The organism is Sphingomonas caeni (genome assembly GCF_026013415.1).
In the GTDB taxonomy this organism is placed as follows: domain Bacteria; phylum Pseudomonadota; class Alphaproteobacteria; order Sphingomonadales; family Sphingomonadaceae; genus Sphingomonas; species Sphingomonas caeni.
The window spans coordinates 54878-169570 of the sequence record NZ_JAPDOK010000004.1 but is presented as its reverse complement, the minus strand read 5'-3'; the positions used below and the strand labels follow the sequence as shown (position 1 = coordinate 169570).

Annotated in this window: 103 protein-coding genes (2 of these 103 only partly in view); 53 read left to right on the top strand and 50 right to left on the bottom strand. The window is 66.8% G+C overall.

The window, feature by feature from the left end:
- Positions 1-542, top strand: partial view of a family 20 glycosylhydrolase gene (locus OF829_RS12335; protein ID WP_264940362.1) — the 3' portion only. It extends 2008 nt beyond the left edge of the window; 542 of the gene's 2550 nt are visible here — the last part of the coding sequence; its start codon lies off the left edge, out of view; the stop codon is at positions 540-542.
- Here the strand turns inward: OF829_RS12335 and OF829_RS12330 are convergent.
- The 9 genes from OF829_RS12330 to OF829_RS12290 form a co-directional block, all read right to left on the bottom strand.
- Positions 532-2172: a hypothetical protein gene (locus OF829_RS12330; protein WP_264940361.1), complete on the bottom strand. Its 1641-nt coding sequence runs from the start codon at positions 2170-2172 to the stop codon at positions 532-534. The genes OF829_RS12335 and OF829_RS12330 overlap by 11 nt on opposite strands.
- Positions 2169-2711 carry an HAD family hydrolase gene (locus OF829_RS12325; protein ID WP_264940360.1) on the bottom strand — a complete coding sequence of 181 codons (543 nt, stop codon included), beginning with the start codon at positions 2709-2711 and terminating at the stop codon, positions 2169-2171. Before OF829_RS12325 ends, OF829_RS12330 begins: the two co-directional genes overlap by 4 nt.
- Positions 2704-4554, bottom strand: coding sequence for a flippase-like domain-containing protein (locus OF829_RS12320; protein WP_264940359.1), 1851 nt, complete (start codon positions 4552-4554; stop codon positions 2704-2706). Before OF829_RS12320 ends, OF829_RS12325 begins: the two co-directional genes overlap by 8 nt.
- Complete coding sequence (locus tag OF829_RS12315) at positions 4551-5276, bottom strand: NTP transferase domain-containing protein (protein ID WP_264940358.1); 726 nt, start codon at positions 5274-5276, stop codon at positions 4551-4553. The genes OF829_RS12320 and OF829_RS12315 overlap by 4 nt, the downstream gene beginning before the upstream one ends.
- Positions 5269-6051, bottom strand: coding sequence for a glycosyltransferase family 2 protein (locus OF829_RS12310; protein ID WP_264940357.1), 783 nt, complete (start codon positions 6049-6051; stop codon positions 5269-5271). The genes OF829_RS12315 and OF829_RS12310 overlap by 8 nt, the downstream gene beginning before the upstream one ends.
- On the bottom strand, positions 6044-6472 hold the full coding sequence (locus tag OF829_RS12305; RefSeq protein ID WP_264940356.1) for a hypothetical protein: 429 nt from the start codon (positions 6470-6472) through the stop codon (positions 6044-6046). Before OF829_RS12305 ends, OF829_RS12310 begins: the two co-directional genes overlap by 8 nt.
- 271 nt (positions 6473-6743) lie before the next feature.
- Positions 6744-8048 carry a glycoside hydrolase family 1 protein gene (locus OF829_RS12300; protein WP_264940354.1) on the bottom strand — a complete coding sequence of 435 codons (1305 nt, stop codon included), beginning with the start codon at positions 8046-8048 and terminating at the stop codon, positions 6744-6746.
- A gap of 35 nt (positions 8049-8083) precedes the next feature.
- Positions 8084-8977, bottom strand: a complete 894-nt coding sequence (locus OF829_RS12295; protein ID WP_264940353.1) for an SDR family NAD(P)-dependent oxidoreductase — start codon at positions 8975-8977, stop codon at positions 8084-8086.
- Between the two features lie 77 nt (positions 8978-9054).
- Positions 9055-9735, bottom strand: a complete 681-nt coding sequence (locus OF829_RS12290) for a TetR/AcrR family transcriptional regulator (protein ID WP_264940351.1) — start codon at positions 9733-9735, stop codon at positions 9055-9057.
- A 154-nt stretch (positions 9736-9889) separates the two neighbouring features.
- On the opposite strand from OF829_RS12290, the gene OF829_RS12285 reads away from it, so the two are divergent.
- Both OF829_RS12285 and OF829_RS12280 read left to right on the top strand, forming a co-directional pair.
- On the top strand, positions 9890-11182 hold the full coding sequence (locus OF829_RS12285; protein WP_264940350.1) for a spinster family MFS transporter: 1293 nt from the start codon (positions 9890-9892) through the stop codon (positions 11180-11182).
- On the top strand, positions 11179-12801 hold the full coding sequence (locus OF829_RS12280) for a carboxylesterase/lipase family protein (RefSeq protein ID WP_264940349.1): 1623 nt from the start codon (positions 11179-11181) through the stop codon (positions 12799-12801). The genes OF829_RS12285 and OF829_RS12280 overlap by 4 nt, the downstream gene beginning before the upstream one ends.
- A 37-nt stretch (positions 12802-12838) precedes the next feature.
- On the opposite strand, the gene OF829_RS12275 is transcribed toward OF829_RS12280, so the two are convergent.
- From OF829_RS12275 to OF829_RS12265, 3 genes are all read right to left on the bottom strand, one after another.
- Positions 12839-14431 carry an AMP-binding protein gene (locus OF829_RS12275; RefSeq protein WP_264940348.1) on the bottom strand — a complete coding sequence of 531 codons (1593 nt, stop codon included), beginning with the start codon at positions 14429-14431 and terminating at the stop codon, positions 12839-12841.
- Between the two features lie 73 nt (positions 14432-14504).
- Complete coding sequence (locus tag OF829_RS12270) at positions 14505-16727, bottom strand: TonB-dependent receptor (RefSeq protein WP_264940346.1); 2223 nt, start codon at positions 16725-16727, stop codon at positions 14505-14507.
- A gap of 483 nt (positions 16728-17210) precedes the next feature.
- Entirely contained in the window at positions 17211-17837 is a 627-nt protein-coding gene (locus OF829_RS12265) for a hypothetical protein (RefSeq protein ID WP_264940345.1), read from the bottom strand.
- A 310-nt stretch (positions 17838-18147) separates the two neighbouring features.
- Here OF829_RS12265 and OF829_RS12260 point away from each other — a divergent pair, with 310 nt between their 5' ends.
- Positions 18148-19680: a tetratricopeptide repeat-containing protein gene (locus tag OF829_RS12260; RefSeq protein ID WP_264940344.1), complete on the top strand. Its 1533-nt coding sequence runs from the start codon at positions 18148-18150 to the stop codon at positions 19678-19680.
- 48 nt (positions 19681-19728) lie between these two features.
- Here OF829_RS12260 and OF829_RS12255 read toward each other — a convergent pair whose 3' ends face one another.
- The 14 genes from OF829_RS12255 to OF829_RS12190 form a co-directional block, all read right to left on the bottom strand.
- Positions 19729-20397, bottom strand: a complete 669-nt coding sequence (locus tag OF829_RS12255) for a Crp/Fnr family transcriptional regulator (RefSeq protein ID WP_264940343.1) — start codon at positions 20395-20397, stop codon at positions 19729-19731.
- Positions 20398-20447: 50 nt separating this feature from the next.
- Positions 20448-20912, bottom strand: coding sequence for a GreA/GreB family elongation factor (locus tag OF829_RS12250; RefSeq protein ID WP_264940342.1), 465 nt, complete (start codon positions 20910-20912; stop codon positions 20448-20450).
- Positions 20912-21970, bottom strand: coding sequence for an L-glyceraldehyde 3-phosphate reductase (mgrA, locus tag OF829_RS12245; protein ID WP_264940341.1), 1059 nt, complete (start codon positions 21968-21970; stop codon positions 20912-20914). The genes OF829_RS12250 and mgrA overlap by 1 nt, the downstream gene beginning before the upstream one ends.
- Before the next feature lie 131 nt (positions 21971-22101).
- A complete protein-coding gene (locus OF829_RS12240) occupies positions 22102-22458 on the bottom strand; it encodes a HesB/IscA family protein (RefSeq protein WP_264940340.1) in 357 nt (118 codons plus the stop codon).
- Positions 22458-22922, bottom strand: a complete 465-nt coding sequence (locus OF829_RS12235; protein WP_264940339.1) for an SUF system Fe-S cluster assembly protein — start codon at positions 22920-22922, stop codon at positions 22458-22460. The genes OF829_RS12240 and OF829_RS12235 overlap by 1 nt, the downstream gene beginning before the upstream one ends.
- Before the next feature lie 10 nt (positions 22923-22932).
- Complete coding sequence (locus OF829_RS12230; RefSeq protein WP_264940338.1) at positions 22933-24144, bottom strand: cysteine desulfurase; 1212 nt, start codon at positions 24142-24144, stop codon at positions 22933-22935.
- Positions 24141-25223, bottom strand: a complete 1083-nt coding sequence (locus tag OF829_RS12225) for a SufD family Fe-S cluster assembly protein (protein ID WP_264940337.1) — start codon at positions 25221-25223, stop codon at positions 24141-24143. The genes OF829_RS12230 and OF829_RS12225 overlap by 4 nt, the downstream gene beginning before the upstream one ends.
- The gene (locus OF829_RS12220; protein WP_264940336.1) at positions 25220-25522 is read right to left on the bottom strand and encodes a hypothetical protein; all 303 of its coding nucleotides are present in this window, start codon (positions 25520-25522) and stop codon (positions 25220-25222) included. The genes OF829_RS12225 and OF829_RS12220 overlap by 4 nt, the downstream gene beginning before the upstream one ends.
- Positions 25519-26262, bottom strand: coding sequence for a Fe-S cluster assembly ATPase SufC (sufC, locus tag OF829_RS12215; protein WP_264940335.1), 744 nt, complete (start codon positions 26260-26262; stop codon positions 25519-25521). The genes OF829_RS12220 and sufC overlap by 4 nt, the downstream gene beginning before the upstream one ends.
- Positions 26255-26509, bottom strand: coding sequence for a hypothetical protein (locus OF829_RS12210; RefSeq protein WP_264940334.1), 255 nt, complete (start codon positions 26507-26509; stop codon positions 26255-26257). The genes sufC and OF829_RS12210 overlap by 8 nt, the downstream gene beginning before the upstream one ends.
- Entirely contained in the window at positions 26506-26916 is a 411-nt protein-coding gene (locus OF829_RS12205) for an endonuclease domain-containing protein (protein ID WP_406701427.1), read from the bottom strand. Before OF829_RS12205 ends, OF829_RS12210 begins: the two co-directional genes overlap by 4 nt.
- Positions 26917-27032: 116 nt before the next feature.
- Entirely contained in the window at positions 27033-28496 is a 1464-nt protein-coding gene (sufB, locus tag OF829_RS12200) for a Fe-S cluster assembly protein SufB (protein WP_264940333.1), read from the bottom strand.
- Positions 28496-28999, bottom strand: a complete 504-nt coding sequence (locus tag OF829_RS12195) for an RrF2 family transcriptional regulator (RefSeq protein ID WP_264940332.1) — start codon at positions 28997-28999, stop codon at positions 28496-28498. Before OF829_RS12195 ends, sufB begins: the two co-directional genes overlap by 1 nt.
- A gap of 77 nt (positions 29000-29076) precedes the next feature.
- Positions 29077-29949, bottom strand: coding sequence for a helix-turn-helix domain-containing protein (locus OF829_RS12190; protein ID WP_264940331.1), 873 nt, complete (start codon positions 29947-29949; stop codon positions 29077-29079).
- A 321-nt stretch (positions 29950-30270) separates the two neighbouring features.
- Between OF829_RS12190 and OF829_RS12185 the strand changes: the two genes are divergently transcribed.
- From OF829_RS12185 to OF829_RS12175, 3 genes are all read left to right on the top strand, one after another.
- A complete protein-coding gene (locus tag OF829_RS12185; protein ID WP_264940330.1) occupies positions 30271-31248 on the top strand; it encodes a quinone-dependent dihydroorotate dehydrogenase in 978 nt (325 codons plus the stop codon).
- Between the two features lie 96 nt (positions 31249-31344).
- Positions 31345-33006, top strand: coding sequence for a gamma-glutamyltransferase (gene ggt, locus OF829_RS12180; protein WP_264940329.1), 1662 nt, complete (start codon positions 31345-31347; stop codon positions 33004-33006).
- Between the two features lie 49 nt (positions 33007-33055).
- Complete coding sequence (locus OF829_RS12175) at positions 33056-34843, top strand: AMP-dependent synthetase/ligase (protein ID WP_264940328.1); 1788 nt, start codon at positions 33056-33058, stop codon at positions 34841-34843.
- A gap of 145 nt (positions 34844-34988) precedes the next feature.
- On the opposite strand, the gene OF829_RS12170 is transcribed toward OF829_RS12175, so the two are convergent.
- Positions 34989-37892 carry a M16 family metallopeptidase gene (locus tag OF829_RS12170; protein WP_264940327.1) on the bottom strand — a complete coding sequence of 968 codons (2904 nt, stop codon included), beginning with the start codon at positions 37890-37892 and terminating at the stop codon, positions 34989-34991.
- 250 nt (positions 37893-38142) lie between these two features.
- Between OF829_RS12170 and OF829_RS12165 the strand changes: the two genes are divergently transcribed.
- The 8 genes from OF829_RS12165 to OF829_RS12130 all read left to right on the top strand — a co-directional run bounded on the left by OF829_RS12165 (position 38143) and on the right by OF829_RS12130 (position 43318).
- Entirely contained in the window at positions 38143-38751 is a 609-nt protein-coding gene (locus OF829_RS12165; RefSeq protein WP_264940326.1) for an aspartyl/asparaginyl beta-hydroxylase domain-containing protein, read from the top strand.
- 241 nt (positions 38752-38992) lie between these two features.
- Complete coding sequence (locus tag OF829_RS12160; RefSeq protein WP_264940325.1) at positions 38993-39565, top strand: NifU family protein; 573 nt, start codon at positions 38993-38995, stop codon at positions 39563-39565.
- The gene (locus tag OF829_RS12155; RefSeq protein ID WP_264940324.1) at positions 39565-40158 is read left to right on the top strand and encodes a malonic semialdehyde reductase; all 594 of its coding nucleotides are present in this window, start codon (positions 39565-39567) and stop codon (positions 40156-40158) included. The genes OF829_RS12160 and OF829_RS12155 overlap by 1 nt, the downstream gene beginning before the upstream one ends.
- A gap of 1 nt (position 40159) precedes the next feature.
- Positions 40160-40792, top strand: a complete 633-nt coding sequence (gene tsaB / locus OF829_RS12150; protein ID WP_264940529.1) for a tRNA (adenosine(37)-N6)-threonylcarbamoyltransferase complex dimerization subunit type 1 TsaB — start codon at positions 40160-40162, stop codon at positions 40790-40792.
- Between the two features lie 5 nt (positions 40793-40797).
- Positions 40798-41265: a GNAT family N-acetyltransferase gene (locus tag OF829_RS12145; RefSeq protein ID WP_264940323.1), complete on the top strand. Its 468-nt coding sequence runs from the start codon at positions 40798-40800 to the stop codon at positions 41263-41265.
- A 134-nt stretch (positions 41266-41399) separates the two neighbouring features.
- Entirely contained in the window at positions 41400-41813 is a 414-nt protein-coding gene (locus OF829_RS12140) for a MucR family transcriptional regulator (RefSeq protein WP_264940528.1), read from the top strand.
- Between the two features lie 132 nt (positions 41814-41945).
- Complete coding sequence (locus tag OF829_RS12135; protein WP_264940322.1) at positions 41946-42368, top strand: Fur family transcriptional regulator; 423 nt, start codon at positions 41946-41948, stop codon at positions 42366-42368.
- Positions 42369-42436: 68 nt separating this feature from the next.
- Entirely contained in the window at positions 42437-43318 is an 882-nt protein-coding gene (locus OF829_RS12130; RefSeq protein WP_406701426.1) for a lysophospholipid acyltransferase family protein, read from the top strand.
- A gap of 2 nt (positions 43319-43320) precedes the next feature.
- Here OF829_RS12130 and OF829_RS12125 read toward each other — a convergent pair whose 3' ends face one another.
- Positions 43321-43755, bottom strand: a complete 435-nt coding sequence (locus OF829_RS12125; protein WP_264940321.1) for a hypothetical protein — start codon at positions 43753-43755, stop codon at positions 43321-43323.
- Positions 43756-43842: 87 nt separating this feature from the next.
- On the opposite strand from OF829_RS12125, the gene miaB reads away from it, so the two are divergent.
- Positions 43843-45162, top strand: coding sequence for a tRNA (N6-isopentenyl adenosine(37)-C2)-methylthiotransferase MiaB (gene miaB / locus OF829_RS12120; protein ID WP_264940320.1), 1320 nt, complete (start codon positions 43843-43845; stop codon positions 45160-45162).
- Positions 45163-45175: 13 nt separating this feature from the next.
- Here the strand turns inward: miaB and OF829_RS12115 are convergent, their stop codons facing one another.
- Positions 45176-45631 (bottom strand): surface-adhesin E family protein, encoded by a 456-nt coding sequence (locus tag OF829_RS12115; protein WP_264940319.1) that lies wholly within the window; start codon positions 45629-45631, stop codon positions 45176-45178.
- 63 nt (positions 45632-45694) lie between these two features.
- Entirely contained in the window at positions 45695-46204 is a 510-nt protein-coding gene (locus OF829_RS12110) for a hypothetical protein (RefSeq protein WP_264940318.1), read from the bottom strand.
- A gap of 256 nt (positions 46205-46460) precedes the next feature.
- Here OF829_RS12110 and OF829_RS12105 point away from each other — a divergent pair, with 256 nt between their 5' ends.
- The 5 genes from OF829_RS12105 (at position 46461) to OF829_RS12085 (ending at position 50877) form a co-directional block, all read left to right on the top strand.
- Positions 46461-47462, top strand: a complete 1002-nt coding sequence (locus OF829_RS12105) for a PhoH family protein (protein ID WP_264940317.1) — start codon at positions 46461-46463, stop codon at positions 47460-47462.
- Between the two features lie 158 nt (positions 47463-47620).
- Positions 47621-48127: an rRNA maturation RNase YbeY gene (gene ybeY, locus OF829_RS12100; RefSeq protein ID WP_264940316.1), complete on the top strand. Its 507-nt coding sequence runs from the start codon at positions 47621-47623 to the stop codon at positions 48125-48127.
- Between the two features lie 8 nt (positions 48128-48135).
- Positions 48136-49035 (top strand): hemolysin family protein, encoded by a 900-nt coding sequence (locus tag OF829_RS12095; protein WP_264940314.1) that lies wholly within the window; start codon positions 48136-48138, stop codon positions 49033-49035.
- 1 nt (position 49036) lies between these two features.
- Positions 49037-50407 (top strand): PQQ-dependent sugar dehydrogenase, encoded by a 1371-nt coding sequence (locus tag OF829_RS12090; protein WP_264940313.1) that lies wholly within the window; start codon positions 49037-49039, stop codon positions 50405-50407.
- A complete protein-coding gene (locus OF829_RS12085) occupies positions 50407-50877 on the top strand; it encodes a hypothetical protein (RefSeq protein ID WP_264940312.1) in 471 nt (156 codons plus the stop codon). The genes OF829_RS12090 and OF829_RS12085 overlap by 1 nt, the downstream gene beginning before the upstream one ends.
- On the opposite strand, the gene OF829_RS12080 is transcribed toward OF829_RS12085, so the two are convergent.
- The 3 genes from OF829_RS12080 to OF829_RS12070 are packed head-to-tail and all read right to left on the bottom strand — an operon-like array spanning position 50878 to position 51958.
- Positions 50878-51180: a polyhydroxyalkanoic acid system family protein gene (locus OF829_RS12080; protein WP_264940311.1), complete on the bottom strand. Its 303-nt coding sequence runs from the start codon at positions 51178-51180 to the stop codon at positions 50878-50880. It lies immediately after the preceding gene.
- A 13-nt stretch (positions 51181-51193) separates the two neighbouring features.
- Positions 51194-51478: a hypothetical protein gene (locus OF829_RS12075; RefSeq protein WP_264940310.1), complete on the bottom strand. Its 285-nt coding sequence runs from the start codon at positions 51476-51478 to the stop codon at positions 51194-51196.
- A gap of 57 nt (positions 51479-51535) precedes the next feature.
- On the bottom strand, positions 51536-51958 hold the full coding sequence (locus OF829_RS12070; RefSeq protein WP_264940309.1) for a VOC family protein: 423 nt from the start codon (positions 51956-51958) through the stop codon (positions 51536-51538).
- A gap of 45 nt (positions 51959-52003) precedes the next feature.
- Between OF829_RS12070 and OF829_RS12065 the strand changes: the two genes are divergently transcribed.
- The 8 genes from OF829_RS12065 (at position 52004) to OF829_RS12030 (ending at position 59962) form a co-directional block, all read left to right on the top strand.
- A complete protein-coding gene (locus OF829_RS12065; RefSeq protein ID WP_264940308.1) occupies positions 52004-52504 on the top strand; it encodes a hypothetical protein in 501 nt (166 codons plus the stop codon).
- Positions 52505-52508: 4 nt separating this feature from the next.
- On the top strand, positions 52509-53003 hold the full coding sequence (locus OF829_RS12060) for a hypothetical protein (RefSeq protein WP_264940307.1): 495 nt from the start codon (positions 52509-52511) through the stop codon (positions 53001-53003).
- A gap of 55 nt (positions 53004-53058) precedes the next feature.
- Positions 53059-54624: an apolipoprotein N-acyltransferase gene (gene lnt / locus OF829_RS12055; RefSeq protein ID WP_264940306.1), complete on the top strand. Its 1566-nt coding sequence runs from the start codon at positions 53059-53061 to the stop codon at positions 54622-54624.
- A 77-nt stretch (positions 54625-54701) separates the two neighbouring features.
- Entirely contained in the window at positions 54702-55913 is a 1212-nt protein-coding gene (gene metK / locus OF829_RS12050; RefSeq protein WP_264940304.1) for a methionine adenosyltransferase, read from the top strand.
- 183 nt (positions 55914-56096) lie between these two features.
- Positions 56097-56918, top strand: coding sequence for an EAL domain-containing protein (locus OF829_RS12045; protein WP_264940303.1), 822 nt, complete (start codon positions 56097-56099; stop codon positions 56916-56918).
- Between the two features lie 249 nt (positions 56919-57167).
- A complete protein-coding gene (locus OF829_RS12040; protein ID WP_264940301.1) occupies positions 57168-58190 on the top strand; it encodes a hypothetical protein in 1023 nt (340 codons plus the stop codon).
- A 42-nt stretch (positions 58191-58232) separates the two neighbouring features.
- Positions 58233-58925, top strand: coding sequence for a tRNA (guanine(46)-N(7))-methyltransferase TrmB (gene trmB / locus OF829_RS12035; protein WP_264940300.1), 693 nt, complete (start codon positions 58233-58235; stop codon positions 58923-58925).
- 5 nt (positions 58926-58930) lie between these two features.
- A complete protein-coding gene (locus tag OF829_RS12030) occupies positions 58931-59962 on the top strand; it encodes a hypothetical protein (RefSeq protein ID WP_264940299.1) in 1032 nt (343 codons plus the stop codon).
- A gap of 46 nt (positions 59963-60008) precedes the next feature.
- On the opposite strand, the gene OF829_RS12025 is transcribed toward OF829_RS12030, so the two are convergent.
- Entirely contained in the window at positions 60009-61079 is a 1071-nt protein-coding gene (locus OF829_RS12025) for a glycoside hydrolase family 43 protein (RefSeq protein WP_264940298.1), read from the bottom strand.
- A 65-nt stretch (positions 61080-61144) separates the two neighbouring features.
- Positions 61145-61414, bottom strand: coding sequence for a hypothetical protein (locus OF829_RS20595; RefSeq protein WP_319951552.1), 270 nt, complete (start codon positions 61412-61414; stop codon positions 61145-61147).
- Here OF829_RS20595 and OF829_RS12020 point away from each other — a divergent pair.
- The 6 genes from OF829_RS12020 to OF829_RS11985 all read left to right on the top strand — a co-directional run bounded on the left by OF829_RS12020 (position 61361) and on the right by OF829_RS11985 (position 83551).
- On the top strand, positions 61361-63457 hold the full coding sequence (locus OF829_RS12020) for a type I secretion system permease/ATPase (RefSeq protein ID WP_319951551.1): 2097 nt from the start codon (positions 61361-61363) through the stop codon (positions 63455-63457). The genes OF829_RS20595 and OF829_RS12020 overlap by 54 nt on opposite strands.
- Before the next feature lie 10 nt (positions 63458-63467).
- The gene (locus OF829_RS12015; protein ID WP_264940296.1) at positions 63468-64922 is read left to right on the top strand and encodes an HlyD family type I secretion periplasmic adaptor subunit; all 1455 of its coding nucleotides are present in this window, start codon (positions 63468-63470) and stop codon (positions 64920-64922) included.
- A gap of 221 nt (positions 64923-65143) precedes the next feature.
- A complete protein-coding gene (locus OF829_RS12010) occupies positions 65144-65296 on the top strand; it encodes a hypothetical protein (RefSeq protein ID WP_264940295.1) in 153 nt (50 codons plus the stop codon).
- Positions 65293-65964 carry a hypothetical protein gene (locus OF829_RS12005; protein WP_264940294.1) on the top strand — a complete coding sequence of 224 codons (672 nt, stop codon included), beginning with the start codon at positions 65293-65295 and terminating at the stop codon, positions 65962-65964. Before OF829_RS12010 ends, OF829_RS12005 begins: the two co-directional genes overlap by 4 nt.
- Entirely contained in the window at positions 65964-83015 is a 17052-nt protein-coding gene (locus OF829_RS20590; RefSeq protein WP_319951550.1) for a beta strand repeat-containing protein, read from the top strand. Before OF829_RS12005 ends, OF829_RS20590 begins: the two co-directional genes overlap by 1 nt.
- 8 nt (positions 83016-83023) lie before the next feature.
- Positions 83024-83551, top strand: coding sequence for a toxin-activating lysine-acyltransferase (locus OF829_RS11985; RefSeq protein ID WP_264940293.1), 528 nt, complete (start codon positions 83024-83026; stop codon positions 83549-83551).
- 17 nt (positions 83552-83568) lie between these two features.
- On the opposite strand, the gene OF829_RS11980 is transcribed toward OF829_RS11985, so the two are convergent.
- Positions 83569-84699, bottom strand: a complete 1131-nt coding sequence (locus OF829_RS11980; RefSeq protein ID WP_264940292.1) for a GNAT family N-acetyltransferase — start codon at positions 84697-84699, stop codon at positions 83569-83571.
- A 74-nt stretch (positions 84700-84773) separates the two neighbouring features.
- Between OF829_RS11980 and OF829_RS11975 the strand changes: the two genes are divergently transcribed.
- Both OF829_RS11975 and OF829_RS11970 read left to right on the top strand, forming a co-directional pair.
- A complete protein-coding gene (locus OF829_RS11975) occupies positions 84774-85238 on the top strand; it encodes a DUF2721 domain-containing protein (protein ID WP_264940291.1) in 465 nt (154 codons plus the stop codon).
- Entirely contained in the window at positions 85235-85624 is a 390-nt protein-coding gene (locus tag OF829_RS11970) for a DUF4345 domain-containing protein (RefSeq protein ID WP_264940290.1), read from the top strand. The genes OF829_RS11975 and OF829_RS11970 overlap by 4 nt, the downstream gene beginning before the upstream one ends.
- Positions 85625-85664: 40 nt before the next feature.
- Here OF829_RS11970 and OF829_RS11965 read toward each other — a convergent pair whose 3' ends face one another.
- Both OF829_RS11965 and chrA read right to left on the bottom strand, forming a co-directional pair.
- Positions 85665-87278, bottom strand: a complete 1614-nt coding sequence (locus tag OF829_RS11965; RefSeq protein WP_406701425.1) for an amidase — start codon at positions 87276-87278, stop codon at positions 85665-85667.
- Positions 87279-87309: 31 nt separating this feature from the next.
- Positions 87310-88623 (bottom strand): chromate efflux transporter, encoded by a 1314-nt coding sequence (gene chrA, locus OF829_RS11960; protein WP_264940289.1) that lies wholly within the window; start codon positions 88621-88623, stop codon positions 87310-87312.
- Positions 88624-88762: 139 nt separating this feature from the next.
- On the opposite strand from chrA, the gene OF829_RS11955 reads away from it, so the two are divergent.
- The 4 genes from OF829_RS11955 to OF829_RS11940 all read left to right on the top strand — a co-directional run bounded on the left by OF829_RS11955 (position 88763) and on the right by OF829_RS11940 (position 95184).
- Positions 88763-89113, top strand: a complete 351-nt coding sequence (locus OF829_RS11955) for a DUF3147 family protein (protein ID WP_264940288.1) — start codon at positions 88763-88765, stop codon at positions 89111-89113.
- Between the two features lie 100 nt (positions 89114-89213).
- Positions 89214-92126 (top strand): sensor domain-containing protein, encoded by a 2913-nt coding sequence (locus tag OF829_RS11950; protein WP_264940287.1) that lies wholly within the window; start codon positions 89214-89216, stop codon positions 92124-92126.
- A gap of 561 nt (positions 92127-92687) precedes the next feature.
- Positions 92688-94622, top strand: coding sequence for a ribonucleoside-diphosphate reductase subunit alpha (locus OF829_RS11945; protein WP_264940286.1), 1935 nt, complete (start codon positions 92688-92690; stop codon positions 94620-94622).
- 127 nt (positions 94623-94749) lie between these two features.
- A complete protein-coding gene (locus OF829_RS11940) occupies positions 94750-95184 on the top strand; it encodes an endonuclease domain-containing protein (protein WP_264940285.1) in 435 nt (144 codons plus the stop codon).
- Between the two features lie 74 nt (positions 95185-95258).
- Here the strand turns inward: OF829_RS11940 and OF829_RS11935 are convergent, their stop codons facing one another.
- Positions 95259-95501, bottom strand: a complete 243-nt coding sequence (locus OF829_RS11935; protein WP_264940284.1) for a DUF2171 domain-containing protein — start codon at positions 95499-95501, stop codon at positions 95259-95261.
- 69 nt (positions 95502-95570) lie between these two features.
- Here OF829_RS11935 and OF829_RS11930 point away from each other — a divergent pair, with 69 nt between their 5' ends.
- Genes OF829_RS11930 through OF829_RS11905 form a run of 6 tightly spaced genes read left to right on the top strand, consistent with a single transcriptional unit; the run spans position 95571 to position 101121 of the window.
- Complete coding sequence (locus tag OF829_RS11930) at positions 95571-95894, top strand: hypothetical protein (protein WP_264940283.1); 324 nt, start codon at positions 95571-95573, stop codon at positions 95892-95894.
- On the top strand, positions 95891-96103 hold the full coding sequence (locus tag OF829_RS11925; protein WP_264940282.1) for a hypothetical protein: 213 nt from the start codon (positions 95891-95893) through the stop codon (positions 96101-96103). The genes OF829_RS11930 and OF829_RS11925 overlap by 4 nt, the downstream gene beginning before the upstream one ends.
- Positions 96100-96318 (top strand): hypothetical protein, encoded by a 219-nt coding sequence (locus OF829_RS11920; RefSeq protein WP_264940281.1) that lies wholly within the window; start codon positions 96100-96102, stop codon positions 96316-96318. The genes OF829_RS11925 and OF829_RS11920 overlap by 4 nt, the downstream gene beginning before the upstream one ends.
- A 10-nt stretch (positions 96319-96328) precedes the next feature.
- Positions 96329-98302 (top strand): acyltransferase family protein, encoded by a 1974-nt coding sequence (locus OF829_RS11915; RefSeq protein WP_264940280.1) that lies wholly within the window; start codon positions 96329-96331, stop codon positions 98300-98302.
- Between the two features lie 51 nt (positions 98303-98353).
- The gene (locus OF829_RS11910) at positions 98354-99412 is read left to right on the top strand and encodes a ribonucleotide-diphosphate reductase subunit beta (RefSeq protein ID WP_264940278.1); all 1059 of its coding nucleotides are present in this window, start codon (positions 98354-98356) and stop codon (positions 99410-99412) included.
- 17 nt (positions 99413-99429) lie between these two features.
- Positions 99430-101121 carry an AIPR family protein gene (locus tag OF829_RS11905; RefSeq protein ID WP_264940277.1) on the top strand — a complete coding sequence of 564 codons (1692 nt, stop codon included), beginning with the start codon at positions 99430-99432 and terminating at the stop codon, positions 101119-101121.
- Between the two features lie 82 nt (positions 101122-101203).
- On the opposite strand, the gene OF829_RS11900 is transcribed toward OF829_RS11905, so the two are convergent.
- Entirely contained in the window at positions 101204-101542 is a 339-nt protein-coding gene (locus OF829_RS11900) for a DUF1905 domain-containing protein (RefSeq protein WP_264940276.1), read from the bottom strand.
- Between the two features lie 202 nt (positions 101543-101744).
- On the opposite strand from OF829_RS11900, the gene OF829_RS11895 reads away from it, so the two are divergent.
- The gene (locus tag OF829_RS11895; protein ID WP_264940275.1) at positions 101745-102344 is read left to right on the top strand and encodes an opacity protein; all 600 of its coding nucleotides are present in this window, start codon (positions 101745-101747) and stop codon (positions 102342-102344) included.
- A 111-nt stretch (positions 102345-102455) separates the two neighbouring features.
- On the opposite strand, the gene OF829_RS11890 is transcribed toward OF829_RS11895, so the two are convergent.
- A complete protein-coding gene (locus tag OF829_RS11890; protein ID WP_264940274.1) occupies positions 102456-102662 on the bottom strand; it encodes an SEC-C metal-binding domain-containing protein in 207 nt (68 codons plus the stop codon).
- Between the two features lie 285 nt (positions 102663-102947).
- Entirely contained in the window at positions 102948-103880 is a 933-nt protein-coding gene (locus OF829_RS11885) for a lipase family protein (protein WP_264940273.1), read from the bottom strand.
- Between the two features lie 169 nt (positions 103881-104049).
- Here OF829_RS11885 and OF829_RS11880 point away from each other — a divergent pair, with 169 nt between their 5' ends.
- Positions 104050-104526 carry a DUF3617 domain-containing protein gene (locus OF829_RS11880; RefSeq protein ID WP_264940272.1) on the top strand — a complete coding sequence of 159 codons (477 nt, stop codon included), beginning with the start codon at positions 104050-104052 and terminating at the stop codon, positions 104524-104526.
- A 177-nt stretch (positions 104527-104703) separates the two neighbouring features.
- The gene (locus OF829_RS11875) at positions 104704-104961 is read left to right on the top strand and encodes a YjhX family toxin (RefSeq protein ID WP_264940271.1); all 258 of its coding nucleotides are present in this window, start codon (positions 104704-104706) and stop codon (positions 104959-104961) included.
- A 56-nt stretch (positions 104962-105017) separates the two neighbouring features.
- Here the strand turns inward: OF829_RS11875 and OF829_RS11870 are convergent, their stop codons facing one another.
- The 3 genes from OF829_RS11870 to OF829_RS11860 all read right to left on the bottom strand — a co-directional run bounded on the left by OF829_RS11870 (position 105018) and on the right by OF829_RS11860 (position 106310).
- Positions 105018-105476 carry a thermonuclease family protein gene (locus OF829_RS11870; RefSeq protein ID WP_264940269.1) on the bottom strand — a complete coding sequence of 153 codons (459 nt, stop codon included), beginning with the start codon at positions 105474-105476 and terminating at the stop codon, positions 105018-105020.
- Between the two features lie 117 nt (positions 105477-105593).
- The gene (locus OF829_RS11865; protein ID WP_264940268.1) at positions 105594-106052 is read right to left on the bottom strand and encodes a c-type cytochrome; all 459 of its coding nucleotides are present in this window, start codon (positions 106050-106052) and stop codon (positions 105594-105596) included.
- A 33-nt stretch (positions 106053-106085) separates the two neighbouring features.
- Positions 106086-106310: a hypothetical protein gene (locus OF829_RS11860; protein WP_264940267.1), complete on the bottom strand. Its 225-nt coding sequence runs from the start codon at positions 106308-106310 to the stop codon at positions 106086-106088.
- On the opposite strand from OF829_RS11860, the gene OF829_RS11855 reads away from it, so the two are divergent.
- Positions 106309-106638: a hypothetical protein gene (locus OF829_RS11855; RefSeq protein ID WP_264940266.1), complete on the top strand. Its 330-nt coding sequence runs from the start codon at positions 106309-106311 to the stop codon at positions 106636-106638. The genes OF829_RS11860 and OF829_RS11855 overlap by 2 nt on opposite strands.
- Positions 106639-106997: 359 nt before the next feature.
- Here the strand turns inward: OF829_RS11855 and OF829_RS11850 are convergent, their stop codons facing one another.
- The gene (locus tag OF829_RS11850; protein ID WP_264940265.1) at positions 106998-109061 is read right to left on the bottom strand and encodes a S9 family peptidase; all 2064 of its coding nucleotides are present in this window, start codon (positions 109059-109061) and stop codon (positions 106998-107000) included.
- 192 nt (positions 109062-109253) lie between these two features.
- On the opposite strand from OF829_RS11850, the gene OF829_RS11845 reads away from it, so the two are divergent.
- The gene (locus OF829_RS11845; protein WP_264940263.1) at positions 109254-109895 is read left to right on the top strand and encodes a response regulator transcription factor; all 642 of its coding nucleotides are present in this window, start codon (positions 109254-109256) and stop codon (positions 109893-109895) included.
- Positions 109896-109898: 3 nt separating this feature from the next.
- On the opposite strand, the gene OF829_RS11840 is transcribed toward OF829_RS11845, so the two are convergent.
- The 4 genes from OF829_RS11840 to OF829_RS11825 form a co-directional block, all read right to left on the bottom strand.
- Entirely contained in the window at positions 109899-111509 is a 1611-nt protein-coding gene (locus tag OF829_RS11840; protein ID WP_264940262.1) for an NAD(P)/FAD-dependent oxidoreductase, read from the bottom strand.
- A gap of 87 nt (positions 111510-111596) precedes the next feature.
- Positions 111597-111893, bottom strand: a complete 297-nt coding sequence (locus OF829_RS11835) for a hypothetical protein (protein ID WP_264940261.1) — start codon at positions 111891-111893, stop codon at positions 111597-111599.
- 128 nt (positions 111894-112021) lie between these two features.
- Positions 112022-112423 carry a hypothetical protein gene (locus OF829_RS11830; RefSeq protein ID WP_264940260.1) on the bottom strand — a complete coding sequence of 134 codons (402 nt, stop codon included), beginning with the start codon at positions 112421-112423 and terminating at the stop codon, positions 112022-112024.
- Positions 112424-112486: 63 nt separating this feature from the next.
- Entirely contained in the window at positions 112487-112972 is a 486-nt protein-coding gene (locus OF829_RS11825; protein ID WP_264940259.1) for a methylated-DNA--[protein]-cysteine S-methyltransferase, read from the bottom strand.
- Positions 112973-113138: 166 nt separating this feature from the next.
- On the opposite strand from OF829_RS11825, the gene OF829_RS11820 reads away from it, so the two are divergent.
- Positions 113139-114693: the 5' portion of an aminopeptidase P family protein gene (locus OF829_RS11820; RefSeq protein ID WP_264940258.1), read on the top strand. It continues 239 nt past the right edge of the window; 1555 of the gene's 1794 nt are visible here — the first part of the coding sequence; it begins with the start codon at positions 113139-113141; the stop codon falls past the right edge of the window.

Below are 114693 nucleotides of genomic sequence, written 5' to 3'. Positions count from 1 at the left end.
CCAATGGCGCTCTGATCCGCGATACCTTCGCGCGCGGACAGACGATCGGCGACAAGGAGCCGCTGGCGGCGGGGCGCGGGATCAAGGGGATACAGGCGCAGCTGTGGAGCGAGACGGTGCGGACCGATGCGGGGGTGGATTACATGCTGTTCCCGCGGCTGATCGCTTTCGCCGAACGGGCCTGGCACAAGCCGGACTGGGAGCCGGCCTATGTTGCCGGGCAAAGCTATGCGTTCGGCGACAAGCGCGTGGATCGCCAGGCTGTGCTGGCCGATTGGCGCAGCTTTGCGGGGCGAATGCCGGTGCAGTTCGGGCTGCTCGACCGGCTGGGCGTGGCCTATCGGGTGACGCCGCCGGGCGCGCGGATCGCCGCGGGCAAGCTCGAGGCCAATGCGGAATATCCGGGGATGGCGATCGAGTATCGCAGCGCCGGCGGCAAGTGGCAGCGCTATCGCGGACCGGTGGCGGTGCGCGGGGCGGTGGCGCTGCGGACGCGGTCGGCGGATGGCAGGCGGGCGAGCCGGATAGTGGTCATTTCGTGAAATCGGTGCGGGGCCGGGTTGCCTGCCGGGCGGCCTGCACCGTGTGATATCTGCCCGGCGGGGCGGTGCGCCCCTCCTCGCGGTGATCCTCGCCCAGGCGGGTGAGGATTTCCGGGGTGGCGGGGATCGCCGCGAACGTGGCGTCGCGGGGGCGGGTCATGCGGGGCGCGGTTTCGGGGTGGAGCAGGCGCGCGGCGCGGCCCGAATCGGTGACGAGGATCGCCTTGGCCCCGGCAGCGCGGAGGCAAGGCAGCGCGAGTTCGGCCAGCCTTGGGGTGTAGAGCGCGCCGGCGTTGGGCAGGAAGGTCTGGTGCGGGCTGAGCTGCAGGATCGTGCGGCCGTCCTTGCTCATCGACTGGCCGATGGCGGCGCAGGCGGGGATCTGCGGGCCGGCGCGATAGCCCTGTTCGACGAGACGGAGATGGAGATAGCGGTCCTCGTCCCAATAGTCGGTGACGATGATCGGCGTGCCGTCGGCGATGAGCCGGTCCAGCAGCGCGAAATTGCCGCGAACGCGGGCTTGCCAATCCCACCAGAGGGGGATGGCGGTGACCCGGCCGATCACCGCGCGGGGGCCGTCGGCCGGATAGACGATCGCGGGCGGGGCGATCAGGATCGCGAGCATTGCCGCGGCGATGATGGCCGGGGGGACGCGGCGGCCTTCCTTCCAGTCGGCGATCAGCTTGAGCGCGCCGCGCGCCGCAATTGCCGCGAGGAAGGGGGTCAGCGGCAGGAGCTGGCGCACCTCCCAGAGTTTCCCCGCCAGCGCGAGGTTCATGAAAAGGGGGATGCCTAGCAGCAGTGCCAGCCGTTTCCAGTCGCGGAGGCTCGCCTCGGCAACCAGGCCGAAGAGATAGAGGACCAGAGCGGGCAGGCCGAGGAACAGCAGCAGCGACTGGAACTGGCGCTGGAAGTCGCCGGGACGGTCCCACAGGTCGACCGCGACCGCGCCGATCCTGAGTGCGTCGAGCGGCGACGCGCCGACAATGGCATAGATGATCCAGAGGGTGGCGATCGCGGAGCCTGCGGCGATGGCGGTAGCGAGGATAGCCTGGCGGAGCGGCTGGCGCTCCCAGGCGATCAGGAAGATCGCGGGGGCGACGAGGATGAGATCGGTGCGGACCGCGATGGCGAGGCCGATCAGCACGCCGGTGGCGATTGTCGCGAGTGCCGTTTGCCGGTCGCAGAAGAGGGCGAGCGCGGCAATCAGCAGGCCGGCGGCTGGCACATTGTCGTTGAAGAAGAAATGGCTCTCGGCGATGCCCGGGATCAGCAACAGGACCGCGGCGGCGAGCAGCCAGGGGGCCCCGGTCCAGTAGCGGACGAGGCGGGCGGAGCCGCCCACGAGCAGCAGGCCTCCCGCCGCCATCAGCAGGCGCATCGCCGCTTCGCCGGTGAGGCCGAGCTTGACCAGCCCGGCGATACCGAGGACCGCGCCAAGCTTGGTGAGGCCGAGATATTCGGCGTTGAGCGGCTGCGAGGGGAAGAAATCGGCGAGCGTGCCCTGGGCCAGATGCACCCCGAGCGCGACGATCGAGGCGCTGAAGCCCTCGACATGGACCGGATGGAGCGCCGGGGACCAGAGCCACGCCGCCAGCGCCGCGAGCGCGAGCCAGGCGGCGAGCTTCATAGCGCGATCCTCACCACCGCGATGCCCGCGCGGCGGGCGCTTTCGGCGCCGGGGTCGCTGTCCTCGAAGGCGAGGCATTGAAGCGGTTGGAGGCCGAGGCGGGCTGCGGCAAGGCGATAGGCATCAGGCGCGGGTTTGGGTTCTGCGACATCGTCGCCGGTGATGACGACTTCGAAGAAGCCTGAAAGGCCATGGGCGGCCAGGACGGCTTCGGTGCCGCTGCGCGAAGCACTGGTGACGAGCCCCAGGCGAAGGCGTGAGGCCCGGGCGAGATCGACCAGAGGCTGGTTGAGCCGCGAGGCGCCGAGCAAGCCCGGATAGAGGGCGCGTTTGCGCTCCGCGATCGCGGCGTGGCCCTCGGGGATCAGCAGCGGGAGGAACTGGGTCCAGCGGCGGCCGGTGGCGACGGCATCAAATTGCTCGCGGCCGATCGTGACGCCCGCCTCGGCGAGCGCCGCGGCATAGGCGCGGTAATTGGCTTCCGCTGTATCGACGAGGGTGCCGTCGAGATCGAAGAGCAAAGCGGCCAGTTCAGCCATGTTCGGCCTCGAACCGGCGCAGCAGCAACGAGGCGCAGGCGAAGAAGGACAAAGCGCGACCGGGCTGGTTGCGGATCTTGTAGGGGATCAGGCGGAGATAGTTGACGATCTCGTGCAGCTGGATCTCGCGCAAGGTCGCCGCGTCGAACCGCCCGGCGAGCAGGCCAAGGTAATGGGCATGGAGTTCGGCATAGACGCTCGATTGCGCGAGCATCAGCGTGACCGCGTCGTCCGAGATCCGCGCGGGGGCGCCGCGATTGAGCGTCTCATAGCCGAGATGGAGCGACTGCATCAGCTTGGCCCAGTCGATCAGCGGGCTGTTGAAGCGGTTCGCGGGATTGGGATCGATCAGATACCAGCCGGGCGCGCGATCGCAGATGATGATATTCTCGAAGGTCAGGTCGCCATGGATGGCGGCGGTGCCGGTCCGTGTGAATTGCTTCAGGAGCCAATCCTGGTCGAGCAGCGGCGCCCATTCGGCCATCGCGAAGGGCTGGCCGTTGATCGCATAGCGTTCGGGGAGCTGGAGGCGCGCGAAATCGAGCGCGGCGCGGGCGTTGGCGACGATCTTCTCGTCGACATAGCGGGCGAGCGCCTCGGGCGCGCAAGGGCCGGCGGCGCTGACTTCGTGATGCGCGGCGACGCCGGTCACGACCGCCTCGAGGAGTTCGGCGCAGTGCGCGGACGGGGCGGTGTGGGCGACTTCGTACAGGTCCCGCGCGCCCGCGAAATAAGGCATGTCGTAGCGAAAGCGGCGTTCGTCACCGCTGCGATCGACAATCTCGGCAAGGGGAAGATCGCCAGCATGGGCGTCGAGCCATTCGGCCTGCTCGATCAGCTTGGCGGCCGCGGGGCCGGTCGCGAATTTGCGGATGCCGAAGCGCTGCTCGATCTCGACCACCGCGGTGATCGCGTCGGAACCGCCGGGCAGGATGCGGTGGACGATCGCCTCGCCCAACCCGTGCAGCCCGAAGGTTGCGACCAGCGGATCGGCGTCGGTGAAGTGCGCGCGCAGCATCGCGCCATAATCGCCGCGATTGATAAAGGCGTTGCGCAGGCTCGGATCGGCGGAGGAGACCAGCGGCAGGCCAAGGCGGCGGACGCGCGCGACCGAGCGCTCGACCCCGCGCCAATCGGTCGCGAGGCCGAGCACGAGGATCAGCAAGGCAGCGAGGCTGGTGAACAGGATGATCGCGCTGCCCATCTCGCGCGAGCGGTCGAGCAGCGAGCGCAGGGGACTGTCGACCATCGCCGTGACGACCTCGGCGAGGGGATAGCCGCTGGCCCGGGCGAAGGCGGCATAGGCGGCGAGATAGGCGGCCCACATGGCGAGGGTGAGCGCGAGGTAGCGGGGCCGGACGAGGGTCGTGCTGGCGACGAGCTTGACCATGGACCAGGCGAAATCGGCGATCGTCGTGCGGATACGCTCGTTGAAGATCGAGGCGGCCCACCACAAGGCTCGCCGGGCAGGCTTGCAGAGGCGGAGCGCCCAGGCGGTGGCGATGATGGCGACGATGCCGGCGGCGAGGATCAGGATCGTCGGCAGGTCCGCCAGCCCAAACAGGCTGAGCGCTGCGAAGACCAGGACCAGATCGGACAGCCGCTCGGCAAGGACCGTCGCGAGGACGCGGCCGATGCCGAGATTGGCGCGCACCGCGACATAGAGGCCGCGCGCCAGCTCGCCGAGGCGGAAGGGCAGCACGGCGTTGATGACATAGGCAATGCTGAGCCCGACCATCAGCTGGATGGTGCGCGGGCGCTCGTCGGCGGCGAACAGGTTCGCCTGGCGCATCGCGCGGATGAAGTGGGCGACCAGGAGCGCGGCAAGGGCGAGCGCCATCATGCCGGGCCCCACAGCGTCCGGAGTTTGGCGGGATCGAGCGCGGCGAGCTCCTCTGGGGTGCCGAAGGAGAGATGCTGCGCGAGCGGCTGGAAGGCGATGCGCTCGCCCGCGGCGCAGAGTGGGTTGAACATGCCGCTGACGAACAGTTCCTCATAGGGGCAGTCGCGGCGATAGGCGGTCAGCGCTTCGGCGAAGGTCGCTTTGTCGGCGAAGAAATAGCAGCCGGCGATGGCATAAGGACTGACGACCTGCTTCTCGACCGTGCCGGTGACGCGGTCGCCCTCGAGGCGGACATAGGAATAGGCCGGGCTGGTCGAAGAGAAGCCGAAAAGTGCTCCGGCCGCACCTTCCATCGATGGGAGGGCTTCGGCGCGGAAGGCGTGATCGCAATCGTTGATCGCGAACGGACCGTCCTGCGCGAGTTCGGCCACCCCGATCGCGGCGGTTTCGGCAGCACCGGCGGTGGGCGCGTCGATCGCGACGATGCGGGCGTGTGGGTAATGGCGGAGGATCGCCGCGTCGATGGCGTGCGCCTCGATATGCTCGCGGAGGACGACGAACAGCAGTTCGCGAAGCGCCGTGCGGCGGCGCACACTTTCGGCGGCCCACCAGAAGAAGGGCTTGCCCGCCAGCTCGATCAGCGGCTTGGGCGTCGGCACGCCGTCCCTCGCGAAGCGGGTGCCGCGGCCGGCCATCGGCATGATGAGCGCGAGATCAGCCATGGATCACGTCGAAGTCATAGGCCGCGACCGGCCGGTCGCGGTGATCGGCCTCGCGGAAAGTCTTGCGGTCGGTGGCGAATGCCCAGGCGATGGCGAGGGTGCGGAACGACTGCGAGACCAGCCGGACGTTCGAGACCTGATCGTCCTCGCGCCAGCTGATCGGGAAGAATTTCAGGTCGCGGCCAGCATCGACCATCCGCAGCAGCAGGTAGACGTTGAAGCGCAGGTCGTCCGAGGCGCGGACGATGCCCGGGTCTTCGAACACGGTGCGCGCGAAAAGGTTGAGGCCCGAGCCGAGATCGGTGACGCGGCGCCCGCTCACGACCGAGAAGATCAGGTTGAACACGCGGTTGCCGAGCGTGCGCACCGCCGAATAGCCCTGCAGCCGCGCGCCCGGCGCGAAGCGCGCGCCGAGCAGCGCGTCGTGGCGAAGATGCTCGCCCGCCGCGATCAGCGGGAGCAGGTCGGCAAGCGATCCCTGGTCGTCGCCGTGCAGCACCGCGACATGGGTATAGCCTTGGCGCAGCGCATGAGCGAAGGCGGCCTTGTGCGATCCGCCGAGATGATGGTTGGCGCGGTTCCGGGCGATGGTGACGCGGGCGGAGAGGGTTGCGGCGGCCTCGATGGCGCGTTCGACGGTGCCGTCGCTGCTGCCATTATCGAGGACGAGCACGTCGAACAGCCCGGGATCGACCTCGCGCAGCTGGGCGAGCACACGCCCGATCTGCGGCGCGCAATTGTAGCAGGGGATGAAGAGCAGGATGCGGTCAGCCATCACTGCGGCCCAGCGGCACCCGCGCGACCGCGCGCGAGACGAGGAAGTTGCACAGCAATTGCGGCGGGGTGACGAGGCATTTGGCGACGAAGGCGGCGGCGACGCCCGGCCCAGTGAAGGTCGCGGCGAGGGCAGTGAGCGGAGCCATCGCCCAGGAAGCGGCGAAGATCAGCGCGGCGGTGTAGATCAGGTAGAAGCCGAGGCGGAATTGGAGGCCGTGCGACGCGCCCGAATGGATGCGGCGGTGCGAGACCAGATAGACGAGCGTCGCTGCACAGGAGGCGCTGAACAGGTTGGCGATCTGCGGCGCCACGCCGGCGAGCCCGACCAGCGCGAGCAGCAGCCCCGCATCGAGCAGCCAGCCGCCGCCCGAAAGCGCCGCAAATCGCGCAAAATCCCGGGAAATAACTTCCCTTGGCACAAGCATCCGCCTTCCCGTCCGCGCCCGCGCGGCGCCCGGGAAGACAGAGCCAGCTTATGGTAAATTTTGGGTGAAGGTTGGGGCGGATCGCCCGTAATGATTCCTCTCCCATCGGGAGAGGTAGCGAAGCTTGGCAGCTTGCTGCCTAGCGTAGCTAGGTGAGGGGTTACCCGCCATCGAGAGGGTGATCCCCTCACCCAGCTCCGACTAACCTTTCGCTTCGCGAAAGCTAAGTCTGCGCAACCCTCTCCCGATGGGAGAGGGGAAACGGCTACAGCCTATTCCCCCGCGCGATCGCCCCCAGATGCATCGCGCTCGGCTTGGCCTTCCGCGCAAACGTTTCGCGATCGACCGACACCAGCCCGAAATGCGGCCCGTACCCGGAGGTCCATTCGAAATTGTCGAGCAGCGACCAGTAGAGGTACGAGTGCACCGGGATGCCCTCGTCGAGGCATTGCCGCACCCCGTCGAGCGCCTGGTCGATAAAGGCGATGCGGCGGGTGTCGTCGTCGGTCGCGATGCCGCTTTCGGTCACATAGATCGGCTTTCCGATCGCGGCGTGCGCCCAGCGGATCGTGTTGGCGAGCGCCTGGGGGTAGAATTCATAGCCCGCGCCGGTCATCTCGGCGCCCTTGGGCGGCGGCACGAAGCCGTTCGCGTCGACGCTGAAGCGCGTATAGGTCTGCACCCCGAAGAAATCGGCATGGCTGCGCGCGACATCGGCCCAGCCGCCATAGAGCCTGTCGCGATACTGCGCCGCGATCTCGGGCGGCCCCTGGATATCCTGGGTAGTGAGGGTGATGCCGACCGGCAATGAAGGCCGCACGGCCTTGATCGCGTCATAGCCGCGCCGGTGCGCCTCCTGCATGATCGGGGTGACGATCGCCGGATCGGCATAGGCGAGGCGCGAGAAGCGCGGCGAGTTGGTCGCCCTGGCCGCCGCGGCGATCGCCTCGCGCGCCTTGGGGATGCCCGCGGAGAAGGCGGGGAAGAGATGCACGAGCAACTGGATATTCGCCTCGTTGAAGGTCGTCGCCATGTGCATGACGCCGCCCAGATGCTGCGCCGCCCTGCCGCAATAGCGCGCGAACAGATCGGGCGAATCCGCGGCCTCGAACCCGCCGCGCATCGCGAACCAGAGCGGGGTGGTGAAGTGGTTGAAGGTGACGATCGGCCTCAGGCCATGCGCGCGGCATGCCGTCAGCATGCGCGCATAATGATCGAGCTCGGCGTTCGAGAAACGCCCCTCGCTCGGCTCGATCCGCGCCCATTCGATGCCGAGCCGGTAGCAGTTGAAGCCGAGCCTCGCCGCGAGCGCGAAATCCTCCTTGTAGCGGTGATAGGAGTCGCAGGCGTCGCCCGAGCGTTCCTTGAACATGCTCGGCTGGATATTCTCCATCAGCCAGGCGTCGCTGTTGGTGTTGTTGCCCTCGCTTTGATAGGCCGAGATGGCGGTGCCCCAGAGGAAACCGGGCGGGGCCTTGCGGGTGCGTTTGGCCGGAGCCGCCGCAGCCTGCAGCATGGGCGCAGCAATCGCCGCCGCCGCGATCAGCACGCGCCTCGAAACGTCAGCCATCTTCCTCTCCTCTCCGCCGCGCGGGAGGCGGGCCGTCACCGCACCGTTGCGGCGATCGACTCGTCCATGCCCGCGCTGGCCAGCTCGCGTTCCGCCTGGGTGAAGCCATAGGCCGGGACGATCTCGTCCGCGGGGTCCGAAATCTGGGCCCAATGCTCGATCACCCGGTCGCCCGCATCCGCCCCGCCGCCGATATAGCGGCCGCTGGACAGCGTGACGCTCGCGCGCGCGAAATGGCCGGCGCCGGCGCACAGGATCGCGCGGGTCGGGGCGCCGTCGCTCACCAACGCGAGCAGGCCGGGGCTAACCAGCGCAGGATCGAGCAGGGCGAGGCCCTGTTCCGACAGCACGCCCTCGGTCATGCCGGTCGCGGCGGTCGGGGCGAGGCAGTTGACGCGGATATTATATTTCTCGCCCTCGAGGCCAAGCGTCTGCATCAGGCCGACCAGTGCCATCTTGGCGGCGCCGTAATTGGCCTGGCCGAAATTGCCGTAGAGGCCCGAGGAGGAGGTCGTCATCACGATGCGGCCATGCTTTTGCTCGCGCATGATCTCCCACACCGCCTTGGTGCAGATCGCCGCGCCCATCAGATGGACATCGACCACCAGGCTGAAATCCTCGAGCGTCATCTTGCCGAAGCTCTTGTCGCGCAGGATGCCGGCATTGTTGACGAGGATGTCGATCCGTCCCCAGCGGCCCATCGTCCGCGCGACCATCGCCGAAATGCCCGCGGGATCGGTGACCGAGGCGGCGATGCCGATCGCCTCGCCCCCGGCCGCGACGATCTCGGCGGCGACGCGGTCGGCGGCGTCCTGGGCGAGGTCGTTGACCACCAGCCTGGCGCCCTGGCGCGCTAGGAACAGCGCATGTTCGCGGCCCAATCCGCCGCCCGCGCCCGTAACGATCGCAACCCGGCCCGCCAGTGACATGCTACTCTCCCTTGAACTCGTGGCCGGGTGGTAGCGGCGGTTTCATTCACTATCAAGATAGCGAAACGGGGCCGGCATCAGCTCTTTTTGGAACAGATTTCCATGAAGCCCGCGGCGAGGAAGCGCGCCATGCGCTGCTTGATCGCGGCGAAATCCTCCGACTTGCAGATGCCGCCCGAAAGCTTGTCGATGCGGCCGGTGCGCGCGAGCGAGAGGACCAGCGCGCCGGTGACGAAATGATAGCCCCAGAAGATGTCCTCGTCCGAGCAATCGGGCAGCGCCTTCTTCAGCTGGCCAACGAGGCGGAGCACCACGGGATCGAAATGCTCGTCCATCAGCTCGGCGCCCCATTCCGGGGTGTTGGCGACCTGCGCGCTCAACCGGGCGTAATTCTTCCAGCCCTCGCCGCCGGTGATATAGGTGTCGAGATCGGTGTCGAGGAATGCGTGGAGCGCGCCCTCGACGGTCACCTTGCCGTCCACCGACTTCTCATAATCGTCGAGCGCGGCCATCCGCCGCCCGCTGGTCACGCCCGCGCGCCGCGCGAATACGGCGTCGAACAGCGCCTTCTTGTCGGCGAAATAATAATTGAGCAGCGTGTGGTGGACGCCCACCACCTTCGCCACATCCTTGAGCGTGGTGCCGTGAAGCCCGTGCTGCGAGAACAGTTCCTCCGCCGCATCGAGGATCTGCTCCATCGTCGCCGCGCGTTGCTCGGCCTTGCGGGTGGGCGCCTTGGGTTTCACAGCTTGGTTCACACCCCTGTCCTTCCAGCCTCAGTCGCCCAGCGTCAAGCGCCGCAATCTGGGTCAAAAGATATTCACACACAAGATAGTGTGCATTGACAGTTTGTGCGGCGTCGGCATGATGCCGTCAACGACATAGAAAAACGAAAACAGAGAGGATCGCGGGATGACCACAGCCGAGGCGACGGCGCCGCCCGCCCCTGCACGCGCCTGGCTGGTGCTGACGGTCCTGACCTTCGTCTATGTGATCAATTTCCTCGACCGCCAGCTGCTCACCTTCCTCGCCAAGCCGATCAAGGATGCGCTCCAGATCAGCGACAGCGAGTTCGGGCTGCTCACCGGCTTCTATTTCGCGTGCTTCTATTGCTTCATCGCGATCCCGATCGGCTGGCTGGCAGACCGCACCAACCGCGTGACCGTGCTGTCGCTCGCCTGCGCGATCTGGAGCGGCGCGACCGCGGCGTGCGGCATGGCCGCCAATTACTCGCAGCTGACGGCAGCGCGGATGGTGGTCGGTTTCGGCGAGGCGGGGGGCGTGCCGCCCTCCTATGCGATCATCACCGACACCTTCCCGCCGGGCAAGCGCGCCTCCGCGCTCGGCATCTATAATTTCGGGCCGCCCGCGGGCGCGGCCCTGGGGGTGGCGTTCGGGGGATGGATCGCGATCCATTACGGCTGGCGCGAGGCGTTCATCACGATCGGCGCGATCGGCGTGGTGACCGCGATCCTGGTGCGCATCATCGTTCGCGATCCGCCGCGCGGCGGGCTCGACAAGAATGCCGAGGGCGGCGCGGCGGTCATCGAGAAGGCGCCCTTCTGGCCGACGACCTGGATGTTCTTGACCAACCCCGTGCTGCTGCTGTCCGCGCTCGGCGGGGGGGCGACCCAGTTCGTGACCTACGGGCTCGGCAATTTCGCGGTGATCTTCCTCATGGAGAATAAGGGGATGACGCTGCAGGAGGTGTCCGTCTGGTACGCGCTCGCGCTGCTCGTCGGCATGGGCGGGAGCATGATCATCTCGGGCCGCGTGCTCGACTGGATCACCCGGCATTCGCGCACCGGCTATGCGCTCGCGCCAGCGCTCTCGCTTGCGGTCGCCCTGCCCTTCTACATCGCCTTCGTCTGGGCGCCGGGCTGGCAGCTCGCGCTCGGGCTGCTCACGATCGTGATGCTGTTCAACTATGTCTATCTCTCCGCCACCGTCGCGCTGGTGCAGGACGAGGTGAAGCCCGGCGAGCGCGTGCTGTGCGGCGCGCTGTTGCTGCTGGGGATGAACTTCATCGGGCTGGGGCTCGGGCCGACCTATGTCGGCTTCGCCAGCGACGCGCTCAAGGCACTGCATTTCGAGGCGCCGCGCCAGCTCGCGCTCTATTCGATCGCTCCCTTCTACCTGATCGCCATCTTCCTGTTCCTGTGGCTCGCCCGCGTCCTGCGGGCCGAGAGAAAGGCCGCCGCATGAAACACTGTCATCTCCTCGCCGTCTCCACCCTGGCGCTCGCGCTGCCGGCTGCCGCACAGACCGTCGATGCCCCCGCCGGCAAGGTGAAGGGCGTCGCCGCGGGCGGGGTCACCGCGTTCAAGGGCCTCCCCTTCGCGCTGCCCCCGGTCGGCGGACGCCGCTGGCAGCCGCCGATGCCGATGCCGCGCTGGAACGGGGTGCGCGACGCAAGCGCGTTCGGCCCGGCCTGCATCCAGCCGACCTCCAAGACCCCGAACGTCTATTCGCCCGCCAAGCCGCTCCCCACGAGCGAGGATTGCCTGACGCTCAATATCTGGGCGCCTAGGGATGCGAAGAATGCGCCGGTCTTCTTCTGGATTCACGGCGGCGCGCTGTCGGGCGGGTCGAGCAGCGAGCTGACCTATGACGGCCAGCGCATGGCCGAACGCGGGGTGATCGTCGTCTCGGTCAACTATCGCCTCGGCGTGCTCGGCTGGATGGCGCATCCGTCGCTGAGCATGGAGACCGCGCAGAAGGTCTCGGGCAATTACGGTCTGCTCGATCAGATCACCGCGCTGCGCTGGGTCCATGACAATATACCCGCCTTCGGGGGCAATGCCGGCAACGTGACCATCGCGGGCGAGTCCGCGGGCGGGCTCAGCGTGCTCTATCTGATGGTGTCTCCGGCGGCGCGCGGCCTGTTCCACAAAGCGGTCGCGCAGAGCTCGTACATGATCGCGATGCCCGCACTGAAGTCGAGCGTGTTCGGCTTCCCGTCGGCCGAGGCGGTCGGGCAGATGGTCCAGGCGGGGATGGGCGCGACCGACATATCCGGGCTGCGCGGCATGGACGCGCAGGCGCTGACCAATGCCGCCGCGGGCGCGGGCTTCGCGCCCTGGGGCGTGGTCGACGATTATGTCCTGCCCCAGCAGATGGTCGATGCCTTCGACCAAGGCAAGCAGGCGCCGGTGCCGGTGCTCGCCGGGTTCAACCAGGGCGAGATCCGCTCGCTGATGGTGCTCGCCCCCAAGCCGACCGCGACCGCGGCGGAGTATGAGGCGAAGATCCGCGAGAATTACGGCGACATGGCCGATGCGTTCCTCAAGCTCTACCCCTCGGCCGATTACAAGGAGAGCATCCTGCTCACCACGCGCGACTCGCTTTATGGCTGGACCGCAGAGCGGATCGCGCGGAAGATGGCCGCGATCGGCGAGCCGGCGTACATGTACATGTGGGACCATGGGTATCCGTCGATGGATGGCGCAGGGCTCCACGCCTTCCATGCGAGCGAGCTGCCCTATGTGTTCGGCACCTTCGCAACCACCGGCCCGCAATGGCCGGCGATCCCCGATACCGCAGCCGAGCATGCGCTGTCGGACGCGATGATCGGTTACTGGACCAGCTTCGCGGCGACGGGCGTCCCCAAGGCTACGGGCGCGCCCGACTGGCCTTTGTTCAGCCCCGACCGCAGCTTCATGCACTTTACCGCCACGCCGACGCCGGGGCGGCAGTTCATGCCCGGAATGTTCAAGTTCAACGAGGAAGTGATGTGCCGCCGGCGCGCGACGGGGAAGATCCCTTGGCACTGGAATGTCGGCCTCGCCTCGCCGCCGATGCCGCCAAAGGCTGAGGGGTGCTGATCCGATAAACTCCTCCCCGTTCCGGGGAGGAATTTGGTCAGCCCCTCACCAATCCCGCGCCGATCTCCCCCGCAGCATAATCCCGGCGCAGCCGCTGCTTATCGATCTTCCCCGACGCCGCCAGCGGCATCGCCTCGATTTCCACCACCTCCGCCGGGATCCACCAGTCGGCGACGCGCCCGCGCAGCATGCGGATCAGGTCGCCCAGATCCTCGCCCCCGCGCGCCTCGACGATCAGCACCGGCCGCTCGCCCCATTTGTCGTCCGCCCGGCCGATCACCGCGACGTGGCGGACCATCGGATGAGCCCCGACGATCGTCTCGATCTCGGTCGGGTTGATCCATTCGCCGCCTGATTTGATCAGGTCCTTCGAACGCCCGCCGATGGTGAGGTTGCCCGCGGCGTCGATGATCGCCAAGTCGCCAGTGTCGAAATAGCCCTCGGTATCGAGCGCGTCCCCGCCGGCCTGGTAATAGCCGTCGAGCACGCTGTGGCCCTTGACCCAGAGATGCCCGAGCACCCCGCGCTGCTGCGGCAGCCTCACGCCCTCGGCATCGGTCAGCTTGAGGTCGAGCCCCATCGGCGGACGGCCCGAGGCGCGCGCTTCGATGGCTGTCCCCGGCGGAGCGATCGTGCCTATCGGCGAGAGTTCGGTCATGCCCCAGCTCGTCTGAACCTCGGCACCGAGCCGGTCCTCGAGCCGGCGTAGCAAAGCCTCGGGGCAGGTCGAGCCGCCGATCAGCACGCGCCTGAGGCTGGGCAACGTCTCGCCGGTCCTTTCGAGATGATCGATCAGCCCGAGCCACACCGTCTGCACGCCGACCGCGATCGTCACCCGCTCGTCGCGGATCAGCCGCGCGAGGCTGGCGCCGTCGATCACCCGCCCGGGGAGCACCAGCTTCGTGCCCACCGCGGGCGCCGCGAAGGGCAGCCCCCAGCCATTTGCATGGAACATCGGCACCGCGAGCAGCAGCGTGTCCGACGGGGTCAATGCCACCGCATCGGCCTGGAGCGCGCGCAGCGTGTGGAGATAGTTGGAACGGTGGGTATAGACGACACCCTTGGGGCTGCCGGTGGTCCCCGAGGTGTAGCAGAGGCCCGCGGGCGCCTCCTCGTCGAAATCGCCCCATTCGCAGGGTGCGCCGTGCGCCTCGAGCAAGGCTTCGAGCGTCCAGACGCGCGCTTCGCTGAGCATTTCCATCCCCGGCACGGGCGCGTCGAGCACGATGACATGCTCGATCGACGGGCAGAGCGGCAGCACCTCGCGCGCGAGCGGCAGCAGATCCGCCGCGACCGCGAGGATGCGGTTCTGCGCCTCGTCGATCATCGCAGCGAGATGCGCCGCGGTCAGCCGCGGGTTGAGCGTGTGGCACACCAGCCCCACCCCCATCGCGGCATAATAGAGTTCGAAATGATGCGGGCTGTTCCAGGCGAGCGTGCCCACCCGGTCGCCCTGCCGCATCCCCAGTGCGAGCAGCGCGCCCGAGATGCGATTGCTGCGCTCGCGGAGTGCAGCATAGCCGGTCCGGCTCACCACCTCGCCCGCATCGGCCCCGATCACCTGAGCGCCGCCGAACCATTTGGCGGCATGGTCCAGAAACTTGTCCACGGTCAGGCGGTACGCTTGCATGACGCCTCGACTGCGAGGGGTAAAAAGCAGGCCGCCACGCGAGGGAGTCGCGCGGCGGCCGGCAGGGCGTGGTTCAAAAGACCTTGAGGACCTTGACGCCGTATTGGCGCGGCGGGCCGGCGAAATAGAGGCCCGAGTTGAGCGCGCCCGGATAATGCTGGTCGGTCAGGTTGGTGCCATAGGCGGTGACCGTCCAGGTCCCGTGCTCCCAGGCAACCTGGGCGTTGAGGATGTTGCGCTCGACGATCCGGTCGCCGCGCGCCGGATTCTCGAACAGGGTCGCCCATTGCGCGCCGACATGGCCGTAATTCGCGCGCGGGATGATCCGGTCATTGTCGCCGGCATGGATGATGTACTGCGCACCCACGTTGAAGGTGAAGTTGGGCGCATAGGTCTGCTCGCGGCCCGCCAGGTTGAGGCAGGTGGCGCTCGACGGACCGCTGAGCGGGTTGCAGGGCGTGGTCGTCGCCGCGCGCGGATCGCTCGCGTAGAAGGTGCCCAGCTCGCTGTGGAGCAGGTTGACGCCGGCATCGAGCGAGAAGTCGCCGAAGCGGAACTCGGCCTCGGCCTCGAAGCCGTAGATCTTCGTGCTGTGCGGCACGTTGAGCTCGATCCCGAAAGTCGGGAAGGTCGGGTAGCCGATGATCACCTGGAAATTGTGATACTTGTTGTAGAAGCCATTGACCGTCGTGCGGACATGGCCGTCGGCGAAATTGGCCTTCCAGCCGCCTTCGAACGAGGTCACCTGCTCGGGCAGGAACGGCGCGGGCAGGCCCAGGCCGACCGGCACGTTGAGGCCGCCCGGACGGAAGCCGGTCGCGACGAACGCGTACAGGAAGTGGTCCGGATTGACCTTCCAGCCCAGCGACACCTTGTACGAGAAATTGTCCGACTGGGTCTGCTGGTCGGCGATGATCGGCGTGCCGTACTGGACCACGTCGACATCGTTGATCGAGCGGCTGGAGGTGTAGCGCCCGCCCGCCTCGAGCTTGACGCTCGGGCTCAGCTGGATGCCGAGCGAGCCCCAGGCCGCGAGTGAGCGCGTCGTGTTCCAGCCCTGCAGCTTGTACTGGAAGGCCGGCAGGTTGAAGCCCGGGGCCAGATCGACGACGAACTGGTACGGCTCCTTGAAGTGATAGTCGTTCCACACGCCCGACACGCCGAGCAGCCAGGTCACCTGCCGGTTGTCCGGCGAGATCAGCGCGATCTCCTGGGTCATCTGCTGTTCGTTGACGTCGTCGAAGAAGGTGCTGACGCTGTTCGACGTGCCGTCCAGATCGGTCTTGTAGTAGGTGTTCGCCCACTGATAGCTGCTGACCGAACGCAGCCGCACCCCGCCGGCAAACTCATATTCGATGCGCAGGATCGAGCGGACGAACTTGTCGTGCGCGGCGCCCGGCGCATTGGCCGTGATGTCGAACAGGTCGCGATGGTTCGGGTTGGGCGTGGTGGTGCCGGGCAGCGTCTCGGGGAACTGGCCCTGCGGGCTCGCCGGATAGGCGCCGAAGTCCATATAGGCGGCATCGGTCTTCGACAGGATCGTCAGGCCGTCGACCGGCTTCCACAGGAAGCTGATCCGGCCCGCGAGCATGCGCAGATCGTTGTTGTTGTCCTTATAGGGCACGCCGCCGGGGCCGGTGACCTTGTAGAAGCCGTCACGGCGCTCGCCATAGCCCGAGACGCGCATCGCGAACCGGTCGCTGACCGGCAGGTTGACGCCGAACTGGCCGCCGACATCGGCGAAATTGCCGCCCTGGACCTGGACATAGCCATGGGTTCCGCCGCCGATGATCGGATCGTTGGTGTTGATGAACACCGCGCCGCCGGTCGCGTTCTGGCCGACGATCGTGCCCTGCGGACCGCGCAGCACCTGGATATTGTTGATGTCGTAATAGGGCTCGCCCTGCACATAGCCCGGGAAGGTCGGAACCCCATCCCGATACGTGATCACGCCGGTGGTCGTCTGGGTGTTGTGCTCGGCCTTGCCGATGCCGCGGACGTTGAAATCATTGCCCTGGCCGAAATTGTTGACCACCACGCTGGGCATCGCGAACTGGAGCGCATCGACATTGGTGACGCCCTTATTCTCGAGCTGGCCGCCCGAGAGCACCGAGGCCGAGACCGGGGTGGTCATCAGATTTTCGTGCCGCCGCTGCGCCGTGACGACGATTTCCTCGTCGCCCTTGGCTTCGCTGCCGTTCTGCTCAGCCGGGGTGTCCTGCGCCATCGCGCTGCCGGACCAGCCCAGTCCCAATGCCAGCGCCGACGCACCGACCCACAACGCATGTGCCTTCATAACGCCTCCCCATCCTCATCTGCGACGCGCTCTTTGGCGCTGATGGTGGAAAGTGCCGCATATTCTCACGCGTTTCAATACTAATTCTCTAACGAGTGAATGTTATGCAGCATGTGGCAATCGCGCCACATTGGCGGTTGTACGCAACTGCTTGCACGCGCAGCGAAACCCCGTTGCCGCCGGGGATTGCGGGGCGGCGGGGGGCTCGCCTTTGTCTGATTTTGGAACGCGGCTGCCGGGGTCCGCATGCCATTCGCTTTGGCTTCGACGCGTTGGGCCCAAGCCCTTGCAATGTAGGATTTCGCCTGCTTCGCTCGCGCAGCCGGTCGCTCCGGCCGCGCTTTGACCCTGTCGATCCGCACTCGGCGAACCAGGCGTTTTCTCCCGGGAACCGCGCGGCGCAAAACATGCGCGATAGTGTGAAGCTAGTGTCAACTTTCACATGCTGGGACAGCCCAGCCTAGCGCGCTGTCGAGTCCGGCCCTATTGGGTCCTGAGGCCGTTGAGGCGCTGGTTCGCGCCTTCCTGGATCAGGTCGGCCAGCTTGGCGAGCGCGTTGCTGCCGCCTGCGAGCAGGCCCGCGGTCAGCATGATATCGACCATCGTCGCATAGCTGGTGAGCGTCACGCCATCGGCGACCAGCCCGGTGAGCGTGCGCACCCCCGCCGCGCTGATCAGGAAGGACGCGGCGAAGCCGAGCAGCAGCCGCGCGCGCTCGCGCCTGGCGTCGATATCGGCAACGGTGGCGAGCGCGGGGGCCATCGCGGTCCGCGCATCGGTCTGCGCCTGGACCGAGCTAGCCTGCGCCGCCGCGAGCGCGGCAGGGGTCGCGCCGGGGGCCGGGGGCGGCGGCACGGGGACCGCGAGCCGCAGGGCATTCAACTGGTGCCGGGCCTCGCTCCGCTCCTGGCCGAACAGCAGGTCGGTGAACACCGCGAGCGCACGCTCGAGGATCGCGGCGATCGCGGCCAGCGCGCCGATCGTCACCCCCGCGGCCTGCGCCATGTTCGGGTTGAGCTTGAGCGCGGGCAGTGCCGCCGAGGGAATCAGCAGCAGCGCGACAAGGGCGATGACGATCGCGGCCGCGCCGGGCCAAAGAAGTTTGGGCATCACTTCGTCTCCGTTCGATGGACGGACGCGCCCGGCGGCAAAGTCTCCGCCCGGCACGCCACCGGCATACGCATGAAAAACCCGCGACCCGTGATCCTTGTCACGTTGGTCTGATCTTAGCCGCCGCGGTCAATTCGGCAAGCGCCGCGCCCGCTATTGTGACCCCGGACATTTTCGGTCAGTCTCGACTGGCACCGGGCCAGGAGATTTACATCCAGGGAAACCCCAACTCCCGCGTGACCCCCGTCACGCCCACCGCACCCGCGGCGACGCTAGGGTGGCAGCGATTGGAAAGGCAGCAGGCGTATACATGCTGACACTCGTTACCACCCTCGCCCGGTCAGGCGCGCTTGATCGGGCCTGGGCGTTGTTCGAAGCCGAGGGCTATGGGGCATCGACCGATCCGGCCGCGCTCGCGATAAAGGGCCGGCTGCTCAAGGACCGTGCGCTGCGCGTCTCGGGGGAGGCGCGTGCCGCGCTCTATGGCGAGGCGGCACAGGCCTATGCCGCTGCGGCCGGGGATGGCGGGGCGAGCTATCCGCTGATCAACGCCGCGACGCTCTCGCTGCTCGGCGGGGACCCCGTACGCGCAGCGGAACTGGCGGGGCAGGTGCTCGCGCGGATCGATGCCAATCCCGGCGAGCCGGAGACACCCTATTATCTCGCCGCCACCCGGGCAGAGGCATTGCTGCTGCTCGGCCGGTCCGCCGAGGCGCAGGCCGCGCTCGACGAGGCGATCGCGCTCGCGCCGCGGGCATGGGAGGATCATGCCTCGACGCTGCGCCAGTTCGCGCTGATCCTGGGCGCGCAAGGGGCGGCGGCGGCCTGGCTCGATGCGCGGCGCCCGCGGCGCTCGCTTCATTTTGGCGGGCATATGTCGTTCCGCGCCGATCCCGGGCCGACCCCGCTGACCGAGCGGATCGCGGCGCTGATCGCGCAAGAGCGGGTGGGCTTCGGCTATGGCGCGCTCGCCGCCGGAGCGGACATTCTCGTCGCCGAAGCCTTGGTCGCGGCGGGGGCCGAGCTGCATCTGGTGATCCCGGGCGGGCTCGATGCGTTCGCCGCGCTGTCGGTCGATCCGTTCGGGGGCGAATGGCGCGCACGCTTCGATGCGATGGTCGCCGCGGCGGAGAGCGTGCGCGCGGTCGAGCCGTTGGGCATGCTGCCCGACCGCATCGCCATCGGCCTGGCCGACGAGATCGCGATGGGCGAAACGCGGACCAACGCGAAGCGGCTGGCGAGCGACGCGCTCCAGCTGCTCGTGCTCGCCGAGGGCGAGGATGAGGACCGCAGCCACCCCTTGCGGGTCTGGGCGGGCGGCGGCGGGCGGCAACAGATATTGCGCGCGGCGCGCGAGCCCGTCGATCCGCCCCTCCCCGCCCCGCCCCCGCGCCGGGCCTGCCTCGCCGCGCTGGCGGTTCGGGTCGAGGGCAGCGCGCTTCCCGCAATCGCCGATGTGCTCGCGCGCGGACCCGCGACCGCGGTGCCGCCGAGCTTCACCGGCGAGGCCGTGGTGCTGGCCTTCGATAGCCTGCGCGACGCGGCGGCCTGCGCCGTGGCGCTGACCGAGGTGCGCGGCGCGGCGGTCGGCGGCTTTTACGGGATCGCCGAGACGGTCGCCGATCCCTTCGGCCGCGATCCGAAGCTGGTCGGGCGGGCGCTGGACATCGCCTTCGCCGCGGCGGGATCGGCGCTGCCCGGATCGGTCTGCGTCTCGGACGATTTCGCTGCCACGCTGGCGGCGGTGGCGCCCGAGCGGTTCCACACCGAATTTGTCGGCGAACTCGACGGCGCACGCGCGGCGATGCCCGTGGGCCTCTACGCGCTCAGCGCGAGTCTTTGACTGTCGCATTTTCCGAGTCGTCAGGCGTAACCGCCTGACTAGAAATGCTTAGAGGATCATCTCTTCCAGCCGGCGCGGCGCGACGATGACCAGCGCGTCGGGATCGCGGCGGACGATCCCGCGCCGTTCGAGCGCGCTTACCGCCCTTGATGCCGTCTCGCGCGTCGTCGACATGCGTAGCGCGAGATCGGAGAGGACCGGCGCGGGCTTGATCGCCATCCCGTCATGCTCGCGCGCCAGGCGCAGCAGCTCGGTATAGACGCGCCCCACCGCCGACAGCGCCGAGCGCTCGTACATCCGCGCGGTCGTGGCGCGCAGCCGCTGGATCAGCAGCCGCGAGAGCGCGAGGCCGATACAGCCATGCTGCTGCGCGAGCAACGCGAGCTGCGCGCCTTCGAACTGGAGCGCCTCGACTTCGCCGACCGCGAGCACATCGGCATCCTGCCGCCCCTCCTCGCCTTCGCCCAGCGTGCCGAAGAAATCGCCGGGGATGAATTCGTGGAGCAGCACGATCTGCCCCTCGGCGGTGCACAGCATCGCGCGGGCGCGGCCCACGGTGAGCAGATAGGCCAGCGAGAGCTTGTCGCCCTGGCGCACGATCACCGCCTGCGCGGCGAAGCGCGCCATGCGCGCCCGCGCAAGCACCTGCGCCGCCACCTCCGCCGTGCAGGCGAAGGTGCGGCACACGAAATCATGAGCGTCCCGATCGTGCTGCACGTGTCGACCCCCGGCACCCCCTTGTCCGCCAAAGGGGCCGCGAATTCAATTCAGGGGATCAGTCCGGTTTCGAGGATCTCGATCGCCTCCGCGCGGCCGCCAAAATCCACCCGCTCCCCCGCCTCGGCGCCGAGCAGCGCATGGGCGAGCGGGGCGGAGAAGGCGATGCGGTCGGCGGCGGGATCGGCCTCGTCATGGCCGACCACGTCGATGACCCGCTCCTTGCCCGCGAGCCGGATCCGGACGCGCGAGCCGATTCCGACCACACCCTCTTCCGGCGGCGGCGCGATCTGCGCAGTGGTCTGGCGGGTGTGCCAGTAACGGAGTTCGCGCTTGAGCAATTCCTTCGGCTCGGCCTCGGTCTCCGCCGCCACCGCGGCCTCCAACTCCACTACCTTCGTGCCGATCAGCGCCAGCCCGCGCACCGTGACGAGGTTCGGGCCCGCGGGCAGCGGCAGCTCGAAGCGCGGCTCCTTGTGCTCCTCGTCACTCTCACGGCGAAACGCGACACTCATCAGGCGGGGGCTGCTTCCAGGGTGGACGAAACCTTCCAAAGATCGACCGCGCCTTCGGTTGCATGGGCATCGATTTCGGCGAGCTCGGCGGGGGTGAAGGCGAGATTGTTCACGGCATCGAGCGAGTCGTCGAGCTGCGCCACGGTGCGCGCGCCGATCAGCGCCGAGGTCACGCGCGGATCGCGCAGCACCCAGGCGATCGCCATCTGCGCGAGCGTCTGCCCGCGCCGCTTCGCGATCGCGTCGAGCGCGCGGATGCGGGCGAGATTGTCGCCGCTCAGAAAGCCTTCGCGCAGCGACCCGCCCTTGGCGGCGCGCGCATCGCCGGGGACGCCGTTCAGATATTTCGACGTCAGCATCCCCTGCGCGAGCGGCGAGAAAGCGATGCAGCCCGTGCCGAGATCACCCAGCGTATCGAGCAATTGATCCTCGACCCAGCGATTGAGCATCGAATAGCTGGGCTGGTGGATCAGCAGCGGCACCTTGTGCTCCGCCAGGATCGCCGCGGCCTTGCGCGTCAGATCGGGCGAGTAGCTGGAGATGCCGACATAGAGCGCCTTGCCTGAGCCATGGATCTGCGCGAGCGCGCCCATCGTCTCCTCGAGCGGGGTCTTGGGATCGACGCGGTGCGAATAGAAGATGTCGACATAGTCGAGCCCCATCCGCTTGAGGCTCTGGTCGCACGAGGCGATGAGGTACTTCTTGCTGCCCCCGACATCGCCATAGGGCCCCGGCCACATGTCCCAGCCGGCCTTGGTCGAAATCACCAGCTCGTCGCGGTGCGCCGCGAAGTCGGCCGCCATCACGCGCCCGAAATTCTCCTCGGCCGAGCCATAGGGGGGCCCGTAATTGTTCGCGAGATCGAAATGGGTGACGCCCCGGTCGAACGCGCGGCGCAGCATCGCCCGGCCCGTCTCGAACACATCCGCGCCGCCGAAATTCTGCCAGAGCCCGAGCGAGACCGCGGGCAGATCGAGCCCGGAGCGGCCGCAGCGGCGATAGGGCATGCGGCCGTCATAGCGATTGGAGTCGGCGGCATAAGGCGTCGGGAAGGGCATATTCGCGGTTCCTGCGATAAGGGCCAACCACCACCGTTCGCCCTGAGCTTGTCGAAGGGCTGTTCTTCTACCTTCCCCACGGGAGAAGAAAAGAACGGTGCTTCGACAAGCTCAGCACGAACGGGTTTTGTTCATACCGTAAAGCTCTCGCCACAACCGCAGGCGCCCTTGGCGTTGGGGTTTTCGAAGGTGAAGCCGGCGACGAAATCGTCCTCGACCCAGTCCATCTTCGATCCGATGAGGTAGAGCACCGACGCGCCATCGACGAAGAAACTGCCCCCGGGGGTCTCGATCCGCTCGTCGAAGGGCTTGGCTTCGGTGACGTAATCGACCGAGTAAGCGAGCCCCGAACAGCCGCGGCGCGGGGTGGAGAGCCTGACCCCGATCGTGCCCTCGGGCGCCTTGGCCATGAGCTCGGCGATCCGCGCCTCGGCGGCGGGGGTGAGGGTAAGCGCGGCGGGACGCTGGCGGAGCGTGCTTTCGGCCATCACAGCATCCCCAGTTCGAGCTTGGCCTCGTCGGTCATCTTGCTCGGATCCCAGGCCGGGTCCCAGACCAGGTTGACCTCGGCATGGCCGACGCCGGGCACCGAACCGACGCGCAGCTCGACCTCGGCGGGCATCGACTCCGCGACCGGGCAATGCGGGGTGGTGAGCGTCATCGTCACCGCGGCATGGCCGTCATCGGTTACCTCGACGCCATAGATCAGCCCGAGATCATAGATGTTCACCGGGATTTCGGGATCGTAGATTTCCTTGAGCGCCTCGACGATCGCCGCCTGCAGCGCGCCGCCTTCGCCCGCCACCGGATCGGCTTCGGGCTTTTGCGAGAGGAAGCCTTCGAGATAGTCGCGCTTGCGCTCGAACGTCCCGCGCGCATCTTCGACGCGCGCCTTTGCGGGAGCCTCGACCGACTCCACTTCCTCGACCTGAAACTTCGGTTCCTCGTTCACCCGAAAATCCCTACCCAAAAATACGTGTTACGCGTTCGACGCCCTTCAGCAGCGCCTCGATATCAGCGGGACCGTTATAGACGCCAAAACTTGCCCGTGCCGTCGCGGGCACGCCCAGCGCGTCCATCAGCGGCTGCGCGCAGTGATGCCCCGCGCGGATCGCCACATTGCCCTCATCCAAGATGGTGGCGACATCGTGCGGATGCACCCCCTCGACCGCGAAGCTGACGATCCCGGCGCTGTCCTCGGGCCCGAACAGGCGGACGCTGTTGAGGTGCGACAGCGCCTCGCGCGCCTGGCGGACGAGCGCGGTCTCGTGAGCATGGATGCGCTCGAGCCCGATGCCGTCGACATAATCGCACGCGGCATGCAGCCCGAGCACGCCGACGATATGCGGCGTCCCCGCCTCGAAGCGTCCCGGCGGCGGGGCGTAGGTGGTTTTGGCAAAGGTCACGCGGTCGATCATCGATCCGCCGCCCTGCATGGGTGGCATCGCGTCGAGCAGGTCGTAGCGGCCCCAGAGCACGCCGATCCCGGTCGGGCCGTAGAGCTTGTGCCCCGAAAAGACGTAGAAATCGCAGCCGATCTCCGCGACGTTTACGGCCAGGCGCGGCACCGCCTGGCAGCCGTCGAGCAGGATCTTCGCGCCGACGGCATGGGCGAGTTCGGTCGCACGTTTCGCGTCGAGCACCGATCCCATCACGTTCGAGACATGGGCGAGCGCGACCAGCTTGTGCGCGGGGGTGAGCATCGCCTCCATCGCGTGGAGATCGATGCGATGGTCCTCGGTCAACGGCACCACGTCGATCGCGGCGCCGGTCTTCTCGGCGGCCATCTGCCAGGGCACGATGTTCGAATGATGCTCGAGCGTGGAGAGCAGGATGCGGTCGCCCGGCTTCAGCTGCTCCTGCGCCCAGCACTGGGCGACGAGGTTGATCCCCTCGGTCGCGCCGCGGACGAAGATCGTCTCCTCGGGCTTGCCGCCGATGAACTTCGCCACGCGCTCGCGCGCCGCCTCGAACGCGTAGGTCATGTCCGCCGAGCGCTGATAGACGCCGCGATGGACGGTGGCATAGGTCTCGCCATAGCCGCGCGAAATCGCGTCGAGCACGGAGCGCGGCTTCTGCGCGGTGGCGGCGGTATCGAGATAAGCCCAGCCCGTGGGGATCGCCGGGAAATCGGCGAGCAGGTCGAGCGGGCGGGTTTCGAGATCGATCTTCACAGCGCCGCCTCCAGCCAGGCTTCCGCGTCCGCCGCGAACGCCTCGCGCACCGCCGCGTCGCCGATCCGGCCGAGCGCGTCTGCAACGAATGCGTGGGTGAGCAGCGCGGTCGCCCGCGCCTCGGGGATACCGCGGCTCTCCAGATAGAAGAGCGCGCGCTTGTCGAGCTCTCCCACCGTCGCGCCATGCGCGCACTTCACATCGTCGGCGAAGATTTCGAGTTCGGGCTTCAAATTCACCGTCGCGGTGCGCTTGAGCAGCAGCCCGCGCAGCGACTGTTCGCCATCGGTCTTCTGCGCGTCGCGCGCGACTTCGACGCGGGCGGCGAGGCTGGCGGTCGACTGGCCCGCCGCGACAGCGCGCCAGAGCTGGCGGCTGGTGCCGTCGACATTCTGATGCCGCACCGCGACCGCGCATTCCTGCTTCTGCTCGCCGCGCGTGAGCAGCGCCCCGCCCATTTCGGCGAAGGCGCCCTTGCCCGTGAGCGTCAGCGCGCCGTCGATCCGGCTGCCCATCCCGCCCATGCCGAGGAAGATCGAGACGAGGCTGGCGGCCTCGCCGATCTCGGCCTCGTCGCGGAGCGAGACGAAACCCTCGGCCTGGAGCAGGCGCACCGAGCGCATCAGCCGGGCGCCCTTCGCAAGACTGATGTGCGTGAGCCGGTTGGCCCAGCCCGCGCCCGCATAGGTCTCGACTACCGAGGCGACCGCATCCTCGTCCATCGCGATCCGCGCGGGCACATGGCTCTCGCCGCCGGTGCCGAGATGGGCGATCTGCACCGTCTCCTCGGCCTGCTCGCTCGCCAGCTTCAGCGCCCAGCCCTCCCCCTCGGCGAGCCGCCCGAGCGGATGATCGCCCGACGACGCGATCCGCTCGACCTTGACCCGGCCAGGGACGCTATGCGCGGGCTCGAACGCGCCATCGACGAACAGCAGACGCGGGCCGGGCATATCGAGGAACAGCGATTTGGGATCGACGCCGGTGGCATGCGGCGCGGCGTCGGCGGCGGATTGAAGCGCGGCCATATCGGCCCAGCGCCATTCCTCCTGCTTGGGCGAAGGCAGGTCGAGCACGCTCATCGCCGTCCTTCCAGCGATTGGCGCACATCGGCGAGCAGCTCGGGCTTGTGCCCATTCACGCAGGCATGGACGTCTCGCGCCTTCACCCGCACGCAGCGCGCCGCGGTCTGGCACAGCGCCGCATCGAGCCGCAGGCGGCCGCTCGACTGGTTGAGCGCGCAGGTGAACTTGCCGCGCGGATCGCGCCCGACCCGCACCTCGACCTGGTCGAGCCGCTTGCCGATCACGACGATATCGGTCTCCTCCGGCGGAGGCGCCGGCACGTCCTGAACGGCAACGAGAAGCGCGAGCAGGATCACGCCGCCACCGCGCCATAGCCCTCGGCTTCGAGCGCGAGCGCCAGCTCGGGCCCGCCCGAGCGGGTGATCCGTCCGTCGCTCAGCACATGGACGAAATCGGGGCGGACATAGTCGAGCAGCCGCTGGTAATGGGTGATCAGCAGCACCGCCTTGTCCGCGCCGCGCATGATCCGGTTGATGCCGTCGCCGACGGTGCGCAGCGCATCGATGTCGAGCCCGCTATCGGTCTCGTCGAGTACCGCGAACTTCGGCGCGATGATCCCCATCTGCACCATCTCGTTGCGCTTCTTCTCGCCGCCCGAGAAGCCGACATTCACCGGCCGCTTGAGCATCTCCATGTCCATGCCGAGCGCATCGGCCTGGGCGCGGGCGATCTTGAGGAATTCCGCGCCCGAGAGCGGCGCTTCGCCCCGCGCGCGGCGCTGGCTGTTGAGGGCTTCGCGGAGGAACTGGACGTTCGAGATGCCCGGGATCTCTACCGGATATTGGAAGCCGAGGAACAGGCCCGCCGCGGCGCGCTCGTGCGGGGCGAGTTCGAGCAGGTCGGCGCCATCGAAGGTTACCGAGCCTTCGGTCACTTCATAGCCCGACCGCCCGCCCAGCACATAGCCGAGCGTCGATTTGCCCGCGCCATTGGGGCCCATGATCGCATGGACCTCGCCCGCATTCACGGTGAGCGACAGGCCCTTGAGGATCGGCTTGTCCGCGACGGTGGCGTGGAGATTGGTGATGTTAAGCAACTGACAAACCTATAAAAAGAGCTATAAAGGAGAAGGTGGCCAAGGCAAGAACAGCAACGAATGCGTAGTTGAAACCCTGCCGCAATTTGAACAGCGTCGGATTCCGCCTGCGCGACCAGGGTTCATACGGCACGAAAAAGAGAAGAGCCTTTCCAGTCCGCTGTTCGAACCGCGTCGCCCAAAACTGTCCCGCAGTCGCCGCGCCTGCCAGCAGGATCATCGGCAAGGCACCCCAAGCGATCGTCACCCCACACTCCCCTCAAGCGAAATCCCTAGCAATTCCTGCACCTCAACCCCTTCAAGCCCCTCCCCTTCAGGGGAGGGGTTGGGGTGGGGGCTCTCCACGGGCATTGGCGTCCCAGCAAGAGCCTCAGCGATCAAATAAGCGACCCCGTCGATGTTGGTCATGACATCGTGGTTCGTGACGCGCACGGTGCGATAGCCGCGCTGCGCCATCAGGTCATCGCGCAAACGATCTTTCGCACCGTCGTGCGTGTCGCCATCCACCTCGACGATCAGCGCGCTACGCGGGCACAGGAAGTCGGCAATGAAAGGCGGGATCACGGTCTGGCGACGAAACTTATGTCCCGACATCTGCGAGCCTGACAGAATGCGCCAGACGCGCTTCTCGGGCTCAGTAGGGTTCTTGCGCATTTCGGCAGCGCGGGCGTGCAACTCGGCAATGGCATTCGCGGAGAGCCCCCACCCCCGACCCCTCCCCTGAAGGGGAGGGGAGTTTGAGCGCAGATCGTTGTCGCGTGGCGTGAGCATCACCCCACACTCCCTTCCAGCGAAATCCCCAGCAATTTCTGCGCCTCCACGGCGAACTCCATCGGGAGCTGCTGGAGCACTTCCTTGGCGAAGCCGTTGACGATCAGCGCCACCGCGGCCTCCTGATCGAGCCCGCGCTGCATCGCGTAGAAGAGCTGGTCCTCGCTGATCTTCGAAGTGGTGGCCTCGTGCTCGATCTGGGCGGAGGGGTTGCGGACCTCGATATAGGGCACGGTGTGCGCGCCGCACCGGTCGCCGAGCAACAGGCTGTCGCACTGGGTGAAGTTGCGCACGCCCTCGGCGGTGGGGCCGACGCGCACCAGTCCGCGATAGGTATTGTTCGAGCGGCCCGCCGAGATGCCCTTCGAGACGATCGTCGAGCGGCTGCCCTTCCCCAGATGGATCATCTTGGTGCCGGTATCGGCCTGCTGGCGGTTGTTGGTGACCGCGACCGAATAGAATTCGCCGACGCTGTTCTCGCCCGAGAGCACGCAGCTGGGATATTTCCAGGTGATCGCGCTACCGGTCTCGACCTGGGTCCACGACACCTTCGAGTTTTTCCCCGAACACAGCGCGCGCTTGGTGACGAAGTTGTAGATGCCGCCCTTGCCGTTCTCGTCGCCGGGGTACCAGTTCTGGACGGTCGAATATTTGATCTCGGCATCATCCAGCGCAACCAGCTCGACCACCGCGGCATGGAGCTGGTTCTCGTCGCGCATCGGCGCGGTGCAGCCCTCGAGATACGAGACGTACGACCCCTTGTCGGCGACGATCAGCGTGCGTTCGAACTGGCCGGTATTTTCGGCGTTGATGCGGAAATAGGTGCTGAGCTCCATCGGGCAGCGCACGCCCTCGGGCACATACACGAACGTCCCGTCGCTGAAGACCGCGCAGTTGAGGGCTGCGAAATAATTGTCGTGCTGGGGCACGACCTTCCCAAGATATTTGCGAACCAGATCCGGATACTCGCGGATCGCCTCGCTGATCGAGCGGAAGATGACGCCCGCGGATTCGAGCTCGGCGCGGAAGGTGGTGGCGACCGAGACGCTGTCGAACACCGCATCGACCGCGACCTTGCGGCTGCCCTCGACGCCCGCGAGCACCTTCTGCTCCTCGATCGGGATGCCGAGCTTTTCATAGACGCGCAGGATCTCGGGATCGACCTCGTCGAGGCTGCCGAGCCTGGGTTTGGCCTTGGGCTCGGCGTAGTAGTACGCATCCTGGTAATCGATCGGCGGGACGTCGAGCTTGGCCCAATCGGGCGGGGTCATGGTCAGCCACAGGCGATACGCCTTGAGCCGCCACTCCAGCATCCATTCGGGCTCGTTCTTCTTGGCCGAGATGAAGCGGACCGTGTCCTCGCTCAGCCCCTTGGGCGCAAACTCCTGCTCGATGTCCGAGGAGAAGCCCCATTCATATTTCTTGTTGGCGGCGGCGAGCGCCTCCGCATTCTTGGTGGCCATTACGCGTGCCCTTCGACTTCCACACCGTTCGTTTCGAGCGCAGTCGAGAAACGATGGCCGGGCGCTGGCTTCTCGACTTCGCTCGAAGCGAACGGAGAGGGATTGGAAAGGCTGGCGAGGCTGACCCCCGCGAGCGCGCCGCGCACCGCGCCGTTGACCGCGCCCATATGCGGCTTCACCCGGCAATTCTCCTCGATGCAGCAATCATGCTTGCCGCTCTCGACACACGCGCTCATCGCGATCGGGCCCTCGATCGCCTCGACGATATCGGCGAGGCTGATCGTCGCGGGCGGGCGGGCGAGGCGAAAGCCGCCGCCGGTGCCGCGCGCGCTCTCGATCAGGCCCGCCGCGGAGAGCTTGCTCACCAATTTCTGCACCGTCGGCAGCGGCAACCCGGTCTCGTCGGCGATCAGGGTCGCGTTGAGCCGCCCGCTCACGCCGCAATGACGCGCGGCGGCGGACATCATCACGACCGCATAATCGGCGAGGCTCGATAGTCTCATTGGCTTCCTTGTCGGCCCTCCGCGCAACAGCGCTACGGGAACAATCGGACGAAAACGTTCCGATTGCCCAAATGGGCTCACTTGCCCCCGGGGTCAACCGATTCGGGGATCACATCGGGCAGAAAATGGAACGTCTCGCTGTCGAGCGTCAGCGCCAGCACCGGATCGATCCCGGCGCGCAGCGAGGTCGGGGTGTGCCCGGTGAAGCGCCGCACCTCGTTGATCATGTGCGACTGGTCGGCAAAGGGCTCGGCGGCGTCGGCCGGATCGCCGCCCTGATAGATGCGCATCGCCGCCCGGATCGCGCGGAACTTGCGCTCGAGCATCTTCGGCGGCCCGCCGAAATATTCGTTGCACACGCGCATCACCTGGCGCTCGCTCATATCGACCATCGCGTAGAGCGCCTCGACGCCCCCCGCCCCCCCAGAAGCTCCTGCTGCCGCCCATTCGCGCACCGCGCGGGCGAGCGCGAGATGCGCCTCGGGCACGCGCCGGCGCCGCGCGAGCAGGAAAGGCTCGACCGCGGCGATCATCTCCTCGATCGTCGCCATCGCGCGCAGCCGCTCAAGCAGGTCGAGCGCCTGCGTGCCGAACAGCTCGGCGCCGTCGAGCAGGCGATTGGTGACCTTGTTTGCGGGCAGGCCGATCAGCGACTTCCAGCCGATCGCGCGCAGCGACACGCCGAAACAGTGGAAGGGTCCATCGACATGATAGGCCGCCGCCCCCGTCCCCGGCGGATTGATCATCACCGGATGCGAAGGCTCGACGTGCCCGTCGGGGAAAGTCCGCCTGCCCTTTCCCTTCAGCATGAAGCGGATCTGGCCCATGTCGACCCGGTCGACGCCGTCAATGGTTTCGCTATCGAAACGATATAGATAATAGGATTCGACCAACGGCAACAGCGCGCCGTCCGATTTGACGAGTTCAATATTTGGAATTTCGGAGCTCACCGCGTGCAAACGCCCGCCGGTTCGTACGAATACGCAACAACTACCATCGGCGTGCGACCCTCGATACTTGCCCTTGTCGCAGGGCATAGTGCGGAAGTTTCGATGGTTAAAGGCGGCGAAAAGAAAAAAAGGCCCGGCCAGCAAGCTGACCGGGCCGAGATGAAAGGGTCCACTCGAAAGCGGAACCCCTCGGGTCGCTCAAGGATGTAGCCACATCCTGTCGGACAGGTATTGGAAGAATCCGCCATTTCAGAGCCGGTTGACCCGTTTCCGGCGCCAGGCTTTGACGCACTGAGCGCGCGATGCCATGGCCCGGGCACCATGGGATTCCCGCTGCAATCCGCGCTTTTCGCGCTCGACGCCGAAGCCGCGCACCGCGCTGCGATCATGGCGCTCAGGTTCTGGGGCGGCCTCGGCGCGCCATTCGGCTCCGGAACGGATGATTTGCCCGGAGTGACGATTGCGGGGGTGCGCTTCCCGAATCGAGTCGGGCTGGCGGCGGGGCTCGACAAGAGTGCCGAGGCCATTACCGGGCTGTTCGCGCTCGGCTTCGGATCGGTCGAAGTCGGCACGCTGACGCCGCGCCCGCAGCCGGGCAACCCGAAGCCGCGCCTGTTCCGCCTCACCGAGGACGAGGCGGTGATCAACCGCATGGGCTTCAACAATGACGGGATCGACGCCGCGCTGGCGCGGATCGCGCGATTGGGCGCGCGCGCGGGCGTGCTCGGCATCAATGTCGGCGTGAACAAGGATTCGGACGACCGCGTCGCGGACTATGCGCTGGGCGTCGCCAAGGCGGCGCCGCATGCCGATTACATCACGATCAACGTCAGTTCGCCCAACACCCCCGGCCTGCGCGATCTCCAGTCACGCCCTGCGCTCGACGAGCTGCTCGCCGCCGCGCACGCCGCGCGGGGCACGACCCCCCTGTTCCTCAAGATCGCCCCCGATCTCGACCGCGCCGGGATCGAAGGTGCCGTCCGCGCCGCGATCGATAACCGGGTCGATGCGCTGATCGTCAGCAACACGACGATCTCGCGCCCGCCGCTCAAATCGGCGCATGCGGGCGAGGCGGGCGGGCTTTCCGGCGCGCCGCTCCGCGATCTCGCCCGCGCCAAGCTGGCCGAGGCGCTCGCGATCGGCGCGGAGGCGCTGCCGGTGATCTCGGTGGGCGGAATCGACAGCGCCGACGAGGCGAAGCGGCGGATCGATGCGGGCGCGGCGATGGTGCAGCTCTATTCGGCGCTTGTCTTCAAAGGGCCGGGGCTGGTGCGCGAGATTGCGCGGTCGCTAGCCTGAATATCCTCCCCCGCCAGGGGGAGGATTGGAGAGGCGCTTCCTCTAGGGCGACGTAGCGTCTTTGCCCCGCCCCGAATCCCCGCTACGGCTGTAGCGATGAAGAAGCTGCTGCTGTTCGCGCTGGTCATCCTGTTCCTGCCGAGCCTCGCCACCGCGCAAGGCGTCGTCGCCTCCGCCGATCCGCGCGCGACCGCCGCGGGGCAGGAAATCCTCCGCAAGGGCGGCAGCGCCACCGACGCATCGATGGCGATGATGCTCGCGCTCACCGTGGTCGAGCCGCAATCCTCGGGCGTGGGCGGGGGCGGCTTCCTCGTCCATCACGACGGCCGCACCGGCAGGATCGAGACGATCGACGGCCGCGAGACCGCCCCCTTCGCGGCGGTGCCCGGGCGCTTCCTGGGCGCGGACGGCAAGCCGATGAACTTCATGGCCGCGGTGCAGGGCGGGCTCTCGGTCGGCGTGCCCGGCAATATCCGCCTGATGGCGATGGCGCATCAGCGCTGGGGCAAGCTGCCCTGGAAAGACATCTTCGCCCCCGCGATCCGGCTGGCTGAAGAGGGCTATGACGTCACCAAGCCGATGGCGGCGGCGATGGCCTATCTCGCGCCGATCTGGCGCGAGCGATTCCCGGCGATCGCCGCGCTCTATCTCGACGCGAACGGCCAGCCGCTGCCGATCGGCACGCATATCCGCAACCCCGCGCTCGGCAAGCTGCTCCGCATGATCGCCGATGAGGGCCCCGACGCCTTTTATTCGGGCGACAATGCCGCCGCGATCGTGGCCACCACCAACGCGTTCAATCCGGGCGGGATGACGCTCGCCGATCTCGGCTCGTACCGGGCCAAGCCACGCGACGCGGTGTGCGGCACCTATCGCCGCTACAAGGTGTGCGGCATGGGCCCGCCCTCTTCGGGCGCGGTCACGGTGCTCCAGATCCTCGGCATGCTCCAGTCGTTCGACATAGCGAAGATGGGCAAGGATTCGCCGGTCGCCTGGCATCTGATCGGCGAGGCGATGCAGCTCGCCTATGCCGACCGCGACAAATATCTGGGTGACAGCGATTTCGTGAGCGTGCCGGTGAAGGGGCTGATCGACCGGCGCTATCTGCGCGCGCGCTCGAAGCTGATCTCGCCCGACCGGTCGCTGGCCGACTACCAGCCCGGCAACCCGCCCGGCGCGCCCCGGCGCACCGTCGCGCCGCAGAACGAGGTGCCGGGCACGACGCATTTCGTCGCGGTCGACGGCGCGGGCAATATCGACTCGATGACCTCGACCGTCGAAGGGCCGTTCGGCAGCCAGCTGATCGCCAATGGCTATGTGCTCAACAACGAGCTGACCGATTTCAGCTTCGCCCCCGAAAAGGACGGCGCGCCCGTCGCCAACCGCGTCGAGCCGGGCAAAAGACCGCTCAGCTCGATGTCGCCGACGATCGTCTATCTCGACGGCAAGCCGATCCTCGCGCTCGGCTCAGCGGGCGGCAAGCGGATCATCATGCATGTGCTGAAGACGTTGGTCGGCGTGCTCGACTGGCACCTGCCCGTCGCCGATTCGATCGCGCTGCCGAACCTCTATTTCGACCGCCAGGGGCTGCTGATCGAGGGCAATCCGATGGGGCTGACCCTGGTCGCCGGGGTCGCCAGGCTCGGCCCGGCGCGCGCGTCGGACGTCACATCCAAGGTCACCGCACTCGAATGGACGCCCGTCGGCTGGCGCGGCGCCGCCGATCCGCGCAGCGTGGGGACCGTCGCCATACAATGAGGAGAATGGGAGCACGGGCGCAAAGTCCGGCTCCGGGGGAGAGGAAGTGATGCGCAGGCTCGAACGGTTCGACAATCTCGTCCAGATGTTCTTCGCGCGGGCGAAGGCCAAGGGCGAGGCGCCCTTTTTGTGGCACAAGGCCGGGGGGAAATGGACCCCCACCAGCTGGGCCGAGACCGCGCGCCAGATCGCGAGCCTTGCCGCCGCGCTCCAGGCGCTTGGATTGAAGCGCGGCGACCGGGTGATGCTGGTCTGCGAGAACCGGCCCGAATTCCTGATCAGCGATTTCGCGATCATGGCCGCGGGCTGCATCACCGTGCCGACCTACACCACCAATACCGAGCGCGATCACCAGCATATCCTCGACAATTCGGGGGCGTGCGCGACGATCGTGTCGAGCGAGAAGCTCGCCAAGGCCCTGCTCCCCGCGGTGCTGCGCGCGACCAGCGGCAGCCACATCGTGATCGGCATCGAAGAGTTCCGATCGGGCCAGGTCGGCGGCTTCGCCTTCCACCAGTGGCGCAAGCTGATCGGGGATCATCCCGCCGATCCCACCGTCATGGCGTCCAAGGCCGCCTTCCGCCGCGAGGAGCTGGCGTGCATCATCTACACCAGCGGCACCGGCGGATCCCCGCGCGGGGTGATGCAGCATCACGGCGCGATCCTGCACAATGTCGAGGGCTGCTGCGCGCTGATCAGCGAGGATTTCGGCTGGGGCGACGAGGTGTTCCTGAGCTTCCTCCCGCTCTCCCACGCCTATGAACATACCGGCGGGCAGCATTTCCCGATCGGGCTGGGCGCGCAGATCTATTATTCCGAAGGGCTCGAAAAGCTCGCCTCGAACATCGAGGAGGTGCGCCCGACGATCATGGTCGTGGTCCCGCGCCTGTTCGAGGTGCTGCGCACGCGGATCACCAAACAGGTCGAGAAACAGGGCAGGTTCGCCAATTACCTGCTCGACCGCGCGGTCTCGATCGGGCTCAAAAAGGCGACGCGCGGCATCCCGCTCCACGACCGGCCGATGGACTTGCTCCTCAATGCCACGCTGCGGCCCAAGCTCGCCAAGAAGTTCGGCGGACGGATCAAGGCGATGGTCTCGGGTGGGGCCCCGCTCACGCCGGAGGTCGGCACCTTCTTCGAGTCGCTGGGGCTGACCTTCCTGCAGGGCTATGGCCAGACCGAGTCCGCGCCGGTCATCTCGTGCAACCGGCCCAAGGTCGGGCTCAAGATGGACACGGTCGGCCCGCCGCTCGAGGGCGTCGAACTCAAGATCGCCCCCGATGGCGAGATCCTGGTGCGCGGCGAACTCGTCATGCACGGCTATTGGCGCAACGAGGAGGAGACCGCGCGCGTCCTCAAGGACGGCTGGCTCCACACCGGCGATATCGGCCTCATCGACGAAAAGGGCCGGATCAAGATCACCGACCGCAAGAAGGACATCATCGTCAACGACAAGGGCGACAATGTCGCCCCGCAAAAGGTCGAGGGGATGCTGACGCTCCAGCCCGAGATCGTCCAGGCAATGATCGCGGGCGACAAGAAGCCCTATATGACCGCGGTGCTCGTCCCCGATTCCGAATGGACCGCGGAATGGTGCGCCAGGAACGGGAGCAAGTGCGACTTCAAGGAGCTGGCGCACGACCCCGATTACAAGCGCGCGCTGGGCGAGGCGGTCGAGCGGGTGAACAAGGACCTTTCGGTGATCGAGCGCATCCGCAAGTTCATCCTGGCGGACGGGCCGTTCACGATCGACAATGAGCAGCTTACGCCGAGCTTGAAGATCCGGCGGCACGTGTTGAAGCAGGTGTATGGCGAGCGGCTGGACGCGCTGTATTGAAATTCCCTCTCCCATTGGGAGAGGGAGGGAGCGAACGAAGTTCGCGGAAGGGTGAGGGTGATCGAGGTGAGCCACCACTCACCCTCATCCTTCCCACCGCTTCGCGGCGGGCCCCTTCCTTCTCCCAAAGGGAGAAGGAGTTAGATCACCGCCCCGCCCGCTTCTCCGGCAGCACCACCATCGTCCAGTCCTTGGCCGGCACGAAATATTTCGCCGCCAGCGCCTGGATCTGCGCCGGCGTCGCATAGGAGATGTCGCGCGGCAGCGTCTCCACCGCGGCGATGCGGGCCGGGTCGAAGGCGCCGCCTTCCACCAACCGCATCCAGAACATGTTGCCGCTCGACTGGCGAATGATCAGCGAACGCAGCGGATTGATCGCGCGGTCGAGCTCGTCGCGGCTGACCGGGTTCGCGACCAGATCGGCGGCGATGCTGCGCGCGAGCTCGAAGAAGAAGCCGGTCTTGTCGGGAGGCAGCATGCCCACCGCCATCATCTTGCCGCCGCCGGGCATGCCCAGCGGCCAGTCGCTCAGCACCATCGGCGAATAGCTGAGCCCCGCTTCGCTGCGCAATTTGTCGATCAGCCGGTCGCGGAAGATCGCGGCGAGGATCTCGAGCCGGCGGCTCTCGGTGATGCCATTGTTCGCGGTGCCCCCGCCGGTCGGCCAGGCGATCACCGCCGCGGCCTGATCGGGCTGGCCGGTGTGATAGCGAACGACGGGGGTCGCGACATGCGCCGGGAACCTGGCCGGGGCGCCCACGATCGCGCCCAGCGTCCGCGGCTTGAGCGCGCCGAAAGTCGCGCCGACCGCCTTGATCGTCGCCTCGGTATCGAGATCGCCGAACACCTCCACCTCGATCGGGCCGCTCGCCAGCAAGGGCTCCCACAGCTTGCGGAAGCTCGCCGGGTTCAGCGCGGCGATCGTCGCCTTGGGCGGCGTGCCCCAGCGCGGATCGCCCGAATGGAGCAGCGCGTCGAGATCGCGTCCCAGCACCGCATCGGGCGAGGCCGACATTCCGGCATAGCCGCTCAGCATCGCCGCGCGCGCGCGGTTGACCGGATTGGGATCCCAGCTCGGCGCCGCCAGCTTGGTGGCGAACAGCTTGAGCTGGTCGGCCAGATCCTCCTTGGTGGTCTGGCCCGAGAAGGTGAAGGCATCGTCGCCCACCGCAAAATCGAGCCCCATGGTGCGGCTGCCCGTCAGCGCGTCGAGTTCCTCCTGGCCATAAGTGCCGATCCCGCTCGCGACGAGCGCGGCCGGGGCGGCCCAGGCCGGGGTCTGGCGCGTCGAGGGCAGGCCCTGCAGCCCGCGCCCGAAGCGGACATTGACATAGACCTTGCTCACCTCCGACGCATTCTCGTGGACGAGCAGGACGACGCCATTGGCGAACACCACCTTCTCGACCTTGGGCGAATCGAGCACGGTCGTGCGGCTGACGATCGCGCTCGCGGCGCCCAGCTTCGGCAGCTGATCGAAGCTGACATTGCCGACCATCCGGCGCTTGGTGGCGGCCGTCACCTCGGCGCTGATCGCGGCCGAGAGCTTGGTGACGGTCGAGGCGTCCGCCTTGTGGGTGTTGAGCAGCGCCCGCGTCGCGGTCCCCTGGAACACGCGCTTCGACGAGGCCTGGACGGCGGCGGGGTTGAACATCCCCTTGGCCTTGGCTTCCGCGAAAATGGCATAGCTGCCCTCGGGCGTGGTCATCGTCTCGTTGATATCGACCGCTTCGACCAGATCGTCAGCGAGCGACACGCCCGATTCGACCGGGGCGGTGGCGATGCGGTTCTTCATCGCCGATTCGATCTCGGCGAGTTCGCGGTCGATCTCGGCCTGGGTCGGGGGATTCGCCTGGGCATCGGCGATCACCTCGCGCACATCCTTGAGCGCGGTCTCCCAATTGTCGCCCGAGGGCAGGATCTGCACCGTCGTCACATTGGCGGACCGCGCGATATCGTCGAGATTGGCGCCTGCTGCCAGGAAACTGGCGCCGGCGCGCGCGCGCGTCTCCAGCCTGCGGTTGATGATGCGCAGTGCGACCAGATCGACCATCCGCTCCTGGTTGAAGATCACCGTGTCGGCGAAGACGGTCCAGGGGCGCACCACCGTGATCAGCGCCATCGGCGGGATGGTCGGCTCGACGAGCGAGGCGCTCACCGGATGCCCCTCCTCGGGCTTGCCGAAATCGGGCGATTTGGGCGCGGGGCCCTTGCCCTGCCAGCCCGAGAAATGCTTGACGACCATCGCCTCGAGTTGGGCCGGGTCCATGTCGCCGACCACGATCACCACCGCGCGCTCGGGGCGGTACCAGCGGTCGTGGAACGCCTTGACGGTCTCGGGGGTGGCGGCGTTGAGCGCCTCGGTCGTGCCGATCGGCTTGCGCACCGCGACCGGCTGGCCCGCGAACATCAGCCCGAACATCGCATCCTGCATCCGCGATTGCGGCCCCGGAATCTCGCGCGCCTCGGCGAGCACCACCGGCCGCTCGGCGTTGAGATCGGCCTGCGACAGCGCGGGGCCGTACATCATGCCGCCCAGGATTTTCATGCTCTCATCGAAGCCGGCGGTCGTCGCGTTGGGCAGGTCGAGCTTGTAGACCGTCTGGGTGAAGGTGGTCTGCGCGTTGCTATCCGATCCGAAGGTCACGCCCAGCCGCTGCCAGATCCGCTTCGAATCGCCGTCGGGCACGAATTCCGAGCTGCGGAACGAGAGATGTTCGAGCAGATGCGCGAAGCCGCGCTCGCTGTCGGTCTCCATCAGCGAGCCCGCGTCGATCCGCACGCGCACCGAGATCTGCCCGGGGGGCACGCCGTTCTTGCGCACCGCATAGCGCACGCCGTTGGGCAGCCGCCCGAACCGCCAGGCGGTATCCTGGACGATATCGCTGCCCTTGTAGAGCCAGGGATCGTCGGCGGTCTGGACCGGCCGCGAGGTCGGCGCCGCGGCCGGAACCGCCTGGGGCGCGACCTGAGCCAGCGCGGGAACCGCGAGGCCGAGAACCGAAAGGGCGAGGAGGGCGAAGCGCGGCAGGCGCGAAAGGTACGGGAACATGCTGCTTTTAGTAAGGTGCGCGGCGGCTTCCCGCAATCCCGCGCTTGGCCCGGCCGCGAGCTGCCGATCCAGCCCCGGGACGTTGCGCGAGCGTTGCGATCCTGCCGCAATCTCGTTCAGCGCGCCATCATTTGGGCGCATGTAATGCTTAACTCCTGTGCCTTCGGGCCATCGCGCCATGCCAGCGGGAAACTGGCGAGGCTGCGAAAAACCAAATGGGAATCGGAAGCCGCCGAGGAGTCGGAAACGCGTGCGTGTCGAAGCCGGAAACTGGGATGAAATGTGGCAGCAGGCGGGCGCTTCGCGTCCGGCATCGCTGCGCACGCTTCTTCGCGGACCGCTCGACCGGCTGATCGCCTCCTGCTCGCTCGTCGCGACCAGCCCGGTGCTCGACGTGCGCGACTTTCCCTGGACGGCGCTGCTGCGCGAGAATTGGCGCGCGATTCGCGCCGAGACCGAGGCCGCGCGCCAGCTGATCGTCGGGGGCAAGCCGATCGAGGAGACGCTGTCGCGCTGCCCGGTGACCGCTTCGCTGGTCCATCAGATCCCGGGGCTGGTGAACGCCACGGTCTCGACGCTCGCGGCGGGCGCGCATATCCCCGCGCATCGCGGCGCGACCAAGGGGCTGATCACCTGCCACCTCGGGCTCGCGGTGCCGCGCGACGGCGATGTCCGCATGGCGCTGGCCAACCGGGTGCTGCGCTGGGCCGAGGGCGAGACGCTCGTGTTCGACGACAGCTATGCGCACGAGATCTGGAACGAGGCGGGCGCGCCGCGCACCGTGCTCCACCTCCAGTTCCGCCGCCCGATGCGCCAGCCGGCGCGCTGGCTCGCCGAGCGGCTGGCGACGCGGCGCTAGGGTTTCGCTTGCAATGTTGGATTTCGCCTGCTGGATTCGGCGTCGCTCGTTGAGCCGTCGATCCCCGTGCCTGTGGCACTCGCAATTCCAACGGAATGCGCAAATCCCCTCGGGCAAAGGTCACCAATGAATGCGATGTGCGGGACCTTATGAAGCTGGCCCTGCGGCTCACGTCCCCGGGCAACCCAGCGTTTCGTGATGCGCGCTTGATCCGCGCGCCGCACGCGCCCACATGCACCCCATGCTGATCGAGACCGAACCGACGCCCAACCCGGCGACGCTCAAATTCATCCCCGGCCGAACCGTGATGGACGCCGGCACCCGCGACTTCGCGACTCCAGAGGAGGCCGAGGCCTCACCGCTCGCGGAGGCGCTGTTCACGCTCGGCGACGTGACCGGCGTGTTCTTCGGGCGCGACTTCATCTCGGTGACCGCGGGCCCCGGCGCCGAGTGGCGCGACCTCAAGCCCGACGTGCTCGGCATCCTGCTCGATCATTTCAGCGCGAACATGCCGTTGTTCCGCGCGCCCTCGGCAGGCTTCTCGGTCCCCGCCGAGGATGAGGATTTCGGCGACGATCCCGCCGACGCCGATATCGTCGCGCAGATCAAGGAGCTGATCGAGACCCGCGTCCGTCCCGCGGTCGCGAACGACGGCGGCGACATCGTCTATCGCGGCTTCCAGCAGGGCAAGGTCTTCCTCCAGATGCAGGGCGCCTGCTCGGGCTGCCCCTCCTCGAGCGCGACGCTCAAGAACGGGATCGAGCAATTGCTCAAGCACTATGTCCCCGAAGTCACCGAAGTGCGCGCCGTCTGATGGGCAAGCCGCTCGACGATTCGGGGCTCGACACGATCTTCCGCACCGCCCGCACCTATAACGGCTATGACGACACGCCCGTCACCGAGGCCGATATCCGCGCGATCTACGAGCTGCTCAAACTGGGCCCGACCTCGGCCAACCAGCAGCCCGCGCGCTTCGTCTGGCTGCTGAGCCAGGAAGGCAAGGACAAGCTCGCCGATCTCGCCAGCAAGACCAACGGCGCGAAGATCCGCAAGGCGCCCGCCGCGGTGATCATCGCGATGGACCTCGATTTCCACGAGCATCTGCCCTGGCTCTTCCCGCACGACCAGAGCGCGAAGAGCTGGTTCCCCAAGCTCGAGGACCGCCACACGCACGCCTTCCGCAACTCGACGCTCCAGGGCGCCTATTTCCTCATCGCGGCGCGGGCGCTCGGCTTCGATACCGGGCCGATGTCGGGCTTCGACAACGCCAAGGTTGACGCGGCCTTCTTTGCCGACCAGCCCAATGTGAAGTCCAACTTCATCGCGACGCTCGGCCATGGCGACCCCTCGACCATCTTCGGCAGGCACCCCCGGCCCGAGTTCGAGCAGTTCAACCGGATCGACTGAGCTGACCACCCTCGTCATCGAAACCGCGACCGCCGCCTGTTCGGTGGCGCTGATCCGTGGCGGCCAACTCATCGCCCAGCACCATGAAGTGGTCGGGCGCGGCCATGCCGAGCGGCTGGTGCCGATGATCGCCGATCTGCCGGACCAGGGCCGCGCGACCCAGATCCTCGTCGATGTCGGCCCCGGCAGCTTCACCGGTATCCGCGTCGGGCTCGCCGCGGCGATCGGGCTTGGCATCGGCTGGGGCGTGCCGGTGTCCGGCTATTCGTCGCTCGCCAATATCGCCGCCGCGACCTTCGCGCGCGAGACGGTGGCGGGGATGCTTGCCGTCGTGCTCGAAGGCGGGCACGGTGAGGTCTTCATGCAGATGTTCGGTCCGCCTCCGATGATGAATGCGAGCGCGCTCGAATCCTTGGCTCCCGACGCCGCCCGCGAGCGGCTCGGGGGACATCACGCCGTGGGCGACGGCCTGCGCTGGCTGGGCTTCGGCGACCCCCGCACCGCGCCGCGTGGGAGCCTTCCCCACGCCGCCGACGCGCTGCTGCTTCCCGAAGCGCTCCGAAGTCTTGCGCCGCGCCCCGTCTATGGCCGAGCCCCGGACGCCAAGACACTGGCGGAATTGGGCCGGGCGTGAGCCGGATGCTGCACCTGACCGAACTCCGCGCCGGGGGCCCGCAGGATCTTCCCCAGGTCAATTCGATCATGCAGGAGGCGTTCGACCCGCGTTACGGCGAGGCCTGGACCAGCTCGCAATGCATGGGGATGCTTTCGCTGCCGGGCGTTTGGCTCACCATCGCCGCGATGGACGACCGCGACGTCGCCTTCGCGCTCGCCCGGCAGGCCGTCGATGAAGCCGAATTGCTGCTGCTCGCGACACGCCCCGCCGCGCGCGGGCGCGGGATCGGCGGCGCCCTTCTCCGAACGGTGATCGAGGAGGCGCGGCACCGCGGCGCGCGCATGCTCCACCTCGAGGTACGCGCCGGGAACGAGGCTGTTCAGCTTTACGCAAGGGAAGGTTTCGCAAAGGTCGGCGAGCGCAAGGGCTATTATCGTGGGAAAAGCGGGCAAGTTTTTGATGGCCTGACCTTTGCGCGGCAAGTCGGCTAAGTCAGTTCACTGGTCGCGATTACTAGGTTAACGCTGAATGTTGCTTTACCGGCTTGCATTTGGTCCGTAATGGCCCGATAGCGCCGGAGCAGGCGATCGGCGATAGTCGCGCCGCCCGGGTCGAAAGGAAAAAGATGGATACGCAGGCTGACATTCAAGAAACATTGGTGACGCTGACTGCCGATATTGTGGCAGCCCATGTGAGCAACAACAGCGTTGCCGTCTCCGATCTTCCCATTCTCATTCAAAACGTCCACGGCGCGCTGGCCGGCCTTGGTGCCGCCGTAGCCGAGCCGGAAGCGAAGCAGGAACCGGCGGTGTCGATCCGCTCGTCGGTCAAGCCCGATTTCATCGTCTGCCTCGAGGACGGCAAGAAGCTGAAGATGCTCAAGCGTCACCTGATGACGCACTATCAGATGACCCCGGACCAGTACCGCGCCAAGTGGGGCCTGCCCGCCGACTATCCGATGGTCGCGCCGAACTATGCCGAGCAGCGCCGTACGCTCGCCAAGAAGATCGGTCTGGGCACCAAGCGCCGCAAGCGCTGAGCCCGATCCGGACCGAAGATCAAAGGCGGCCGGGGCGCGACGCCCCAGCCGCCTTTTGTTTGCCCCGCGACTCTTCCCCCGCTCCCGCATTGCCGTTAGAGCGGTGAGGCAACCTCCCCGGCGGAAGGACCCATGGGCCGCAGAATCGATCTCGAAGCGCTCTGCCACGAAAAGGGCCTGCGCATCACCGAGCAGCGTAAGGTGATCGCGCGCGTGCTTTCCGACGCCGAGGATCACCCGGATGTCGAGAAGGTCTATGAGCGCGCCTCGGCGATCGATCCGGGCATCTCGATCGCGACCGTCTATCGCACCGTGCGCCTGTTCGAGGAGGCAGGCATCCTCGACCGCCACGATTTCGGCGACGGCCGCGCGCGCTACGAGCCCGCGCCCGAAGCGCATCACGATCATCTGATCAATGTCGAGACCGGCCAGGTGATCGAATTCGTCGATCCCGAACTCGAGCAGCTCCAGAAGCAGATCGCCGAGCGGCTCGGCTTCCGCCTCGTCGATCACCGCATGGAGCTCTACGGGGTCGCGCTCGACCGGAAGGCATAGGGCTGTTGCCCGGAGGCTCACAAAAAGGCATAGGGCGGTTGCCCGGAGCCTCTGCAAAGACTCCGCGAGTGAGAATTTCACCCGAGGAACGCGCCCGCGTCATCGCCGGCGAGCCGCCCCGCATGACACCGATCGGCTGGACCCGGCTGTGGCTGCGCGTCGCGGCGATGGTGGTGGTCATCATCCTGATGGTGCCGTTCCACTATCTGTTCCGGCTGTTCCGCCTGCCCTCGCCCTGGCCCAAATGGTTCCTCGGCTGCGTCGCCTGGATCGTCGGCGCGCGGATCAAGCGGATCGGCGTGCCCTTGAAGCGCGACGTCTTCTACATCGCGAACCATTTGAGCTGGATCGACATCCTCGCGCTCGGCGGCACCAGCGGGACGGCGTTCGTCGCCAAGGCCGAGATCCAGACCTCGCCTTTGGTCGGCTGGCTCGCAGGGCTCAACCGCACCGTCTATGTCAAGCGCGAGAACCGTCTGGGCGTTGCCGACCAGATCAACCAGCTGCGCGACGCGCTCGCCGAGAATTGGGCGATCACCGTCTTCCCCGAGGGCACCACCACCGACGGCCAGTCGCTGCTGCCGTTCAAGACGCCGATGCTGCGCGTGCTCGAGCCGCCGCCGCCCGGCGTGCTCGTCCAGCCGGTGCTGCTCGACTATGGCCGCGTCGCCGAGGAGATCGGCTGGATCGGCGAGGAGAGCGGGGTCAACAACGCCAAGCGGATGCTGTCGCGCCGCGGCGCCTTCCGGCTGCGCGTGACCTTTCTCGACCCGTTCCACCCGCGCGACTTCCCCGGCCGCAAGGCGATCGCCGCCGAGAGCCGCCGCCGGATCGAGGAGGCGCTGATCAAGGCGCTCGGCAAGCCGCTCCGCCCCTTCGCCCATGATGTCGCGCCGGTGGCCTATGCGGCGCCCGAAGTACCCACCGAAGCGGCGGTGCCGATCGAATAGCCCTAACCCCGGTGCGCCTTCACGACTTCGCGCAGGCTCGCGATCGCCGCGGGCGCATATTCGCGGCGCAGCAGGAACATCGAATAGGCGCCGAAGCGGAGGCGATATCCTGGCGGGCTGCCCTCGACCGTGTCGAGATTGGCATCCTTGAGGTCGCTCCAGTCGTGGCGCCGGCTGCCCAGCCAGGATGAGATCACGATCCCATCGGGGCCCGCGCTCACGCGCTTGAGCACACAAACCCGCCACACCCCGAGCAGCGCGATCAGCCCGCCGCCCCATTTGATCACCGCCAGCGCCTTGCCCGGCCGCGCGCCCGCATCGATCAGCGCCAGCGGATCGGGCGCGTAGACGAACAGTGCCGCGCCGAACGCGATCGCCGCGCCGATGATCAGATAGAATAGCGGCCTGGGCCCGATCGAGACTGTGCCGTCGCGCATCGCCTTCCTCCTCCGGTTCGATCCGCCAGAGATGCGGCAGCGCGCGGGCTTATCCCAGACCATATTGATGGTATAGGCGCACCCATCATGACCACCCAAAAGTCCCCCGCTACCTTCCATATCAAGTCGTACGGCTGCCAGATGAACGTCTATGACGGCGAGCGCATGGCCGAGCTTCTGGGCAGCCAGGGCCTGACTGCGGCCGATGCGGCCGATGCCGATCTGGTGGTGCTCAACACCTGCCACATCCGCGAAAGGGCGACCGAGAAGGTCTATTCGGAAATCGGCCGGCTCAAGGTCCGCGACACCGCTCCCCCGCCGATGATCGCGGTCGCAGGCTGCGTCGCCCAGGCCGAGGGCGCCGAGATCGCACGCCGCGCCAGGATCGACGTTGTGGTCGGCCCGCAGGCCTATCACAACCTGCCCCGGCTCGTGGCGGAAGCGGCCAAGGGTGGCCTGGCGCTCGATACCGACATGCCCGCCATCGCGAAGTTCGGCGCGCTCCCGGCGCGGCGCAAGGTTGGCTCCAGCGCCTTCCTGACGGTGCAGGAGGGCTGCGACAAATTCTGCACCTATTGCGTCGTCCCCTATACCCGCGGCGCCGAGGTCAGCCGGCCGTTCGACGCGATCATCGACGAGGCCAAGGCCCTGGTCGATGCGGGCGCCAAGGAACTCACCTTGCTCGGGCAGAACGTCAATGCCTGGGACGATGACGCGGGCACCGGGCTGCACGGCCTGATCGTCGCGCTCGACAAGATCGAGGGACTGCACCGCATCCGCTACACCACCAGCCACCCCAACGACATGCGCGAAGGCCTGATCCGCGCGCATGCCGAGGTGGGCAAGCTGATGCCCTATCTCCACCTTCCCGTGCAGGCGGGCAGCGACCGAATCCTCAAGGCGATGAACCGCTCGCACACGCGCGACTCCTATCTCCGCATCCTCGACCGCGTCCGCGCCGCGCGGCCCGATATCGCGCTGTCGGGCGACTTCATCGTCGGATTCCCGGGCGAAACCGATGCCGAGTTCGAGGAGACGCTGAGCCTGATCGACGCGGTCCGCTACGCCGCCGCGTTCAGCTTCAAATTTTCCGCGCGCCCCGGCACGCCCGCGGCGGAGATGGACGGCATGATCCCGATGGCGGTGATGGACGAGCGGCTCCAGCGCCTCCAGGCCGCAATCATCCGCGATCAGACCGCGTTCAACGCGGCCACGGTGGGCCGCACCTGCCCGGTCCTGCTCGAGCGCCCCGGCCGCCAGCCCGGCCAGCTGGTCGGCAAATCGCCCTGGTTGCAGTCGGTCCACCTCACCACCGATGCGAAGATCGGCGACCTGATCGAGGTCGAGATCGTCAGCGCCGGGCCGAATTCACTGGGCGGCGTCGAAAGCGTGAAGGCGGCGGCCTAGCGCTGCATCCGTCCTAGCGCTTCTCGCGCAACTGCCGCCGCGCCTCGGCCATCGCCGCCGGCGTCGAGGCGCCGAGCCGGGGTGTGCCCGCGGCCGAAATGGTGCCGCTGCACACGAAATCGAGCATCGTCCCGCTGACGGCCTCCGGATCGGCATCGCGCCATTCGGGGCGCGCCGCCTCTTCGCGCACCAGAGCCCCGTCGGCATCGATCCCGCGGATCGAGACGCGGCGGTAGCGCCGGGCGGAGCAATCGAACTCATTGACCATCTCGAGCCCGGCCATGTTCTCCATATCGTCGCGCATCACATAGAGCATCCGGACCTTGATCGTGCCGCCCGCCTCCCGCGTGACGCTGTCGCGGTCGGCGAGGACCATCGCCCGGTCCTCGACATTGGTCACGACCGTCCAGTCGGTTGCGAACGCCGGCGTAGCGGCCAGCAGCGCGATGATTCCAAGCAGAAACCGCATAACCTCTCCCTGAATCCGGTTCACGCCAGCCTAACGGCCGACGGCTTCAGGTCCAGCACGGTTTCACGGATTGGCGCGGACGGTGGCCTCGGCCAGCGCGCGGGCGCCGGGCTCGGCGGCGGCGTTGTAGAAGATGCCGATATTGAGCGGCCGCCCGTGCGACTGGACCACCCACCAGCCACCATAGCCGGTCTCGAGTCCCTCGCCCGCCCGCGCGAACAGCCTGGGCGGGCCGGCCCAGGCCGGGCCGGCTTCATCGACCAGCGGAAGCTTTTGCTGCGCGGCAAGGCTGCGAAACTGCCCCGCAAAGTCCATCGCCGGGTTCCACGTCACCGCCGCATATCCCACCGCGCCCTCGCACCCCTCATCGGCCGAGCAATGCAGCTCGTAACGGCAGCTGAACCCGGTATCGGTCGCAACCTGGGTCTTGAGTTCGAACCCACCCGCCTTGGCCGGGCAGACCAGTCCGGACTTGTCGTGCCGCTTTCCGCCCTCGACATCGCTCCACTGCGCCTGTGCCGGCAGCGCCGCGAACGCTATCGCCAGGCCCGCCACCATGCCTGCAATCCGCATCGTCACTCCCTCTCGTTCACGCATCCTAACCCGATTGTGGCTGCGAAGACACGCCCCGATCTTTTGCGCATCGCCCCTATTTTACCCCTGTCCAGCCGCCATCGTCTCTGACAGAATCGCGTTCGGACATGCGCAACGCAAACCACCGCATCCGCGTTTTCGCCTTTCAGGGCCGCGTGTCTTTCTCGTTTCATCGACGCCCGGCAGACGGGGGACGGCGTGTCCCCGGCCGATGCCGCGACAGTGAAGGAGCCTCATGAGCCGCAAGCCGATTCCCGCCCAGATGGGCGACCGTTCCCGGGCCGAAGTCAATTTCGACAAACCCCATCTCCTGCCGCGGCTCTTCGGCGAATATGACAGCAACATCCTGGCGCTCGAGGAACGATTGGGCGTCTATATCCATGCCCGCGGCCAGCGCGTGCAGATCGAGGGATCGGCCGAGGCCGTCGCGCATGCCCGCGAGGTGCTCCAGGAACTCCACAGCCGGGTGATCCGCGGCGAGGATATCGACGCAGGCCTCATCGACGCGGTGATCGCGATGTCGAGCGAGCCGATGCTCACCGGCATCGTGCGCGCCGACAACGGCAACACGCCGCCGCCGATCATGATCCGCACGCGGCGCAAGACGATCATCCCGCGCTCGGTCGCGCAGATCGACTATATGCGCGCGCTCGTCTCGAACGACATGATCTTCGCGCTCGGGCCCGCGGGTACCGGCAAGACCTATCTCGCGGTGGCGCAGGCGGTCGCGCAGCTGATCACCGGCAGCGTCCAGCGCCTGATCCTGTCGCGTCCCGCGGTCGAGGCGGGCGAGAAGCTCGGCTTCCTCCCCGGCGACATGAAGGAGAAGGTCGATCCCTATCTCCGCCCCTTGTACGACGCGCTCCACGATTGCCTGCCGGTCGAGCAGGTCGAACGGCGGATCGCCAGCGGCGAGATCGAGATTGCCCCGATCGCCTTCATGCGCGGCCGCACGCTCGCGGACGCCTTCGTCATCCTCGACGAGGCGCAGAACACCACGCCGATGCAGATGAAGATGTTCCTGACGCGCTTCGGCCAGAACAGCCGCATGGTGATCTGCGGCGATCCCAAACAGACCGACCTGCCGGGCGGGCCGGCGGCATCGGGGCTGAACGATGCGGTCGCGAAGCTCGAGGGGATCGAGGGAATCGCGGTGTCGCGCTTCAGCTCGGCCGACGTGGTGCGGCACCCGATCGTGGGACGGATCGTGGAGGCCTATGAGGGGACGGATGGGTAAGATCTCCCACCCCCAACCGTTCGTGCTGAGTAGAGACCGAGTAGCTGCGAAGCAGCGTATCGAGGGCTCGTATCGAAGCATCTGGCTGGGCAACCACCTGTCCTTCGATACGCCATTTCGACAAGCTCAATGGCTACTCAGGACGAACGGGGTTAGGAATGCTTGACGTCGCCGCTCAGGCCGAGGGCTGGCCGGACGCGGATTGGGAGGCGCTGGCCGCCCGCGCGGCGACGGCAGCAGTAAGCCAATCGCCCTATGGCGAATGGCTCACCTCCCCCGCCACGATCGAGATCGCCGTCCGCCTTACCTCCGACGACGAGGTCCAAACCCTCAACGCGCAATATCGCCACAAGGACAAGCCGACCAACGTCCTCTCCTTTCCGATGATCCAGCCCGACCTGCTCGATACCGTCACCATGAACACCGATGACGGCGAGGTGATCCTCGGCGATATCGTCCTCGCGCACGGCGTCTGCGTGCGCGAGGCGGAGGAGCGCGGGATCGGCACCGCCGATCATGCCGCGCACCTGATTGTCCACGGCACCTTGCATTTGCTAGGCTATGACCATCAAGGAGATGCGGAGGCCGAGGTCATGGAGGAGATGGAGCGCGCCGCCATGGCCGATCTCGGCCTGCACGACCCCTATCCGGTACGCGAGGACTGAACACGATCATGCCCGAGGGCGACAGTAGCGGCGGCAGTGATTCCAGCCCCAGCATATGGCGGGGGCTGCGCATGCTCCTGTTCGGCGACAATCAGGAAACGCTGCGCGACCGCATCGAGGAGGCGATCGACGAGGTCGAGGACGAGGGGCGCAAGGCGCCCGCGGGCGATCTTGCCCCGGTCGAGCGCCAAATGCTGCGCAACCTGCTCCATTTCGGCGAGCGCGACGCGGGCGACATCGGCGTGCCGCGCGCGGACATCATCGCAGTCGACGAGGCGACCAGCTTCGCCGATCTGGTGAGGCTCTTCGCCGAGGCCGGCCATAGCCGCCTCCCCGTCTATCGCGGCGAACTCGATACCGTGGTCGGCATGGTCCATATCAAGGACGTGTTCGCGATCCTCGCCTCGCGCGCCAGGAAACCGGCCAGCATCGCCGAGCTGATCCGCCAGCCGCTCTACGTCCCCATGTCGATGGGCGCGCTCGATCTGCTCGCCCAGATGCGCGCCTCCCACACCCATCTCGCGGTGGTGCTCGATGAATATTCGGGGACCGAGGGTCTCATCACGATCGAGGATCTGATCGAGGAGATCGTCGGCGAGATCGAGGACGAGCATGACGAGGCCCCGCCCCAGATGCTCGTGCCGCTCGACGGCGGCGGCTGGGAAGCCGATGGCCGCGCCGAGCTCGAGGATGTCGGCGAGACGGTCGATGCCCGGCTCGCCGAGGTCGAGGAGGATGTCGATACGCTGGGCGGGCTCGCCTTCGTGCTCGCCGGGCATGTCCCCGAGCCGGGCGAATGCCTCATGCATGACAGCGGCTGGACGCTCGAAGTGGTCGAGGCGGATTCGCGCAAGGTAACGCGGCTGCGGCTTCATCCGCCCGCCGAACTGGCTGTGCCGGAGGAATGAGATGCTGCGCAAATATCTGAAGCACGCCCTGATCATCCTCGCCGCGCTGATCGTGCTCGGCGCGATCATCTTCTGGTTCCTCACCCGCCCCGATGTCGCGCGGCTGAGCGAGCAGGACGTCACCGGCGCGATCCCCAAGCTGGGCCAGGCGCGCCCCGCCACCATCCCGACGATGAAGGTCGCGCCCGTGGTCGGCTGGCAGGGCGGCGCCAAGCCGGTCCCGGCCAAGGGCCTCAAGGTCGCGGCGTTCGCGGGCGATCTCGATCACCCGCGCTGGCTCTATCGCCTGCCCAATGGCGACATCCTCGTCGCCGAGACCAATTCGCCGCCGCGCAAGGTGGGCGGGATCACGGGCATGGTGATGGAATCGCTGCTGAAGAAGGCGGGCGCGGCGAGCCCTTCCGCCAATCGCATCAGCCTGCTTCGCGACACCAATGGCGATGGCGTCGCCGACCAGAAGACCGCCTTCCTCACCGGGCTCAACTCGCCTTATGGCATGGCGCTGTTCGGCGACTGGCTCTACGTCGCCAATACCGACGCCCTGGTCCGCTTCCCCTACAAGGCGGGCGACACCGCGATCACCGCAAAACCGGAAAAGATCATCGACCTGCCCGGCGGCGGCAATCACTGGGCGCGCAACGTGATCGTCGCGCCCGAGGGCAAGAGCCTCTACGTCTCGGTCGGCTCCTCCTCCAACATCGCCGAGAACGGGCTCGACGCAGAAGGCGCGATCTATAGCGGCCAGGGCGGCTGGAAGGGCGCGCGCGCCGTGATCCTCGAAGTCTATCCAGACCAGAAGAATGCTCGCGTCTTCGCCTGGGGCATCCGCAACGCCAACGGCATGGCGATCGAGCCCAAGAGCGGAGCCTTGTGGGCGGTGGTCAACGAGCGCGACATGCTCGGATCGGACATGCCGCCCGACTATCTGACGCGCGTCGATCTGGGCACCTTCTTCGGCTGGCCGTGGAATTACTGGGGCGGCTATGTCGACAAGCGCGTCCAGCCCGAACGCCCCGATCTCGTCCAATATTCGCACCGCCCCGATTTCGCGCTGGGGCCGCACGTCGCGCCGCTCGGACTGACCTTCGCGGCCGACGCCAAGCTCGGGCCCGCTTTCGCCAATGGCGCATTCATCGGGCTGCACGGATCGTGGAACCGCGAACCGCTGTCGGGCTACACCGTCGTGTTCGTGCCGTTCGGCGATAACGGCTTCCCGGCCAAGGGCGTCAAGCCGGTGCCCTTCCTCACCGGTTTCCTCGACGACAAGGGCAATGCGCGCGGGCGTCCGGTCGGCGTGATCGCCGATGCGAGCGGCGCGCTGCTGGTCGCGGACGATGTCGGCAACACCATCTGGCGGGTGAGCGCAGAGTGATGCGCGCGCTCTGGGCGGCCGCCGCGCTCGGCCTGACCGCCGCCGCGCCGCCCGCCGACCTGACCCCCGCCGCGAGCTGCACGCTTCCGCGCGCCGAGACCGAGGCTGCGTTCAAGGCGCTCTCGCTGCTCGGAACCGAGGACGATACCGAAGCCGATGAACGCGGCACCATCTACAGCTTCACCGGCGGCGAGCTCTGGGGCGCCTCGCCCAAACACATCCGCCTGTCCGACTATGCCAACCCTGCCGCGGGCGACTATTCGCAAAGCTTTCAAACCGCCCCGACAGACGGCTTCGCCGCGACCCGCGCCCGCCTGCTCGCCGCCCATGGCAAGGCCCAATGCGACCGCGACACGGCGAGCGCCTGCGAACTGAGCCTCGCGCCCGACGGCGCCTGGTCGCGATCGGTCACCCTCACCGAAAGCGGCGGCGAGCTTCTTCTCGTCTGCACCTTCACCAAGCGCGGCTGATCATTTCAGCAGCTTGGGCGCCACGCTCAGCAATTTGTCGCGCACCCGCCCGCCGAGCAGCGCCAGCATCGGCGGCAGATCAACCTCGACGTGGACGCGCTTGTCGAACACGTCGATCCGGCTCACCACGGCCTGCCCCATCGCGCTCACGCTGAAATGGAGCGTGTCGCCCTCCCAGCGGTGATCGGCGACGCTCGCGCCCGGGATCATCTCGGCGAGCTTGCCCACCCCGCCCGCGATCCGCGCCCGCGCCGCTTCGCGGCCCAGCGAATGGGGAAGATCGACCTTGATCGGTTCGGGCACGCGCGCAGCTCCGTTAATCGGCCGCGTCGCTATAGGCCTCGGTCGCCGTCGAAGAGAAGCCTGCGCTGCGATCGGTATCGCCGCCCGCCGCCATCGCCGCCTCGCGCACCCATTCGGGTTCGGCCGCGCGCCAATCGGACTGCGCGGCCTCGCTGTGCGGGAACGTATTCATCCCCGCGACGGTGTAATTGGCGAGCACCGCTCCGCCACAGCTTCCCAGCGACACGATCCCGACCGCGCTCAGCGTCAGGAAACGCGCGCGGCGGCTGCGATGGAGCCGGGAAAGCCAGTCGTGCATGGCGCTTCAACGTGGCGCCGGCCTTCAGTGTTCCGGTCAAGGTAATCGAGCTTGCTCTCAGGTGGCGAACAGCATCGAATCGTCGGCAAACGCCTTGAACTCGAGCGCATTGCCGCTGGGATCGCGGAAGAACATCGTCGCCTGCTCGCCAACCTGATCCTTGAACCGGATATGCGGCGCGATCCCGAAAGCGACGCCCGCCGCGGCGACGCGCTCCGCCAACGCCTCCCAGTCCGGCATCGTCAGCACCACCCCGAAATGCGGCACCGGCACGTCATGCCCATCGACCGCATTCTCGACGGCGACCGGTTTCGCGCCGGGATCGAGATGCGCGACGATCTGATGCCCGAACAGGTCGAAATCGATCCAGCTGTCGGACGAGCGCCCCTCCGGACACCCCATCACCCCGCCGTAAAAGGCGCGCGCGGCGCCCAGATCATGGACCGGAAAGGCGAGGTGGAACGGCCGGATATCGCGCATGGCATCGCCCTAGCAGAGCGGCCCGCCCGCTGATAGGCTGCGCCCATGCGCATTCGCCTCACCCTGATCGCCACCGCCTGCCTCCTCCCCGGAGCGGCGCTCCCGCCGGAAGCCACGCTGCAATCGGTCTATGAATGCAGGCACGGGATCGACGCCTCGATGGCGCTGCTCGATGGGCTGACCGCCGAAAAGACGGTCGATCTCGGCGATGCGAATGGCCGCAACATCATCCGCTTCTTTCGCCCGCCCGCCGGACTGACCGTCTTCGGCCTGAAGCCGGCCAACCTTGCGGCGAACGACACGCTCGTGGGAACCAAGCGGCAGGTCGTGCTGATGAGCATGATCCCGCTGCCCTATGATCAGGTGGAGGCGACGGTGCTGGCGGCGAACGGCCTCAAGGCCTGTCCCGATCCCGGAGGGCAGGGCAACACCAAGGCCTGCGTCGTCTATGGCCGCTATTCCGAGCCCGAGACGCCGGGGCTGCTGCTCAAGGATTTCGGCGACGCGGTGGGGATCGGCTGCGGCTATACGCGCACGGAGGGGTAGCAGCGTGCGCCGCGCCCTCCTCCCCGCCGCCTGGCTCGCGCTTTCGGGCGCCGCGGCGCCGCAACCCGCCGACGCGCTTCGCGATCTCGCCGAATGCAGGCTCGCGCCCGAGGCGGTGGGCCCCGCGGTTGCGGCGCTTCGGATCGATGCCGCGCACGAGGCCGAGGACGGGCCGCGCCACCGGATCGTCCGCAACTATGCGCTGCCTGGCGGGATGACGATCTTCGGCCTCCCCGCCGCCGCGCTCGGTTCGCTCGAAACGCTCGAGGACGGTACGCGCCGGATCATGATCATCACGTCGGTTGAACGGCCCTACGCGGAGGTCAAAGCCGCTGCGCTCGCCGGCCACGGCCAGGCCAAATGCGAGGCCGAGGCCAGGCGGGACTATACGACCTGTCAGGTCTTCGCGATCAAAAAGGCGGAGTCGCGGACGTCGCTCCTGATCGGCGAGAATGGCGACACAACGGATATCGCCTGCACCTATGAGCCGATCCGGTAGCGATCCACGGTAGCGCCGCCTTGCCTCGATCGGCCATCCCGGCAATAGCCCCTTGATGCTTCGCCGGCCCCTTCTGACCGCGCTCTTCGCGGGGCTGATCTCCGCCACCGGGTTCGCGCCGCTGAACCTCTGGCCGCTGCTGCTGCTCGGGCTCGCCGTCCTGCTGCACCTTGTCCACGAAGCGCCGCGGCTGCGGGCGGCATTGGCGCGCGGCTGGATGTTCGGGCTCGGCCATTTCGCGGTCGGCAACAACTGGATGCAGCACGCCTTCGACTATCAGGACAAGCTGCCGCCCGCGCTCGGCTATCTCGCGGTGCTGCTGGTCGCCTGCTACCTCGCCATCTTCCCGGCGGTCGCGTGCGGGCTCGCCTGGCGCTTCAAGGCCGCGGTGCGCATCCATGCCGGATGGGAGGGGCCCGACAGCGCCTATGTCCTCGCCGCCGCCGCTGCCTGGATGGTCTCCGAGGGGCTGCGCGCGACGCTCTTCACCGGCTATCCCTGGGACCCGATCGGCCTGGGCTGGCTCACCGTCGATCCGGTCGCGCAGGGCGCCGCGCTGATCGGCACCTATGCGCTTTCGGGCGTGATGATGCTCGCCGCGGGCGCGCTCTATCTGCTGTGGTTCCGCAACTATCATTTCGCCGCAAGCGTCGCCGCTTCGCTGGTGGCGCTCGCCCTGCTCGGCACCGCCCACGCCCCCGAAATCCCCCGCACCGCCGAGTCGCCGCCGCAACTCCGCGTCCGCATCGTCCAGCCCAATATCGGGCAGGAGGCGCTGCACGATCCGGACTATAACGAGAAGGTGCTGGCCAGGATGATCGCGCTCTCGAAGGGCGCCAGCCTCGAGCCGCGGCTGCTGATCTGGCCCGAGGGGATGGTCAACGATCTGATCGAGGACGGCTATCCCGATCCGCGCTGGTACCGGGTTGATCCGCGCATCGTCCGCGCGCGCATCGGCGCGACGCTGGGGCCGCTCGATACCGCGCTGATCGGCGGCAACGCGCTGTTCTTCGATGACAAGGGCCGGATCACCGGCGCGGGCAATTCGATCTGGCCGGTCGATCCCTCGGGCATGCTCGGCAAACGCTACGACAAGGCGCACCTCGTCCCGTTCGGCGAATATCTCCCCGCCCGCCCCTTCTTCGAGGCGCTCGGCATCGCGCGCTTCGCCGCGGGCGATGTCGACTTCGTCCGCGGTCCCGGCCCCCAGACGATCGAGATCAATGGCGTCGGCAAGGTGGGCATGCTGATCTGCTACGAGGTGATCTTCTCGGGCCAGGTGGTCGATCCGCTCGAGCGCCCCGACTTCATCTTCAACCCCTCGAACGACGCCTGGTTCGGCAGCTGGGGCCCCGCCCAACACCTCGCCCAGGCGCGGATGCGCGCGATCGAGGAAGGGCTGCCGATCCTGCGCGCCACCCCCACCGGGATCTCCGCGGTGATCGACGCGCGCGGCCATGTCGTCGCCAGCATCCCCCACCTCGAGGAGGGCGCGGTCGACGCGCTGCTTCCCGCGCCCCGCCCGCCCACGCTCTTCGCGCGCATCGGCAATGCCGCGGCGGCGGCGATGGCGCTGCTCCTCCTGCTCTTTGCATTTGCCATAAGGCGCTTCGCGCGCTAGGGCCGCGCGGATATAAGGAAAGCTTTATATGGGCATGGCAACGGCCCGGCTTTCCTCTCCACCTTTGAGGAATTTCCATGCGTTCCAACTATCTCTTCACGTCCGAATCGGTTTCCGAGGGTCATCCGGACAAGGTTTCCGACCAGATCAGCGACGCGATCGTCGATCTCTTCCTGTCCAAGGACCCCGAGGCGCGCGTCGCCTGCGAGACGCTGACCACGACGCAGAAGGTCGTCCTCGCCGGCGAGATCCGCGGCAAGGGCATCATGGACGAGGCGGGCAACTGGGCCCCCGGCGTCCAGCAGGAGATCGAGGACACGGTCCGCGCGACCGTCAAGCGCATCGGCTATGAGCAGGACGGCTTCCACTGGCAGACGCTCGACTTCTCGAACAACCTCCATCCCCAGTCGGCGCATATCGCGCAGGGCGTCGACGCCGGCGGCAACAAGGATGAAGGCGCGGGCGACCAGGGCATCATGTTCGGCTTCGCCTGCGACGAGACCCCGGATCTGATGCCGGCGACGCTCTATTACAGCCACAAGATCCTCGAGCAGATGGCGGCCGACCGCCATTCGGGCGCCGCGCCCTTTCTCGAGCCCGATGCCAAGAGCCAGGTGACGCTCAAATTCGAAGGCGGCGTGCCCGTTGCCGCGACGGCGATCGTCGTCTCGACCCAGCATGCCAAGGGCTATGACGAAGGCGCCAAGGAAGCCGAGCTCCACGCCTATGTCCGCAAGGTCGTCGCCGACGTGCTGCCCGCCAGGCTCCTTTCGGACGCGACCGAGTACCACATCAACCCGACCGGCTCGTTCGAGATCGGCGGCCCCGATGGCGATGCCGGCCTCACCGGCCGCAAGATCATCGTCGACACCTATGGCGGCGCTGCCCCGCATGGCGGCGGCGCTTTCTCAGGCAAGGACCCCACCAAGGTCGACCGCTCGGCGGCGTACATCACGCGCTATCTCGCCAAGAACATCGTCGCCGCCGGCCTCGCCAAGCGCTGCACGATCCAGCTGGCGTACGCGATCGGCGTGTCCAAGCCACTGTCGCTTTATGTCGACACCCACGGCACCGGCACCATCGGCGACGACAAGATTGAGGAAGCGATCATGTCGATCGAGAAGCTCGGCGGCCTCACGCCCCGCGCGATCCGCACGCACCTCAAGCTCAACAAGCCGATCTACCAGAAGACCGCGGCGTACGGCCATTTCGGCCGCACCGCCGAAGGCGATCTCTTCCCCTGGGAAAAGACCGACCTGGTCGAGGATCTGAAGGCGGCGCTGGCCTGAGTCGCGCCCCTTCGGCTGAATTCGAGGCTCCCGCCGCGATCCCGGTCGCGGCGGGAGTTTTCTTTTGTATCCGGCCCTTAGGGGGAATCCCCAATGGTAGGAATCCAATGCGAGTCGGCCCTTAATTTCGGATACATGTTGTTAACCATAGCAAGGTCCCAACAAGGATTAGGGGACCGAGTGATGCTTAACGCCGCCGCCAACACCATGAAGCCCGCCGGGCTTTCGATCACGCTCCAGCCTTTGGTGCATGGTGGTTCGGATCTTCCCTTCGCGTGGCGCGGCAAGGTTTCGAGCAACGGCCTCGCCTTCGAGGCGCTGCTCGGCGGGCTGGCGCCCAATGAGCGCCAGATGCTCGATTGTGCCCGCGCCGAGCTCGCAGTCGCCGCGGCGGTCGCCAAGGGCATTCTCCGCACCGGGTCGCTGCTGATCGTGCCGGTCAATGCGGCGTGCGGTGCCCCCGATATCACCCTCGCCCACCTCCTCCGGGTCGCGAAGGCGCACGGCCTGCCCGCCGAACGCATCCTCATCGAAATCAGCGCCGACGAGCGCGGCAATCTCGAGGCGGCCGAGCGGCTGGCCGAGGCCTGCGCCATCGAAGGCCTCGCCATCACCCTCGGCGCCTTCGCCGCGGGCCATGTCGGGCTCAACCTGCTCGCGCGATTCAAGCCGCCCTTCCTCACGCTCGACGCCGCCCTGGTCCGCAACATCGAAACGAGCGACTCGCGCGCGCTGATCGTCCAGGGCGCACTCCGTCTCGCGCGCAGCCTCGGCACCACCGTGATCGCCGCCGCGGTCGAGACCCAGGGCGCGCTCGACACGCTCGTGCGGCTCGGCATCGCCCATTTCGAGCGCGGCCCGGCGCTCCGTCCGCTCCCCAGCGCGGTCATCCCGCGCCGCGCGCCGCGCACCGCGCCGCTGGGCACGCAACGCGACCTGCTGACCCATCGCCGCCAGCCCGCGCCGGGCACCTTCGCCACGATGGAGATGGCCGTCCAGGCCTAGGGCGTATCGACATTCAATTCATCCTCCCCCGCCAGGGGGAGGTGGCACGCGTAGCGTGACGGAGGGGGAGGACGGGGGCCACATTTGTTTCGTGTCCTCCCCCTCCGACGCCTTCGGCGCCACCTCCCCCTGGCGGGGGAGGATCAACCTCGCTCTCTGAATGTCGATACACCCTAGCCCCCTGAGATTGCTTGCGTTTGCGGCAGCCTGCGATAGGCTCTCCGTAATCCGGGGGCGGGGAGAGGGCTGATGTTCAAGAGGATCTGGGCGATCGCATTGATCGCCATGTTCGGCGCCGCCGTGGCGCCGGCACATGCGCAAACCACGATCGAGGTTCCCGCTAATGCCGGCTGGAAACATGGCGAGACCGGCCTGATCCTGCGCTCCCGAATCACCGGCATCCCGCGCGGGATGATCGTCGATAACAGCGCCAGCGAGCTCGACGTGATGGCGCAATATGAGAGCCCGGACGGGCAGACCTATATCACCGTCTATATCTTCCGCCCCGCGCTCGCGAGCGTGCCGGTCTGGTTCGACCGCTCCGAAACCGCGTTGCTTCACCGCGACATCTACGGCAATATCAAACCAGCCAGCGACGCGCCCACCGCCTTCGCCCCGCCCCGCGGCACCGTCGCCAGCGGGCTGCGCCGCATCTACGCCCCGGGCAAGGGGTTCCGCAGCACGGGCCTCGCGATGATGCCGCTCGGCAAATGGCTCGTCGCGGTGCGGGTCAGCTCGAACGCGGTCGGCACCGACGGGCTCGATGCCAAGCTGTCCGAAGTGATCGCCGGGATCGGCTGGCCCGAGGGTGTCGCCGAAGGCCCCGCTGCGGCCCCGATCGCCCCCTGCGCCCAACCGCTCGCCTATGCCAAGCGCGCGCGGATGCGGAAGCCCGACATGGCCGACGGACTGATGGGATCGACGATGATGATGATCGACGATCCGAAGCTGGGCATGCCCGCCGATCCCAAGGTGTATTGCCGCGATCTGCCGCCGCAGCCCGCCTATGGCGTCTATCGCGCGCCCGATGCGACCAACAGCTATGTGATGGCGGTGGGCGACGCGGGGATCGCGGTTCGCATCCTGCCCGAATTCGACGAGAAGCACGGATCGATGGTGATCGCGGGCTTCCTCGACCACGCCTCGGTCTATCCGCCGTTCGAGGCGCTGCCGCATCCCGATGACGTGATGCAGGCGCTGCGCACCACCGCGCCGCTCGCCCAGGTCTCGGCCGACGGCAAGAATGTCACGCTCAACATGCAGGCCAAGTAGCGCGGTTTCCAAGGGGGCCGCGCTCGGCTAGGGCGCGGCACCATGCAGGACCCCGCGACGATCCGCCGCCTCTATGGCCGCAGCCAGAGTCACAAGCTCCGCCAGGGCCAGGCGGCTTTGGTCGAGGAGATGCTGCCGCGCCTCAGCGTCCCCGAGAGCGGCCCGTTGACTGCCGAGAGCCTGTTCGGCGACGCCAACGAATCTGGCCGCCCGCTCGAACTCGAGATCGGTTTCGGCGCGGGCGAACATCTGGCGTGGCAGGCGGCGGCGCGGCCCGATCATGGCTTTATCGGCTGCGAACCCTTCCTCAACGGCATGGTCGGCGCGCTGATGCATATCCGTGACGGCGGGCTCGCCAATGTCCGCCTCCATCTGGGCGACGCGCTCGACGTGCTCGAGCGGCTCCCCGACGCGAGCCTCACCCGCCTCTATCTCCTCCACCCCGATCCCTGGCCCAAGGCGCGCCACGCCAAGCGCCGCATGGTCAATCACGGGCCGCTCGACCTGATCGCCGCCAAGCTCAAACCCGGCGCCGAGTTCCGGCTGGGCACCGACGACCCGACCTATTGCCGCTGGTCATGCATGGTGATGAACCAGCGCCGCGACTTCGAATGGCAGGCGAGAACCCCGCAGGATTTCCTCGCCCGCCCCGCCGACTGGCCCCAGACCCGCTACGACGCCAAGGCGCGCGGCAAGGGGCATGAGGTCTGGTATTTCCGGTATCTGCGGGCGTGAGGGCGATGAACAGCGCACGACGGACGCTCGAGCTTTCGATGGCGAGAAAGAGGGGCATCTGGGCAGCGGCGCAGGACGCCAGCCGCTTCAGCGAGTTGTACAATCTACTCTGGGGCCTGGATATTCTCGCGCCCCGCGCCGCCGATCTGGTGAAGCAGGCGCTCGCCGGCAGGGGCCCCGCAGCCGCGTGCCTTCTCCTCATCGACCCCACGGCTTTTCGGCATCGCTTCGTGTGGCGCCTTTTCTGGGCGCTTTCTCAAGCATCGCTGGACATCAGCGATCCAGGCCTGACGGCGACGCACGAACCAGAATTGAACGGCGCCTTTATCGGGATGATCCAGAGGGCGATCGCGTCCTTTCGGACTCCTCGTAGAAGCCATGACCTTGCCGTCGTGATTGGCGATCACGCGACACTCGGTAACGAAGCACGATCGGGTGCCGATTTCGGCCTAATTATCGAAATCGATATCGGGGATAAGTTGCTCTATCTTGTCACCCTGCTTCAGGCCAAGCGGGCGACCAGCCGTATTGTCGATGTGCGGCGCGCTGCAGGCGATTCCACACAGCGGGATCGATTGCTCGGCTCGGGTATCGGATCCTATCTTTTCTACATCGCGCACGACGATCCACGGCACCTTGGTCCGACCGTGAAAAGCGCCGAAGCCATCGGCGACCCGCAACGCGTGGATACGATCGTGGGGGCCAGTGATTTCGCCGCCCGGATGGCCGCCGCCGCCGGTCAGCTTGCGATCGGCAAGTCGGGACCTCCCTATGCGCTCCCGGGCTTTGGCGCAGCAAGTAGTCGCGAAGACGCTGCATATCTGCTGTTCAATCCGAACATCCCGGATATCCGAGTGAACAATGTCCTTGTCGCGAGAATCGGCGATATTACGCGGGAGGCGCTTTCGATTGCCGGCTTTGAAAGTGACTGGAACGAGGTCATCGCGCGTCATCGTGAGGCTGTGGAGCAAGCGCGAGGCGAGACTGGTGGGATGGGTACCCACGAGCGCGAGCCTCCGCTGCTGAGTGAATACTGAGTCGCCAAAGCTGGATAGTCCACGCTGCCGCCCGGCCGACCGTACCTCACTTCCCGAACGGATCGATCGTCCGGATCGCATCGCCGTCCCAGAACAATTCGGTGAGCTTGACGTTGCGCAGCGGCGTCTGCCCCGACATCTGGCTGTCGGCGTAGAAGAGCCACCAGCGGCCGTCGAACCGGATCATCGACGCATGCGTCGTCCAGCCCTCGACCGGTTTCAGCACGACTCCCTTGTAGGTGAAGGGCCCGTACGGCGTGTCACCCACCGCATAGACGAGCAGGTGCGTGGTCCCGGTCGAATAGGTCAGCACATATTTGCCGCCCAGCTTGTTCATCCATGACCCCTCGAAGAAGCGCCGCGCCTCGTCGCCCGCGAGCAGTGGCTTGCCCTTCTCGTCGACGATCATCGCCTCGCGCGGCGCCTCGGCGAATTCGAGCATGTCAGCGGTGAGCCTGGCGACGCGAGGCATGAAGGCCCGGTCGCGCTTGCCGCGCGGATCGGCGGGCGGGCCATCGGGGTCGAACGCGCCGTCCCGCCATTTCTGCAGCTGCCCGCCGTTGAGCCCGCCGAAATAGAGATAGGCCGTCCCGTCATCGTCGATGAACGCCGCGGGATCGATCGAATAGCTCCCCTTGATCGGCTCGGGCCGCGCGGTGAACGGACCCGTCGGGCTGGTCGAGGTCGCCACCCCGATCCGGAACGCGCCCGCGCGGTCCTTCGCCGGGAAATAGAGATAATAGGTGCCTTGCCTGTACGCGGCGTCGGGCGCCCACATCTGGCGCGACGCCCAGGGCACCTGCCCGATGTCGAGGATGTTCGAATGGACCGTCACCGGCCCGCCCGGCCGGTCCATGCTCAGCACGACGAAATCGGTCATGCGAAAGCTGTTGCCCTCGCTCTTCTGGAAGGGCGGTTCGTCGGATAGCGGCGGGCCCGGAACGTCATGGCTGGCATAGACATAGATGCGCCCGCCAAAGATATGCGCGGCCGGATCGGCGGAATAGGTGGAGGTCACCAGGGGCTGCGAAAGATAGGGCCGCCCGTTCGGCGCTCGCTGCGCCGCGGCGGGCGAAACACTGACGATCAATGCCGCCGCCGCCACGATCCAACGCATGCTCTTTCCCCCGGGTTCGATGCTCTCTCCGTCCATCCTGGGCGATTTGCCGCCCGGGCTCAACGCTACAGAAATGCCGCGGCGCAACCGAAGAACAGCGCCAGAATTCGACCATCATTCAGAGGGTTCTCGTCAATCGCATCGCGGCTGATATAGTTAATGCCGGTGCCGATTCGCGCGGCAGTCAAACGAGATCGGCCGGTCGCACCCAAATGTCTTCCCAACCCGAAGCTGTCATCGACCCCTTGTCGCCGGGATTCGATCCCGCGCTTTCCTGTTTCGTGCTGCTCGCGCGCTTTCTCGGTGTCGCCGCCGATCCGGGGCAGATCGCGCATGATCGCGGCAAGGGCGACACGCCCTTTTCGCTCGCCGATCTGTCGCGCGTGTCAAAGCGGCTCGGGCTGATCGCGCGGATCCGCGGCGCGGATCTTGGGGCGCTCGCCAAGGTGCCGCTGCCCGCGATCGCGACGCTCAAGGATGGCGGCGCGGTGATCCTGCTCAAGGTCGAGGAAGCGGAGGTGCCGCGGCTGCTCGTCCAGCCCGCCGGCGCCCAGGGCCCCGAAGTGTGGACCGCCGAGGAATTCGCCGCACGCTATTCGGGCGAGCTGCTCCTCCTCACCTCGCGCGAGAATATGGCGGGCGCGACGCGGCCCTTCGACATCAGCTGGTTCATCCCGGCGCTAGTCCGCTACCGCAAGCCGCTGCGCGACGTGCTGATCGCCTCCTTCTTCCTCCAGGTGATGGGGCTGGTCTCGCCGGTCTTCTTCCAGCTGGTGATCGACAAGGTGCTGGTCCACCAGTCGATGTCGACGCTCGACGTGCTCGCCTTCGGGCTCGGCGTGGTGCTGATCTGGGAGACCGCACTGTCGGGCCTGCGCAACTGGCTGTTCGCGCATTCCACCAACCGCGTCGACGCCGAGCTCTCCGCGCGGATGTTCCGCCATCTGCTCGGGCTCCCCTTGAGCTATTTCGAGGCGCGCCGCGTCGGCGACAGCGTCGCGCGCGTCCGCGAGCTCGAGCGGATCCGCGAATTCCTCACCTCCAACGCGGTGACGGTGGTGCTCGATCTCTTCTTCACCATCGTCTTCTTCGTGGTGATGTATCTCTACAGCCCGATGCTGACGCTGATCGTCGCGCTGTCGATCCCCGTCTACGCCGCGATCTCGATCTTCATCACCCCGCCGTTGCGCAAGCTGCTCGACGAGAAGTTCCGCCGCGGCGCCGAGAACCAGTCGTTCCTGGTCGAGAGCGTCACCGGCATCGGCACCTTGAAGGCGATGGCGGTCGAGCCGCAGATGCGCGACAAATGGGAGAAGCTCTTCGCGGGCTATACCGGGGTCGGCTTCCAGGTCACCCGGCTCGCCAATTGGGGCAGTCACCTGATCCAGCTCGTCTCGAAGCTGACGACGGTGCTGATCCTCTATTTCGGCGCCAAATCGGTGATCGCGGGGGACCTGACGATCGGCTCGCTGGTCGCGTTCAACATGCTGTCGGGCCGCGTCGCCCAGCCGATCCTGCGGCTCTCGCAGCTCTGGCAGGATTTCCAGCAGGTCCGCATCTCGGTCGATCGGCTGGGCGATGTGCTCAATTCGCCCGCCGAGCCCGAGCACAACCCCAACCGCGCCAGCCTGCCGCCGATCGAGGGCGACATCGTCTTCGACCGCGTCCGCTTCCGCTACCGCGCCGACCTGCCCGAGGCGCTGCGCGGCGTTTCGCTCGAGGTCGCGGCGGGCGAGATGCTCGGGATCGTCGGCCCCTCGGGGTCGGGCAAGTCGACGCTCACCAAGCTCGTCCAGCGCCTATACGTCCCCGAGCAGGGCCGCGTGCTCGTGGACGGCACCGATCTCGCGCTGATCGACCCGGCCTGGCTGCGCCGCCAGATCGGCGTGGTGCTGCAGGAGAATATCCTGTTCAACCGCTCGGTCCGCGAGAATATCGCGCTGAGCGACCCCACGCTGCCGATGGAGCGGGTGATCGCCGCCGCCGAAATGGCCGGCGCCAACGAGTTCATCCTCGAAATGCCGCACGGCTACGACACGATCATCGAGGAGCGCGGCGGCAACCTCTCCGGGGGCCAGCGCCAGCGCATCGCGATCGCCCGCGCGCTGATCGGCGATCCGCGCATCCTGATCCTCGACGAGGCGACCTCGGCGCTCGATGCCGAGAGTGAGGAGATCATCCAGAATAATCTGCGCAGCATCGCGCGCGGGCGCACCGTGCTGATCATCGCCCACCGGCTTTCGGCGGTGCGCCAGTGCAACCGCATCGTCACCGTCGAGGAGGGCGCGATCACCGAGATGGGCGATCATGCCGCGTTGCTTGCCGCGGGCGGGCGCTATTCGGAGCTGTACCGCAAGCAGATGGGGCCGGCGCTGTGAGCTTCGCCCAATGAGCTTTGCAACCCGCTTCCCCACGCTGACGCGCCACTGGCAGGTGCTGCGCGAATCCTGGGCCGCGCAGAACAAGGCGGTGAAGGCCCAGCGCCCGCGCACCGATCACGAATTCCTTCCCGCCGCGCTCGAGATCATGGAGACCCCGCCCAGCCCGGGGCTGCGCTGGCTGCTGCTCGTGCTGTGCGCGCTGTTCGCGGTCGCGATCCTCTGGTCGGTTTTCGCGCATGTCGATGTCGTCGCGGTCGCGCGCGGCAAGGTGATCCCCGCCGCCAACGTCAAGCTGATCCAGCCGATCGAGATCGGCGCGGTGCGCGCGATCCATGTCCGCAACGGCCAGCATGTCGACAAGGGCGAGCTGCTGATCGAGCTCGATCCCACCGTCGCCGGCGCCGAGGAGGCGCAGGCCACCCAGGGCCTCGCCTCGGCCGATCTGATGAAGGCGCGCACCAACGCGATCCTGGGCTATCTCGCCGGCGGCCCGATCCGCTTCACCGTCCCCCCCGGGATTCCGCCGGCCATCGCCGACGTCCAGCGGCGCTACGTCACCGCGGCGATCGCCGAGTTCGAGGCGCAGCGCGCCAGCCTGCTCCAGCAGCGCGCCGAGCGCGCCGCCGAACTCGCCTCGTCGCTCGCCGAGATCGCCAAGCTGCGCGAGACGCTGCCCTTGGTCGAACAACAGCTCGCCGCGCGCCGCGTCCTTGCCGATCGCGGCTATTTCTCGAAGCTGCGCCTGCTCGAATATGAGCAGGCGCGCATCGAGCATCTGCGCAACATCGATGTCCAGGAGGCCAATGCGTCCAAGGCGCGCGCCGCGATCGCCACTCTCGATGCCGAGATCGTCAAGCTGCGCGACACGTTCGCGAAGACCGCGGTCTCCGATCTGGGCGAAGCGACCGACAAATCGGGGCTCGCCACCGAAGAGCTGCGCAAGACCCAGCACCGCCGCGAATTCCAGGCGATCCGCGCGCCGGTGAGCGGCACCGTCCAGCAGCTCGCGGTCGCCACCGTTGGCGGCGTGGTCCAGCCCGCGCAGGTGCTGATGGTGATCGTGCCCGACGACAGCGCGGTCGAGGTCGAGGCCGAGATCCTCAACAAGGATATCGGCTTCGTCCGCGAGGGGCAGCCGGTCCGCGTCAAGCTCGACGCCTATCCCTTCACCGATTTCGGGCTGATCGACGGCACGGTCGAGACGATCAGCCGCGACGCGATCCAGCAATCGCCGCAGCAGACCGCCGCCGAACACGGCCAGACGCCGCAGCCCGGCCAGGGCCTTGTCTATGCCGCGCGCATCCGGCTCAACCGCCGCACGATCCGAATCGCGGGGCATGACCAGCTGATCGGGCCGGGCCTCGCGGTGCAGGTGGAGATCAAGACCGGCGAGCGAAGGGTGATCCAGTATCTGCTGTCACCCATCGCCACCACCGTCGACGAGGCCGGCCGAGAGCGCTGATTTCACCTGAATTTTTTGTTAATATTACGTTAACCATGAATTGACGACCCTCCCATCGCCGGTTGATACAGCCGGTAGGGTCGCACCGAATCGCCCAAGGGAAAACAACCCGGGGCACTCCGACATCACCGCCCAAGGGGGAGGGAAACGTGCTTTTGCGCGTGGGGAAGGCTGTGGCTGCGACCATTCGCCCCGGACATTCGACGCCCATGCCGGCGCCGATGATCGCCGCCCTGCGCGATGCCCGTCGCCGGTTCGACGGCCTCCCTTTCTCGTCCGCCGACGCGGATATTCGCTCCACGATTTCAAAGGTCGCCAACCGATGCCGTCATCGCGTGCCCGCGCTTCAATCGCGCTCGTCTGCGCCGCAATGAGCGGGATCGCAGCCTGTACGCCGCCCGGTGGCGCCGCCGCGCAATCGAACGCGGCGGAGACCCTCATCGTCCCGAGCGAGAAGAACGAATATTTCCAGCAGGACATCCGCTTCAAGCTGACCCTGCCCTCGGCCTATCTGCACCAGCAGGGCGAAACCTGGACGCCGCCGATCAACGGGGTGTCGTTCAGCATCGACCTGCGTGACGACAGCGCGACCGACGTGACTCCGATCGAGGAAGGGTCGATCGTGGTGGTCCAGCTGTCGGTCGCCTATTTCGACGCCATCGATGCCTCGCTCAATCCGGCAAGCCGCCGTTTCATGGGGTTCCGCGGCATTCGTGGCGACGGCGATTTCCCGCAGCAATTCGGCCTGAACTACGCGACCAACACGCCGTTCCCGCACAGCGCGCCCGAGGAAACGCTTTTCCGGCGCGACCCCTATGATCTCATGATCGTCTGCAATCCCAGCGGCAACGATTATCCGTCGCTGTGCACATTGCGATCGATCGGCGAACGCGGCGGCGGACTGAACCCCGAGGCCAACGCCGCGGTGCTCACCGAGATCACTTTCCGGCGCGATCGCCTGCCCGACTGGGCCGCGATCCAGCGGCATGTTGAACAATTCCTTCGCGGCAAACTGACCGTGATGACCTGGGGAGACAGCTGATGGCCTCCACCTATAGTTTTCCAAACAACCTGCGTGCCGCGGTCGTACGCGCGCAGGGCCATCTCGGACCCAGTTTCGATACGACGGACAGGCGCGCCAACGCCTATCTGGAAATCGCGACGGTGCTGCGCATCGAAGCGGACCGGACCAACAATCCCGTGCTACGAGCGGTGGCGGTCCGGCTTGAGGAACAGGCCGAGATCACGACCTATTCCGGCTTCAACGGTCGCGCCGCGCTGATCGGCAACTATGCCGCGATGATCAACGAGCCGACCAAATACAATGTCCCGCTCGACTATTTCAGCTGGCAGATCGACAAAGCCGTCGTCGATTTCATCCAGGTCGTCGTGGAAACCGGCCGCTACGACCTGCTGACGCCCGAAAACATCAACGCGGTCGATGGTCTTGTCTGGGCCGACAAGGGCATGATCCTCAACTTCCCTGGCACCGCGCTGGGTCTCGATTATCGCAACATTCCGCTCGATTCGCCGCTCTGGAAGGCCTTTCCGGTTTCCAGGGAGGTGCAGACCCAATTGCGCTCCACCAGCTATGGCGCTTTGGGCTATGTGTCGATTTTCGGAGGGGGCGGCAACGGCTTCGGCGTTGCAACAACCTTCATGAGCCCGCTTGCAATCCAGCTGAGCCGCGAGCCCATGTACATGGGTTTCGATATGCAGGCGATCGCCAATTATAGCGGCACGCCGATCAGGAGCAGCGATGGCCGCTATTATTATGTGAAGGATCGCTTCAACCGTCAGATCATCACGGTGTCGAACAACGGCAGCTATGATCCCAACGGTACGGTTGCCTGGGTTCAGAATGACCAGGTGCTTGGCGGCACGGAAGGGCTGCTCAAAGGCTCGCTCGAATCCGCTGTGCTGAACGGGACCCCGGTTTTTCTGATGGGCTATATCGAGGCGGACACCTTCCAAATGTCGCCGGACGGCCCGACTTCATACCATTTTCGCGACGTGAACGGCCAATATGGCGCGGACGCCATCAAGGACGACATGGGCGCCGATTTCGGGGGGGAAGGCCAACGGGTTCGCAACAACAATACCCCCGGCAATACCTATTACAGGGCGGACGGAAGTACCGCCATCAGCGCCGAGGCGCTCGGGAACCTCTTCTACCAGCGGCATCGCGACACGCTCAAATCGGTTCCGATTTTCAAGGTCGTTATCGACGGCACCGAGGTTATCGGCCGGCCGGTAATGGTGGCGGACGGCGGCACCGTCACCGGCTATCTGCAGACCGGAACGCTGGACGCGCAGAACAAGTTCGTGCCGGGCGCGATCAAGCGGGTCGTCGTCGCTCCCAATGGCGCGATCTCGCTGGTCGATTGCTCGGCCACCGAAGCTGCCGCCGCGCAAGCCGCTATCACCCAGGATGACGACAACCGCGCAGAAGCGCTGATCCAGCTCGACGTCAACTATGCGGCGATGCAGCTGGCCAGGGGTTTTGGGTCCGATCTGCTCGGCGGCCTGCCGGTCATTCAGACCGGGCGTTCCCAACTGGCCATCGACGGCGCCTTGGGCGCGCGGTCGTTCCTCAGCAGCTACCTCCAGCCGGCGGTGCTGAGCCTCGTCGATCCGAAGACCGGCAACCTGCTGCCAAAGGGATTCCTAGCGTACGGCCGCGACGGAAAGTGGGAGATACGCGACGGGCGCTATCGCAAGGCCCAGGTCGTCTATGACAAGCAGGGCAAGGTCGTGATGACGCTCGTCAGCGACGGTGCGCTCAATGGCGCGAGCAGCGTGCCCTTCGGCACCCCGGCCGACCCCGACAATTTCGGCGTGACCGTCGAAACCCTCTATCACAACGGCAAGCCGGTCTCGACCGACATCAAGCTCAATCACAATCCGATCGGGGTCGAGTTCTCCGATATCGGCGCGGCGCTCGGATCGCAGCTCGGCTATCGCCTCGCCGGCGGGAATGTCATCGCCGGCGTGCTTTCCTCGGCGCTGCTCAAGACCGTCGGCGACAATCTGGGCGACCTGCTCGACGGGGTGATCGGGCATCAGTCGGCGACGAACGCGTCGCAGGACGCCTTCGCCACCTTCGGTCCGGAGTTTCTCAGCAACCTCAAGGCGGCCGGCGTCGGCGCAGTGTCGTCCTACCTCACCGCACAGCTGATCCAGGTCATCGGGCTGAAGGGTTTCGGCGCGGAGGTCGCGAGCACCGGGGTCAACGCCGTCCTCAGCCAGATCGGCAACAACCTGGTCAACGGTGCCTCGATCTTCAATGGCGTCAACGTCGCGATGATCGGCAACGCGATCGGCGGCTTCCTCGGCAGCAAGCTGGCGAGCAAGATCGTCAGCTTCGATACGGTCGGCGGGCAGATCGGATCCGCGATCGGTTCTTCGGTCGGCGTGATCGCGGTGACCGCAGCGCTCGCAGAGGGCGGCTCGCTCGCCGGGCTCGGGGCGCAGCTCGGCATCTTCGCCGGCCCGCTGGGGGCCTTTGTCGGCGCGTTCCTCGGTTTCCTCATCGGCGGGCTGATCGGGTCGGTGTTCGGCGGAACCCCGACATCGGGGGCGGATGCCGTCTGGAATCCGGCAACCGGCAAGTTCGACATCGCCAATATCTATGCCCGAAAGGGCGGCTCCAAGGATGCGGCGGCCGGGATCGCCGCTACCGTGGCGGATTCCTTCAACGCCGTGCTTGAAGCGACCGGCGGCAAGCTGATGAATCCCGATGCGGTGCAGACCGGCAATTACGGGATGCGCGGCAAGGACTATGTCTATCGCCCCTATTCGACGCGCGACACCGATGCCATCAGCCAGCGTTTCCGCGGCAAGGACGCCGCCCAGAAGCTGATCGGCTATGGCATCTACCAGGGCCTGACTGATCCCGATTTCCAGATCGCGGGCGGCGACACCTATATCAAGCGGGCGCTCTATCGCACCTTCGAGATCGGCGGCGTCGATCCGCTCAACTTCGATACGAACATATTGCTCGGCAATATCTCGACTGCGCAAGCCTATGAAAAATATCTCGCCAACAGCGCGGCGATCAACGCGGTCGTGGCGGCGCAGCCGGACAGCGCCTTCGCGATCGAGACCGCGATCAACCTTGCCCGCGCCAGCGAACTCGGCCTGACGCGGCGGCACAAGAGCGATTGGTATGGCGGCTATAGCTATCTGCTGCAGGAAGCCGGGGGCAACGCGGCCCAATCCAGCTTCCTGTTCGATTATGATCCGTCCAGCGACCGGATCAGCCGCCTGACCGTGATGGGCAATTTCGTGCTTGCGGATACGATCGACATAGCCGGACAAACCTCGATCCATGGGACCGCCGCGGGAGACGTCATCGATCTGCGCACCGGATCGCTGGCGAACCAGATCGGGTTCACGGTCAACGGCCATTTGAACGACGATATCGCCGTCAGCGGCACCGATTTCACCGCGAAGAGCGCGGTCCTCAGCTTCGGCGCTGGCGCGCTGCGCGGCACCGGGACGATTGCGATCACCAATGACGCGCTGACCGAGGCCGGCGAAACCTTCAAGGTGTCGCTGAGCGCGGCGAGCGGGCTGACCCTGATCGGGCCCGCAGCGACGGTGACGATCGTCGATGCCGCTGCGCTGCCGACCCTCATGGTCGGGCGCAGCTACGCCAGCGAAGGTGACGGCTATGCCGTGTTCCGCATCAGCCTGTCCAAGGCGGCGACCAGCGCGGTTGCGCTGTCGCTCGAGACCGCCGATGGGCGCGCCGAAGGCGGCTCCGATTTCACTGCGACCGGCCTCCAGATTTCCGCCGACGGAGTCACCGGCTGGACCAACGCGACCAGCCTGACCCTTGCGGCGGGCGCGACCAGCTATTTCGTCCGCGTCCCCGTTCTCACCGACAATGGCGTGGACGGCCAGGGGCAGACTACCAATATCGAGGGCAATGAGACCTTCAAGCTGACCGCGACCGTGACCTCGGGCGGCGCCGCGCTCGCCAATGGTACTGCGCCGGTTTCGGGTATCGGCACGATCGTCGACGGTACCAGCGCCAAGCCCTATGCCTGGATCGACGATGTCGTCGTGCACGAAAATGCCAGCAACGCGTCGCTCACGGTGAGCCGCAGCAGCACCGCGACCGGCGCTGCGACCGTAACCTACACCACCTCGGACCGTGTGGCGCTGGAGATTCCGGTGGCGGCGACGGTTGATGGCGGAGCGGGCAACGACACGATCCATGCTTCCGATCTGGGCGACAACATCATCGGCGATGCCGGGGACGATATCCTGAATGGCGGGCGGCTCGACGATTGGCTGCTGGGTGGCGACGGCAACGACACGATCAACGCGGGCAGCGCGACGGCCGGTACGCTGGGCGGCGATGGCAACTATCTCGATGGCGGCGCGGGCAACGATATCCTGATCGGCCGTGAGGGCTCGGATTGGCTGGAGGGTGGCGACGGCGTCGATATCCTCGAAGGCGGGCGCGGCGACGATATTCTGGCGGGCGGCGGCGGAAAGGGCGACAGCCTGCGCGGCGGCCTCGGCAACGATCAGTATATTTTCCGCAGCGGCGATTCGGACGGCTCGGCCAACCTCGCCGACGCGGACGTGATCCGCGACGAGAGCGGATTCACCTTCCAGCAGATCTATCGCAAGGCGAACCCCACGCTGAATGCTGCACAAACCGACCTCTCCAACACTGCGGTCCAGGCGGCGTTCCGCAAGTTCGGCCTGAGGCTGTGGGACAGCGGCGAAGAGGGGAGCATCGCCACCGAGACCGACGAGCTGAGCGGCGCGGAGGTTCAGGGCGGTGGCGAAGACACGCTGGTGTTCGGAACGGACATCACGATAGAGGATATCCGGATCTCGCCCAACGCGACCAAGACTGACCTCATCATCGAGAATACCAAGACCGGCGAGAAGCTGGTCCTGCAGGACTGGTTCAACCCGCTCAACAAGATCGAGAATATCCAGTTCGCCGATGGCCAGAGGGTTCGCATCGCCGATTTCGACACCTTCGTCCTGGGAACCGATGGCCAGGACTTCATCTATGGTACCAACGGAGCGGATTTCGTCCATGCCGGCGGCGGCAACGATGTGGTCCATCTGCTGTTCGGCAATGATTTCGGCAATGGCGGCCAGGGCAACGACTTCGTCTCGGGCGATCCCGGCAACGACATCGTCCTCGGCATGGACGGCGACGATATCGTGCTCGGCGGCGCGGGCTCGGATACCGTGCTCGGCGGCGCAGGCCGCGACGAGGTGCGCGGCGGGGCCGCCAACGACATCGTTTCGGGCGGTGCCGGGAACGATTTCGTCGTCGGCGGCGCCGGCGACGATATCTTCAAATTCTCGCGCGGCGACGGGCAGGACGTGTTCGTCGACGAATTGTCGAGCGAGTGGGAGCTGGTCTGGGTCTCGGGCCAGGGCTTTCAGACGGGCTACACCCAGGGCAGCGGCGCCGATTCGAGCGCAATCTTCTATTATGGCGTGAAGGTCTATGACGGGTCGAACACGCTCGACCGCATGGAATATGACATCGTCACCGGGCGGCTCTACCGGCACAAGCCGGCGAGTGCGGGCAATATCGCGCGCAACAGCGGCACCGACACGATCGAGTTTGCGATCGGGATCGACGTTTCCGAACTGCAGTTCCGCATCGTCGGTTCGGACATTGTGGTCGGTCTCGACGCGGGCGCGTCCGACGGCGTCTTCGCCAGCTTCGCGGACAAGATCACGCTCAAGGAATGGGCGGTCAATGCCCAGGCCAATGGCTCGATCGAACAGTTCAGCTTCCTCACCTCGGGCACGATCAACGTCAAGCAGAACGGCCTGCTGGGGGGTACCGACGGGAGCGATTGGGGCGCGACCAAGATCACCGCCGGAAACGACAAGGGCTATTGGGCAACCGGCGGCGCGGGCGACGACGAGATTGCGGGCGGCACCTATAATGACCTGCTCGTCGGCGGCGGCGGGTTTGACTGGCTGAAAGGCGGCGCCGGCGCCGACATTCTGCTCGGCGGTGCCGGCAACGACACGCTCGACGGCGGCACGGGCGGCACCTTCTACGATGGAACCGGCACCGACGCCCTTGGCAACTTCGTGACCGGCGCGACCGGTACCACGAAGGGCGACACGCTGATCGGTGGCGCTGGCTTCGACGTCGCCAGCTATGCCTCGGCGGCGGCGGGGGTTACCGCCTCGCTGATCGACGCCTCGGCCAATACCGGCGATGCCGCAGGTGACCGCTATTCCGACGTGGAGGGTCTGACCGGTTCCGCATTCGCCGACGCGCTTTCAGGCGATTATGGCGATAATGAACTGACAGGCGGCACGGGCAATGATTCGCTGGCCGGCAATCTGGGTAATGATGTCTACGTCTTCGGCCGCGGCGATGGCCAAGACAGCATCACCGACGAATATGGCGTCAGCGCCGAGCCGCTGACCGATGCCAGCGGCACGCTGGTCGGACCTTGGGTCGATCGGCTCGACATGGTCGGACGCACCGGAACTGTCTATAATTTCGTGCATACGATCGAGAACAGCGAGACCGGCGAGATCGCCTATCGCAAGGCGTTCACGAGCAGCTCGAACGCGCCCGGAATCCCCACGCGCGACAACACCGCCTGGCTGCCCGACGCGGACGGCACACCCACCGTCGTCAACGGCGGCACCGTCACGCGCACCACCCCCTCCCAACCGGGCGGTGACGACACGCTCTATTTCGACGATATCGTCACTCGGGTCGGATCGAGCGCGACCGGCATCCAGACGGTCGGCCTCGGCAATCTCGATTTCGCTTTTTCGGGTGCCGATCTGCTGATCACGATCGCGGGCACCAGCGACAGCGTGCAGCTCAAGAATTTCCGCAATGCCGGCGCTGCGACCTTCGATACCAATCGCGGCGTCGAAAATGTGCAATTCGCCGACGGCGAAGGCGGATCGCTCAAGGGGTTGGTGTTTGACGCCAGCGGCAATCTCCTCGTCGCCGGCACCGCAAACGATGACTTCATCGTCGACATGACGGCGGGCGCGCACACGCTGACCGGCGGCGCGGGCAACGACGTGCTGAGCGGGCGCGACGGCAACGATACGCTGAACGGCGGCGATGGCGACGACCTGCTCTCCGGCGGTTCGGGCAGCGACGCTTTCATCGGCGGCAACGGGATCGATACCGTCACCTATTTCGGATCGGCGGCAGGGGGCAGCGTAAACCTCCAGAACGGCTACACCAGCGGCGACGCCACCGGCGACACCTTCACGGGAATCGAGAATCTGATCGGCTCCGACTATGCCGACAATCTCAAGGGCGACCTCAACGACAACGTCATCAAGGGCAATGCGGGAGACGATACGCTCCAGGGCGGCAGCGCGGGCAACGATACGCTTTCGGGCGACGCCGGAAATGACCTGCTCTACGGCACCGTGGGCGACGACAAGCTCGACGGCGGCGACGGCAATGACACGATCACCGGCGGCGACGATAATGACGTCATCGCCGGCGGATCGGGCGATGATATCCTTTATGGCGATCTCGACGCGACCGATAATAGCGGCTCCGCCTCGGTGCTCACCCTCAACCGCCTCGCCAATGGCAGCTTCGAGAATCTCGGTGACCCGGCCAATGATGTGACGGTCGCCAGCGGGACGACAACGACCGACCTTCCCGGCTGGCAGGCCAATCTCGGCACGGTATTCACCGTCGCCGGAGAGCCGGGGAACCGCAAGCTTCAGCTGGACGGCGGCACCAATCTGGAGGTGTGGCAAGCCATTAACGGCCTCGCTCCGGGTCAGGCGCACACGCTGGTCTTCTCCGCCGATTCCTCGGGGGCCGCCGGTGATTTCGAGGTGTGGTGGAACGATACCAAGATTGCGACGATCAGCGCCGACGAACCCAATTTCTACTCCTATTCGGTCATTGGCGCGGCGTCGGGCGGCAACATGCTTCGGTTCGTCGGGCTGGGTACCCCCAATGGCTCCGGCGCCCGGATCTGGGGCGTCGGCCTGACCGCCCCGGGCGGTGGCCAGGATCTCATCTCCGGCGGCGACGGCAACGACTATCTCTATGGCGGCGATGGGCGTGATGCGCTCAGCGGCGACGCCGGTAACGACTATCTCTATGGCGGCACCGGCGACGATCAGCTCGCGGGCGGGGTGGGCAATGACCAGCTCTATGGCGGCGCGGGCAACGACACTTATCTGATCGCCGGCGATGGCGGGATCGACACGATCACCACGGGCGGCGGCTATGACAATATCGTCTTCGGCACCACCGCCAATGGCGGCGCCGCGTTGACGCCCCAGCAGGTCTGGCTGACCCGGTCGGGCGCCGATCTGGTGATCGGGGTGGTTGGCACCGGCACCAGCGTCACCGTGAAGAACTGGTTCACCTCCATCACCGCCACCGCCGCCTCGTCCAATGCGGCCCGGCGCATCATCGTGGGCAATTCGGCGATCACGCGCAGCGATGTCGAGGCGCTGTTCGTCGAGATGCAGCGGATCGGCGGCAATGCGTGGGACGCGCAGTTCCAGGCCGCATTCGATCATGCCTGGCAGCCGATGGAAAGCTTCACCGACCGGCTCGTTCTCACCGGCACCGGCGCCAACGACACGCTCACGCCCGATCCGCTGCTGATCGGCGGCGGACGGTTCGACGGGCAGGCCGGCAACGATGTGATCACCGCGACCGGCTTTGACGACGTGCTGATCGGCGGCGCCGGCAACGACACGCTCACTGCGGGCGCCGGCAACGACGAATTGCAGTATTTTGCCGAAGCGGGCTTCGACGCGGTCGATGGCGGGTCGGGCGGCGACCGGATTGTGGCGATGGCCGACAATGCCGTGATCGGGCTGAGCGCGCTGACCGGGATCGAGAAGATCGACGGCAATGGCAAGGCCAATGTCCAGATCCAGCTCGCGGCGGGTGCGACCCTCGACCTCACGGGCATCGATACCACCGGCATCGCCAAGATCGTCGGCTCAACAGGCAATGAAACGATCACCGGCACCGATCTCGCCGATGTGATCGAGGGCGGCGCCGGCAACGACACGCTCCGCGGCGCCGGGGGCGACGATTGGCTGAACGGCGGCGCTGGCGTCGATACGATCGACGGCGGCGCGGGAGCCGACACCGCCGATTTCTCCGCGCTGTCGGCCGGCATCACCGCCGATCTCTCGCTCGCCAGCAACCAGGTCTCGGGCGGCTCGACCTCGCAGCTCGTCTCGATCGAGAATCTGGTCGGCACCAGCGGCAACGACACGCTGCGCGGCTCCGCCGCGGCCAATCGCCTCGTCGGCGGCGCGGGCAACGATACGCTGCAGGGCAATGACGGCGACGACGTCCTCCAGGGCGGGCTCGGTATCGACAGCTTCGATGGCGGCACCGGCTTCGACACCGTCGATTATTCGGACAAGACCGCGGCGATCTCGCTCAACCTCGGCATCAGCGGCAGCATCGACGGCGGAACCGAGACCTATGCCAGCATCGAGGGGGTGATCGCCGGATCGGGCAACGACACGATCATCGGTTCGGCCGTCGCCGAACGCATCGATGGCGGCGCGGGCGACGATACGCTCGGGGGCAATGGCGGCAACGACACCGTAATCGGCGGCGCGGGCAACGACGCAGTCAACGGCGGCGACGGCGACGACAAGCTGATCGGCGGGACGGGCAACGACAGCTTCAACGGCGGCAACGGCAACGACACGATCGTCTATTCCGGCCTTCGCGCCGACTATATGATCAACACCGTCACCGGCACCGTGACCGACAACAATACCGCCGACGGCAATGACGGCGTCGACACCTATGCGCAGGTGGAATATCTGCAATTCGCCGACGGCATCGTCAGCCTCGGCATCGACGTCAACAACGCGCCGCAGCTCGGCTCACCCGGACTGGCGGCTCAGACCGGCTTCGACAACCAGGCCTTCAGCTACACGATCCCGGCGACCGCCTTCTATGATTTCGACCTCACCGACACGCTGACCTACAGCGCGGCCCTGGCCAACGGCAATCCGCTGCCCGGCTGGCTGAGCTTCAGCGGCGGCACCTTCTCCTTCGCCGCGAACAACGCCTCGGTGATCGCCGCCATCGGACAGGATTTTGCGATCCGCGTCACCGCCAAGGACGGACCCGGCGCGGGCGCCGCAAGCGTCACCTCGGACTTCACCCTCCACATCGCGAGCGGTCCCGGCGCGACGATCAACGGCACTGCGGGCAACGACAACATCACCGGAACCGCGCGGCCCGAAACCATCCTGGCGGGCGACGGCAACGACATGATCACCGGCTCGGGCGGCGCCGACTTCATCGACGGCGGCACGGGGATCAACCGAATTTCCTATCTCACGTCGCTGACGGCGGTGACGATCGACTTCTCGACCTCGAGCGGAACCGGAGGCGACGCCGAGGGCGACACCTGGATCAATATCCAGCAGGCGTTCGGCAGCAACTTCAACGATACGCTGCTCGGCAGCAGCGGCGACGACAGGTTTGTTGGCGCCGATGGCAATGACTGGCTCGAGGGCAAGGCCGGCGCCGACCTCCTGTTCGGCCAGAACGGCATCGACACCATGCTTGGCGGCGATGGCGACGACACCATCTACGCCAGCGTCACCGCCGGCGGCGTGGTCGATGATGTGATCGACGGCGGTTCGGGTGTCGATACGCTGTGGCTCAACCAGACGGTCAACGGCGTGACCGTCAACCTCGCCACCGCGACGAACATCGCGGGCATCGAACATCTGCGCGGATCGACCTATGCCGACACGCTGACCGGCGACAGCTATGCCAATCAGATCTATGGCGATGCCGGCGACGACACGCTCAAGGGCGGCTTTGGCGGCGACCTGCTGTCGGGCGACGCGGGCAACGACACGCTCGACGGCGGCGACGGCAACGACACGATCAATGGCGGTTCCGAGAATGACCGGCTGCTCGGCAGCGCCGACGCCGACACCTATGACGGCGGCACCGGGACCGACACGCTCGATTTCGCGCTCTCCGCAGCGGCGGTGAAGGTCAATCTGTCGGTCGCGGCGGTGAACGGCGTGGCCGCGGGCCGCGGCGCCGGCGGCGATGCCGAGGGCGACACCTATGCTGCGGGCACGATCGAGAACATCGCCGGCTCGGCTGGGAATGACGAACTCACTGGCAGCACCGCGGCGAACCAGCTGCGCGGCGGTGCGGGCGTCGATACGATCCGTGGCGACGCAGGCGACGACGATCTCGGGGGCGAGGCGGGCGCCGACCTGATCTATGGCGATGCCGGCAACGACCTGCTCTCGGGCGGGACCGAGAACGACACGCTCTATGGCGGCACCGAGAACGACACGCTGAACGGCGACGACGGCAACGACACGCTCTACGGCGAGGCCGGGACCGATACCCTGGGTGGTGGCTTGGGCAACGACACGCTCGACGGCGGCGCGGGCAACGACATCGTCAATGGCGGCGACGGCGACGACACGATCCTCCTCACCACCATCGGCGAGGATACCGTCGATGGCGGTCTCGGCATCGACACGGCCAGCTTCGCCGCGGTCGGCACCGCGCTGACGATCGACCTCGGCAATGCCGCGCACAAGCTCACCGGCATCGAGGTGCTGCTCAGCGGATCGGGCAACGACACGCTGACCGGCGCCGCGGCCTCGGAGCGGATCGATGGCGGCGCGGGCAACGACATTCTCGAGGGCCGCGGCGGCGCCGATCAGCTCATCGGCGGGCTCGGCACCGATACGGTGACCTATGCCTCGTCGGCGGCGGGCACCGCGGTCAACTCGGCGTCGGTCGGCGCGGTGACGGTGGGCGCGACGACGATCGTCACCGGGCGGGTCATCTCGCTCAACGGCGTCCGCGTCGACCTTGTCGCCAACACCTCGACAAGCGCGACCAGCTGGCTGGGGGGAGTCACCGCGCAGGGCGCCGATGCGCAGGGCGACTGGTTCTATGGCGTCGAGAACCTTATCGGTTCGGCCTATAACGACCAGCTGGTCGGCACCAGCAGCAGCAGTATCGTGCGCGGCGGCGGGGGCGACGATCTCATCCGCGGCGGCGATGGCGACGACACGCTCTATGGCGATACCGGCGACGATGTCGTCTATGGCGAGGCTGGCAACGACTTGCTCTATGGCGGCGACGGTAGTGATCGCCTGTTCGGGGGCGGCGCGTCCGACATTCTCAATGGCGAGGCTGGCAACGACATCCTCGACGCGGGCGATGCGGGCGACCTGCTCGACGGCGGCCTCGGCAACGACATCATGGCCGGCGGCGCCGGCGGCGACATCTACAAGTTCGCGCGCGGCGGCGGGCAGGACATCATCTACAATTACGACGACGATACGTATCAGGGGCCGGCCGACGCGGTCGACTTCTTCTACGACCCGAACAATCTCGCCGCGTCGATCCAGAACACCGATCTGTGGTTCACCAAGTCGGGCAAGGACATGATCGTCAAGGTGCTCGGCACCACCGATCAGATCACGATCAAGGACTGGTTCGTCAACGCGACAGCCGGCGACTGGCAGGCCGCTGACGACTTCTATGTCAACCTGTTCCTCGCCGGGACCAAGGCGCTCACCCATGTCAACGGCAACAGCATGGCTTCGCTGCTCACGCTGATGGCCGGCCAGGCCCAACCGGCGAGCTTCTCCGCCTTGTCCACGTCGATGCAGGCCCAGATCAATAGTGCCTGGACCAATACCTCACCGCCGGCGGTGAGCGCGGTCGCGGGCAATGCGGTCTCGGTGAACGAAGACGCCACTGGCACGACGATGCTGACCTTCCTCGTCACCGATCCCGATACGCCCAATAACGGCTCCAACCTCTCGCTCACCGCCCAGGTCACGGCCGGCCTGTTCCAGACCCCTCAGATCGACGACGATCCGAGCGACCCTCAGCGGAACCGCAAGCGGCTCAAGCTGACCCTGCTCGGCAACACGGCCTCGGGGGTCGCGACGATCACCGTCACGGGCTCCGACGGCGTACTTCTGTCCAACCCGCTCACCGTCAACCTGACGGTGCTTGCGGTCGGCAACGATCTCAACAAGAGCGCGACGCTCAACGTCAGCACCAACACCGGCACCACGATCATGCTGCCGGGCACCCTCGCAGCCAGCAAACTCGTGGCGCTCGGCGATACCGACGGCTCGGAAGTGTTCGACTATATCATGGTCGATACGATCCCGGTCGGCGCGGTCCTTTCGGACGGCACAAACAGCTTCACCGCCACCGCGGGATCGACCACCGCGAACGTGACCGGATGGAACATGGCGACGCTGCGGATCACGCCGCCGGCAGGATCGACGCTCGACTTCACGGTCACGCTCCGGGCGCGCTCGAAGGAGACCGTCGCGGCAAACCTGATCGCCGCGGGCCGCCAGTATTCGACCGAGGCCACGGTGGCGATCAACGTCAACGTCAACGGTACGCCGACCGGGATCACCCTCGGCTATGTCGGTGGCGGGGTGAACGAGAATGTCGCGGGCGCGCTCGTCGGCACGTTCAGCGTCACCGATCTGAACGACACCAGCGGCACCTATACCTACAAGATCGTCGGTGGCGCCGATGCGGCCAAGTTCATCGACCCGAACGATGCGAACGGCGCCAACCAGCTCCAGCTGGCCCCGGGCCAGTCGCTCGATGCCGAAGCGCAGGCGCAGATCATCGTGCGCGTCACCGATCGCACCAACCCCGCGAGCCCGGTGACCTTCCAGCAGGCGCTGTCCATCGCCTCGAACAATGTCGCCGAACGCCCCGATACGCCGGCCGCAGTCACGGGCGCGACGATCCTGGACGGCGCGGCGCCGCTCACCCTGGTCGGCGGCCTGACGCTCAGCGCGACCGACCCGGAGAACAATGTCGCCTCCTATCTGATCACCAATCAGACCAAGAACTGGTTCGAGGTGGTGGGCAACCAGCTGCGGCTCAAGGCGGGCGTCACCGCCGATGCCGACACCTATACCGGCGGCGCCGCGACGGTGACCGTCTCGGTGATCGCGCGCGACGCGACCGGACTCGATTCGGCGGTCGCGAGGGACTTCGTCATCACCATCACCCCGGTCGATGAGCTGCCGAGCCTGACGCTCACCGCGACATCGGCGACGGTCAGCGAGGTCGGGAGCGGCGGTTGGGTCGGGATCACGCTCGGTGGCATCGATCCCGAGACGGGCGCCGTCACCAGCTGGGAAATCGATTCGACCCGCGGCGCCGCGTCGTCCTTCCAGATCGCCGGCGGGATGCTCAAACTGCTGGCCGCCGGTCTCGACTATGACAATCGCCCGGCCGGGTTCGGCGCGCCCTCGGGCGGGATCTCGGCGACCACCATCTATGTCCGCTCGAAGGCCGGCGCCCAGGCCGGCGCGTGGCAGGCCTTCACGCTCAACCTGCAGGACGTCAACGAGCCCGCGAGCGCACCGAGCGACTTCTCGCGCAGCGTCGCCGAATATGCCGCGGGCGATACGGTCAATCTCGTCCTCGGCACCCTCGCAGGCGCAGTCGATCCCGAGGGCGGCGCAGTCACCTATCAGTTCGCGCAGACCGCGCAGGGCGATTCGGTCAACGGCAACCCCAATGGCTGGTTCACGATCAGCGGCAACCAGCTGCTGATCAACTCGACCGCCTGGGCGAACGGCTTCGACTATGAATGGTTCGCCGCGCATTCGGCCAGCCCGGCGGTTTCGGTGAGCATCGTCGCGGTCGACGCGGCGGGCAACCGCTCGCCGGTGCGCACCTCGACGATCACGGTCACCAACAAGAATGAGGCGCCGGTCGCGGTCAATGACGACTATACCGGCTACACGTTCGGCGAGGACGGCGGCGGCCCCAACATCGATATCGCGGCGCTGCTGGCCAACGATACCGACCCCGATGCCGGCGACACGCGGACCTTCTCGCTCGTGAGCGGGACCACCAGTTCGGGCGGCGTCGTAAGCTATTATGCCCCGGGCCAGACGCTCACCTATTGGGGATCTAACGCCTTCCAGAGCCTCGGCGCAGGCCAGAGCGCGACCGACACCTTCACCTATCGCATCACCGATGCCGCCGGGCTGACCTCGACCGCGACGGTCACCGTTCATATCGCCGGGATCAACGACGCCCCGGTGATCAACGGCATCACCTGGCTAGCCGGCTATGAGAATGGCGTGCTCCCGGAAAATCTCGCGCTCAACACCCCGGTCGCGGTGATCGACGTCACCGATGTCGATGCCGCGCTCGGCTCGCTCTCGCTCAGCGTGACCGACCCGGGGCTCAAGGCGGTGTGGAACGCAAGCAACAACCGCTACGAGCTGCAGATCCAGAACGGCTTCGACTATGAGGCGATCGGCGGGACCTTCGGGACCCAGGGCGCGAATATCGCACGGTCGCTGACGCTGACCGCCTCGGACGGCAGCGCGACGGCTACCACCACGGTCAACTTCGCGGTCAAGGACCTCGATTTCATCATCAAGCAGGGCTCCTATGTCGCGCAGGGCTATTACTTCACGCAAAGCCTGCGATCGGGCCGCGGCGGCGGTGACTGGGTCTGGCGCCTGTTCCACGACGACAATGGCAACAATCCCGGTTCCTATTACGACCTCTCGCAGGCCGACGATGCCGAGTTGTTCCACACCTATCCCAGCCCTGTGATCCCGGCCAATTGGTACATCACCGGGCCGGGCTGGGGGGATCAATACACCTATTATGATGTCTTCATCGAACTGCCGATCGTGCTCGACCTAAATGGCGATGGGCTCGACCTCGTCAGCGTGACCGCATCGTCGGTATTCTTCGATCAGGGCGCGGACGGCAGCTACAACCGCACCGGCTGGGTCGGCGCCTCGGACGGCATCCTGGTGTTCGACCGCAACCGCAACGGCCTGATCGAGAATGCGAGCGAAATCTCGTTCGTGGGCGACAAGGCCGGCGCCAAGACCGATCTCGAGGGCCTTGCCGGCTTCGACACCAATGGCGACGGCATGCTCGACGCGCGGGATTCGCGCTTCGCCGAGCTGCAGGTCTGGCAGGATCTCAACCAGGACGGCGTCAGCCAGGCGAACGAACTTCGCTATCTGGCCGAAGCCGGGATCACCGCGATCGACCTTCGCGGCCAATCGACCGGGCAGAGCGCGGAGGGCGCCACCGACAATGTCGTGCTGGGCACCACCCGCTTCATCCGCGCCGATGGCAGCGAAGGGCTCGCGGGCGATGTCGGGCTGGCCTATCTCGCGCCGGCCGCGCCCGCGCCGCTTCCCGCCACGGTTCAGGTCGATCAGCCCGATACGCCCCTCCCGCCGGGCGATCCCACGCCGCCGGCCTCACTCGGCACGGTGCCCGGCCAGCTCGATACCCCGCTGACCGACAACCCCGGCCCCGTCGCGGACGTGCCCCTGTTCCAGCAGACCATCCAGCAGCTGGTGCAGCACAAGCTGTCGGAGCATTCCGCATCGGCCTCGAGCACCGCCGCGACGGGCACGCGCCGCGGTTTCGCCGCCGCGCTCGCCCGCTTCGTCCAGCAGAATGGCCGCGGCGAGATCGGCCTCGACAGCCATATCCGCCTGCTCGAATCGGCGCTGACCGAGAACGACACGGCGCCGCTCCCCGAGACCCCGGAAGTCGCGGGCACCCCGTTCGGCACCGAATCCCGTGTCCGCGACGACAGCAGCTCGGCCTTGGCGAGCCTGCGCACCCCGGCCGACGCGAATCCGGCATCGATCCTGCTCCCGCTCTCCGCGGATGAGGCAAGCGCCAGCGACCATTTCGGCTCGACCAGCCGCGTCCCCGCCGAGCTAGACCCCGAACCGGTCGCGGTGCTGCCCGATCGCGCGCCGGATCTCGCCAATTGGGCGACCTCCGACACCGCGCTCAAGCAGATGCAGGCGGCGCTCAAGGTCCGGGTGCCCCTGCCCGGCGAGCTGAGCGCCTTGTCGTTCGGCGACCAGCCCGAGGCCCCGGCCGAAGCCGTGCCGCAGGGCGCGCCAGTCCCGGTCACGCGCGAGGACCTGCTGCCCTTGCTGATGGCGCAGCAAATGGCGGCATTCGGCGCGCGCAGCGGCGAATCCGCGCTCGACCGGCGCAACCAGCCCGATCCTCAGCCTTTTGATTATTTTGCCGGCGGCCAGTAGGAAACGATATGACTTATGCCCTGTCCGGCGCGACCGCGCCCGCCGCAGAACCTTCGGCGCCGACCGTCAGCCACCTGCTCGGCGAGATGACCTGGCTGCTCACCCAGTCGCCGCTGCATCGTGCGCTCATGATCGGCGATCTCGAATGGCTGATCATGCCGGCGCTGATCCATCAGCAATTCTATCTGTTCCGCGACGGCGACCGCCCGGTCGGGCTCGCGCTCTGGGCCAAATGCAATCCGCTTGCCGAGGCCAAGCTCCAGAAGGGCATGCTCGAGCCCGAATATCGCCTCACGCTCGACGAGTGGAATTCGGGCACCAGGATCTGGCTCGTCGATCTGGTCGCGCCCTTCGCCGATGCCGAGAACAAGCAGCGCGAACTGATGATCGCCGATCTGATCTCCGGCCCGCTCAAGGGCCAGGCGTTCAGCTTCCACCAGACTGATCCGGCGACCGGCAACCGCACGGTCCAGAGCGTCGCTGCGGACGCAGGGGACAAGCTCAAGGCGGCGATCGAGGCGGCGCTCCCCAAATAAGGGCAAGCTCCCGGACGTCAGTCCTCGGCGGCCGGCTCCGGCACCGCGGCAACGGTCTGCCGATGCCCGCTGCGCCGCCAGATGCTGCGCAGCATGGCCGCAGCAAAAGCATCGACGCCGGGGCGCACGAACAGCCAGTCGCGGATCGCCGGCCCTTTCACCGCGCCGATCGTCCCCTTGTACCCGCCATCGCCCGCGCCCCAATCCACGTCGGTCATGCCGTCCTCGATCGCGCGCAGCAAATTGCGGTAATACAAGAGCTTGCCGGGGGAATGCTTGCCATAGGCCGGGTCATAGCTGTTGGCGATCGCATATTTGAGCGCCCCCGCATTGAGGTCGAACGAAAAGGCCGAGGGCACGCCATCGACGTGCAGCATCGCCGCCCACATCATCTGAGCGATCACCGGATCCTTCGCCGCCGCGCGCCAGAAACCGCCATGGCCGGCGCCGGTGAATTTGGCGTCGCTCCCGTCGGTCCGCGCCGCGATCCAGCTCTTTTCCTCGATGGTGCCGAGCGCAGCAAAAGCCGCATCGCTCCAGCCCTCGCCCGACACGAAGCTCCAGTCGAGCGCGCCATGGGCGCCGAGATGCTTCTCATGGAACCGGTTCTTCTTGAGCGTCGAATTACGCGGCCAGGTCCCTTCCGCACGCAGCGCCGCCATATCGAGCACGAATGAATCTGCCACAAACCGGTCGAGCACCGCCCAGCCCTTCGCCTTGGCGGCAACCTTGAGCAATTCGAGCCCCGGATCGCCGTCACAGACCGGCCCGATCCGCAGCGCCCGCGTCGCGCGCGCCAGCCGCGGCAGCAGCGCCTCGATCGCCTCGACGCCCGCATCCTCGCGCACCGGAAAGCTGCGGAACGGCCAATAGCAGCCCGGCACGCTCGCGAGCCCGAGCCAGTCCGGCCCCATCCCCACCATCGGCAGCGCGGCGACGGTCTCGCCGTCGCGCGCCACGGTCAGGGTCCGCGCCGCGCCGCCATAGGCCGCGAGCGCCGCTTCATACCAGCCATAGCGCAGGAACCGGTGGCTCTCCGCCGCGCCGCGCGCAGCATCGTCGATCGCGCCCGCAAGCCCGTCGACACAATCGACCGCATGCACCGGCGGCAGGCGCGTGAATTCGGCGAGCGGCATCGGCTTCGACATCGTTACGGCTTAACGCACCATCTCTTACCAACCCGTTTGACGCCCGCCCGCGCCGGGCCGCATAAGGCGCGGCGATGATCAGCACTTCGCTCTCCACCGTGGCGGACACGATCCAGACGGCGATCGCGCCCGTCTTCCTGCTCGCGGGGATCGGCGCGATCCTCAACGTCATGGTCGGCCGCCTCGCGCGCATCGTCGACCGCGCCCGCACCGTCGAGGCGCTCCATCCGCGCTCGACCGGGCCCGAACATGACCGCCATGTCTGGGAACTCCGCCTGATCGACCGGCGCGTAACGGTGATCAACTCGGCGATCTTCCTCGTCGTCGCCAGCGCGCTCTCGATCTGCCTCGTGGTGGCGCTGATGTTCGTGTCGCGGCTCGTCAACTTCCATATCGGCGGGGTGGTCGCGGCGACCTTCGTGCTGTCGATGCTGCTGCTGATGGCGGGGCTGATCTTTTTCCTGATCGAGGTCCGCCTCTCGCTCGACGCGATCCATGTCCGCGAGGAGCTGCTCGAGCTCGACGGCAAGGGCAAGTGACCCCGGGCGTCGAACGGCGCCTGCTCCAAATCGTCTGTACGCTTGCCGCCCTCGTTCCGCTCGGCTTCGGCACGATCGGCGTGCTGCGCGGCGCGGCATGGCTCGCCAAGGCGCCGGTGACGCCCGATCTCGACAGTCATTTCCGCTACCTCTCGGGCATTTTCCTGATGCTCGGGATCGGCTTCGCAAGCTGCATCCCGAGGATCGAGGCGCAAACCGGGCGCTTCCGCCTGCTCGGCGCGATGGTGATCGCCGGCGGCCTCGCCCGGGCGCTGTCGCTGGCGGTGATGGGCGCACCTTCCACAGGCCACCTCTTCGGCCTCGGGATGGAGCTGGTCGTCGTGCCGCTGCTCTTGCTCTGGCAGGCGAGGTTTGCAGCGCGCTAGCGCTTATCCGGAACGGTCCTCAGTCCGCCGTCATCACTGCTCAGCGTGCGCCGCCCTTACGCGATCCGCTCACCGGAATAATGACGCCGTTCAAATCCGCCGCCACGCTCGGCAGATAACCCGGCTTCACCCGCGCATGCGCCTGCTGCTCGAAGGCATAGCCGCTACGCAGCAACAGTGCCTCGGACCAGGGCGGCCCGATGAACGAGAGCCCCACCGGCAGCCCACCGACCAGCCCCATCGGCACGGTCAGATGCGGATAGCCCGAAACCGCGGGCAGCCGGCTCGCCGACGGCCCCGATCCCTGATCGCCATGCACCGGATCGCTCAGCCAGGCGGGCCCCGTGGTCGGGGTGACGAAGAGCTGCACATCGGCGGTCCGCAGCATCGCCATGATCCCGTCCTCGCCCGCCATCCGCTGCGATTTGGCGCGCGCCTCGAGATAGGCGGGATCGTCGAGCCCCTTCATCTTGTCCGACGACACGAAGGTCTCCTGCGCGAAAAAGGGCATTTCCGCGCCCGCATTGGCGGTGTTGAAATCGATCAGCAGCGCCAGCGTCCGCGCGGTCACGCCGCTCGGCGTGGTCGCCAGATAGCTATTCAGATCGGCCTTCAGCTCGACCTGCAGCACGGTGAACTCCGCCGCGCCCAGCCCGTCGAGCTTGGGCAGCTTGACCTCGACCAGCACCGCGCCCGCCGCGCGCAGGCTTTCCAGCGCGGCGTCGAAGCGCTTGCCCATCGCCTCGGTCATCACCGGCCGCAAATAGCCGACCCGCACCCCCTTGAGCCCATCCGCCGAGAGCCCCGCGGCATAGTCGACCCGGTGCGCGTCGGCGTCCCTGGTCGCCGCATCCGCCGGATCGGTGCCCGTCATCGCGGTGAACAGCATCGCCACATCCTTCACCGTCCGCCCCATCGGCCCCGGCGTGTCCTGGCTATGGCTGATCGGCACCACGAAGGTCCGGCTCACCGCGCCCAGCGTCGGCTTGAGCCCCACCAGCCCGTTCATCGACGAGGGGCAGACCACCGATCCGTCGGTCTCGGTCCCCACCCCCACCGCCGCGAAGCTCGCCGCGATCCCCGCGCCCGTCCCGCTCGAAGAGCCGCACGCCGTCCGGTCGAGCGCGTACGGATTGCGCACCAGCCCGCCGACCGCGCTCCACCCGCTCATCGACCGGGTCGAGCGGATATTCGCCCATTCGCTGAGGTTGGTCTTGCCGAGGATCACCGCGCCGGCCGTGCGCAGCCGCGCCACCATCGGCGCATCGCGTTTGGTGTCATTGGCTGCCAGCGCCAGGCTCCCGGCGGTGGTCGGCTGGTCGCGCGTCTCGATATTGTCCTTGATCAGTACCGGCACCCCGTCGAGCGGCCCGAGCAGCTTGCCGGCCTTGCGCCGCGCATCGCTCGCCGCCGCCTCGGCCAGCGCATTGGGATTGACCGCGATCACCGCGCGCAGGGTCGGCCCCTTTCGGTCCATCGCCGCGATCCGGGCGAGATAGCCCCGGGTGATCGATACGCTGGTCGCGCGGCCCGCTGTCATCATCGCCTGGAGCTGATCGACCGAGGCTTCCTCGACCATCGGCTTGGTCAGCCCGACCGCGGTCGCGGTCCCGGTCAGGCCCAACGCCAGTAATGCCGCCAACAACCACCGCATCGCCGATCCCCCGATTGCTTGGGGGGCCAGCCTAGACTCCCGCCAGTTGCAGCGCCAGCCCGCCCGCAGCGGCGACGCCGAGCACCCGCAGCACCCCCCATTTGAGCCGGAGCAGCAACACCGCCGCAATGCCGGCAAGCAGCCCCGCCCGCCAGTCGAAGCTCGCCAGCTCGGGCACCCCCAGATGCAGCGGCCCCGCATCCACTTCGCGCACCCGCGCGAACAGCACATGGATCGCGAACCAGACCGACAGATTGGCGATCACCCCCACCACCGCCGCGGTCAGCGCCGCCAGCCCGCCCTGCAGCCGCTTCGCCGATTGCAGCCGGTCGATCCATGGCGCTAAGGCGAAGATCCACAGGAAGCAGGGCGCGAAGGTCACCCAGGTCGTCAGCAAGGCCGCCGCGATCCCCCCGCCCCATGGCCCCAGCACCCCGCCCTCGCGCCACCCGGCGACGAAACCGACATGCTGGGTGACGAGGATCAGCGGCCCCGGCGTCGTCTCGGCGAGCCCCAGCCCATCGGCCATCTCGCCCGCGCTCAGCCAGCCATGCGTCTCCACCGCCTGCTGCGCCATATAGGCGAGCACCGCATAGGCCCCGCCAAAGGTCACCACCGCCAGCTTCGAGAAGAAGAGCCCGATCTCCCACAGCACATGGCCGGGCCCGAGCAGCACGAACACCAAAGCCATCGGCAGCGCCCAGACGCCCAACCATGCCGCAACCGTCGCCGCCGTCTTCCACAGCCGCGGCTGCGCGCTGCTCTCGCCATGCCCGCCCGCATGCAGCTTGAGCCATTCGGGCTTCGCCCCCGCCACCAGCGCGCCCACCAGACCCGCACCGAGCACCACCGCCGGAAACGGCAACGCAAAGGCGAACAGCGCCACGAACGCCGCCACCGCGACCCATCGCCGGAAACCCGTGGTCAGCGCGCGGCCCCCGACCCGGATCAGCGCCTGCGCGACGATCGCGATCACTGCGGCCTTCACCCCCAGAAACAAAGCCGCGAACCAGCTCAGATCGGCCGCGCTCACATAGAGGATCGACAGCGCCAGCATCACCAGCATGCCGGGGATCACGAACAGCAGCCCCGCCGCCAGCCCGCCGCGCACCCCGTGCAGCTTCCAGCCGATATAGGTCGCCAGCTGCTGCGCCTCGGGCCCCGGGAGCAAATTGCAGAAGTTGAGCGCATTCAGGAACTGCGCCTCGCCGATCCACTTGCGCTCATCGACCAGCTCGCGGTGCATCAGCGCGATCTGCCCGGCGGGACCGCCGAAGCTCAGCCAGCCGATTCGCGCCGAAACGCGGACGAGTTCGGAAAAACTCGGAGAAGCGGGTTCGGCCATGCGCAGCGTCCTCGGGCAAAGGGGTGGGCAGGCCTGGCCGGTGGCTGCCCCATTGACCCCAATGCTATGCGGCGCTCCACCGCGCGGCAACCCAAGCAAAGCTATCGCCGCGGCAAACGCGCGATGATAGCGTCCGCCCATGCTCTATCTCATCGTCAAGGCCGCGATCTCCGGCATCATCATCGCGCTGGTCTCCGAGATCGCCAAGCGCAATCCGGGGTTCGGCGCGCTGGTCGCGTCGCTGCCGCTGATCTCGCTGCTCGGCATGATCTGGTTGTGGCGCGACAAGCCCGATGCCGAGAATATGGCGGCGCATGTCGATGCGACCTTCTGGTACGTGCTGCCCTCGCTGCCGATGTTCCTGCTGATCCCCGCCTTGCTCAGGAACGGCGTCGGGTTCTGGCCCGCGCTGGCGCTGGGTTGCGCGCTGACCATCGCCCTCTATCTCGCGATGGTCTGGGCCGGACCGCGCTTCGGCCTCAGATTCTGATCCCCCGTCTCCGTACAACTACTGAAGAAAAGCCCGTTAATCGTTCTGGGCTAACGGTCGTGAATCGGGAGGATTGTCCCGACGAGTAGACGAAGGCGCAATGGTTCCGTTCAAACCTCCCAGCGGACGTGACCCGGCCGAGACGGTTGAACTCGCCTCGACGCCGCCCGACGCCGATTCCGCGCCGGAGGGAGATGCGCATTCGCGGCTGATGCGGGGCATGCTCACCCAGGCGGTGTTCGATACCGACGCGCTGGGGTTCGCGACCGAAATCTCGCCGAGCTGGCTCGCCTATACCGGGCTCAGCTATGAAGAGGCGCGCGGCTTCGGCTGGATCGACGCGATCCATCCCGAGGATCGCCAGCGGATCGCCGAGCTTCGCGTCCAGGCGATGCGCGACCGGACCGATCTCGACAGCGAATTCCGTTTGCGCCGCGCCGATGGCACCTGGTGCTGGTCCAATGTCCGCGCCGTACCGGTGCTCGGCCCCGACGGGCGCGTCGCCAAATGGGTCGGCATGATGATTGACATTTCGGCGCAGCGCGACGCCGAGACGCGGCTCGCCGAGGCGCAGGAGGATCATCGCCACGCCGTCGAGCTCAACCCCCAGATGCCCTGGACCGCATCGCCCGACGGCCGCATCCTGTCGGTCAACGATCGCTGGTGCGCCTTTTCGGGTCAGACGCGCGAACAGGCGCTCGCCGTCCCGCTCGCGGATTTCGCGCATCCCGCCGAGTTCGAGCGCTGCCTGAAGACCGGCGACCCCTACGACGTTCGTTTCCGCGTCCGCACCCCCGATCGCGGCGACCGCTGGGTGCGTTCGCGCGCCTGGCCGCGCCGCGGCCAAGCGGGCGAGATCATCCGTTGGTACGGTTTCACCGAGGATATCCACGACGCGGTGCTGGCCGAGGCCAAGCTGCGCGCCGCCGAGGAACGCTATCGCCTCGTCGCGCAGGCGACCAGCGACGTCGTCTGGGACATGGATCTCGCCACCAACATCATCACCTGGGGCGATCCGCTCGACGGCCGCTTCGGCTATATGCTCGATTCGCCGACGGTCCATCGCGACTGGTGGATCGCGCGCGTCCATCCCGACGACCGTCAGCGGCTGACCGATCAGGCTGCGGCGGTGCTGCGCGGCGGCGGCACCAGCTGGGAGAGCGAATACCGGTTCGAGCGGGCCGACGGCAGCTATGCCCATGCGCTCAATCGCGGCCAGGTGATCCGCGATGCCAATGGCATGCCGGTGCGCACGATCGGCGCGATGATCGACCTGACCGAGAAGCGCGCCGCCGAGGCGGCGATGCGCGTCAGCGAGGAGCGGCTTCGCCTCGCCGTCGCCGCGTCGGGGCTGGGCATTTCGGACTATGACGCGCGTACCGATACGCTGCACTGGTCCGACGAGCTCCGCGCGATCCTGGGGGTCGATGCAGACGAGCCCGCCGATCAGGCGAGCGCGCATGCACTGATCCATCCCGACGACCAGGCCGACGCGGCCGAGCATGAACGCCGCGCGCGCCGCGGCGATTTCACCCATCAGTATCGCGGGCTGCGCCGCATCTTCCGCAAGAACGACGGTGCGTTGCGCTGGGTCGCGACCCAGGGCCACCCGATCTATGACGAGGGCGGCCGGCTCGTCCGCGTGATCGTCACCGCCAAGGACGTGACCGAAGAAAAGACCGCGCAGGACCGTATCCACTGGACCGCGACGCACGACGCGGTCACCGGCCTGCCCAATCGCGCCGCCTTCCAGACCGCGCTCGAGGCGGCGCTGGGCGCGGCGATGACGCGCAGCCAGCCCTTGTCGCTGCTCCTCGTCGACCTCGACAATTTCAAGGCGATCAACGACAGCCACGGCCATCATGCCGGCGACCTGGTGCTGCGCACCTTCGGCGACCGGATCGGCTCGGCGCTGCCCCCCGGCGCGGTGCTCGCGCGCTTCGGCGGCGACGAATTCGCGGTGGTGCTGCCCGATATCGCCGCGGCCCATGCCGAACCGCTCGCCGCCGAGCTGCTCGCCTTGTTCCGCCAGCCCTTCGCGCTCGACGGTTCGGCGATCGACCTGCGCGCCAGCGTCGGCGTCGCGGGCTTTCCCGAGCACGCGACCGATGCCGAGGAGCTGATCAAGAGCGCCGATATCGCGCTCTATTCGGCGAAGGGCGATGGCCGCGCCACGGTGCGCCGCTTCGATCCGGCGATGCGCGCCACGCTCCGCCACCACGCAACCATGCTCCACCAGGCGCGCAGCGTGATCGACAATGATTGGACCCAGCCCTTCTACCAGCCCAAGATCGCGTTCGGCTCGGGCCGCGTCATGGGCTTCGAAGCGCTGTTCCGCTGGCGCCATCCGCAATGGGGGGTGCAGAGCCCCGCGACGATCGCGCACGCCTTTGACGATGCCGAACTCGCCGCGGTGCTCGGCGAGACGATGGTCGAGGCCGTTCTCACCGATGTCCGCCGCTGGGCCGATGCCGGGATCGATGTCGGCCGCGTCGCGATCAACGCCTCCGCCGCCGAGTTTCGCCATCCCGGATACGCGGAACGCCTGCTCGCGCGGATCGCGCGCCACGGCGTGGCACCGACATCGCTCGAACTCGAAATCACCGAGACCGCGTTCCTCGGCGACAGCGACGGCCATGTGCTTCACGCGCTCCAGACGCTGCGTGGCTCGGGGATGACGATCGCGCTCGACGATTTCGGCACCGGCTTTTCCAGCCTCGCCCATCTGCGCCAGTTCCCGGTCGATACGCTCAAGATCGACCAATCGTTCGTCTCGGGTATCGAAGACCGCGCCGGCGACCGCGCGATCATCGAGGTGGTGCTGCGGCTGGGCGAGGCGCTCCAGCTCACCACCGTCGCCGAGGGCGTCGAGACCGAGGCCCAGGCCGCCTTCCTGCGCGGCCGCGGCTGCAAGCTGGCGCAAGGCTATCTCTTCGCCCGCCCCCTCCCCGCGGACCAGGTCGCCGCCTATCTGGCAGGGCGGGGCAGCGAACGCCGCCGCTCGGGGGCCTGATCGGGCATTGAATTCGTCATCCCGGCGAAAGCCGGGACCCAGAGTCGCGAGCGATACCCTGTGTGGCCCTGGCTCCCGGCTTCTGCCGGGATGACGGAGAGGGCTGGGGCCGCCGAACCCGCTCTCAATCCATCCACCCAAAAATTTTTCGCGTTAACCACTTCCCGCTTGCGTTTTGAAAACCCGAGGAAGGTCCGTGCGTCGCTGCGCCGCACCCTGTTCCCGCGTCCGTGAAACGAGTCATTTTAGCGACGAACCGAGTCACCGAACTGTAATTTCACCTATTGCCTCGCGTCCCGATTAAGCACAATCTGTAGTGGTTGCACTGAGGGGCAGGCTCAAGCACTGGTAGGCGTAAGCCATGGGCATAAGCCCGTGGATAACCCTGCTCGCACCCGGTGGATAGGGTTGTGGACACTTTTTGTTCTCCCCATATCCATGTCCTGTGGTAGCCTGGAAGCTTGCTCCTGAGTCGCAGCGCCTCCGCCGCAAGGCGGGCAAACAAAGTCGCACGGAGGCCTCCCCGGAAGGAGGCGCGTTGGTCTGTACAGGGGTTGAGTCATGGAATTCAGGGATACGGATAACAGCGTGACCGATAGCGTAACCGACACGATCGCACCGCCCGCCAAGCCTGCGGCCAAGCCGCGCAAGGCGAAGGCGCCCGAGGCCGAATCGGCCGCTCGCGATTCGAAGGCGGTCAAGCCGCAGCTCTTCTCGGTCGAGGTCGATCACAGCCGCGACGCGCTCCTCACCGATTTCGGCAAGGACACGCTCAAGGACCGCTATCTGTTGCCCGGCGAAAGCTTCCAGGACCTGTTCGTCCGCGTCGCCAGCGCATACGCCGACGATCAGCCGCACGCCCAGCGTCTCTACGACTATATCTCGAAGCTGTGGTTCATGCCCGCCACCCCCGTCCTCTCGAACGGCGGCACCGGGCGCGGCCTTCCCATCTCCTGCTTCCTCAATTCGGTGCCCGACAGCCTCAACGGCATCGTCGATACCTGGAACGAGAATGTCTGGCTCGCGAGCCGTGGCGGCGGCATCGGCACCTATTGGGGCAATGTCCGCGGCATCGGCGAGCCGGTCGGGCTCAACGGCAAGACGTCGGGCATCATCCCCTTCGTCCGCGTGATGGATTCGCTCACCCTCGCCATCTCGCAGGGGTCGCTCCGCCGCGGCAGCGCCGCCTGCTATCTCGACATCTCGCATCCCGAGATCGAGGAATTCCTCGAGATCCGCAAACCCTCGGGCGACTTCAACCGCAAGGCGCTCAACCTCCATCACGGCGTGCTGATCCCCGACGCCTTCATGGAGGCGGTCCGCGGCGGCGAGGAATGGATCCTGCGCTCGCCCAAGGACGGCAGCGAGCGCGCCCGGGTCGATGCCCGCGCGCTGTTCCAGAAGCTGGTCGAGACCCGCCTCGCGACCGGCGAGCCGTATATCGTGTTCGCCGATCACGTGAACTCGAACATGCCCAAGCATCACCGCGATCTGGGCCTCAAGGTCTCGACCTCGAACCTGTGCAGCGAGATCACGCTGCCCACCGGCAAGGACCATCTCGGTAACGAGCGCACCGCGGTCTGCTGCCTCTCCTCGCTCAACTTCGAGACCTGGGACCAGTGGAAGGACGAGAAGGGCTTTATCGAGGACGTGATGCGCTTCCTCGACAATGTCCTCCAGGACTATATCGACCGCGCCGAGCCCGGCATGGAAAAGGCCGCCTACTCCGCGATGCGCGAGCGCAGCGTCGGCCTCGGCGTGATGGGCTTCCACTCCTTCCTCCAGGCGCGCGGCCTGCCCTTCGAGGGCGGGATGGCGAAGAGCTGGAACAACCGGATGTTCAAGCACATCCGCGCGCAGGTCGATCAGGCCTCGATGGCGCTCGCGGTCGAGCGCGGGCCCTGCCCCGACGCCGCCGAGATGGGCGTGATGGAGCGCTTCAGCTGCAAGATGGCGATCGCGCCGACCGCGTCGATCAGCATCATCTGCGGCGGCGCGAGCGCGTGCATCGAGCCGATCCCGGCGAACATCTACACCCACAAGACGCTCAGCGGCTCCTGGTCGGTCAAGAACCCCTATCTCGAAAAGCTGCTCATCGAGAAATCGAAGAACAGCGACGCGGTGTGGAACTCGATCCTCGAACAGGGCGGCTCGGTCCAGCATCTCGACTTCCTGACCCAGGAAGAGAAGGACTGTTTCAAGACCAGCTTCGAGATCGACCAGCGCTGGATCCTCGAGCTCGCCGGCGACCGCGCGCCCTATATCGACCAGGCCCAGTCGCTCAACCTGTTCATCCCGGCGGATGTCGAGAAGTGGGACCTGCTGATGCTCCACTTCCGCGCCTGGGAGCTGGGGATCAAGTCGCTCTATTACCTCCGTTCGAAGAGCGTCCAGCGCGCCGGCTTCGCGGGCGGGGTGGAAGCCGACAACACGATCGACCTGCGCGAGATCCAGGTGGAGAGCCGGGATTACGACGAATGCCTCGCGTGCCAGTGAGGTGGAACCGGTAGAGCGCCCAGAATCTCCCTCTCCCATTGTGGGAGAGGGGTTGTGGGACGCACCGCTGTCCCTCTCCCTTTGGGAGAGGGAAGGAGCCGCGTAGCGGCGGGAGGGTGAGGGCGACATGCGCCTTTATAAGAACCAACCCTCAGGCACGGTCGCCGCACTTCGCGCCGCGCGCCGGAATCCGACCGAAGCCGAGAGCCGTCTCCTTTGTGCGCTGAGGGAAGCGCTTCCGGACTACAAATGGCGCTTCCAGGCGCCGATGGGCCCGTTCCGCGTCGATATCCTGTGCTTTGCCGAAAGGCTTGTGATCGAGATCGATGGTGCGACCCATGCCGACACCCAAGCCTACGACGAATCCCGCACATGCTTCATCGAGAGCGAGGGCTATCGGGTACTACGCTTCTGGAACAACGACGTGATGGGAAACACCGAAGGCGTTGTCGCTACCGTCGCAAACTCCCTCTCACATCGGGAGAGGGAAGGGGCCCGCGCGGCAAAGGCGCGTGGGAAGGGCGAGGGTGAAGGAGACAAAGGCGTGAGGCGACGGCGGTGACCAGCACACACCGTCACCCTCACCCTCCCATCGCTTCGCGATGGGGCCCTCCCTCTCCCAAAGGGAGAGGGATTTTACCCCTCCTCCTCGAACGCCAGCGCATTCGCCGCGGTCGCGCTCAGCCGCACCCGGTCGCCCTCCACCTCGGCGACCAGCCCGAGCGGGAGCGTATGGTGATGCCCCTCGTGCGATCCCTCGCCGCTGTCGGCCTTGGTCAGCTTGATCAAATCCCCCTCGACGCGATCGACGGTGCCGAGATGGACGCCGTCGGCGCCGATCACTTCCATATGTTCGCGGATATCACTCGCCTGGGTCATGGCACTTCTCCTCAACGGGGTTCGCGTCCCCAACGCGCAAGCCCCACGAACGATGCGAAAGGACTGACGATGAACCGGTTCCGTTTCACGCTCGCGCTCGCTCCCCTCGCCCTGCTCGCCGCCTGCGCGAAGCAGGTGCCCGCCGCGGTCGACCCCGCCTCGCAGGCCGGCTTCCTGATGGGGCTGTGGCACGGCTTCATCTTCCCCATCGCCTGGTTCCTCAGCCTGGTGATGCCCGATGTCGCCATCTACGCCGTGCCCAATAATGGCGGCTGGTATGACTTCGGCTATTTCCTCGGCATCGTCGTATTCGGGGTCGGCGCGCATCGCGGCCAGAAGGTCGTCTATCGCGACCGCCCGGCGAAGCGCGGCACGGTGATCGATCACGAATGACGCGCTTGCCTGTCCTCGCCGACGGCATCGCCGCGCTCCTTGCCGCGACCGGGCTCGCCCTGCTGGTGCGGCCCGGCGCGATGCGCGCATTGCTGCGCCTTCCCGAGGGTGAGGCGGCCGCCTATGGCCTGCGCATCGGCGGCGCGATGCTCTTCGCGGCCGCGCTGTTCCTCGGCGGCTTCGCGACCGCCTGGTGGCTCGCGCGATGAGCTGGCATCTCACCCTTCCCGGAGCGCTCGTCCTGTTCTTGATGTTCGCGATGCTGCTCGCGGGGCTCCACATGATCGTCCGGCCCGATTTCTATGTCGGCTGCGGCCCGATCCCGGCCCGCAGCGCCGCCAATGTCCGCGCGATGGGCGTGATGTTCGCCCTGCTCGGCGGGGCGGTGACGGCTTTCTTCACCCTCCCGATCCTGCTGTCCTAGCGTGTCAGGCATGAGCGGCCCCGCCCCCCAGCCCAAGCTCGGCTTCCGCGCCGATATCAACGGCCTGCGCGCGATCGCGGTGCTGGCGGTGCTCGCCTTCCATTTCGGCGTGCCCCCGTTCAGGAGCGGCTTCACCGGGGTCGATGTCTTCTTCGTGATCTCGGGCTATCTGATGACCGGGATCATCCTCGGCCGCCTCGGCAGGCACAATTTCTCGGTCCCCGGCTTCTATCTCGACCGCGCGCGGCGCATCGTCCCCGCGCTGCTGGTGCTGGTGACGGCGGTGCTCGCGCTCGGCTGGTTCATCCTGCTCCCCGACGAATATATCATCCTGTCGAAGCATGCCGGCAGCGCGGTCACCTTCGCCTCGAACCTGCTCTTCTGGAAGGAATCGGGCTATTTCGATCCCGGCGTCGACCAGAAATGGCTGCTCCACAGCTGGTCGCTCTCGGTCGAGTGGCAATTCTATCTGCTCTACCCGCTGCTCCTGCTCGCCATCGCGAAACTCGCCCCCGCGGCGTGGCTCCGCCCGATCCTCGCCCTCGCCGCGCTGGCCTCGTTCGGCGTGATGGTCGCGCTCAGCCTCACCACGCCCGACGCGGGCTTCTACCTCTTGCCGCCGCGCGCCTGGGAGATGCTCGCCGGCGGCCTCGTCTTCACCCTGCCGCCGCTCGCCGGCCCCGCCCGGCGAATCGCCCAGCTCGCCGGCCTCGCGATGATCCTCGCCTCGGCGCTCGCCTTCGCCCCCTCGGACTGGCCCAATGCCTGGACCCTCCTCCCCGTGCTCGGCACCGCCCTGGTGATCCTCGCGGGCGCCACCGACTCGCGCATCACTGGCAACGCGGTGATGGCCCGGATCGGGCTCGACTCCTATTCGATCTATCTCTGGCACTGGCCGCTCGTCGTCCTGCTCCACCGCAGCGGCCATTTCGGCGACTGGCGCTGGACTCTCGCCGCGCTCGCCGCCTCCTTCCTGCTCGGCCACCTCTCCTGGCGCTTCGTCGAGCGCATCGCCCGGCCCGCCACCGCCAAGCCGCACATCCACACGAGCCCGATCGCGAGCACGCTGCGCGCACATGCCGGTTTCGTGCTCCCCGTCCTCGCGCTGGCGGTCGTCAGCGCCGGGATCTGGAAGGCGCGCGGCGTTCCCCAGCGCTTCTCCCCCGAGGTCCAGGCCGCCGCCGCCGATGCTACCCCCGCGCCGCTTCCCGGCGCCGCGCGCTGCTATGCCGATATCGGCGGCATGCCCGACGACGATTGCACCTTCGGCACCGCGGGCGCCCCGGTGACCGCGATCGTGCTGGGCGACAGCCAGGCCGACGCCGCGCTTCCCGGAATCGTCGCGGCGCTCCCTGCGGGCACGGCGGTGCGCTTCAGCGCCTATTCGGCCTGCCCGCCGGTGCTCGGCGCCCGCCCCACCGCCACCGCGAGCCGCTGCGGCGCCTTTCTCGACCGCACCCTCGCCCCGCTCGCCGCCCCGCGCGCGACGCCGCTGATCCTGATCGGCCGCTGGACCTATTATGCCGAGGCCGACGCGCTGCGCTTCCCCGGCGGGACACCCTATCGCGACGCGCTCTACCGCTCGATGTGCAGGCTCGCCCAGGCCGGCCCCACCTATGCCATGCTCCCGCTCCCCGAATTCCCCTGGTGGGTCTCGCGCGAGCTCGCGCACCGGCTGATCGCGGACCCGCACGCCCCCGACATCGCCTATCCCGTCGCCGAGTATCGCACGCGCAACGCCGCCCAGATCGAGGTGCTGCGCCGCGCCGGGCGCGATTGCGGGCTGGTCCTGCTCGATCCCGAGCCGGTCCTCTGCCCCGAGGACCAATGCATGGGCTCGCGTGACCGCCGCGCGCTGTTCCGCGACGAGCAGCATGTCAGCGGCTTCGGCGCCCGCACGCTCGCGCCGCTCTTCGCCCCGGTCTTCATGACCGTCACCGACCAGTCATCCACAGCAAACTCGTCCGCGGGGCCGCGCAAATGATCGCCTTCGCGCCCCTAAATCCCTATATCAGTTCCGGTCAGGAGTAAGTCGATGCCTCTTCTCGAAGCCCGCAAGCAGTACAAGCCGTTCGAATATCCCTGGGCCTATGATTTCTGGAAGCGCCAGCAGCAGATCCACTGGATGCCCGAAGAGGTGCCGCTGGGCGAGGATTGCCGCGACTGGGCGCAGAAGCTCGACAGCGTCGAGCGCAACCTGCTGACCCAGATCTTCCGCTTCTTCACCCAGGCCGATGTCGAGGTGCAGGATTGCTACCACGACAAATATGCCCGGGTGTTCAAGCCGACCGAGATCAAGATGATGCTCGCCGCCTTCTCGAACATGGAGACGGTGCACATCGCGGCATACAGCCACCTGCTCGACACGATCGGCATGCCCGAAAGCGAATATGGCATGTTCCTCGAATATGCCGAGATGAAGGACAAGCACGACTATCTGCACCGCTTCACCGTCGACACCGACGAGGACATCGCCAAGACGCTGGCGATGTTCGGCGGCTTCACCGAGGGGCTTCAGCTCTTCGCGAGCTTCGCGATGCTGATGAACTTCCCGCGCTTCAACAAGATGAAGGGCATGGGCCAGATCGTCAGCTGGTCGGTCCGCGACGAGAGCCTCCACTGCGAGGGCATCACCCGCCTGTTCCACGCCTTCGTCAAGGAACGCGACTGCATGACCAAGGCGGTCCGCGACGACATTCTCGACGTCTGCCAGACCACCGTCCGCCTCGAGGACGCGTTCATCGATCTCGCCTTCGAACAGGGCCCGGTCCCCGGCATGACGCCCAAGGAGATCAAGAAGTATATCCGCTACATCGCCGACTGGCGCCTCGGCCAGCTCGGCTTCAAGCCGATCTACATGATCGAGGAACACCCCCTCCCGTGGCTCGCGCCGCTGCTCAACGGGGTGGAACACGCCAACTTCTTCGAACAGCGCGCGACCGAATATTCGAAGGGCGCGACGCGGGGGAACTGGAACGAGGTGTGGGATTCGTTCGACAAGCGCCAAAAGGCCAAAGCGGAGAAGCCGGCGAACGAGGATGGCGCGGGCGATGGGGCGGATATGTTTAGTAAGGCAGGAATTGCGGCGGAATAATTGGAGAGGGCGACCCAATGAAGCAGGAAGATCTTGATTATAAGAATGTTCTTGCTCTTGCATCAAAGCACATAGCCAAAGGTCGCCCGGAGTCCGCCGCTTTCCTCAATTGGTTCCTTGAGGAAATCTACAATTTAGACGACGTTGATGCGGACGATAGCATATGTGACGGAAATTATGATCAAGGCATCGATGCCATATACGTCAATGAAATTGACCAAGAGATCGTTTTCTTTCAATCCAAACTGACACAAAATCCTGGAAAAACCTTGGGCGATGTAGCCCTCAAAGAATTTGCAGGCTCGTTGGGTCAGTTCGATTCCGCTGAGAAAGCGGCAGCAATTTTGGCCAATACCAAGAATACGGAACTCAAGAAGTTACTGGATCGCTCTAAGGTTGTTGAGAATCTGAGTGCTGGCTACAAGACAAAGGGCATATTCGTAACGAACGCTCTGCGGGATGAAAATGCCGTTGCCTTTATCGGGAATCACCCTTCAATCGCTCTCTATGACAGGCAGCGAATAGCAGAGGATTTTATCGATATAACGGCACCGGAAGGGGTTGCCGGAAGCTTCGCCCTTTCTGTTTTTGATGGCTTGATGTTGATCTACGAAGCTGGCGCGGACGCCACCATGTACCAGTTCATCGCCCCCGCATCAGATCTGGTTGCGCTATCCGGAATTAGCGACCACACATTATTTGCGCAAAATGTTCGCCTCCCGCTGGGGAATACTAGTGTTAACCGCGGAATTCGGCAAAGCTTGCAAGATAAAGATAGCCATGCGCAATTTCCGTTATTTCATAACGGCATTACCTTACTTTGCGCCAATGCCAGTATCAGCGATGACGGCGAAACTCTAACGATAACCAATTATGTTGTTGTCAATGGAGCGCAAACTGTAACCACGCTATACAAGGATCGAGATAAGATTTCGATAAACCTTCGCTTGCCGATACGAGTAATAGAACTCAAGAAGCCAGAATTAGCCAAAACTATTACGCAAATTAGTAATAATCAAAACTCCATCAAGTCTCGCGATCTTAAGGAAAACCATCAGATACAGAGCCGCATCAAGAGCGACTTTGAAAAAAGATATAAAGATGAATTTGATTACATTATAAAAAGAGGCGAATCATCGACTGCAAAAGTAGCGATAAGCAATGAAGAGGCGGGCGCCCTTCTGCTTGCCTTTGATTTGCAACGACCTTGGTCTTGCCACCAACTCTATAGACTATTTGAGGATGATTACGGCGATGTTTTTGGCCGACCGGAGGTCAACGCCGATAGAATCCTATTTGTCTGGACTCTATCTCAGATAGTCGTGTCGAAATTGCCGATGATAAAGAATCTGGCACTCGGCCGCTATCGGCTTACGCGCTTCTTTCTCCTCTATGTTCTATCACGTCTGATGCAGAGCGATGGTGTCGGCGCGGAGATCTTTCAAAACCCAAGTAAGGCGATGCCGGCCGCAGGGTGGGGCGATCGATTGGGCGTGGCCCTCGATCCGATCCTTTCCTCCATCATAATTGACTTAAATTACGAGGTTGAGAGAGCGGGCGATAGTTTTGATTACAAATCCGAACTTAAGTCACCAAATCGCGTTCGGGATCGCGCTGACGAGTTGCTCAAATCGTATGAGAAGGAAGTCGCTAAGGACAAACTCTCGGACTTTGGTACCAGGTGGCTTCAGGCTGGAGAGGCTCAGTAATCGACTCTTGGATTGCGGTGATAGCTTAAAGGATTACGGGATTACGGTGGGATTACGGTGACAGCTTACTAAATCCACCAACTCACCCCCAAACCCCCACCATCACCAAATCCCCCTCCCCAACCCCCGCCGCTTTCCGCACCGCCGCCTTCACCGGCAGCACATAGCCCGTCTTTCCGCCGCCTTGCGGAAACGCCGAGGTCTCGAACGCCACCCCCTCCACGCTCGCCCGCACGCGCACCGATCCGAACCCGCGCGCCCCGCCCAGCGCCCGCCGTTCGAACCCCAGCGCCCGGATCGCGTCCGCCGCTTCCCCAACAATCGTCACGAAGAACCACGCGCCCTTGGCCGGCGGTTCCGCCTGCCAGCGCCACAGCTCGGCTTCGAATTCGAAGCTCGGATCCCCGTCAAAGCCCGTCATGCCGCCCCTCCTGCCACGTCCCCGCCCGCCCGCCAAACCGTCACCCAATAGCCACACGCCCCGCCTATTCCCCGCCAAGTCCCTATTGCACTGCAACAAAACCCGGCCTCATGCGCTCACTCCCCTGCCGATGCCGCCACCGCCCGTCCGGGCGCGGCGCACCCACCGGCCAGTAACGCTTCATCCAAGGTCATTCAGCACCATGCGCAAGTTCATCGCCGCCGCGGCCATCGCCGCGGCCATCCCGACTGCGGCTTTCGCTCAGGACGCGGACACCACCGCGACCGCCACCGTCACCGCGCCCGACGGCACCCCCGCCTTCGGCATCGAGCCCTATTTCGGCGTCATGGGCGGCTATGAGCGCTTCGACAACGAAGCCAGCAAGGCCGGCCTGCCCACCGCCGCCGGCCGCGATCTCGACGGCGGCATCGTCCAGGGCGTGATCGGCGTCAACATTCCCCTCGGCCCCGTCTTCATCGGCGCCGAAGCCAATGGCGCCAAGGGCTTCCGCGGCGACATCGGCTGGGAATATGGCGCCGCGGGCCGCTTCGGCTTCCGCGCCGGCGACAGCGGGCTGATCTATGGCAAGGTCGGCTATCAATGGGTCAAGCTCGACGGCGTCGGCAACCCCAAGCGCCACTATCACGACATGACCTATGGCATCGGCCTCGAGGTCGGACCCAAGGATATCGGGCTGGGCGGGATCACCGGCAATAGCGGCATCCGTCTGCGGCTCGAGGTCAACACCTTCGGCGATTTCCACAGCGCCCGCCCGATGGCCGGCGTGATCGCCCACTTCTGATCCAGGTCACCTGATCCGGAATTGGGCGGCGGGGAGATACGGACAGCATCCTCTCCCCGTCGCCCATACCGGCCCCCCGCTCAGCGCCAATAATCGCGCCGCAAGGCCCCGTCATACCGCCCGCTCGCCAGGCAGCACGCCTTGAAACCGGCGTCCAGAGCCGCACGGGCAAGGATCGTTGCGGCCAAGTTTTTCGAGCAACTCGATCTCGCCGCCGCGCACGCTGCGCATCCCGCGCTTGACGTGTGTCTCGGACGGGAAGCCCTTACGCCGCTTCGAGCTCCGCTCGAAACCGGGGCTGGTCGTCTTGCTGGTCATGACGGGTCATGGCGCCCTCCTCTTCTTCGGGAGCGGCGCCTCTAGTCGCCGCTGCGCGGCCTTGCAATGTTGGATTTCGCCTGCTGGAATCGGCAGGCCGGACGACCCGGCCGCTCTTTCGAATCGTCGATTCCGCGCCTTGCCCCCCGGCAATGATCGTCAGCTCCGCCCGCTCCAGGTGCGTTTTGGGTTCACTTTCCCCTAACTTTCCGTTTCGCACTATGGGCGCGCATACCACGCGAAACATGCGCGGCAGTGTGAAGTCAGTGTCAGCTTCCGCGCCGCTCAGCCCCCGTGATCGCACCCCTCGCCCTGGCAGATCAGCCGGTCATAGCCCGAATCGGGGCAGATCGCGTGCGCCTTGAGCACGCTCGGCAGCAGCGCCTCGAGCCCGAGCCCGCGCCGTCCGAGCAGGCTCGGCAGGATCCGCCGGCGCGATCCCGCCCAGCGCTGGTGCGGATGGCCCTTCGCGTGCGCATGCGCCACCGGCGCCACCCGCAGCCCCACCGCATGATAGTCCATCGCCGCCAGCTTGGGCGCCAGCGTCCGCGCGACCCCGCGCACCCAGTCGGGGGTGTCGCGCCCCGGCGGCAGATGCGGCACCAGGTCGCTCGTCAGCTCGTAGCGCAGGCACGCGATCCGCTCGGCGGCATAGGCGCGCGCGAATTCGGCATTGCCCGCGCGCGCCGCCGCGATCGTCGCGACGCTGACGGGCATGTCCATCCACGCCCCCACCCGCGCCGCGCGCCACGCGAAGAGATTGGCGAGCGCCCCGCCCTTGGAATGGCCCGTCACGAACAGATGCCGCCTGGATTTGCGGTCGAGCAGGGTCTGGTCGAGCATCGCCTGCACCGCGTGCCGCACCCCCAGTTCGCCCTCGCCGTCCACCCACAGCCGCCGCATGCTCTCGGCAAAGCCCAGATGCACGCCCCCGGCAAAGCCCGGCTCCTGCACGCACAGCGAATTGGCGTCGTTCAGCCAGTCGAGCAGCACCGTCCAGCCGTCATCCTCATAGGCCCCGAAAAAGGGCGGGAGCGATCCGCGGAACGCGACGACGACCCCCTCGGGCACGCGCCCCACCAGCGCCAGGTCGATCGGCCGGTGCGCCATTTCGCGCCGCACCACCATCGGCGGCTCGAGCCAGCCGACGCTGCGCCCGTGCATCTCCATTTTGGGCTGATAGGCCTGCGAGGAAGCATAGAGCAGGCGGCGTTTCATGCAGTTGGGCATCGTGCAAGTCCCTGGAAAGCGAGTCGTGTTGCCGGGACTTTCGATCACCTCTCATTAACCATCTCAATCCGGGGCATTCACCTTGCGGAAATGCCCCCATGGGGAATCCCGGAGGGCCCGCGTTGACATGTTGGTAAGCTCTGGCGACACCCCGGGCATGAAGCGCGCGCGCCTGCTCCTCCCCGCCCTCGCCCTGCTTAGCGGCTGCGATGTGGCGGGCGATCCCTATGCGCCGCGCGCAGGGCTGTGGGAGATCAAGGGCAGCTTCGTCACGCTCGAAGGCCCCGGCGTCACCCCGCAGCGCATCGCCGAGCTGCGCAGGCGCATGCCTCCCCCCACCGTCTCGCGCGAATGTTTTGACGGCCATGCCTCCCGGGTCGGCGACGTCAAGGAAGGCGGGCGGTGCAAGGTCACCCGCGTCTCCGATGCCGGCGCGGTCGCCGACAATGAATGGCAGTGCGCGGGGCGCGGCAATGAGGGCCTGATCACCTCGGCCATCCACGGCTCGCGCGGCCCCGAGCGCTACGATTATCGCATCGCCACCTCCTCGATCCGCCGCGGCGACAAGGCCGCCACGGTGGTGGTGACGCGCGAACAGGGCCGCCGCCTCGGCGACTGCCCGGCCAAATCTTGACTTGTTGGGGTTCACCCGGCACCTCCGCGCCCGCACATTTTGAGTTGAGCCGTATGAAGGAAATTGCCGCAAGCTGACCGACGGCCCGAGCTGATGCTCGGTTCCGCCGTCGCGCACGCGCTGGCCCGGGATCGCCCGGCGCCGAGCGTCCACGCACGTCAGCGAAAGGCAATTCCCTTGAACATCTCGAAACACGAACAGCGCGTGCTCCACGCGCTGGCACAAGGCGGCCGCATCGCGCACCGCCGCGACGACACCGGCCGCATCGTCGAGGCCGATTGCTTCACCCGCGACGGCTATGTCCTCACCGACTGCACCGTCGCCCTGTTCCACAAGCTCAAGCGCCGCGGGCTGATCGCGAGCATGGGCGGCCAGCCCTATCGCATCTCACGGCTCGGGCTGGCGGCGGTACGCGCCCAATTGGACAATCGATGATTGCAGGGGGCGGCTCGCGCGCGTCCTCAGTTATTCACACCGCCCGGCGGGTTAGTTCAGCACCAGGGCTCGCGGTGCCCCGTCCAGCGCCGCGCCAGTCCCTCGCGGACGAGCACGTCACCCAGCGACATGTTCCCCCGCATCACGATCCGCAGCTTGCGCCCATAACGGTCGGTATCGCGGTCGGCGGTCATCAGCCGCACCGGCCCGGCATTGAGCAACGCCTGCAACCGCAGCGTCGCCGCATCCCCCAGCCGCGCCTCCTCGGCGCAGCGCGAGGGGTGCGTCTCGGGGGCGTCGATATCGGCGATGCGGATCTTGGTCCCATCCATCCAGAAGGTGTCGCCATCGACGACGCAGTCGGTGCCGCCGCCGACATGGCACAGCCCGAAGCTCCGGCTGATCTCGGGGCCCGCCGTCGCACTCGGAAAGCCAACGCTGGCGACCGCCGCGGCCAACCCGGCGAACATGCCGCCCAGCGCCGCGATCCGCACCTCGCCTATCCCGAACCGCATTGCGCGCCTCCTTCAGAGGCGGCGAGTCTATGGAAGCAGGGTAAGCAAAGCGTTCCCGGTCCGCTCCACCCTGGAGCGAACCGGGCCCAGATTCACCGGTTTCGGAGGATTATCGGGTCAGGGCTTCTTGTAGCTGTCGTGGCAACCCTGGCAGGTCGTGCGCGTCTCGGCCCAGGCCGCTGCGAAGCCATCCTTGTCGCCGGCCTTCGCCGCATCGGCCATCTTGGTCGCCGCCGCCTGATATGCCGCCGCCTTGGCCGCGAAGCCGGGCGCGTCGCTCCATACCGCCGGCAGCGCGCCGCTCGGCGGCACGTCGCTGCCTTCGGGGAACATGCCCGGGACCGCCGCCGCCCAGCCCGCGATCGATCGCGCCGCGAACGCCTGGGTCTTCACATCGTCGCCGCGGTCGATCGCGCCCTTGATGCCGCCCATGATCGCGCCCGACATGCGCATCCCGGCCTGGCGTCCCTTGACGATCCCGGCCGGGTCCGCCGCCGGATGCGCGCCGTTCGCCGATGCCGCGACGCTCGCCAGCAACAGGCCCGAAGCCGCCAGCGCGATGGTTCCGACTCGCATGTCATGTCTCCCCGAGAGTTTCCAGGGCCAAGGCTAGTGCGTCCCGCCCGGAAGCGCCAGCACCAGCGGCCAGGCGAGCGCGGCGATCAGGAGCGCGAGCAGCAGGATGCGCAGCTGCGTCCAGCGAAACCCCCAGCGCTGCGCCGGGCTGCGCCGCGCGCGCAGCGGCACGCCATCGCCCGGGCTGCCCAGCCATGCGCGTGCCGGACGATAGCCCCGCCCCGATTGCGCATAAGTCTGGTGCCGTACCCGCCGCATGATCTCCCTCGCCGGACGAGGCTATGCCGCGTTCGTCACCAAATCCTTGACGCTGCGCCCAGTCGAAATGAGCCTCGAAAATAGCTCCGTTTCGGAGTCACTTGCCGCCGAAACGGAGATTTTCCGGGTTAGGCTCGCGCGCATGATGAAACTGGTCCGGCCACCCGTAGAGCATGCCTGCATCCATTGTGGCTCGATCGCCGTAACACGTGACGCCTGGGCCGAATGGCATGTCGGTGATCAAGTCTGGGCGCTCGCCGAGACCTTCGATTTCGCCTTCTGCCACGAATGCCATCGCGAGACCAAATTGGTGGAACGGCCCGCCTAGGAGCGACCCCGGGTGGAGGCCGGGTGAGGGGTTACGATCCTGCTCGAACACAGCGTAACCCCTCACCAAACCAAGTCGCGCGGCCGACAAGCGGGGAGCCCGGCCGCCCCAACGGGAGAGGGGCTGCCACCCCAGCAGCCCCTCTCCTCGCGGGTGTCGAATGGGGGGCGGAGGTGTGTCAATCTTGTTCCTCCCCCGCTCGCAGAGCGGGGGAGGTGGCAGCGCGAAGCGCTGACGGAGGGGGCTCACCACCAACCCCATGCGCGACGATAGGTGTGAAGCCCCTCCGTCAGCTTCGCTGCCACCTCCCCCGCAGGTGCCCTGCGAGGGAGGAACAGAAGTTCGAATGGCGATCCGCCCTAGCCCCCGATCCCCAGCTGCCACAGCACGAAGGCCATCTCCTCGGCGGCCTCCTTCAGGCTTTCCCACCGGCCCGATTTGCCGCCATGCCCCGCGCCCATATTGGTCTTGAGCAGCAGCACGTTGTCGTCGGTCTTCATCGCGCGCAGCTTCGCCCCCCATTTGGCGGGCTCCCAATAGGTCACGCGCGGATCGTTGAGCCCGCCCGAGATGAACAAGGGCGGATAGGCCTGGCGGGTCACATTGTCATAGGGTGAGTAGCCGCGGATCAGCGCGAACGCCGCGGCGTCCTCGATCGGGTTGCCCCATTCGGGCCATTCGCCCGGGGTCAGCGGCAGGCTGTCGTCGAGCATCGTGTTGAGCACGTCGACGAACGGCACGTCCGCCACCACCGCGCCCCACAATTCGGGATCGGAATTGACCACCGCCCCCATCAGCTCGCCGCCCGCCGAGCGCCCCGCAATCGCGATCCCGCCTTCATGAGTGAAGCCCTTCGCGATCAGCCCGCGCGCGACATCGACGAAATCGTTGAAGGTGTTGGCGCGCTTCTCGAGCTTGCCGTCGAGATACCATTGCTGGCCGAGATCATCGCCGCCCCGGATATGCGCGATCGCGAAGGCCATGCCGCGGTCGAGGAACGACATGCGGCTGGTCGAGAAGCCCGGCGGGATCGCGATGCCATAGGCGCCATAGGCATAGAGATAGAGCTTGCCGCTGCCGTCGCGCGGAAAGTCCTTGGGATAGACGATCGACACGGGCACCGGCGTCCCGTCACGCGCTTCGATCTTCAGCCGCTCGGTGCGGTACTTGCCCGCGTCATAGCCGCTCGGGATCGTCTGGACCTTGAGCGTCTCGAGCTCGCCCGTCGCCAGGTCGTAATCATAAACCGTCCCCGGCGTGACCATCGACTCGTATCCGAGCCGCAGCTTGGTCACCGCATATTCGGGATTGTCGCCCAGCCCCGCTGCATAGCTCGGCTCGGGAAACACGATCCGCACCGGCGCGATCGCGGGGTCGTAACGGTGCAGTTCGATCTGATCGAGCCCGTCCTCGCGCCCCTCGACGATCAGCCAGTCGGCGAAGCAGGTGATCCCCGTCATGTAGAAATGCCTGGACGGCGCGATCCGCTCGACCCACGCGCACGGGTTCGAAACCGGCGCAGTCACCAGCCGGAAATTGGGATCGGTGTCGTTGGTGTGGATGAAGAGCGTGCCATCATGCTCCTCGACATCATATTCGCGCCCCGTCTTGCGCGGGCTCACGCACAGCAAGGGCGCGGCGGGATTGTCGGCGGGGAGCAGATGGACTTCGCTCGTCACATGATCGCCCGTCGAGACGATCAGAAACTTGCGCGACTGGGTCTCCGAAACGCCGACCCGGAATCCCTCATCGGCCTCGAAATAGATCTCGACGTCCCGCTCGACCGGCTCGCCCAATTTGTGCCAGCGGACCCGGTCCGTGCGCCAATTGTCGTTGACCAGCGCATAGAGGAACCCCTTCGAGTCGGCGGTCCACACCAGCTCCGAAAGCACGCCGGGGATCAGATCGGGTAACAGCTCGCCGCTCTCCAGGTCCTTGACCCGGACCTCGAACCGCTCCGAGCCGTTATCGTCCACCGCATAGGCCAGCCAGCGCCCGTCATCGCTCGCGCTGAACGCGCCCAGGTTGAAATATTCCTTGCCCTCGGCCAGCTCGGGTTCGCTCAGGATCAATTGATCCTCGCCGCCCGAAGCGGGCTTGCGCCACCAGCGGCGATACTGGCCGCCCATCTCGAAATCGGTCCAATAGACCCAGTCGCCGTCGCGCTGCGGGACGGTCGATTCGTCCTCCTTGATCCGCCCGCGCATCTCCGCGAACAGCGTGTCGGCCAGCGGCTTGTGCGACCCCATCACCGCTTCGTAATAGGCGTTCTCAGCCTCCAGATACGCCAGCACATCCTTGTCGGTGACGTTCGGATAGCCCGGGTCCTTCAGCCACGCCCAGGGATCGTCGATCGTCACGCCGTGGCGCGTGAAGCTGTGCGGGCGGGTGTCGGCGACAGGGGGTGTGGGAGCATCGGTCATGCCCCGCCCTTACCCCAGTGCGCGGCCATGTCGAGGCCCGGCGCAGTCGCCCGCCCGCGCAAATGACCAAGGGAAAGCCTCGATATACCGATCCTTTACGCTTCCGATAGTAACCGGGCCGAACGGTACGAGTTTCGCTGAGGCAGGGTTCGGGACTTACTCCACGCCGTGAGAACCAAATGGGGTAACGTCATGCGCTTCATCTATATTGTCGATGACGATCGAATTTCTCGGCGCTTCATCCAGCAGGCGGTAAGCGGCGACACCGGCACAGTGGTGCGGATGTTCGAGAACGGCCTCGATTTCCTTCGCGAAGCCGATGACCTCGACCCCGGCGTGCTGCTGCTCGATCTCAACATGCCGCAGATGGATGGCGTCGAGGTTCTCGAAAAGCTGGATGCGCGCGGCGACTCCAAGTTCATGACCGTGCTCGTCACCGGCAGCGCGTCGGTTCAGGCCGCGGTGCTCGCGATGAAGTACGGCGCCGCCGACGTGATCGAGAAGCCGTTCGAGAACGGCACCCTCGGCGATGCGCTCACCGTGGCGTTTGGCCGGCTCGAAGCCTGCAAGGCGACGGCCGCCCTGACGCGCGATGCGCGGCGCAAGATCGAGGCGCTGAGCCCGCGCGAACGCGACGTGCTCTACCATCTGTTCGACGGCTGCGCGAACAAGGTGACCGCCGGGGAACTCGGCATCAGCCCGCGGACGGTCGAAATCTACCGCGCGGGCGCGATGAAGAAGCTGGGGGTGCAGAATCTCGCCCATGCCGTGCGCATCGCCGTCGTCGCAGGATGGGTCCCGGTGCAAACGGACAATTCGCAGGCCGGCGCCTGACCGCTATTTCCTTCCGGTCATGCTGAGCGCCATCGCCTCGGCAACCTTGATCCCGTCGACCGCCGCCGAGAGGATGCCGCCCGCATAGCCCGCGCCTTCTCCGGCAGGAAACAGCCCGGGCGTGTTGAGGCTCTGCAAATCCGCCCCGCGCGTAATCCGGATCGGCGAGCTGGTCCGCGTCTCGACGCCCGTCATCACCGCGTCGGGATGATCATATCCCGGGATGCGCCGCCCGAAGACCGGGAAGGCCTCGCGCATCGCCTCGACCGCGAAGTCCGGCAGTATCTCGGCCAGATCGGTCGGCGTCACCCCCGGCTTGTACGACGGCGTCACCTCGCCCAGCTCGGTCGATGGCCGTTTGGCGAGGAAATCCCCCAGCCTTTGGGCCGGCGCGCGATAGTTCGATCCGCCCGCGACGAACGCCTTCTCTTCCAGCCGCCGCTGCAATTCGATTCCGGCAAGCGGATGCCCCGGATAGTCGGTCTCGGGATCGATCGTCACCACGATCCCCGAATTGGCGTTGCGCTCGGCGCGCGAATATTGGCTCATCCCGTTGGTCGCCACGCGCCCCTCCTCGCTGGTCGCCGCCACCACCTGTCCGCCCGGGCACATGCAGAAGCTGTAGACCGCGCGGCCGTTCGAGGCCTGGTGCGAGATCGAATAATCGGCCGCGCCCAGGATCGGATTGCCCGCATTGGGCCCGAAGCGCGCCGCGTCGATCCATTTCTGCGGATGCTCGACGCGCACCCCGATCGCGAACGGCTTGGGCTCGATGAAGACGCCGCGCTCGTGGAGCATGTGGAAGGTGTCGCGCGCGCTGTGCCCCAGCGCGATCGCGATATGGTCGCTCTCGATCACCTCACCGGTCTGGATGCGCACCCCGGTCACCCGCCGCGCATCGTCGAGCAGCAGGTCCTCGACCCGGTGCTGCCAGCGATACTCCCCACCCAGCGCCTCGATCTGCGCGCGGATGCCCTCGACCATCTTCACCAGCCGGAAGGTGCCGATATGCGGATGCGCCTCGGTAAGGATCTCCTCCGGCGCCCCCGCCGCGACGAATTCGGTCAGCACCTTGCGGTCGAGATGGCGCGGGTCCTTGATCCGGCTGTAGAGCTTGCCGTCGGAGAAGGTCCCCGCCCCGCCCTCGCCGAACTGGACGTTCGATTCGGGATTGAGCACGCTCTTGCGCCACAGCCCCCAGGTATCCTTGGTCCGCTCGCGCACCACCTTGCCGCGATCGAGGATGATCGGCCTGAACCCCATCTGCGCGAGGATGAGCCCGACGAAGAGCCCGCACGGCCCTGCCCCCACCACGATCGGGCGCTTGCCGCTCCAGCCTTCCGCCCTGGCGACGAACGTGTAGGCGATATCCGGCGCAGGCCGCACATGCGCATCGCCTTCGAACCGCGCCAGCACCGCAGCTTCGTCCGCCAGCGTCACATCGACCGAATAGATCAGCAGGATATGCGCCTTCTTGCGCGCATCCCATCCGCGCCGCGCCACCGCGAAACTGCTCAGCTCGCCCCGCCCGATCCCCAGCCGCGCGCAGATCGCGGCGGGCAGGGCGTCGGCATCGTGATTCAGCGGCAGCTTGAGGTCGGACAGGCGGATCATCGCCGCGCCTTTAGCCCCGCGCGGCGCCATGCGCAAAACGGGCGCCCGCTCGCACGGACGCCCGCAGCCTGCCGGGGGGCAGGACGGTCAGTGCTGCGTGGCGATGCCGATCTGCTTGAGATTGTTCTGGGTCCGCATGCGCGGCGGGGCGGGCTCGCGCCCGCTGGTGGCGCCATCGCCATTGACGTCGCCCACGGCAACCCGAACCCCGCCGCTCGGCCGCCGCGTCTCCGAATGCCGACGCCCCACCGCGACCCGGCTCCCCGCCTCGCGCGCGGAGGCCGAACCCTGCCCGCCCGCGGCGCGGCCATCCTGCGCGGCGGCGGGGGTGGCGATCAGAGCGAGCGCGGCAAGGCCGGCGGCGGCGGTCATCTGCTTCATCATGACGGTAATCCTCGATCCTGGGTGCGCCCTTGCGGCGCGGTGGAGGCGCTCTATGCGGAGGTCTCGCCCACGGGGAGATGCATCGGCCAACCGCGGCATGCGCACCGCCATGCAACCGTTGCATGGGCTCAGGAGAGCATCACCGTGGTGCATTTGCGTCGCTCGACCTGCCCCGGATCGCTGCGATGCGCGAGCACCGCGAAAATGTCCCCCGCCTTGATCTCGGGCGCCTTGTCGGCGCTGGTGTCGCCGCGGACGATGGCGCGATGCAGACGGTGGTCGGCGGGCGAGACATAGCGCACGGTGATCGCGGTGCGGCGATCCGCGCCGGGCAGCGCGCCGCTGCAATCGACATAATGGAACCGACCGTCGCGTCCCTCGCCGCAGAGCTGCGCGACGTCGGTGACCCGCGTCTGCGTCTCGACGAAGCGCGTGGCGAGGACGAGCTCATGCTCGCCGATCACCATCATGCCGCAACCCGTCACGCCGAGCGCGACGATCAACTTGAAGCGATGATAGCTGCCGAACATCGAAGGCCCCGCGATTGCCGTTGGGGGAGCTAGCCCGAAACCGCCTTCGCTTTCGTAAACGGCTCAGGCCGGCCGCCCCTCGATCCCGAGCAGCAGCGCCTTGGCCTCGAGCCCGCCCGCAAAGCCGGTGAGCGCCCCGTTGGTGCCGATCACCCGGTGGCACGGCGCGATGATCGAGATGGGATTCCTGCCGTTCGCCGCTCCCACCGCGCGGAACGCCGTCGGGCGGCCCACTGCGCGCGCGATCTCGGCATAGGAGCGCGTCTCGCCGAACGGGATCCTCAGCAGCGCCTCCCACACCGATTTCTGGAACTCGGTCCCCCGGAAATCGAGCGGCACATCGAACGCCGTCCGCTTGCCGTCGAAATACTCGCCGATCTGGCGCGCCGCCTCGGCGAGCACGGGATGATCGTCATCCTCGGCCATCGCCCCCAACTTCACCCGGTCGGGCGAGTCTTTCTCCCAGATGATCGCGGCGAGCCCCTTGTCCGAGGCCACCAGCTTGAGTTCGCCCACCGGCGAGTTCATCGTCTTGTATGCATAGGTCATGTCGGACTCCTCTAGCATCGCTGCCATCGGGATAGGATGTCCCGATCGTCCCCGCTCCCCGCTGCTTGCGCTCAAAGCTGTTCCTTCGGTGCCTTCCGGGGCTATATCCCGCCCATCCAGTCCGCCGGCGAGTCCGGCGCCGATCGATCACCCGAGGCAGATTCCCATGTCCAGCTACGCAGACCGCCTTTCCGCCCTTCGCGAACAGCTCAAGCGCGACCGCCTCGATGGCTTCGTCGTGCCGCTCACCGATGAGCATATGTCCGAGTATGTCGGCGAATATGCCCAGCGTCTCGCCTGGCTGACCGGGTTCCAGGGTTCGGCGGGCACCGCGGTGGTGCTGCCCCAGGAAGCCGCGATCTTCACTGACGGGCGCTACACGCTCCAGGTCCGCCAGCAGGTCTCGGCCGATGACTGGCAATATGTCGGCGTACCCCAAACCAGCGTCGAGGGCTGGCTCGGCGAGCATGCCCCCGATGGCGGGCGGATCGGCTACGATCCCTGGCTCCACACGCGCACCTGGGTCGATGCCGCGCGCAAAGCCCTTGCGGAACGCGGCGCCGAGCTGGTCGCGGTCGATACCAATCCGATCGACAAGGTCTGGCCCGACAAGCCCTCGCCTTCGGACGCCACGCTTACTATCCAGTCGGACAAGGATGCGGGCAAATCCTCCGCCGCCAAGCGCGCCGAGATCGCCGACTGGCTCCACGAGCGCAAGGCCGACGCGGTCGTCCTCTCCGCGCTCGATTCGATCGCCTGGGCGTTCAACGTGCGCGGCGGCGATGTCAGCCACACCCCGGTCGCGCTCGCCTATGCGATCGTCAATTCGGACGGTACCGCCGACCTGTTCGTCGCGCCCGAGAAGATGACCGACGCGGTCGCCCAGCATCTCGGCAACGCGATCCGCGTGCACGACCGCACCGCCTTCGCCCCCGCGCTCGCCGCCTTCAAGGGCAAGCGCGTCGCCGCCGATCCCGAGCGCGCGGTCGCGGCGATCTTCGATTCGCTCGACGCGGGCGGGGCGAAAATCCTCTCGCTGCGCGACCCGGTCGTCCTTGCCAAGGCGCTCAAAAACCCCGCCGAGATCGCCGGCCACAAGGCCGCGCAAGCGCGCGACGGCGCCGCACTCAGCCGCTTCCTGCGCTGGTGCGAAATCGAGCTGCCCAAAGGCGGCCAGACCGAGATGAGCGCCGCCGACCGCCTCCGCCGGTTCCGCGAGGATACCGGCGTGCTCAAGGACCTGAGCTTCGACACCATCTCCGCCACCGGCCCCAATGGCGCGATCCCGCACTATAAGGTCACCGACGAGAGCAGCCTGCCGATCGAGCGCGGTCAGCTCTACCTCGTCGATTCGGGCGGCCAATATGCCGACGGCACCACCGATGTGACGCGCGTCGTCCCCGTCGGGCCGCCGACCGCGGAGATGAAGGACCGTTTCACCCGCGTCCTCCAGGGCCATATCGCCATCGCCACCGCGATCTTCCCCGATCGCACGCTGGGCGCCCAGCTCGACAGCTTCGCGCGGCGCCCGCTCTGGGATGCCGGCCTCGATTTCGCCCATGGCACCGGGCACGGCGTCGGCTCGTACCTCTCGGTGCATGAAGGGCCCCAGCGCATCGCCTCGCCCCTCTATCCCGGCGGCGCCTCGCTCGAACCCTTACGCGCCGGCATGTTCCTCTCGAACGAGCCGGGCTATTACAAGGGCGGCGATTTCGGCATCC

Excerpts from the sequence above, each read along its gene's own strand:
- OF829_RS12330 (WP_264940361.1), bottom strand. The coding sequence starts at position 2,172 with ATGAAGCTCGCCGCCTGGCTCGCGCTCGCGGCGCTGGCGGCGTGGCTC.
- OF829_RS12325 (WP_264940360.1), bottom strand. The coding sequence starts at position 2,711 with ATGGCTGAACTGGCCGCTTTGCTCTTCGATCTCGACGGCACCCTCGTC.
- OF829_RS12320 (WP_264940359.1), bottom strand. The coding sequence starts at position 4,554 with ATGATGGCGCTCGCCCTTGCCGCGCTCCTGGTCGCCCACTTCATCCGC.
- OF829_RS12315 (WP_264940358.1), bottom strand. The coding sequence starts at position 5,276 with ATGGCTGATCTCGCGCTCATCATGCCGATGGCCGGCCGCGGCACCCGC.
- OF829_RS12310 (WP_264940357.1), bottom strand. The coding sequence starts at position 6,051 with ATGGCTGACCGCATCCTGCTCTTCATCCCCTGCTACAATTGCGCGCCG.
- OF829_RS12300 (WP_264940354.1), bottom strand. The coding sequence starts at position 8,048 with ATGGCTGACGTTTCGAGGCGCGTGCTGATCGCGGCGGCGGCGATTGCT.
- OF829_RS12295 (WP_264940353.1), bottom strand. The coding sequence starts at position 8,977 with ATGTCACTGGCGGGCCGGGTTGCGATCGTTACGGGCGCGGGCGGCGGA.
- OF829_RS12285 (WP_264940350.1), top strand. The coding sequence starts at position 9,890 with ATGACCACAGCCGAGGCGACGGCGCCGCCCGCCCCTGCACGCGCCTGG.
- OF829_RS12280 (WP_264940349.1), top strand. The coding sequence starts at position 11,179 with ATGAAACACTGTCATCTCCTCGCCGTCTCCACCCTGGCGCTCGCGCTG.
- OF829_RS12275 (WP_264940348.1), bottom strand. The coding sequence starts at position 14,431 with ATGCAAGCGTACCGCCTGACCGTGGACAAGTTTCTGGACCATGCCGCC.
- OF829_RS12270 (WP_264940346.1), bottom strand. The coding sequence starts at position 16,727 with ATGAAGGCACATGCGTTGTGGGTCGGTGCGTCGGCGCTGGCATTGGGA.
- OF829_RS12265 (WP_264940345.1), bottom strand. The coding sequence starts at position 17,837 with ATGCCCAAACTTCTTTGGCCCGGCGCGGCCGCGATCGTCATCGCCCTT.
- OF829_RS12260 (WP_264940344.1), top strand. The coding sequence starts at position 18,148 with ATGCTGACACTCGTTACCACCCTCGCCCGGTCAGGCGCGCTTGATCGG.
- OF829_RS12250 (WP_264940342.1), bottom strand. The coding sequence starts at position 20,912 with ATGAGTGTCGCGTTTCGCCGTGAGAGTGACGAGGAGCACAAGGAGCCG.
- mgrA (WP_264940341.1), bottom strand. The coding sequence starts at position 21,970 with ATGCCCTTCCCGACGCCTTATGCCGCCGACTCCAATCGCTATGACGGC.
- OF829_RS12240 (WP_264940340.1), bottom strand. The coding sequence starts at position 22,458 with ATGGCCGAAAGCACGCTCCGCCAGCGTCCCGCCGCGCTTACCCTCACC.
- OF829_RS12225 (WP_264940337.1), bottom strand. The coding sequence starts at position 25,223 with ATGAGCGTGCTCGACCTGCCTTCGCCCAAGCAGGAGGAATGGCGCTGG.
- OF829_RS12205 (WP_406701427.1), bottom strand. The coding sequence starts at position 26,916 with ATGCGCAAGAACCCTACTGAGCCCGAGAAGCGCGTCTGGCGCATTCTG.
- sufB (WP_264940333.1), bottom strand. The coding sequence starts at position 28,496 with ATGGCCACCAAGAATGCGGAGGCGCTCGCCGCCGCCAACAAGAAATAT.
- OF829_RS12195 (WP_264940332.1), bottom strand. The coding sequence starts at position 28,999 with ATGAGACTATCGAGCCTCGCCGATTATGCGGTCGTGATGATGTCCGCC.
- OF829_RS12185 (WP_264940330.1), top strand. The coding sequence starts at position 30,271 with ATGGGATTCCCGCTGCAATCCGCGCTTTTCGCGCTCGACGCCGAAGCC.
- ggt (WP_264940329.1), top strand. The coding sequence starts at position 31,345 with ATGAAGAAGCTGCTGCTGTTCGCGCTGGTCATCCTGTTCCTGCCGAGC.
- OF829_RS12175 (WP_264940328.1), top strand. The coding sequence starts at position 33,056 with ATGCGCAGGCTCGAACGGTTCGACAATCTCGTCCAGATGTTCTTCGCG.
- OF829_RS12170 (WP_264940327.1), bottom strand. The coding sequence starts at position 37,892 with ATGTTCCCGTACCTTTCGCGCCTGCCGCGCTTCGCCCTCCTCGCCCTT.
- OF829_RS12160 (WP_264940325.1), top strand. The coding sequence starts at position 38,993 with ATGCTGATCGAGACCGAACCGACGCCCAACCCGGCGACGCTCAAATTC.
- OF829_RS12155 (WP_264940324.1), top strand. The coding sequence starts at position 39,565 with ATGGGCAAGCCGCTCGACGATTCGGGGCTCGACACGATCTTCCGCACC.
- OF829_RS12145 (WP_264940323.1), top strand. The coding sequence starts at position 40,798 with ATGCTGCACCTGACCGAACTCCGCGCCGGGGGCCCGCAGGATCTTCCC.
- OF829_RS12140 (WP_264940528.1), top strand. The coding sequence starts at position 41,400 with ATGGATACGCAGGCTGACATTCAAGAAACATTGGTGACGCTGACTGCC.
- OF829_RS12135 (WP_264940322.1), top strand. The coding sequence starts at position 41,946 with ATGGGCCGCAGAATCGATCTCGAAGCGCTCTGCCACGAAAAGGGCCTG.
- OF829_RS12125 (WP_264940321.1), bottom strand. The coding sequence starts at position 43,755 with ATGCGCGACGGCACAGTCTCGATCGGGCCCAGGCCGCTATTCTATCTG.
- miaB (WP_264940320.1), top strand. The coding sequence starts at position 43,843 with ATGACCACCCAAAAGTCCCCCGCTACCTTCCATATCAAGTCGTACGGC.
- OF829_RS12115 (WP_264940319.1), bottom strand. The coding sequence starts at position 45,631 with ATGCGGTTTCTGCTTGGAATCATCGCGCTGCTGGCCGCTACGCCGGCG.
- OF829_RS12110 (WP_264940318.1), bottom strand. The coding sequence starts at position 46,204 with ATGCGGATTGCAGGCATGGTGGCGGGCCTGGCGATAGCGTTCGCGGCG.
- OF829_RS12105 (WP_264940317.1), top strand. The coding sequence starts at position 46,461 with ATGAGCCGCAAGCCGATTCCCGCCCAGATGGGCGACCGTTCCCGGGCC.
- ybeY (WP_264940316.1), top strand. The coding sequence starts at position 47,621 with ATGCTTGACGTCGCCGCTCAGGCCGAGGGCTGGCCGGACGCGGATTGG.
- OF829_RS12095 (WP_264940314.1), top strand. The coding sequence starts at position 48,136 with ATGCCCGAGGGCGACAGTAGCGGCGGCAGTGATTCCAGCCCCAGCATA.
- OF829_RS12090 (WP_264940313.1), top strand. The coding sequence starts at position 49,037 with ATGCTGCGCAAATATCTGAAGCACGCCCTGATCATCCTCGCCGCGCTG.
- OF829_RS12085 (WP_264940312.1), top strand. The coding sequence starts at position 50,407 with ATGCGCGCGCTCTGGGCGGCCGCCGCGCTCGGCCTGACCGCCGCCGCG.
- OF829_RS12075 (WP_264940310.1), bottom strand. The coding sequence starts at position 51,478 with ATGCACGACTGGCTTTCCCGGCTCCATCGCAGCCGCCGCGCGCGTTTC.
- OF829_RS12070 (WP_264940309.1), bottom strand. The coding sequence starts at position 51,958 with ATGCGCGATATCCGGCCGTTCCACCTCGCCTTTCCGGTCCATGATCTG.
- OF829_RS12065 (WP_264940308.1), top strand. The coding sequence starts at position 52,004 with ATGCGCATTCGCCTCACCCTGATCGCCACCGCCTGCCTCCTCCCCGGA.
- lnt (WP_264940306.1), top strand. The coding sequence starts at position 53,059 with ATGCTTCGCCGGCCCCTTCTGACCGCGCTCTTCGCGGGGCTGATCTCC.
- metK (WP_264940304.1), top strand. The coding sequence starts at position 54,702 with ATGCGTTCCAACTATCTCTTCACGTCCGAATCGGTTTCCGAGGGTCAT.
- OF829_RS12045 (WP_264940303.1), top strand. The coding sequence starts at position 56,097 with ATGCTTAACGCCGCCGCCAACACCATGAAGCCCGCCGGGCTTTCGATC.
- OF829_RS12040 (WP_264940301.1), top strand. The coding sequence starts at position 57,168 with ATGTTCAAGAGGATCTGGGCGATCGCATTGATCGCCATGTTCGGCGCC.
- trmB (WP_264940300.1), top strand. The coding sequence starts at position 58,233 with ATGCAGGACCCCGCGACGATCCGCCGCCTCTATGGCCGCAGCCAGAGT.
- OF829_RS12030 (WP_264940299.1), top strand. The coding sequence starts at position 58,931 with ATGAACAGCGCACGACGGACGCTCGAGCTTTCGATGGCGAGAAAGAGG.
- OF829_RS12025 (WP_264940298.1), bottom strand. The coding sequence starts at position 61,079 with ATGCGTTGGATCGTGGCGGCGGCGGCATTGATCGTCAGTGTTTCGCCC.
- OF829_RS20595 (WP_319951552.1), bottom strand. The coding sequence starts at position 61,414 with ATGCGCGATCTGCCCCGGATCGGCGGCGACACCGAGAAAGCGCGCGAG.
- OF829_RS12015 (WP_264940296.1), top strand. The coding sequence starts at position 63,468 with ATGAGCTTTGCAACCCGCTTCCCCACGCTGACGCGCCACTGGCAGGTG.
- OF829_RS12010 (WP_264940295.1), top strand. The coding sequence starts at position 65,144 with ATGATCGCCGCCCTGCGCGATGCCCGTCGCCGGTTCGACGGCCTCCCT.
- OF829_RS12005 (WP_264940294.1), top strand. The coding sequence starts at position 65,293 with ATGAGCGGGATCGCAGCCTGTACGCCGCCCGGTGGCGCCGCCGCGCAA.
- OF829_RS20590 (WP_319951550.1), top strand. The coding sequence starts at position 65,964 with ATGGCCTCCACCTATAGTTTTCCAAACAACCTGCGTGCCGCGGTCGTA.
- OF829_RS11985 (WP_264940293.1), top strand. The coding sequence starts at position 83,024 with ATGACTTATGCCCTGTCCGGCGCGACCGCGCCCGCCGCAGAACCTTCG.
- OF829_RS11980 (WP_264940292.1), bottom strand. The coding sequence starts at position 84,699 with ATGTCGAAGCCGATGCCGCTCGCCGAATTCACGCGCCTGCCGCCGGTG.
- OF829_RS11975 (WP_264940291.1), top strand. The coding sequence starts at position 84,774 with ATGATCAGCACTTCGCTCTCCACCGTGGCGGACACGATCCAGACGGCG.
- OF829_RS11965 (WP_406701425.1), bottom strand. The coding sequence starts at position 87,278 with ATGCGGTGGTTGTTGGCGGCATTACTGGCGTTGGGCCTGACCGGGACC.
- chrA (WP_264940289.1), bottom strand. The coding sequence starts at position 88,623 with ATGGCCGAACCCGCTTCTCCGAGTTTTTCCGAACTCGTCCGCGTTTCG.
- OF829_RS11955 (WP_264940288.1), top strand. The coding sequence starts at position 88,763 with ATGCTCTATCTCATCGTCAAGGCCGCGATCTCCGGCATCATCATCGCG.
- OF829_RS11950 (WP_264940287.1), top strand. The coding sequence starts at position 89,214 with ATGGTTCCGTTCAAACCTCCCAGCGGACGTGACCCGGCCGAGACGGTT.
- OF829_RS11945 (WP_264940286.1), top strand. The coding sequence starts at position 92,688 with ATGGAATTCAGGGATACGGATAACAGCGTGACCGATAGCGTAACCGAC.
- OF829_RS11940 (WP_264940285.1), top strand. The coding sequence starts at position 94,750 with ATGCGCCTTTATAAGAACCAACCCTCAGGCACGGTCGCCGCACTTCGC.
- OF829_RS11935 (WP_264940284.1), bottom strand. The coding sequence starts at position 95,501 with ATGACCCAGGCGAGTGATATCCGCGAACATATGGAAGTGATCGGCGCC.
- OF829_RS11930 (WP_264940283.1), top strand. The coding sequence starts at position 95,571 with ATGAACCGGTTCCGTTTCACGCTCGCGCTCGCTCCCCTCGCCCTGCTC.
- OF829_RS11925 (WP_264940282.1), top strand. The coding sequence starts at position 95,891 with ATGACGCGCTTGCCTGTCCTCGCCGACGGCATCGCCGCGCTCCTTGCC.
- OF829_RS11920 (WP_264940281.1), top strand. The coding sequence starts at position 96,100 with ATGAGCTGGCATCTCACCCTTCCCGGAGCGCTCGTCCTGTTCTTGATG.
- OF829_RS11915 (WP_264940280.1), top strand. The coding sequence starts at position 96,329 with ATGAGCGGCCCCGCCCCCCAGCCCAAGCTCGGCTTCCGCGCCGATATC.
- OF829_RS11910 (WP_264940278.1), top strand. The coding sequence starts at position 98,354 with ATGCCTCTTCTCGAAGCCCGCAAGCAGTACAAGCCGTTCGAATATCCC.
- OF829_RS11905 (WP_264940277.1), top strand. The coding sequence starts at position 99,430 with ATGAAGCAGGAAGATCTTGATTATAAGAATGTTCTTGCTCTTGCATCA.
- OF829_RS11900 (WP_264940276.1), bottom strand. The coding sequence starts at position 101,542 with ATGACGGGCTTTGACGGGGATCCGAGCTTCGAATTCGAAGCCGAGCTG.
- OF829_RS11895 (WP_264940275.1), top strand. The coding sequence starts at position 101,745 with ATGCGCAAGTTCATCGCCGCCGCGGCCATCGCCGCGGCCATCCCGACT.
- OF829_RS11890 (WP_264940274.1), bottom strand. The coding sequence starts at position 102,662 with ATGACCAGCAAGACGACCAGCCCCGGTTTCGAGCGGAGCTCGAAGCGG.
- OF829_RS11885 (WP_264940273.1), bottom strand. The coding sequence starts at position 103,880 with ATGAAACGCCGCCTGCTCTATGCTTCCTCGCAGGCCTATCAGCCCAAA.
- OF829_RS11880 (WP_264940272.1), top strand. The coding sequence starts at position 104,050 with ATGAAGCGCGCGCGCCTGCTCCTCCCCGCCCTCGCCCTGCTTAGCGGC.
- OF829_RS11870 (WP_264940269.1), bottom strand. The coding sequence starts at position 105,476 with ATGCGGTTCGGGATAGGCGAGGTGCGGATCGCGGCGCTGGGCGGCATG.
- OF829_RS11865 (WP_264940268.1), bottom strand. The coding sequence starts at position 106,052 with ATGCGAGTCGGAACCATCGCGCTGGCGGCTTCGGGCCTGTTGCTGGCG.
- OF829_RS11855 (WP_264940266.1), top strand. The coding sequence starts at position 106,309 with ATGATCTCCCTCGCCGGACGAGGCTATGCCGCGTTCGTCACCAAATCC.
- OF829_RS11860 (WP_264940267.1), bottom strand. The coding sequence starts at position 106,310 with ATGCGGCGGGTACGGCACCAGACTTATGCGCAATCGGGGCGGGGCTAT.
- OF829_RS11850 (WP_264940265.1), bottom strand. The coding sequence starts at position 109,061 with ATGACCGATGCTCCCACACCCCCTGTCGCCGACACCCGCCCGCACAGC.
- OF829_RS11845 (WP_264940263.1), top strand. The coding sequence starts at position 109,254 with ATGCGCTTCATCTATATTGTCGATGACGATCGAATTTCTCGGCGCTTC.
- OF829_RS11840 (WP_264940262.1), bottom strand. The coding sequence starts at position 111,509 with ATGATCCGCCTGTCCGACCTCAAGCTGCCGCTGAATCACGATGCCGAC.
- OF829_RS11835 (WP_264940261.1), bottom strand. The coding sequence starts at position 111,893 with ATGATGAAGCAGATGACCGCCGCCGCCGGCCTTGCCGCGCTCGCTCTG.
- OF829_RS11830 (WP_264940260.1), bottom strand. The coding sequence starts at position 112,423 with ATGTTCGGCAGCTATCATCGCTTCAAGTTGATCGTCGCGCTCGGCGTG.
- OF829_RS11825 (WP_264940259.1), bottom strand. The coding sequence starts at position 112,972 with ATGACCTATGCATACAAGACGATGAACTCGCCGGTGGGCGAACTCAAG.